This window comes from Ramlibacter sp. P4_H7 (assembly GCF_056400765.1).
In genome coordinates, this window is the sequence record NZ_JBFUKP010000002.1 from 222,015 (window position 1) to 332,300 (window position 110,286).

The 110,286-nt window shown below is 68.1% G+C and carries 111 protein-coding genes, 2 pseudogenes and 1 riboswitch (2 of these 114 running past the window's edge); of the genes and pseudogenes, 48 read left to right on the forward strand and 65 right to left on the reverse strand.

Annotated features, from left to right (window positions below):
* Together AC1DSA_RS04235 and AC1DSA_RS04240 are read left to right on the forward strand one after the other, a co-directional pair.
* On the forward strand, positions 1-1,094 hold the 3' portion of the coding sequence (locus AC1DSA_RS04235) for a multicopper oxidase family protein (protein ID WP_477886379.1). The gene continues 319 nt to the left of window position 1, outside the view; 1,094 of the gene's 1,413 nt are visible here — the last part of the coding sequence; its start codon lies beyond the left edge, outside the window; its stop codon occupies positions 1,092-1,094.
* A 49-nt stretch (positions 1,095-1,143) separates the two neighbouring features.
* Entirely contained in the window at positions 1,144-1,710 is a 567-nt protein-coding gene (locus AC1DSA_RS04240; protein WP_477886381.1) for a GAF domain-containing protein, read from the forward strand.
* Between the two features lie 58 nt (positions 1,711-1,768).
* On the opposite strand, the gene gap is transcribed toward AC1DSA_RS04240, so the two are convergent.
* Both gap and tkt read right to left on the reverse strand, forming a co-directional pair.
* Positions 1,769-2,770, reverse strand: coding sequence for a type I glyceraldehyde-3-phosphate dehydrogenase (gene gap / locus AC1DSA_RS04245; RefSeq protein WP_477886383.1), 1,002 nt, complete (start codon positions 2,768-2,770; stop codon positions 1,769-1,771).
* A gap of 24 nt (positions 2,771-2,794) precedes the next feature.
* On the reverse strand, positions 2,795-4,822 hold the full coding sequence (tkt, locus tag AC1DSA_RS04250; protein WP_477886384.1) for a transketolase: 2,028 nt from the start codon (positions 4,820-4,822) through the stop codon (positions 2,795-2,797).
* Between the two features lie 120 nt (positions 4,823-4,942).
* Between tkt and AC1DSA_RS04255 the strand changes: the two genes are divergently transcribed.
* From AC1DSA_RS04255 to AC1DSA_RS04265, 3 genes are read left to right on the forward strand one after another with little or no spacing between them, the layout of a single operon-like run.
* Positions 4,943-5,305: an S-adenosylmethionine decarboxylase family protein gene (locus AC1DSA_RS04255; RefSeq protein ID WP_477886386.1), complete on the forward strand. Its 363-nt coding sequence runs from the start codon at positions 4,943-4,945 to the stop codon at positions 5,303-5,305.
* The gene (murU, locus tag AC1DSA_RS04260; RefSeq protein WP_477886388.1) at positions 5,302-6,006 is read left to right on the forward strand and encodes an N-acetylmuramate alpha-1-phosphate uridylyltransferase MurU; all 705 of its coding nucleotides are present in this window, start codon (positions 5,302-5,304) and stop codon (positions 6,004-6,006) included. Before AC1DSA_RS04255 ends, murU begins: the two co-directional genes overlap by 4 nt.
* Positions 6,007-6,025: 19 nt before the next feature.
* Entirely contained in the window at positions 6,026-7,423 is a 1,398-nt protein-coding gene (locus AC1DSA_RS04265) for an aminopeptidase P N-terminal domain-containing protein (RefSeq protein ID WP_477886390.1), read from the forward strand.
* Between the two features lie 40 nt (positions 7,424-7,463).
* Here the strand turns inward: AC1DSA_RS04265 and AC1DSA_RS04270 are convergent, their stop codons facing one another.
* Positions 7,464-12,275, reverse strand: coding sequence for an NAD-glutamate dehydrogenase (locus tag AC1DSA_RS04270; RefSeq protein WP_477886392.1), 4,812 nt, complete (start codon positions 12,273-12,275; stop codon positions 7,464-7,466).
* A gap of 176 nt (positions 12,276-12,451) precedes the next feature.
* Here AC1DSA_RS04270 and AC1DSA_RS04275 point away from each other — a divergent pair, with 176 nt between their 5' ends.
* The 4 genes from AC1DSA_RS04275 to AC1DSA_RS04290 all read left to right on the forward strand — a co-directional run bounded on the left by AC1DSA_RS04275 (position 12,452) and on the right by AC1DSA_RS04290 (position 16,046).
* On the forward strand, positions 12,452-14,761 hold the full coding sequence (locus AC1DSA_RS04275; protein ID WP_477886393.1) for an NADP-dependent malic enzyme: 2,310 nt from the start codon (positions 12,452-12,454) through the stop codon (positions 14,759-14,761).
* A 219-nt stretch (positions 14,762-14,980) separates the two neighbouring features.
* A complete protein-coding gene (locus tag AC1DSA_RS04280; protein WP_477886396.1) occupies positions 14,981-15,385 on the forward strand; it encodes a guanyl-specific ribonuclease in 405 nt (134 codons plus the stop codon).
* A 50-nt stretch (positions 15,386-15,435) separates the two neighbouring features.
* The gene (locus tag AC1DSA_RS04285) at positions 15,436-15,864 is read left to right on the forward strand and encodes a barstar family protein (RefSeq protein ID WP_477886753.1); all 429 of its coding nucleotides are present in this window, start codon (positions 15,436-15,438) and stop codon (positions 15,862-15,864) included.
* 23 nt (positions 15,865-15,887) lie between these two features.
* Complete coding sequence (locus AC1DSA_RS04290; RefSeq protein WP_477886397.1) at positions 15,888-16,046, forward strand: hypothetical protein; 159 nt, start codon at positions 15,888-15,890, stop codon at positions 16,044-16,046.
* Between the two features lie 64 nt (positions 16,047-16,110).
* Here AC1DSA_RS04290 and rsmA read toward each other — a convergent pair whose 3' ends face one another.
* Genes rsmA through AC1DSA_RS04305 form a run of 3 tightly spaced genes read right to left on the reverse strand, consistent with a single transcriptional unit; the run spans position 16,111 to position 20,678 of the window.
* The gene (rsmA, locus tag AC1DSA_RS04295) at positions 16,111-16,890 is read right to left on the reverse strand and encodes a 16S rRNA (adenine(1518)-N(6)/adenine(1519)-N(6))-dimethyltransferase RsmA (RefSeq protein WP_477886398.1); all 780 of its coding nucleotides are present in this window, start codon (positions 16,888-16,890) and stop codon (positions 16,111-16,113) included.
* On the reverse strand, positions 16,887-18,266 hold the full coding sequence (locus AC1DSA_RS04300) for a peptidylprolyl isomerase (protein ID WP_477886401.1): 1,380 nt from the start codon (positions 18,264-18,266) through the stop codon (positions 16,887-16,889). Before AC1DSA_RS04300 ends, rsmA begins: the two co-directional genes overlap by 4 nt.
* 12 nt (positions 18,267-18,278) lie before the next feature.
* Positions 18,279-20,678 carry an LPS-assembly protein LptD gene (locus tag AC1DSA_RS04305; RefSeq protein WP_477886403.1) on the reverse strand — a complete coding sequence of 800 codons (2,400 nt, stop codon included), beginning with the start codon at positions 20,676-20,678 and terminating at the stop codon, positions 18,279-18,281.
* Positions 20,679-20,741: 63 nt separating this feature from the next.
* Between AC1DSA_RS04305 and AC1DSA_RS04310 the strand changes: the two genes are divergently transcribed.
* From AC1DSA_RS04310 to AC1DSA_RS04320, 3 genes are read left to right on the forward strand one after another with little or no spacing between them, the layout of a single operon-like run.
* On the forward strand, positions 20,742-21,818 hold the full coding sequence (locus tag AC1DSA_RS04310) for an aminoglycoside phosphotransferase family protein (protein WP_477886404.1): 1,077 nt from the start codon (positions 20,742-20,744) through the stop codon (positions 21,816-21,818).
* Positions 21,819-21,823: 5 nt separating this feature from the next.
* Complete coding sequence (locus AC1DSA_RS04315; protein ID WP_477886407.1) at positions 21,824-22,540, forward strand: 16S rRNA (uracil(1498)-N(3))-methyltransferase; 717 nt, start codon at positions 21,824-21,826, stop codon at positions 22,538-22,540.
* A complete protein-coding gene (locus AC1DSA_RS04320; protein ID WP_477886408.1) occupies positions 22,537-23,706 on the forward strand; it encodes an MFS transporter in 1,170 nt (389 codons plus the stop codon). Before AC1DSA_RS04315 ends, AC1DSA_RS04320 begins: the two co-directional genes overlap by 4 nt.
* Here AC1DSA_RS04320 and AC1DSA_RS04325 read toward each other — a convergent pair.
* Positions 23,678-24,526, reverse strand: a complete 849-nt coding sequence (locus AC1DSA_RS04325) for a lysophospholipase (protein ID WP_477886411.1) — start codon at positions 24,524-24,526, stop codon at positions 23,678-23,680. The genes AC1DSA_RS04320 and AC1DSA_RS04325 overlap by 29 nt on opposite strands.
* An 82-nt stretch (positions 24,527-24,608) precedes the next feature.
* Positions 24,609-26,081, reverse strand: a complete 1,473-nt coding sequence (locus AC1DSA_RS04330) for a M20 family metallopeptidase (protein WP_477886413.1) — start codon at positions 26,079-26,081, stop codon at positions 24,609-24,611.
* A gap of 46 nt (positions 26,082-26,127) precedes the next feature.
* Between AC1DSA_RS04330 and AC1DSA_RS04335 the strand changes: the two genes are divergently transcribed.
* Positions 26,128-26,877 carry a DUF72 domain-containing protein gene (locus AC1DSA_RS04335; RefSeq protein ID WP_477886414.1) on the forward strand — a complete coding sequence of 250 codons (750 nt, stop codon included), beginning with the start codon at positions 26,128-26,130 and terminating at the stop codon, positions 26,875-26,877.
* 3 nt (positions 26,878-26,880) lie between these two features.
* On the opposite strand, the gene AC1DSA_RS04340 is transcribed toward AC1DSA_RS04335, so the two are convergent.
* The 8 genes from AC1DSA_RS04340 to AC1DSA_RS04375 all read right to left on the reverse strand — a co-directional run bounded on the left by AC1DSA_RS04340 (position 26,881) and on the right by AC1DSA_RS04375 (position 34,213).
* The gene (locus AC1DSA_RS04340) at positions 26,881-27,462 is read right to left on the reverse strand and encodes an IMPACT family protein (RefSeq protein WP_477886416.1); all 582 of its coding nucleotides are present in this window, start codon (positions 27,460-27,462) and stop codon (positions 26,881-26,883) included.
* 76 nt (positions 27,463-27,538) lie between these two features.
* The gene (gene otnI, locus AC1DSA_RS04345; protein WP_477886417.1) at positions 27,539-28,360 is read right to left on the reverse strand and encodes a 2-oxo-tetronate isomerase; all 822 of its coding nucleotides are present in this window, start codon (positions 28,358-28,360) and stop codon (positions 27,539-27,541) included.
* 11 nt (positions 28,361-28,371) lie between these two features.
* Positions 28,372-29,382 carry a D-erythronate dehydrogenase gene (denD, locus tag AC1DSA_RS04350; RefSeq protein WP_477886419.1) on the reverse strand — a complete coding sequence of 337 codons (1,011 nt, stop codon included), beginning with the start codon at positions 29,380-29,382 and terminating at the stop codon, positions 28,372-28,374.
* Between the two features lie 63 nt (positions 29,383-29,445).
* Complete coding sequence (gene chrA, locus AC1DSA_RS04355) at positions 29,446-30,825, reverse strand: chromate efflux transporter (RefSeq protein ID WP_477886420.1); 1,380 nt, start codon at positions 30,823-30,825, stop codon at positions 29,446-29,448.
* Complete coding sequence (locus AC1DSA_RS04360; RefSeq protein WP_477886421.1) at positions 30,822-31,691, reverse strand: chromate resistance protein ChrB domain-containing protein; 870 nt, start codon at positions 31,689-31,691, stop codon at positions 30,822-30,824. Before AC1DSA_RS04360 ends, chrA begins: the two co-directional genes overlap by 4 nt.
* Positions 31,692-31,784: 93 nt before the next feature.
* On the reverse strand, positions 31,785-32,369 hold the full coding sequence (metW, locus tag AC1DSA_RS04365) for a methionine biosynthesis protein MetW (protein ID WP_477886423.1): 585 nt from the start codon (positions 32,367-32,369) through the stop codon (positions 31,785-31,787).
* A complete protein-coding gene (metX, locus tag AC1DSA_RS04370; protein ID WP_477886427.1) occupies positions 32,366-33,544 on the reverse strand; it encodes a homoserine O-succinyltransferase MetX in 1,179 nt (392 codons plus the stop codon). Before metX ends, metW begins: the two co-directional genes overlap by 4 nt.
* 111 nt (positions 33,545-33,655) lie before the next feature.
* On the reverse strand, positions 33,656-34,213 hold the full coding sequence (locus tag AC1DSA_RS04375) for a TMEM165/GDT1 family protein (protein ID WP_477886429.1): 558 nt from the start codon (positions 34,211-34,213) through the stop codon (positions 33,656-33,658).
* Positions 34,214-34,397, reverse strand: a riboswitch (yybP-ykoY riboswitch). It lies immediately after the preceding gene.
* Positions 34,398-34,518: 121 nt separating this feature from the next.
* Between AC1DSA_RS04375 and AC1DSA_RS04380 the strand changes: the two genes are divergently transcribed.
* The 3 genes and pseudogenes from AC1DSA_RS04380 to AC1DSA_RS04390 all read left to right on the forward strand — a co-directional run bounded on the left by AC1DSA_RS04380 (position 34,519) and on the right by AC1DSA_RS04390 (position 37,091).
* On the forward strand, positions 34,519-35,721 hold the full coding sequence (locus AC1DSA_RS04380; protein WP_477886431.1) for an ammonium transporter: 1,203 nt from the start codon (positions 34,519-34,521) through the stop codon (positions 35,719-35,721).
* A gap of 206 nt (positions 35,722-35,927) precedes the next feature.
* Positions 35,928-36,332, forward strand: a pseudogene (locus AC1DSA_RS04385) (RNA recognition motif domain-containing protein); the annotation flags it as partial.
* A gap of 270 nt (positions 36,333-36,602) precedes the next feature.
* On the forward strand, positions 36,603-37,091 hold the full coding sequence (locus tag AC1DSA_RS04390) for an RNA recognition motif domain-containing protein (protein WP_477886432.1): 489 nt from the start codon (positions 36,603-36,605) through the stop codon (positions 37,089-37,091).
* A 126-nt stretch (positions 37,092-37,217) separates the two neighbouring features.
* Here the strand turns inward: AC1DSA_RS04390 and AC1DSA_RS04395 are convergent, their stop codons facing one another.
* The 4 genes from AC1DSA_RS04395 to AC1DSA_RS04410 are packed head-to-tail and all read right to left on the reverse strand — an operon-like array spanning position 37,218 to position 40,136.
* Entirely contained in the window at positions 37,218-37,994 is a 777-nt protein-coding gene (locus tag AC1DSA_RS04395; protein WP_477886434.1) for an SDR family oxidoreductase, read from the reverse strand.
* Positions 37,995-38,618, reverse strand: a complete 624-nt coding sequence (gene lptC, locus AC1DSA_RS04400) for an LPS export ABC transporter periplasmic protein LptC (protein ID WP_477886436.1) — start codon at positions 38,616-38,618, stop codon at positions 37,995-37,997.
* Positions 38,615-39,157 (reverse strand): KdsC family phosphatase, encoded by a 543-nt coding sequence (locus AC1DSA_RS04405; RefSeq protein ID WP_477886438.1) that lies wholly within the window; start codon positions 39,155-39,157, stop codon positions 38,615-38,617. The genes lptC and AC1DSA_RS04405 overlap by 4 nt, the downstream gene beginning before the upstream one ends.
* A 1-nt stretch (position 39,158) precedes the next feature.
* Positions 39,159-40,136, reverse strand: coding sequence for a KpsF/GutQ family sugar-phosphate isomerase (locus AC1DSA_RS04410; protein ID WP_477886440.1), 978 nt, complete (start codon positions 40,134-40,136; stop codon positions 39,159-39,161).
* Positions 40,137-40,183: 47 nt separating this feature from the next.
* Between AC1DSA_RS04410 and AC1DSA_RS04415 the strand changes: the two genes are divergently transcribed.
* Positions 40,184-42,169, forward strand: a complete 1,986-nt coding sequence (locus AC1DSA_RS04415) for a monovalent cation:proton antiporter family protein (RefSeq protein ID WP_477886441.1) — start codon at positions 40,184-40,186, stop codon at positions 42,167-42,169.
* Positions 42,170-42,171: 2 nt separating this feature from the next.
* A complete protein-coding gene (locus AC1DSA_RS04420; RefSeq protein ID WP_477886755.1) occupies positions 42,172-42,726 on the forward strand; it encodes an adenine phosphoribosyltransferase in 555 nt (184 codons plus the stop codon).
* A gap of 12 nt (positions 42,727-42,738) precedes the next feature.
* Here AC1DSA_RS04420 and AC1DSA_RS04425 read toward each other — a convergent pair whose 3' ends face one another.
* The 3 genes from AC1DSA_RS04425 to mnmE all read right to left on the reverse strand — a co-directional run bounded on the left by AC1DSA_RS04425 (position 42,739) and on the right by mnmE (position 45,701).
* A complete protein-coding gene (locus AC1DSA_RS04425) occupies positions 42,739-43,491 on the reverse strand; it encodes a hypothetical protein (protein ID WP_477886444.1) in 753 nt (250 codons plus the stop codon).
* Between the two features lie 112 nt (positions 43,492-43,603).
* On the reverse strand, positions 43,604-44,095 hold the full coding sequence (locus tag AC1DSA_RS04430) for a Crp/Fnr family transcriptional regulator (RefSeq protein WP_477886445.1): 492 nt from the start codon (positions 44,093-44,095) through the stop codon (positions 43,604-43,606).
* A 166-nt stretch (positions 44,096-44,261) separates the two neighbouring features.
* Positions 44,262-45,701: a tRNA uridine-5-carboxymethylaminomethyl(34) synthesis GTPase MnmE gene (gene mnmE / locus AC1DSA_RS04435; RefSeq protein ID WP_477886447.1), complete on the reverse strand. Its 1,440-nt coding sequence runs from the start codon at positions 45,699-45,701 to the stop codon at positions 44,262-44,264.
* Positions 45,702-45,862: 161 nt separating this feature from the next.
* On the opposite strand from mnmE, the gene aqpZ reads away from it, so the two are divergent.
* Positions 45,863-46,597, forward strand: coding sequence for an aquaporin Z (gene aqpZ / locus AC1DSA_RS04440; protein ID WP_477886449.1), 735 nt, complete (start codon positions 45,863-45,865; stop codon positions 46,595-46,597).
* A gap of 62 nt (positions 46,598-46,659) precedes the next feature.
* Here the strand turns inward: aqpZ and yidC are convergent, their stop codons facing one another.
* Genes yidC through rpmH form a run of 4 tightly spaced genes read right to left on the reverse strand, consistent with a single transcriptional unit; the run spans position 46,660 to position 49,203 of the window.
* The gene (gene yidC, locus AC1DSA_RS04445; protein ID WP_477886451.1) at positions 46,660-48,360 is read right to left on the reverse strand and encodes a membrane protein insertase YidC; all 1,701 of its coding nucleotides are present in this window, start codon (positions 48,358-48,360) and stop codon (positions 46,660-46,662) included.
* A complete protein-coding gene (gene yidD / locus AC1DSA_RS04450; RefSeq protein ID WP_477886452.1) occupies positions 48,357-48,626 on the reverse strand; it encodes a membrane protein insertion efficiency factor YidD in 270 nt (89 codons plus the stop codon). The genes yidC and yidD overlap by 4 nt, the downstream gene beginning before the upstream one ends.
* Positions 48,623-49,027: a ribonuclease P protein component gene (locus AC1DSA_RS04455; protein ID WP_477886456.1), complete on the reverse strand. Its 405-nt coding sequence runs from the start codon at positions 49,025-49,027 to the stop codon at positions 48,623-48,625. Before AC1DSA_RS04455 ends, yidD begins: the two co-directional genes overlap by 4 nt.
* Before the next feature lie 41 nt (positions 49,028-49,068).
* The gene (gene rpmH, locus AC1DSA_RS04460; RefSeq protein WP_145893359.1) at positions 49,069-49,203 is read right to left on the reverse strand and encodes a 50S ribosomal protein L34; all 135 of its coding nucleotides are present in this window, start codon (positions 49,201-49,203) and stop codon (positions 49,069-49,071) included.
* A 184-nt stretch (positions 49,204-49,387) separates the two neighbouring features.
* Between rpmH and dnaA the strand changes: the two genes are divergently transcribed.
* From dnaA to gyrB, 3 genes are all read left to right on the forward strand, one after another.
* Positions 49,388-50,800 (forward strand): chromosomal replication initiator protein DnaA, encoded by a 1,413-nt coding sequence (gene dnaA, locus AC1DSA_RS04465; protein WP_477886459.1) that lies wholly within the window; start codon positions 49,388-49,390, stop codon positions 50,798-50,800.
* A gap of 306 nt (positions 50,801-51,106) precedes the next feature.
* Positions 51,107-52,213 carry a DNA polymerase III subunit beta gene (gene dnaN / locus AC1DSA_RS04470; RefSeq protein ID WP_477886461.1) on the forward strand — a complete coding sequence of 369 codons (1,107 nt, stop codon included), beginning with the start codon at positions 51,107-51,109 and terminating at the stop codon, positions 52,211-52,213.
* Between the two features lie 163 nt (positions 52,214-52,376).
* Positions 52,377-54,995 (forward strand): DNA topoisomerase (ATP-hydrolyzing) subunit B, encoded by a 2,619-nt coding sequence (gene gyrB / locus AC1DSA_RS04475; RefSeq protein ID WP_477886463.1) that lies wholly within the window; start codon positions 52,377-52,379, stop codon positions 54,993-54,995.
* Positions 54,996-55,433: 438 nt separating this feature from the next.
* Here the strand turns inward: gyrB and AC1DSA_RS04480 are convergent, their stop codons facing one another.
* Positions 55,434-56,294, reverse strand: coding sequence for a hypothetical protein (locus AC1DSA_RS04480; protein WP_477886464.1), 861 nt, complete (start codon positions 56,292-56,294; stop codon positions 55,434-55,436).
* A gap of 90 nt (positions 56,295-56,384) precedes the next feature.
* On the opposite strand from AC1DSA_RS04480, the gene AC1DSA_RS04485 reads away from it, so the two are divergent.
* Positions 56,385-57,368, forward strand: coding sequence for an HNH endonuclease (locus AC1DSA_RS04485; RefSeq protein WP_477886466.1), 984 nt, complete (start codon positions 56,385-56,387; stop codon positions 57,366-57,368).
* 29 nt (positions 57,369-57,397) lie between these two features.
* On the opposite strand, the gene AC1DSA_RS04490 is transcribed toward AC1DSA_RS04485, so the two are convergent.
* The 3 genes from AC1DSA_RS04490 to AC1DSA_RS04500 all read right to left on the reverse strand — a co-directional run bounded on the left by AC1DSA_RS04490 (position 57,398) and on the right by AC1DSA_RS04500 (position 58,941).
* Positions 57,398-58,069 carry a MarC family protein gene (locus AC1DSA_RS04490; RefSeq protein ID WP_477886468.1) on the reverse strand — a complete coding sequence of 224 codons (672 nt, stop codon included), beginning with the start codon at positions 58,067-58,069 and terminating at the stop codon, positions 57,398-57,400.
* Between the two features lie 114 nt (positions 58,070-58,183).
* Positions 58,184-58,573, reverse strand: a complete 390-nt coding sequence (locus AC1DSA_RS04495) for a VOC family protein (RefSeq protein WP_477886469.1) — start codon at positions 58,571-58,573, stop codon at positions 58,184-58,186.
* A 14-nt stretch (positions 58,574-58,587) separates the two neighbouring features.
* Positions 58,588-58,941 (reverse strand): DUF1428 domain-containing protein, encoded by a 354-nt coding sequence (locus tag AC1DSA_RS04500; RefSeq protein WP_477886471.1) that lies wholly within the window; start codon positions 58,939-58,941, stop codon positions 58,588-58,590.
* Positions 58,942-59,224: 283 nt separating this feature from the next.
* On the opposite strand from AC1DSA_RS04500, the gene AC1DSA_RS04505 reads away from it, so the two are divergent.
* Entirely contained in the window at positions 59,225-60,187 is a 963-nt protein-coding gene (locus tag AC1DSA_RS04505) for a Tim44 domain-containing protein (protein WP_477886473.1), read from the forward strand.
* A 91-nt stretch (positions 60,188-60,278) separates the two neighbouring features.
* Here the strand turns inward: AC1DSA_RS04505 and AC1DSA_RS04510 are convergent, their stop codons facing one another.
* Positions 60,279-61,166, reverse strand: a complete 888-nt coding sequence (locus tag AC1DSA_RS04510) for a LysR substrate-binding domain-containing protein (RefSeq protein WP_477886474.1) — start codon at positions 61,164-61,166, stop codon at positions 60,279-60,281.
* An 89-nt stretch (positions 61,167-61,255) separates the two neighbouring features.
* Entirely contained in the window at positions 61,256-61,537 is a 282-nt protein-coding gene (locus tag AC1DSA_RS04515) for a hypothetical protein (RefSeq protein ID WP_477886476.1), read from the reverse strand.
* A gap of 418 nt (positions 61,538-61,955) precedes the next feature.
* Between AC1DSA_RS04515 and AC1DSA_RS04520 the strand changes: the two genes are divergently transcribed.
* Positions 61,956-62,540 (forward strand): NnrU family protein, encoded by a 585-nt coding sequence (locus AC1DSA_RS04520; RefSeq protein ID WP_477886477.1) that lies wholly within the window; start codon positions 61,956-61,958, stop codon positions 62,538-62,540.
* A 30-nt stretch (positions 62,541-62,570) separates the two neighbouring features.
* Here AC1DSA_RS04520 and AC1DSA_RS04525 read toward each other — a convergent pair whose 3' ends face one another.
* Entirely contained in the window at positions 62,571-63,113 is a 543-nt protein-coding gene (locus AC1DSA_RS04525; RefSeq protein WP_477886479.1) for a DUF3455 domain-containing protein, read from the reverse strand.
* A gap of 219 nt (positions 63,114-63,332) precedes the next feature.
* Between AC1DSA_RS04525 and AC1DSA_RS04530 the strand changes: the two genes are divergently transcribed.
* The 3 genes from AC1DSA_RS04530 (at position 63,333) to AC1DSA_RS04540 (ending at position 64,921) form a co-directional block, all read left to right on the forward strand.
* Positions 63,333-63,728, forward strand: coding sequence for a VOC family protein (locus AC1DSA_RS04530; RefSeq protein WP_477886482.1), 396 nt, complete (start codon positions 63,333-63,335; stop codon positions 63,726-63,728).
* Positions 63,729-63,843: 115 nt separating this feature from the next.
* Positions 63,844-64,638, forward strand: coding sequence for an SDR family NAD(P)-dependent oxidoreductase (locus AC1DSA_RS04535; protein WP_477886484.1), 795 nt, complete (start codon positions 63,844-63,846; stop codon positions 64,636-64,638).
* Positions 64,639-64,672: 34 nt separating this feature from the next.
* Positions 64,673-64,921 carry a hypothetical protein gene (locus AC1DSA_RS04540; protein WP_477886486.1) on the forward strand — a complete coding sequence of 83 codons (249 nt, stop codon included), beginning with the start codon at positions 64,673-64,675 and terminating at the stop codon, positions 64,919-64,921.
* 1 nt (position 64,922) lies between these two features.
* Here AC1DSA_RS04540 and AC1DSA_RS04545 read toward each other — a convergent pair whose 3' ends face one another.
* The 5 genes from AC1DSA_RS04545 to minC form a co-directional block, all read right to left on the reverse strand.
* Entirely contained in the window at positions 64,923-65,144 is a 222-nt protein-coding gene (locus AC1DSA_RS04545) for a hypothetical protein (protein WP_477886488.1), read from the reverse strand.
* 99 nt (positions 65,145-65,243) lie between these two features.
* Complete coding sequence (locus tag AC1DSA_RS04550) at positions 65,244-65,729, reverse strand: SRPBCC family protein (protein WP_477886490.1); 486 nt, start codon at positions 65,727-65,729, stop codon at positions 65,244-65,246.
* Between the two features lie 58 nt (positions 65,730-65,787).
* Complete coding sequence (gene minE, locus AC1DSA_RS04555; protein WP_477886492.1) at positions 65,788-66,069, reverse strand: cell division topological specificity factor MinE; 282 nt, start codon at positions 66,067-66,069, stop codon at positions 65,788-65,790.
* A 2-nt stretch (positions 66,070-66,071) separates the two neighbouring features.
* A complete protein-coding gene (gene minD, locus AC1DSA_RS04560; RefSeq protein ID WP_477886493.1) occupies positions 66,072-66,887 on the reverse strand; it encodes a septum site-determining protein MinD in 816 nt (271 codons plus the stop codon).
* 9 nt (positions 66,888-66,896) lie between these two features.
* Positions 66,897-67,637 (reverse strand): septum site-determining protein MinC, encoded by a 741-nt coding sequence (minC, locus tag AC1DSA_RS04565; RefSeq protein ID WP_477886496.1) that lies wholly within the window; start codon positions 67,635-67,637, stop codon positions 66,897-66,899.
* A gap of 216 nt (positions 67,638-67,853) precedes the next feature.
* Here minC and AC1DSA_RS04570 point away from each other — a divergent pair, with 216 nt between their 5' ends.
* Positions 67,854-68,288 (forward strand): hypothetical protein, encoded by a 435-nt coding sequence (locus tag AC1DSA_RS04570; protein WP_477886497.1) that lies wholly within the window; start codon positions 67,854-67,856, stop codon positions 68,286-68,288.
* On the opposite strand, the gene AC1DSA_RS04575 is transcribed toward AC1DSA_RS04570, so the two are convergent.
* The 5 genes from AC1DSA_RS04575 to AC1DSA_RS04595 form a co-directional block, all read right to left on the reverse strand.
* Positions 68,184-68,807: a UdgX family uracil-DNA binding protein gene (locus tag AC1DSA_RS04575; protein WP_477886499.1), complete on the reverse strand. Its 624-nt coding sequence runs from the start codon at positions 68,805-68,807 to the stop codon at positions 68,184-68,186. The genes AC1DSA_RS04570 and AC1DSA_RS04575 overlap by 105 nt on opposite strands.
* Entirely contained in the window at positions 68,788-69,468 is a 681-nt protein-coding gene (locus tag AC1DSA_RS04580) for a DUF4130 domain-containing protein (protein ID WP_477886501.1), read from the reverse strand. Before AC1DSA_RS04580 ends, AC1DSA_RS04575 begins: the two co-directional genes overlap by 20 nt.
* Before the next feature lie 124 nt (positions 69,469-69,592).
* Positions 69,593-70,549: a lysylphosphatidylglycerol synthase domain-containing protein gene (locus AC1DSA_RS04585; protein ID WP_477886503.1), complete on the reverse strand. Its 957-nt coding sequence runs from the start codon at positions 70,547-70,549 to the stop codon at positions 69,593-69,595.
* Positions 70,546-71,802 carry a cardiolipin synthase ClsB gene (clsB, locus tag AC1DSA_RS04590; protein WP_477886505.1) on the reverse strand — a complete coding sequence of 419 codons (1,257 nt, stop codon included), beginning with the start codon at positions 71,800-71,802 and terminating at the stop codon, positions 70,546-70,548. Before clsB ends, AC1DSA_RS04585 begins: the two co-directional genes overlap by 4 nt.
* A 6-nt stretch (positions 71,803-71,808) precedes the next feature.
* Entirely contained in the window at positions 71,809-72,588 is a 780-nt protein-coding gene (locus tag AC1DSA_RS04595; RefSeq protein WP_477886757.1) for an endonuclease/exonuclease/phosphatase family protein, read from the reverse strand.
* A gap of 423 nt (positions 72,589-73,011) precedes the next feature.
* On the opposite strand from AC1DSA_RS04595, the gene AC1DSA_RS04600 reads away from it, so the two are divergent.
* On the forward strand, positions 73,012-73,527 hold the full coding sequence (locus AC1DSA_RS04600) for a hypothetical protein (protein WP_477886507.1): 516 nt from the start codon (positions 73,012-73,014) through the stop codon (positions 73,525-73,527).
* Between the two features lie 67 nt (positions 73,528-73,594).
* Here the strand turns inward: AC1DSA_RS04600 and AC1DSA_RS04605 are convergent, their stop codons facing one another.
* A complete protein-coding gene (locus tag AC1DSA_RS04605) occupies positions 73,595-74,083 on the reverse strand; it encodes a Spy/CpxP family protein refolding chaperone (RefSeq protein WP_477886509.1) in 489 nt (162 codons plus the stop codon).
* Positions 74,084-74,316: 233 nt separating this feature from the next.
* On the opposite strand from AC1DSA_RS04605, the gene AC1DSA_RS04610 reads away from it, so the two are divergent.
* Positions 74,317-74,661: a hypothetical protein gene (locus AC1DSA_RS04610; protein ID WP_477886510.1), complete on the forward strand. Its 345-nt coding sequence runs from the start codon at positions 74,317-74,319 to the stop codon at positions 74,659-74,661.
* 3 nt (positions 74,662-74,664) lie between these two features.
* Here the strand turns inward: AC1DSA_RS04610 and cueR are convergent, their stop codons facing one another.
* Both cueR and AC1DSA_RS04620 read right to left on the reverse strand, forming a co-directional pair.
* Positions 74,665-75,084 (reverse strand): Cu(I)-responsive transcriptional regulator, encoded by a 420-nt coding sequence (gene cueR, locus AC1DSA_RS04615; protein ID WP_477886512.1) that lies wholly within the window; start codon positions 75,082-75,084, stop codon positions 74,665-74,667.
* Positions 75,081-75,278, reverse strand: coding sequence for a heavy-metal-associated domain-containing protein (locus AC1DSA_RS04620; protein WP_477886514.1), 198 nt, complete (start codon positions 75,276-75,278; stop codon positions 75,081-75,083). The genes cueR and AC1DSA_RS04620 overlap by 4 nt, the downstream gene beginning before the upstream one ends.
* A gap of 150 nt (positions 75,279-75,428) precedes the next feature.
* Here AC1DSA_RS04620 and AC1DSA_RS04625 point away from each other — a divergent pair, with 150 nt between their 5' ends.
* Positions 75,429-77,627: a heavy metal translocating P-type ATPase gene (locus AC1DSA_RS04625; RefSeq protein ID WP_477886517.1), complete on the forward strand. Its 2,199-nt coding sequence runs from the start codon at positions 75,429-75,431 to the stop codon at positions 77,625-77,627.
* A gap of 58 nt (positions 77,628-77,685) precedes the next feature.
* The gene (locus AC1DSA_RS04630; protein WP_477886519.1) at positions 77,686-78,264 is read left to right on the forward strand and encodes a hemerythrin domain-containing protein; all 579 of its coding nucleotides are present in this window, start codon (positions 77,686-77,688) and stop codon (positions 78,262-78,264) included.
* A gap of 110 nt (positions 78,265-78,374) precedes the next feature.
* On the opposite strand, the gene AC1DSA_RS04635 is transcribed toward AC1DSA_RS04630, so the two are convergent.
* Together AC1DSA_RS04635 and gstA are read right to left on the reverse strand one after the other, a co-directional pair.
* Entirely contained in the window at positions 78,375-79,472 is a 1,098-nt protein-coding gene (locus tag AC1DSA_RS04635) for an alkene reductase (RefSeq protein ID WP_477886521.1), read from the reverse strand.
* Between the two features lie 22 nt (positions 79,473-79,494).
* Positions 79,495-80,103, reverse strand: coding sequence for a glutathione transferase GstA (gstA, locus tag AC1DSA_RS04640; RefSeq protein ID WP_477886523.1), 609 nt, complete (start codon positions 80,101-80,103; stop codon positions 79,495-79,497).
* A gap of 117 nt (positions 80,104-80,220) precedes the next feature.
* Between gstA and AC1DSA_RS04645 the strand changes: the two genes are divergently transcribed.
* Positions 80,221-81,492 carry an AsmA family protein gene (locus tag AC1DSA_RS04645; protein ID WP_477886525.1) on the forward strand — a complete coding sequence of 424 codons (1,272 nt, stop codon included), beginning with the start codon at positions 80,221-80,223 and terminating at the stop codon, positions 81,490-81,492.
* A 116-nt stretch (positions 81,493-81,608) separates the two neighbouring features.
* Positions 81,609-82,463, forward strand: a complete 855-nt coding sequence (locus tag AC1DSA_RS04650) for a transglutaminase-like domain-containing protein (protein WP_477886527.1) — start codon at positions 81,609-81,611, stop codon at positions 82,461-82,463.
* Between the two features lie 166 nt (positions 82,464-82,629).
* Here the strand turns inward: AC1DSA_RS04650 and AC1DSA_RS04655 are convergent, their stop codons facing one another.
* The gene (locus AC1DSA_RS04655) at positions 82,630-83,385 is read right to left on the reverse strand and encodes a class II aldolase/adducin family protein (RefSeq protein WP_477886529.1); all 756 of its coding nucleotides are present in this window, start codon (positions 83,383-83,385) and stop codon (positions 82,630-82,632) included.
* A gap of 98 nt (positions 83,386-83,483) precedes the next feature.
* On the opposite strand from AC1DSA_RS04655, the gene AC1DSA_RS04660 reads away from it, so the two are divergent.
* Positions 83,484-84,206: a Crp/Fnr family transcriptional regulator gene (locus AC1DSA_RS04660; RefSeq protein WP_477886530.1), complete on the forward strand. Its 723-nt coding sequence runs from the start codon at positions 83,484-83,486 to the stop codon at positions 84,204-84,206.
* Positions 84,207-84,325: 119 nt separating this feature from the next.
* On the opposite strand, the gene AC1DSA_RS04665 is transcribed toward AC1DSA_RS04660, so the two are convergent.
* On the reverse strand, positions 84,326-84,598 hold the full coding sequence (locus tag AC1DSA_RS04665) for a YkgJ family cysteine cluster protein (protein ID WP_477886532.1): 273 nt from the start codon (positions 84,596-84,598) through the stop codon (positions 84,326-84,328).
* A 10-nt stretch (positions 84,599-84,608) separates the two neighbouring features.
* Complete coding sequence (locus AC1DSA_RS04670; protein WP_477886533.1) at positions 84,609-85,196, reverse strand: NADPH-dependent FMN reductase; 588 nt, start codon at positions 85,194-85,196, stop codon at positions 84,609-84,611.
* A gap of 109 nt (positions 85,197-85,305) precedes the next feature.
* On the opposite strand from AC1DSA_RS04670, the gene mnmG reads away from it, so the two are divergent.
* From mnmG to AC1DSA_RS04700, 6 genes are all read left to right on the forward strand, one after another.
* The gene (gene mnmG, locus AC1DSA_RS04675; protein ID WP_477886535.1) at positions 85,306-87,258 is read left to right on the forward strand and encodes a tRNA uridine-5-carboxymethylaminomethyl(34) synthesis enzyme MnmG; all 1,953 of its coding nucleotides are present in this window, start codon (positions 85,306-85,308) and stop codon (positions 87,256-87,258) included.
* A complete protein-coding gene (rsmG, locus tag AC1DSA_RS04680; RefSeq protein ID WP_477886537.1) occupies positions 87,255-87,944 on the forward strand; it encodes a 16S rRNA (guanine(527)-N(7))-methyltransferase RsmG in 690 nt (229 codons plus the stop codon). Before mnmG ends, rsmG begins: the two co-directional genes overlap by 4 nt.
* Positions 87,945-87,972: 28 nt before the next feature.
* On the forward strand, positions 87,973-88,587 hold the full coding sequence (locus tag AC1DSA_RS04685; protein WP_477886539.1) for a LysE family transporter: 615 nt from the start codon (positions 87,973-87,975) through the stop codon (positions 88,585-88,587).
* Positions 88,588-88,593: 6 nt separating this feature from the next.
* Positions 88,594-89,412 (forward strand): ParA family protein, encoded by an 819-nt coding sequence (locus AC1DSA_RS04690; RefSeq protein ID WP_477886541.1) that lies wholly within the window; start codon positions 88,594-88,596, stop codon positions 89,410-89,412.
* Between the two features lie 25 nt (positions 89,413-89,437).
* Complete coding sequence (locus tag AC1DSA_RS04695) at positions 89,438-89,977, forward strand: RBBP9/YdeN family alpha/beta hydrolase (protein WP_477886543.1); 540 nt, start codon at positions 89,438-89,440, stop codon at positions 89,975-89,977.
* Positions 89,978-90,072: 95 nt separating this feature from the next.
* The gene (locus tag AC1DSA_RS04700; protein ID WP_477886544.1) at positions 90,073-91,071 is read left to right on the forward strand and encodes a ParB/RepB/Spo0J family partition protein; all 999 of its coding nucleotides are present in this window, start codon (positions 90,073-90,075) and stop codon (positions 91,069-91,071) included.
* A 202-nt stretch (positions 91,072-91,273) separates the two neighbouring features.
* Here AC1DSA_RS04700 and AC1DSA_RS04705 read toward each other — a convergent pair whose 3' ends face one another.
* Genes AC1DSA_RS04705 through AC1DSA_RS04715 form a run of 3 tightly spaced genes read right to left on the reverse strand, consistent with a single transcriptional unit; the run spans position 91,274 to position 94,343 of the window.
* Positions 91,274-92,644, reverse strand: a complete 1,371-nt coding sequence (locus tag AC1DSA_RS04705; RefSeq protein WP_477886547.1) for an MmgE/PrpD family protein — start codon at positions 92,642-92,644, stop codon at positions 91,274-91,276.
* Positions 92,645-92,649: 5 nt separating this feature from the next.
* Complete coding sequence (locus AC1DSA_RS04710; RefSeq protein WP_477886549.1) at positions 92,650-93,621, reverse strand: Bug family tripartite tricarboxylate transporter substrate binding protein; 972 nt, start codon at positions 93,619-93,621, stop codon at positions 92,650-92,652.
* Positions 93,621-94,343, reverse strand: coding sequence for an FCD domain-containing protein (locus AC1DSA_RS04715; protein WP_477886551.1), 723 nt, complete (start codon positions 94,341-94,343; stop codon positions 93,621-93,623). The genes AC1DSA_RS04710 and AC1DSA_RS04715 overlap by 1 nt, the downstream gene beginning before the upstream one ends.
* Positions 94,344-94,435: 92 nt before the next feature.
* Between AC1DSA_RS04715 and AC1DSA_RS04720 the strand changes: the two genes are divergently transcribed.
* Complete coding sequence (locus AC1DSA_RS04720) at positions 94,436-95,338, forward strand: hypothetical protein (protein ID WP_477886553.1); 903 nt, start codon at positions 94,436-94,438, stop codon at positions 95,336-95,338.
* Here AC1DSA_RS04720 and AC1DSA_RS04725 read toward each other — a convergent pair whose 3' ends face one another.
* Positions 95,339-96,763 (reverse strand): FAD-binding oxidoreductase, encoded by a 1,425-nt coding sequence (locus AC1DSA_RS04725; RefSeq protein WP_477886555.1) that lies wholly within the window; start codon positions 96,761-96,763, stop codon positions 95,339-95,341.
* A gap of 245 nt (positions 96,764-97,008) precedes the next feature.
* Between AC1DSA_RS04725 and AC1DSA_RS04730 the strand changes: the two genes are divergently transcribed.
* On the forward strand, positions 97,009-97,569 hold the full coding sequence (locus AC1DSA_RS04730; protein ID WP_477886557.1) for a cob(I)yrinic acid a,c-diamide adenosyltransferase: 561 nt from the start codon (positions 97,009-97,011) through the stop codon (positions 97,567-97,569).
* A gap of 78 nt (positions 97,570-97,647) precedes the next feature.
* On the opposite strand, the gene AC1DSA_RS04735 is transcribed toward AC1DSA_RS04730, so the two are convergent.
* From AC1DSA_RS04735 to AC1DSA_RS04755, 5 genes and pseudogenes are all read right to left on the reverse strand, one after another.
* Positions 97,648-98,070, reverse strand: coding sequence for a hotdog fold thioesterase (locus tag AC1DSA_RS04735; protein WP_477886559.1), 423 nt, complete (start codon positions 98,068-98,070; stop codon positions 97,648-97,650).
* 51 nt (positions 98,071-98,121) lie between these two features.
* A pseudogene (locus tag AC1DSA_RS04740) lies at positions 98,122-99,458 on the reverse strand (solute carrier family 23 protein).
* Between the two features lie 134 nt (positions 99,459-99,592).
* On the reverse strand, positions 99,593-100,483 hold the full coding sequence (locus tag AC1DSA_RS04745) for an alpha/beta hydrolase (protein WP_477886561.1): 891 nt from the start codon (positions 100,481-100,483) through the stop codon (positions 99,593-99,595).
* A 198-nt stretch (positions 100,484-100,681) separates the two neighbouring features.
* Complete coding sequence (locus AC1DSA_RS04750) at positions 100,682-101,284, reverse strand: TetR/AcrR family transcriptional regulator (RefSeq protein ID WP_477886563.1); 603 nt, start codon at positions 101,282-101,284, stop codon at positions 100,682-100,684.
* Positions 101,285-101,326: 42 nt separating this feature from the next.
* Positions 101,327-102,133, reverse strand: coding sequence for a cyclase family protein (locus tag AC1DSA_RS04755; RefSeq protein WP_477886565.1), 807 nt, complete (start codon positions 102,131-102,133; stop codon positions 101,327-101,329).
* 48 nt (positions 102,134-102,181) lie between these two features.
* Between AC1DSA_RS04755 and AC1DSA_RS04760 the strand changes: the two genes are divergently transcribed.
* Positions 102,182-104,185: an acetoacetate--CoA ligase gene (locus AC1DSA_RS04760; protein ID WP_477886567.1), complete on the forward strand. Its 2,004-nt coding sequence runs from the start codon at positions 102,182-102,184 to the stop codon at positions 104,183-104,185.
* A gap of 155 nt (positions 104,186-104,340) precedes the next feature.
* Here AC1DSA_RS04760 and AC1DSA_RS04765 read toward each other — a convergent pair whose 3' ends face one another.
* Positions 104,341-105,231 carry a LysR family transcriptional regulator gene (locus AC1DSA_RS04765; protein ID WP_477886569.1) on the reverse strand — a complete coding sequence of 297 codons (891 nt, stop codon included), beginning with the start codon at positions 105,229-105,231 and terminating at the stop codon, positions 104,341-104,343.
* A gap of 111 nt (positions 105,232-105,342) precedes the next feature.
* On the opposite strand from AC1DSA_RS04765, the gene AC1DSA_RS04770 reads away from it, so the two are divergent.
* A complete protein-coding gene (locus tag AC1DSA_RS04770) occupies positions 105,343-106,446 on the forward strand; it encodes a Rieske 2Fe-2S domain-containing protein (RefSeq protein ID WP_477886571.1) in 1,104 nt (367 codons plus the stop codon).
* Entirely contained in the window at positions 106,443-107,222 is a 780-nt protein-coding gene (locus tag AC1DSA_RS04775) for a class II aldolase/adducin family protein (protein WP_477886573.1), read from the forward strand. The genes AC1DSA_RS04770 and AC1DSA_RS04775 overlap by 4 nt, the downstream gene beginning before the upstream one ends.
* Before the next feature lie 92 nt (positions 107,223-107,314).
* On the opposite strand, the gene AC1DSA_RS04780 is transcribed toward AC1DSA_RS04775, so the two are convergent.
* The 3 genes from AC1DSA_RS04780 to AC1DSA_RS04790 are packed head-to-tail and all read right to left on the reverse strand — an operon-like array spanning position 107,315 to position 109,312.
* Positions 107,315-108,241, reverse strand: a complete 927-nt coding sequence (locus AC1DSA_RS04780) for a DMT family transporter (RefSeq protein WP_477886574.1) — start codon at positions 108,239-108,241, stop codon at positions 107,315-107,317.
* 46 nt (positions 108,242-108,287) lie between these two features.
* The gene (locus AC1DSA_RS04785; RefSeq protein ID WP_477886576.1) at positions 108,288-108,779 is read right to left on the reverse strand and encodes a MarR family winged helix-turn-helix transcriptional regulator; all 492 of its coding nucleotides are present in this window, start codon (positions 108,777-108,779) and stop codon (positions 108,288-108,290) included.
* On the reverse strand, positions 108,776-109,312 hold the full coding sequence (locus AC1DSA_RS04790; protein WP_477886578.1) for a flavin reductase family protein: 537 nt from the start codon (positions 109,310-109,312) through the stop codon (positions 108,776-108,778). The genes AC1DSA_RS04785 and AC1DSA_RS04790 overlap by 4 nt, the downstream gene beginning before the upstream one ends.
* Before the next feature lie 33 nt (positions 109,313-109,345).
* On the opposite strand from AC1DSA_RS04790, the gene AC1DSA_RS04795 reads away from it, so the two are divergent.
* On the forward strand, positions 109,346-110,286 hold the 5' portion of the coding sequence (locus AC1DSA_RS04795) for a 2,5-dihydroxypyridine 5,6-dioxygenase NicX family protein (protein ID WP_477886580.1). Its footprint extends 97 nt past the window's final position; 941 of the gene's 1,038 nt are visible here — the first part of the coding sequence; the start codon lies at positions 109,346-109,348; its stop codon lies off the right edge, out of view.

The window sequence follows — 110,286 nt, forward strand, 5'->3', positions numbered from 1 at the left end:
AAGCGGTGGCGCCCAACGCCGACTTCACCTACCGCTTCCGCACGCCCGACTCCGGCACCTATTGGTACCACCCGCACCAGTCGAGTTTCGAGCAGGTGCCGCGCGGCCTGTACGGCCCGCTGATCGTGGAGGAGGAAAGGCCGGTGTCGGTGGACCGCGAGGTGGTGTGGGTGCTGAGCGACTTCAAGCTCGGTGCGGACAACCAGCCGATCGAGGATTTCGGCAAGGTGACCGACTTCGGCAGCGGCGGCCGCCTGGGCAACACCATCGCCATCAACGGCAAGGCGGCGGGCGCGCAGCAGAAGCTGCAGCTGCGCCCCAACGAGCGCGTGCGCCTGCGCCTGATCAACGCCGCATCCGCGCGCATCCTGGCGCTGGACTTCACCGGCCACAAGCCCTGGGTGATCTCCCTGGACGGCCAGGGCATCAAGCCACGTCCGCTGACGGCGCCGCTGGTCCTGGGCGGCGGGCAGCGCACCGACCTCATCCTCGACGGAACCGGCGGCAGCGGCGAGTTCGCCGTCTGGGACCGGCGCGACCAGGGCACGCGGCTGGCCAGCATCGCCTACCAGGGCAGCCCGGTGCGCGCCAAGGCGCTCGGTGCGCCGGCGGCGATCCCGCCCAACCGGATCCTGCAGCCGAACCTCTCGCGCGCCACGCGGCACTTCCTCGCCTTCGAGGGCGGCGTGCTGGGCATGCCCGCCATCGGCAAGGTCGACGACCGGCCGCAGGACGTGAAGACCATCATGGAACGGCACGGCCTGTCCTGGACCATGAACTACACGGCGCAGCACGAGCACGCGCTGATGCACGAACCCCTGTTCCAGCTGCGCAAGGGCGAACACGTCGTGGTGAAGATGCTCAACCGCACGGAGTTCGAGCACCCCATGCACCTGCACGGGCACTTCTTCCAGGTGGTGGCCGTCAACGGCAAGCCGGTGGCCGAGCGCGTGTGGCGCGACACGGCGATGATGGCGCCCCGGGCGGAAATGGACATCGCCTTCGTGGCCGACAACGTCGGTGAATGGATGTTCCACTGCCACATCCTCGACCACGCCGCGGGCGGCATGATGGGGACGGTACTGGTGGAGTGAAGCAAGCGCGCGCCCAGCCCGACAGCAAGGCCTTGCCTATACTGTCGCGATGGGATTGCAGCACGCTCCGCCGGACCTGCCGGCAGCGCCGGACCTGTCGGCGGAAGAATCCAAATTCCTGCTGGCCTGCGCGCACCGCGCGCGCCACATGATGCATGACGGTGCGCCGCTGCGCGAGTTGCTGTCGCAGTTGACGACGGCGGTGGAGACCCTGGCCAAGGGCCGGACGGTCGCTTCGATCCTGGTGCTGGACCGCGAAGGCCTGCTGCGCAACGGCGCCTCTCCCAACCTGCCCGCCGACTACCTCGACGCGATCGACCGCCTGAAACCGCATCCGAAGGTGGGCACCTGCGCGGCCGCGGCCGCGACCGGACTGGTGGTGGAGACGCCCAGCTTCTACGACGACGAGCGCTGGTCCGAATTGCGCCACCTGCCCCTGGCCCTGGGCTTCCTCGGCGCCTGGAGCATGCCGATCAAGGCGCAGGGCGGCCGGGTGATCGGCACCTTCGGCACCTACTTCCGCGAGCACCGGACACCGTCCGCCATGGAACGCCAGTCGGTGGCGCTGCTGGCCGGCGTCGCCGCCGAGGCGATCACGCTGCACGCGCGCGGCTGAGCGGCAAGACAAAAAGAAAGCGCCCCGCGGGGCGCTTTCTTCGCTGCAGGCTGTCGGCTTACTTGCCCGCCACCACGCGGACCATCTCCAGGCACTTGTTGGAGTAGCCCCATTCGTTGTCGTACCAGCTCACCAGCTTGACGAAGGTGCCGTCCAGCGCGATGCCGGCGTCGGCGTCGAAGATGGAGGTGCGGGCGTCGCCCACGAAGTCGGTCGCGACCACCTTGTCCTCGGTGTAGCCCAGGATGCCCTTGAGCGGGCCTTCGCTCTGCGCCTTCATCTCCGCGCAGATCTCGGCGTAGGTCGCCGGCTTCTCCAGTTCCACCGTCAGGTCCACCACCGACACGTCGGAGGTGGGCACGCGGAAGGACATGCCGGTGAGCTTCTTGTTCAGCTCGGGGATCACCACGCCCACCGCCTTGGCCGCGCCGGTGGAGGAGGGGATGATGTTCTCCAGGATGCCGCGGCCGCCGCGCCAGTCCTTGTTGGACGGGCCGTCCACGGTCTTCTGCGTGGCGGTGGCGGCGTGCACGGTGGTCATCAGGCCGCGCTTGATGCCCCACTTGTCGTTCAGCACCTTGGCCACGGGCGCCAGGCAGTTGGTGGTGCAGGAGGCGTTGGAGATGATGTCCTCGCCCTTGTACTTCTGGTGGTTCACGCCGAACACGAACATGGGCGTGTCGTCCTTGGACGGGGCGGACAGGATCACCTTCTTCGCGCCGGCCTGCAGGTGTTTCTGCGCGCCGTCCCTGGACAGGAAGATGCCGGTGGACTCGATCACCACGTCGGCGCCGATCTCGCCCCACTTCAGGTTGGCGGGATCCTTCTCCTGCGTCAGGCGGATCTTCTTGCCGTTGACGATCAGCGTGTTGCCATCGACGGACACGGTGCCCTTGAAGCGGCCGTGCACCGAGTCGTACTGCAGCATGTAAGCCAGGTAGTCCGGCTCCAGCAGGTCGTTGATGCCGACGATCTCGATGTCGGAGAAGTTCTGCACCGCCGAGCGCAGGACGTTGCGGCCGATGCGGCCGAATCCATTGATGCCAACCTTGATAGCCATTCGATCACTCCTGAAAAACGAAACCTATTGATCCTGCTGCTGCAGCACGGCGCGCACGGTGTCGGCCACATTTTCCGGCGTAAAGCCGAAATGCCTGAAGAGGGCACCGGCGGGGGCGGATTCCCCGAAGGTATCGATGCCCACCACGGCCGCACAGCCGTACTTCCACCAGAAATCGGTCACGCCCGCCTCGACGGCGATGCGCGGCACGCCGGCCGGCAGCACGCTTTCCTTGTACGCGCGCTCCTGTCGGTCGAAAGTCGTCGTGCTGGGCATGGAGACCACGCGCACGGCCAGGCCCTCGGCGGCCAGCTGCTCCTGCGCCTTCAGCGCCAGCTGCACTTCCGAGCCCGTGGCGATGATCACCGCGTCGGCGTCGCCGCGGCCGCTCGGCTCCGCCAGCACGTAGGCACCGCGGCCGATGTCGCCCAGCCGCTGCTTGGGCGCGTAGGGCAGGTTCTGGCGCGACAGCAGCAGCGCGGTCGGGCGGTCCTGGTTCTGCAGCGCGACCGCCCAGGCCACCGTGGTCTCCGCCGTGTCGCCCGGACGCCAGACGTCCAGGCGCGGGATCAGGCGCAGGCTGGCGGCATGTTCGATCGACTGGTGCGTCGGGCCGTCTTCACCCAGGCCGATGGAGTCGTGCGTGAACACGTGGATCACGCGGCGCTTCATCAGCGACGCCATGCGGATCGCGTTGCGGCTGTAGTCGCTGAAGGTGAGGAAGGTGCCGCCGTAGGGGATGTAGCCCCCGTGCAGCGCGACGCCGTTCATGATCGCGGCCATGCCGAATTCGCGCACGCCGTAGTTGATGTGGCGGCCGATGCCCCCTTCGCTGCGCACCACGTCGCCCGCCTGGTCGAAGCGCAGTGGCGGCGTGCTCTTGGTGTTGGTCAGGTTGGAGCCGGTCAGGTCGGCGGAGCCGCCCAGCAGTTCGGGCAGGGCGGCCGTGAAGGTCTCCAGCGCCAGCTGCGAGGCCTTGCGGGAGGCGACCGTTTCCGCCTTGCCGTGCGCCGAGGTGACGGCATCGGCGGCGACCTGCACGAAATCGGCGGGCAGCTCGCCCTTCATGCGGCGCAGGAACTCGGCGGCGAGCTCGGGATGCTCGGCGCGGTAGGCGGCGAAGCGCTGGTCCCAGTCCGCTTCGATCGCGTCGCCCTTGGCGCGCGCGTCCCACTCTTCGTACACACCCTTGGGCAGCTCGAAGGGCTGGTGGTTCCAGCCGAGCGCGCTGCGCGTGAGCTTGATCTCGTCGGCTCCCAGCGGTTCGCCGTGCGCCTTGGCGGTGTTGGCGCGGTTGGGCGAACCCTTGCCGATGTGCGTCCGGGCGACGATCAGCGTGGGCTTCTCGGCGCTGCGGCGGGCGTCGGCGATCGCCCGGTCCACGGCGTCGATGTCGTGGCCGTCCACCGGGCCGATCACGTTCCAGCCGTAGGCGCGGAACCGCTCGGCGCTGTCGTCGATGAACCAGGGCGTGACCTGGCCGTCGATGGAGATGCCGTTGTCGTCGTACACCGCCACCAGCTTGTTCAGCTTCCAGGCGCCGGCCAGCGCGCAGGCTTCGTGGCTGATGCCTTCCATCAGGCAGCCGTCGCCCAGGAAGGCATAGGTGTGGTGGTCGACCACGTCATGGCCCGGACGGTTGAATTCGGCGGCGAGCAGCTTTTCGGCCAACGCCATGCCCACGGCGTTGGTGATGCCCTGGCCGAGCGGGCCGGTGGTGGTTTCCACGCCGGGCGTGACGTCCACTTCGGGGTGGCCCGGGGTCTTGCTGTGCAGCTGGCGGAAGCCCTTGAGCTCGCCCAGCGGCAGGTCGTAGCCCGTGAGGTGCAGCAGCGCATACAGCAGCATCGACGCGTGGCCGTTGGACAGCACGAAGCGGTCGCGGTCCGCCCAGTGCGGGTTCTTCGGGTTGTGGCGCAGGTGGCGGTGCCACAGGGCGACGGCAATGTCCGCCATGCCCATGGGCGCGCCCGGGTGTCCGGAGTTCGCTTGTTGCACGGCGTCCATGGCGAGCGCGCGAATCGCGTTCGCCATCAGGGAATCATTGGCCATCGGGGGCAGCTCCGGGGGAGGAAATGAGGGAGGGATCAGGGGAAACCCGGGATTTTAATGGACGGGGCTTGCGGCCCCGGCCGACCCCGGCCGGCCCGGTTTCCCGCATACATTCAAGGCATGAAAGGCCTGCACCTCACCGCCGACCTCTACCAGTGCCGCTGCGAGGCGGCGTGGCTGGCCGACCCGGCGCGGCTGCACACGTGGTGCGAGGCGGCGGTCGCCACCGTGGGACTGGAGCCGATCGCGCAGGTGTTCCAGTCGCTTCAGCCCGGCGGCGTCAGCGGCACGGTGCTGATGACGGGCGCCCACGTGTGCCTGCACACCTGGCCCGGCGAGAAAGCGGTGACCGCGGACGTGTTCGTGAGCCAGGGCGACCGCGACCACGCGGCGCAGGCGCGCGAACTGATGCTGGCGCTGGTGGACCGCTTCCAGCCCGAATGGACGGAGCAGCGGTCGCTGGACCGCGGGGACGAACAATGAGCATTGCACAGGCGATGATCCTGGCGGCCGGGCGCGGCGAGCGCATGCGGCCCCTGACCGACCACTGCCCCAAGCCGCTGCTGCCCGTGCAGGGCAAGCCGCTGATCGCATACCACCTGGACGCGCTGGCCCATGGCGGCTTTCGCGACGTGGTCGTGAACACGGCCTGGCTGGGCGAGCAGATCGAGGACCACTTCGGCCACGAGACCGCCAGCGGCGCGCGCATCAAGTACTCGCACGAGGGCAAGGATTTCGGCGGCGCGCTGGAAACCGCCGGCGGCATCGCCCGCGCGCTGCCGCTGCTGGACGAGGTGTTCTGGATCGTCGCCGGCGATGTCTACGTCCCGCACTTCCTGTTCACGCGCGCCTGCTACGACAAGTTCGCGACCAGCGGCAAGTTGGCCCACCTGTTCCTGGTGCCCAATCCCGCGCACAACGGCCGGGGCGACTTCGGGCTCGCGCCGGACGGCCACGCGCTCAACCAGGCGGAGCCCCGCCACACCTATTCCACGCTGGGGCTGTTCCGCAAGTCCTTCTTCGCGGGCTTGCCTGCCGGCAACCCGAAGGGCGAGATCGTCAAGCTGGCGCCCCTGCTGCGCGCCGCGATGGACCGGGGTGAAGTGACTGCCGAGCTTTACCAGGGACCCTGGACCGACGTGGGCACGCCGGAGCGGCTGGCCGCGCTGAACGCCGCGCCGTAAACGCGGAGAGAATGTCGGCATGAACACCACCGTGCCCACCTCGCTCTACGCCCAGCGCCGTGCCCGCATGGCCGCGCAGCTCGGCGCCAACGGTATCGCCCTCATCCCGACGGCGCCGGAGCGGCAGCGCAACCGCGACTCCGACTTCCTGTTCCGCCACGACAGCTACTTCTATTACCTCACCGGCTTCACCGAGCCGAATGCGTGGCTGGTGGTCACCGGCGACGGCAGCAGCACGCTGTTCTGCCAGCCCAAGGACCTCGAGCGGGAGATCTGGGACGGCTACCGCCTGGGTCCCGAAGCCGCCGTGGGAGCGCTGGGCGTGCAGGCCGCCTTTCCGATCGGGGAACTCGACCGGCAGCTGCCCAAGTTGCTGGAGAACCGCGACACGGTCTGGTTCCCTTTTGCCATCCACCAGGGGCTGGAGGAGCGCGTGGCCGGCTGGCTGAACCAGGTGCGTGCGCGCGTGCGCTACGGCGCCCTGTGCCCTGAGCAGCAACGCGACCTGTGTTCGGTGCTGGACGAGATGCGCCTGGTGAAGGACGCACACGAGCAGGACATCATGCGGCGCGCCGCGGCGATCAGCGCGGGCGCCCACGTGCGCACGATGCGGGCCTGCGCCCGCATGCTGCGTGAAGGCAAGGACGTGCGCGAGTACGACCTGGACGCGGAGCTGATGCACGAGTTCCGCATCGGCGGTTCGCAGTACCCGGCCTACAGCTCCATCGTGGCGGCCGGCACCAACGCCTGCGTGCTGCACTACCGCGCCGACGTCGCGCCGGTGCGCGCCGGCGAACTGGTGCTGATCGACGCCGGCTGCGAACTCGACGGCTATGCCAGCGACATCACCCGCACCTTCCCGGCCGACGGCAAGTTCAGCGGTGCGCAGCGCGCGCTCTACGAGATCGTGCTGGCCTCGCAGGAAGCGGCGGCCGCGGTGACGAAGCCCGGCGCGCGCTTCACCGATCCGCACGAAGCGGCGGTGAAGGTGCTGGCGCAGGGCATGCTCGACGTGGGGCTGCTGCAGAAGGACAAGGTGGGTTCCCTGGAGGACGTGATCGAGAAGCGCGCCTACTTCCCCTTCTACATGCACCGCACCGGTCACTGGCTGGGCATGGACGTGCACGACTGCGGCAGCTATGTCGAGCCGTCCGAGCTGGGGCAGGTGAACGAGCGCAAGGACCCGCTGTCGGGGGAGACCATCAAGAACCGGCCCAGCCGCATCCTGCAGCCGGGCATGGTGCTGACCATCGAGCCGGGCATCTACGTGCGGCCGGGCGAGGGCGTTCCCGAACGGTTCCACCACATCGGCATCCGCATCGAGGACGACGCGATCGTCACGCCCGGCGGCTGCGAGCTGATCACGCGCGGCGTGCCCGTGAAGCCGGACGAGATCGAAGCGCTGATGCGCGGCTAGGGTCGCCGCCGGCCCGGCGGCTTGCCTTCGCGCGCGCCGTTCATACCAGGTTGCGCAACTCGCGCAGCGCCACCGACAGCATGGCGAGGTCGGTGCCGGGGGTTTCCTGCAGTTCGACCAGCAGCCGCTGCGCCCGCTCCAGCGCCTGGCGGTTGCCTTTCTCCCAGCGGTCCAGCACCGGCGCGGCACCGCCATCTCCGTGGCCCAGAGCCTCCTGCGCGATGGAACGCTGCAGGTCGGTGACGTCGTCGCTCAGCGCCAGCTTCGCAAGGCCCTGCCAGTAGCTGTCGGCGGGCAGCAGTTCGATCTGCTGGCGCATGCGGTCCAGGCCGAGGCGATCGCCGACGCCCGCATGCACCTGCGCCGTGAGTTCCAGCGGCTTCTTGCCCGACTCCGCGATTTCCGCGATGTCCAGCGCGTTGAACCAGCCTTCGGCGCCGTCCACCTGCAGCGCGAGCGCCGCCGGCACGCCGGCCTGCGTCCATCGGGCCGCCCGTTCCGGTGCCGGGACGGCCGCGCCCTCGCGGGCGGCGCGCAGCGCCTGCACTGCGGGCGCGAAGCGGGCGACCTGCTGCTGCGTTGGTTCGAACAGGCGGCGCGAGCGCAGGAACCAGGTGGTGGCGCGGGTGATCAGCCCACGCAGCGCCAGCACCATCTCGGCCTGCACTTCGTCCGGCACCTGGTTGTCCAGCGCCTCGATCTGCTGCCACAGCGGCACCAGCCCGAATACCTCGCGCGCCGCCAGGTAGGCGCGCACGATCTGCGGGGGCGTGGCGCCGGTGATCTCGCCCAGCCGGTGCACGAAGGTCGGCCCCACCCGGTTGATCATGCTGTTCAGCACATGGGTCGCGATGATCTCGCGCCTCAGCTGGTGGCGCGGGATGCTGGCGCCGAATTTTTCCTTCAGCAGCGTCGGGAAGTAGCGCTCCAGGGCCGTCGCCACCCAGGCGTCTTCCGGCACATCGGACGCGAGCAGTTTGTCGTTCAGCCACATCTTGCTGTACGCCAGCAGCACCGCCCGCTCCGGACTGGTAAGGCCCAGGCCGCGGGCCTTGCGCTCCGCGATCTGCTCGTCGCTGGGCAGGAACTCGATGGCCCGGTTCAGTTCGCCCTGCTTTTCCAGGAAGCGGATGAAGCGCGCCTGCTCGTCGAGCTGGCGCGCTGCGATGCGGCCGTCGATCGAGAGCGCCTGGGTCTGGAAATAGTTGTCGCGCAGCACCAGCGCCGCCACGTCGTCGGTCATCTGCGGCAGCAGCGCGTTGCGCTGCTTCAGCGTCAGCTCGCCGTCGGCCACGGGGATGCCCAGCAGGATCTTGATGTTGACTTCGTGGTCGGAGGTGTCGACGCCGGCGGAGTTGTCGATCGCGTCGGTGTTCAGCTTGACGCCATGCAGTGCTGCCTCGATCCGCCCGCGCTGGGTGAAGCCCAGGTTGCCGCCCTCGGCCACCACCTTGCTGCGCAGCTGGCTGCCGTCGATGCGCACCGGGTCGTTGGCGCGGTCGCCCACGTCCGCGTGCGATTCACTGGACGCCTTCACGTAGGTGCCGATGCCGCCGTTGTAGAGCAGGTCCACGGGCGCCTTCAGGATCGCCGTCACCAGGTCGGCCGGCGTGAGCTGCTCGGCTTCCACCTGGAGCACCGTGCGCGCTTGCGGCGACAGCGGCACCGACTTCTCCGAGCGCGCCCAGATGCCGCCGCCGGCGGAGATCAGCTTGCCGTCGTAGTCGGCCCAGGACGAGCGCGGCAGCTGGAACAGCCGTTCGCGCTCGGCGAACGAGGCCGCGGTATCGGGCGCCGGGTCGATGAAGATGTGCCGGTGGTCGAACGCGGCGACCAGCTTGATGTGCCGCGACAGCAGCATGCCGTTGCCGAACACGTCGCCCGACATGTCGCCGATGCCCACCACCGTGAAGTCGGTGGACTGCGTGTCCACGCCCAGTTCGCGGAAGTGGCGCTTGACGCTCTCCCACGCGCCGCGCGCCGTGATGCCCATCGCCTTGTGGTCGTAGCCCTGGCTGCCGCCCGAGGCGAAGGCGTCGCCCAGCCAGTGGCCGTACTCCGCGCTGATCGCGTTGGCGTAGTCGGAGAAGGTGGCCGTGCCCTTGTCGGCCGCAACCACCAGGTAGGGATCGTCGCCGTCGACGCGCACGACCTGGGGCGGCGGCACCGGCTTGCCGCCGACGAGGTTGTCGGTGAGGTCCAGCAGGCCGCGCAGGTAGTCCTGGTAGCAGGCGATGCCTTCCTTCATGAAGGCCTCGCGGTCGCTGGACGGCGGCGCCTTCTTCAGCACGAAGCCCCCCTTGGAGCCCACCGGCACGATGACGGTGTTCTTCACCATCTGCGCCTTCACCAGGCCCAGCACCTCGGTGCGGAAGTCGTCCGGCCGGTCCGACCACCGCAGGCCGCCGCGCGCCACCTTGCCGCCGCGCAGGTGGATGCCTTCGAAGCGCGGCGAGTAGACCCAGATCTCGTACAGCGGCTTCGGGTCGGGCAGGCCGGGCACCTTGTGCGAATCGAGCTTGAAGCTGAGGAAAGGACGGCGCGGACCCGGTGCACCGCTGGCACCGACACCGGTGCGCCAGTAGTTGGTGCGCAGCGTGGCCTGGAGCAGCGCCAGCAGTTGCCGCAGCACGCGGTCCTCGGACAGGTTGCTCACCTTGTCGAGCGCCTGCTCCAGCGCGTTGACTTGCGATGCCGCGCCCTGCGCGTCCTGGCCCTGGGGATCGAACCGCAGCCGGAACAGCGACACCAGCATGCGGGCGATGCGCGGGTTCTTGGCCAGGGTCGCCGCGATGGTCGCCTGCGACTGCGAAAACCCGATCTGCTGCAGGTAGCGCGCGTAGGCCCGCAGCACCACCACTTCCTCCGCGGACAGCGCCGCCAGCAGCACCAGGCGGTTGAAGCCGTCGTTGTCCACCTCGCCCCGGAACACGCGGGCGAACGCGTCCTCGAACAGGCGCGCGAGCGCCTGCGGATCGATCTCGGCGTTGGGGCTGGCCTCCAGCGTGAAGTCGTGCAGGTAGACCGGCGGGCCCTCCGGGCGCTCGATGCGGTGGTTGTCCTCGGCCAGCACGCGCACGCCCATCTGCTCCAGCATGGGCAGGCTGTCGGACAGCACGACCGGCGCGCCGAGCCGGTACACCTTCAGGCCCAGTCGGCCTTCCGGCCCGCCCAGCGGCCAGTACAGCGCCAGCCCCAGCGGCTCTTCGGGCGTGAGCGCCGCCATCTTGCGCAGGTCGTGCACCGCGGCCCGCGCGGGCACGTGCTCGCGGTAGGCGATCGGGAAGAACTGGGTCCATTGGCGGTCCAGCGCCAGGCCGGCGGCTTCGCCCTCGGACTCCACCAGCGCGTCGCGCAGGTCGTCCTCCCAGCGGCGCGCCACGGCCGCGAGCTTGCGCTCCAGGTCCTTGCGGTCCACCTGCGGCATGGGATTCGGGGCCACGCGCACCGTGAAGTGGATGCGCGCGAGCTGGGTGCCGGACAACAGCACGTCGAAATCGACGTGCGTGCCGCCGAAGGCCTGCAGCAGGATGCGCTGAAACTTCAGCCGCAGCTGCGTTGAGAAGCTTTCGCGCGGCACGAACACCAGGCAGGCGACGAAGCGGTCGAACGGGTCCTGCCAGAGGAACAGGCGCAGCCGATGCCGTTCGCCGAGCGCGAGGATGCCCATCGCGGTGTCGTACAGCGCCTCGTCCTGGATCTGGAACAGGTCGTCGCGCGGAAAGGTTTCCAGCGTGTGCTGCAGCGCCTTGGCCAGGTGTCCGTTGGGCGAGAAGCCCGCGCGCTGGGCCACGGCGTCGACCTTGCGCCGCAGCAGCGGGATTTCGCTGGACCGCGCCGAATAGGCCGTGGAGGTGAAGAGGCCGACGAAGCGGTGCTCGCCGACCACCTGGCCCTGCGCGTTGTAGCGCTTGACGCCGATGTAGTCGGTGTAGCCGTCGCGGTGGATGGTGGACCGGGTGTTGGCTTTGGTCACCACCAGCACGGGAGACGGGTCTCGGGCGAGGGCGCGCGCCGCGACCGGCAGCGCCGCGAAGCTCGCCGACTGTTCCCCATGCCCTTCGCGCAGCACGCCCAGGCCGCTGCCGGCGACCAGCTGCAGTGCCAGTTCGCTGCCCTGACCCACCAGGTCGTGCTGGCGGTAGCCGAGCAGCGTGAAGCGGTCGTCGGCCAGCCACTGCAGGAACGCGCGGCTTTCCGCCGCTTCCGCGGGATCGACGCCGGGCGGCGCCGACGCCAGTTCCTCGGCGGCCTGCTTCAGGTGCGCAACCATGGACGGCCAGTCGCTGACCGCCGCGCGCACGTCCCCCAGCACGCGTTCGATGCCCTGGCACAGCGTTGCCCGCTGCTGCGGGTCGACGAGGCGGTCCACCTCGATGTACATCCACGACTCGCGCGGCAGGTCCGGCGCGGCATGGCGCGGCGCCACCGACTGCAGCACGCCCTTGGCGTCGCGCTGCACGGCGAAGATGGGATGCACCACCAGGTGCAGCGTGAGGCCCTGGCGGGCGATCTCCAGCGAGACCGAATCCACCAGGAAAGGCATGTCGTCGTTGACGACCTGCACGATGGTGTGGCGGGAGCCCCAGCCGTCGGCGCCCGGGGACGGGCTGAACACCCGCACCTTCGCGACGCCCGGCTGCCGCTGCGCCGCGAACTGCCAGTGCGACAGCAGGGCGCCGAGCAGGTCCTCGGGCGTGCGCTCGTCGAGGTCCTCCAGGTCCACCTGCCGGAAGTACTCGTGCGACAAGGTGTCCAGCGGCACCCCGTTCACCTGCGTAGGCTGGGCGTCGGCGCGGGCCAGCACCGCGGCGATGCGTTCTTCGCGCTGGGTCTCGATCACGGCGGCCATGTCGTATCTCCTGTGCCCGCACTGTAGGCACCAATCCCATCGGCGGCGCGTTCCGGGGCATGCCGGATACGCATAATTCCATACTAGGGTTTTCCCTTCGGGCCGGGTCTACAATCGCGAGCCCTTTCCAGAACAAGACGGCGCCCGCTTTCCCGGCGCCCAGGAGACCGGAACCCATGTCGAACCAACCCCCGGCGAAGACCGACAAGCGCGCCGAACTGCGCACCGCTGCGCTCGAGTACCACGAGCATCCCACCCCCGGCAAGATCGCGATCGCGGCCACCAAGCAGCTGATCAACCAGCACGACTTGTCGCTGGCGTATTCGCCGGGCGTCGCGGCGCCGTGCGAGGAGATCGTCAAGGACCCGGCCAATGCCTTTCGCTACACGGCGCGCGGCAACCTGGTGGCGGTGATCACCAACGGCACGGCGGTCCTGGGGCTGGGTGACATCGGCCCGCTGGCCGCCAAGCCGGTGATGGAGGGCAAGGGCGTCCTGTTCAAGAAGTTCGCCGGCATCGACGTGTTCGACATCGAGATCGCCGAGAAGGACAACCTCGACAAGCTGGTGGACGTGATTGCCGCGCTGGAGCCGACCTTCGGCGGCATCAACCTCGAGGACATCAAGGCGCCGGACTGCTTCTACGTGGAACGCAAGCTGCGCGAGCGCATGAAGATCCCGGTCTTCCACGACGACCAGCACGGCACCGCCATCACGGTGGGCGCCGCCATCCTGAACGGCCTGAAGGTGGTCGGCAAGGACATCAAGAACGTCAAGCTGGTCACCTCCGGCGCCGGCGCCGCGGCGCTGGCCTGCCTGGGCCTGCTGGTGAAGCTGGGACTGCCGCGCAAGAACATCTTCGTCACCGACCTTGCCGGCGTCGTCTACACCGGCCGCAAGGAGCTGATGGACGAGGACAAGGTCCAGTTCGCGCAGGACACCGACGCCCGCACGCTGACCGAGGTGATCGCGGACGCCGACGTGTTCCTGGGCCTGTCCGCCGGCGGCGTGCTCAAGCCGGACATGGTCAAGAAGATGGCGGCCAACCCCCTGATCCTGGCGCTGGCCAACCCGAATCCGGAGATCGACCCGGAAGTCGCCAAGGCCGCGCGCGCCGACTGCATCATGGCCACCGGCCGCACCGACTATCCGAACCAGGTGAACAACGTCCTGGTGTTTCCCTACATCTTCCGCGGTGCGCTGGATTCGGGCGCGACCACGATCACGGTGGAGATGGAGATCGCGGCGGTGTATGCGCTGGCGGAACTGGCGCAGGCGGAGCAGAGCGAAGTGGTGGCCGCGGCCTATGCCGGCCAGCAGCTGTCCTTCGGGCCCGAGTACCTGATCCCCAAGCCCTTCGATCCGCGGCTGATGATCAAGATCGCGCCGGCCGTGGCCAAGGCGGCGCACGACAGCGGCGTGGCGCTGCGTCCGATCAAGGACATGGACGCGTACCGCGACCAGCTGCAAAACTTCGTCTACGCCTCCGGCACGACCATGAAGCCGATCTTCACCATGGCCAAGACCGCGGCCAAGAAGAGGGTGGCGCTGTGCGAAGGCGAGGAAGAGCGCGTGATGCGCGCCGCGCAGATCGTGGTGGACGAGGGCGTGGCCCGGCCGACGTTGATCGGCCGGCCGAAGATCATTGCCGAGCGCGTGGAGAAATTCGGCCTGCGCCTGCAGGAAGGGCGCGACTACGACGTCGTCAACGTCGAACAGGACGACCGCTACCGCGACTTCTGGCAGACCTACCATCGCATGACCGAACGCAAGGGCGTGACGGTCCAGATGGCCAAGATCGAGATGCGTCGGCGCCTGACGCTGATCGGCGCCATGCTGCTGCAGAAGGACCAGGTCGACGGCATGATCTGCGGCACCTGGGGCACGACCGACATCCACCTGCGCTACGTCGACCAGGTGATCGGCAAGCGCGCGGGCGTCAACACCTATGCGTGCATGAACGGGCTGCTGCTGCCGAACCGGCAGGTCTTCCTGGTCGACACCCACGTCAACTACGACCCGACAGCGGAGCAGCTGGCCGAGATCACGCAGCTGGCGGCGGAGGAAATGCTGCGCTTCGGCGTCAAGCCGAAGGTCGCGCTGGTGAGCCATTCCAATTTCGGCAGCAGCAACCACCCCAGCGCGGTGAAGATGCGCAACGTGCTGGGCCTGCTGCAGGACCAGGCGCCCTGGCTGGAAGTGGACGGCGAAATGCACGGCGACATCGCCCTGGACGGCGCCGCCCGCAAGCAGCTGATGCCGCACAGCACCCTGTCCGGCGACGCCAACCTGCTGGTGCTGCCGAACATCGACGCTGCCAACATTTCCTACAACCTGCTCAAGACGGCGGCAGGCGGCAACATCGCCATCGGCCCGGTGCTGCTGGGCGCGGCCAAGCCGGTCCATATCCTGACAGCGAGCACCACGGTGCGCCGCATCGTCAACATGGCGGCGCTGACCGTTGCGGACGCCAACGCGGCGCGATAACTGCCAGCGCGACAGCTGGCACTAACTTATCCGGCCTCGGACAGCCCCCGAAAGGCCTTGCCCGCTGCCCAAAAATTGGGCAGCGGCTTGCCTTTTGGGAGGACATCGGTCACACTACCGCCCTTGAAGTTTCCGGGTTTACCCGGGTGCTGAGAAGTCCGGGGCCCCCTGAGGGGTCCGGGATGGCGTCCCTTGAAGATCTCCTCAGAAGGTCCGTTCATGGCCCGTTTCGCGGCAGTCAAGTCAGTGCTCACCAGCTGCTTGCTTGCCGTCGCAATCGCCGGCAGCCCCCTGGCGCAAGCCAGGGACGCCATGGACGGAACCGCAGTAGACGGCGTGGCCTCGGTGCGAATCGCCGAACTGCCCCGCCCTGGCCAGGAGACCTACGAACTGATCCGCCAGGGCGGACCGTTCCCCTACGACAAGGACGGCACGGTGTTTGGCAACCGGGAACGATTGCTCCCGATCAAGGCGCGCGGCTACTACCGCGAGTACACCGTGAAGACTGCTGGATCACGCGACCGGGGCGCCCGGCGCATCGTGTGCGGAGGTCCAGCCCGGACGCCGCATGCCTGTTATTTCACCGCTGACCACTACGCCAGTTTTCGCAAGATCGTGGAGTGAACCTGAACATGAAGCGGGACCTGTTTTTGACTACCGAGAAAGAAACGGAGATGGATAAGCCACTTCGTCCTGAGATTTCCGAGACGCCCCTGAAAGGGGTGCGCAACAACATCGTGCAGTCGATCCGCGCCTTCCGGGTGCAGGACCTGCAGGAGAGCGCGACGGCGCTGGGCCATCATTTCCTGTACGCCAACCTCGCCACGGCGCAGAGCAAGCAGGACGTGCTGGACATGATCGCCGCGCAGTTCACCTTCCCGCAGCATTTCGGGAAGAACTTCGATGCGCTGTACGACTGCATGACGGACCCGCTGCATAAATCGGGCCCGCAGCCGGGCTTCATCGTGGTGCTGGAACACATCCCGGCCAACGGGAAGTTCGACAAGGAGGCGCGCGAGCAGCTCCTGGACATCTTCCGCGACACCGCAGACTACTGGGCAGACCGGAAAGTACCATTCCGCTGTTTCTATTCTTTTCGGTAGCCCGTTCCGCGCAACAAGGCCAAGTGGAACGGGCGAATGAGGCCCAAGGCGAGACCGTGCAACAGCCGGTGGTCGCCTCCGACGGAGAGAAGATGCCCACGGACAAGATCCTGGACGTGTCTCCGCTCGCACTGCGGATGAGCAGCCCCTTCAATGCGGGGTACTGGCTCGCGGCGGCGTAAGCGCACCGCGACCCTCGAAAAAGCCGGGCAGCGCCCGGCTTTTTTCTTGCCTGCCGTGCCCCGACTAGAAGCCGGCCGTGTTGCGGCTCACGGCCGCGCACAGGTCCAGGTATTCGTGCACCGGCACTTCCTCGGCGCGCCGCTGCAGGTCGAACCCGCCGGGGTGGCCTTTCTGCTCCAGCCACCTGCCCAGCGAATGGCGCAGCAGCTTGCGGCGCTGGGAAAACGCCACCTGCACCAGTTCCTCCAGCAGGCCCACATCCACGGCCGCCGGCTGCGCGAACGGCACCATGCGCACCACCGCGCTGTCCACGCGGGGCGGTGGCTCGAAGGAAGCGGGCGGCACGAACAGCACGTTCTCCATCGCGTAGCGCCACTGCAGCATGACCGACAGCCGCCCGTAATCGGAGGTGGCCGGCGCCGCCACCATGCGGTCCACCACTTCCTTTTGCAGCATGAAGTGCTGGTCCTCGATGCGCGCCACGTGCTCCAGCAGGTGGAACAGGATGGGGCTGGAGATGTTGTACGGCAGGTTGCCGACCACCCGCAGCCTGGGAGCGCCCAGCTCGTCGGCCAGCGCGCTGAAGTCCACCTTCAGCACGTCGGACTCCACCACCTTCAGCTGTGCGTGCTGCCGCAGCCGGATGGCGAGATCGCGATCGAGCTCGATGACCGTCAGCTGGCCGACGCGCTCCACCAGCGGCTGGGTGAGGGCGGCCAGCCCGGGCCCGATCTCCACCATGGCCTGGCCGGGCCGAGGCGCGATCTCGCGCACGATGGCGTCGATGATCCCGCCATCGGTGAGGAAGTGCTGGCCGAAGCGCTTGCGCGCGACGTGCTTCACAACTGCGGCGGCTCGCGCAGCTCCACGTAGGCGCGGCCGCGCACCTCCTGCGCCCACTGCACGTAGGCCTCGTCCAGCTTGCGCTCACGCAGCAGGTTGCGCACGACTTCGCGCTGCTCGCGCTGGCTGACGGCGGACTGGCGGCGTTCCAGCAACTGGATCAGGTGCACGCCGAAGCGGCTGACGATGGGGTCGGCGACCTGTCCCGGCTGCAGGTTGGTGAGGACTTCCTCGAACTCGGGCACGAACATTCCGGGGCTGGACCAGCCGAGGTCGCCCCCGTTGCGGGCGCTGGCGTCCTGCGAGAAGTCCTTGGCGAGCTGCGCGAAGTCGGCCTGTCCGGCCTGCACGCGCCGCTTGTAGTCCGCCAGCCGTTCGCGGGCCTGCGCTTCGGTGAGATTGGCCGCCGGCCGCAGCAGGATGTGGCGGGCGTGGCTTTGCGTGACCTTGGCGCCGGCCGTGCCGATCTGGCGCTTCTCCAGCACCTTGATGATGTGGAAACCGGCGGCGGAACGCAGCACGTCGGTGACGCCGCCGTCCTTCAGGTCGCGGGTGGCCTCCACGAAAGGCTGGGGCAAGCGGTCCGCGGTGCGCATGCCGACGACGCCGCCATTGTTGGCGGCACCCGCGGCGTCGGAATTCTCGCGGGCCAGCTTGCTGAAGTCCTCGCCCGCGCGTGCGCGCTGCAACACGGACTGCGCCTTCGCCTGCGCCTGTGCCACCTGCGCCGGGGTCGCGTTCTCCGGCACCGCCACCAGGATGTGGGCGATGTTCATCTCGGTCAGGGCCGGGTCGCCCCCGCGCAGCTGCTGGTCGCGCAGGTACTGGTCGATGTCCAGCTCGCTGACCTTCGCGCGGGCTTCGAGCTCGCGATCGCGCAGGCGCTGCAGCAGGATCTGGTTGCGCAGGTCCTCGCGGAACTGCGTGACGTTCATGCCGTCCGCGGTGAGCCGGCGGCGCAGTTCGGTCACGTCGATGCCGTTCTGGCGCGCGACGCTCAGCTCCGCCTGGTCGACCAGCGCGTCGTCGGCGCGCACGCCGGTCTCGCGCGCCAGCTGCAGCTGGGCCTTCTCCGTGATCATGCGATCGACCACTTCGCGCAGCAGCTGCTGCCGCGGCGGCGCCGCCCCACCCTGCTGTGCCAGCTGCTGCTCGAAGCGGGCCATGCGCGCACGCACCTCGGAATTGGTGATCGGCTCGGAGTTGACGACAGCGACGATGTAGTCGGCCGCCCGCGGGCCGGTCTCCACCGGGCGCTGGGCCGGCCGCACGCCCAACTGCGGCGCGGGGCGCAGGCCCTGCGCGACCGCCGGGACCGACAGGGCGGCCAGCAGGCCGGCGCAGGCCAGTCGCAGGGCCAGTGAACTTGGATTCATCGTGTATGCACTCTAGTCGTAATTGCTGAACCGGCTGGGCGTGGTCACGCGCTCGCGCAGGTACTGGTAGCGGGGGATATTCTGCTTCAGCGACTGCAGGGCGCCCGAGCCCAGCCGGCTGAAGCCCACGAACTCCATCTGGAACAGGATGCGCTTGTTGGCCGTGTCGCCGGCCTGCATGCGTTCGAAGACCACGCGGCCGATCCAGCAACCGGCGTCGTACTCCAGCCCGACCACGCCATCCACCAGCTGGCGGTCCTTCAGGCTCACGTTCAGGCGCCCGACGCTGTACCACCGGCCTTCGCCTTCGCCTCGGCCGGCGCCGAGGTTCTGGCCCGGGTCGCCCCACAGGTCGTTCAACGGCCATTGCCAGCCGATGTCCACCTGCTCGCTCAGCCCTTGCTGGCGCCGGTAGGCCACGCTGAGCACGCGGTAGTTGCCCGGGTTGTAACGCACGCCCGCGGTCGAGCGGATCGACTGCTGGGTTTTCGGGTTGAACTGGACCACCGCCTCGCCGCTCCACTTCGGCACCAGCGTCGCCGAGGCGCCGAACAGCAGGTCCGACAGGCGATCGCTCACCGGCGCCTGCCCAGGCAGGGTGACGAGCTGGTCCTTGAAGCGCAGGCGCTGCGCGATCGCGAACTTGGCCGCCTCGGCGCCCGTATCGGGGTCGAGCATTCGGGTCGTCACGCCCAGGGTCAGCAGGTTGTTGTCCGCGATGCGGTCGTTGCCGGAGAACGCGTTCTCGGTGTAGATCGAGGCAAAGTTGAAATCGATCTGCCCGGAGTCGTAGTTGGGCAGCTTGCTCTGGTCACGGAATGGCGTGTGGACGTAGAAGGCGCGGGGCTCCAGCGTCTGCAGGAAGCCGCGGCCGAAGAAGCTGGCCTTGCGCTCGAACACCAGGCCGCTGTCCAGGCTGACCGTCGGCACCGTCACGCTGGCCGTGTCGCCTCCCGTCGCCAGTCGTGAGTCGAAGTTGTAGTAGCGCGTGTGGATCTGCGCCTTGGGGATGACGAACCAGCCGGGCGCTTGCCAGGGTCGGCTGACCTGCGCCAGCCCGTAGACGCGCTGCCCGTTGGGCTGCGTCACCTCCGGCGTCGTCGGGAAGGCCAGGCGCAGCGGATCGGTGATGGTGTGCGTGAAGTGCGTGTAGTCGACCTCGACGTTCGTGTCCAGGCCACCCCACGCATTGGTGTGCGTCTGCCGTGCCGTCAGCTCCGGCGCCCGGTCGTACGGGGGAATGATCGGCGCCTGCGGATCCTGCAGGGTCTGCCAGCGCTGGACGCGCGCCGAGAGGGAGGTCTGGAACCAGTTCCAGCTCAAGGTGCCTTCATTGCCCAGCAGGCGCTGCGTGAGCGACGCGGAACTGCGCGAGAAGTCGCGCCAGTAATCGTCGTCGCTCACGCGGTTCAGGTTGAGGTAGGCGCTCGAGGTGCCCAGCACCGGCAGCTTCATATCGCCCTGGGTGTGCTGGCCGGCGAAGCCCCAGCGGTCGCGGTGGTCGCGCAGCGGATCGCTCGGCAGGTAGTTGCCGCGCAGCACGCCGTTGTAGGTGGGCTCCAGATACCGGAATTCGGCACCGAGGTCGATGCCGCGCCGGGACATCAGCGTTGGATAGAGCGTCGCGTCGCGGTTGGGCGCGATGTTCCAGTAATAGGGCAGCGTGACTTCCAGGCCGCTCTTGTTGTCCAGCCCGATGGTGGGCGGCAGCACGCCCGACTTGCGACGGTCGCCCAGGGGAAAGCTCAGGGACGGAATCGGCAACAGCGGCACGCCCTTGAAACTCAACAGCGCACCGTCCGCCTCGCCGATCTCCTCCTGCTGGTCCAGCGACAGCGAGCTCGCGCGCAGGATCCAGTCCGGCATCCAGTTCGGTCCCGGCCTGCGCTGGCAGGTGGTGTAGGTCGCGTTGCGGATGACGGAGCGGTTCTCGTCGAGGAAGTCGACGCGCTCGGCTTCGCCGTAGGCGTCGTTGCGCAGGAAGCGGTAGCGCGGCTGGTTGAAGAAGCCGACGAAGTCGTCGACCTTCAGCTCCAGCAGCGGCCCTTCGAACACGTTGCCCGCCTTGTTGACGTGCACATCGCCGGTGGCACGCGCGAGGTCGGTCGTCTGGTTGTATTCCAGGCGCTTCGCGCGCACCACCGTGTCGCCGCGGCGCAGCTCGGCATTGCCTTCGATCACCGTTTCCTGTTCGGTGCGGCCCTGGATGCGATCGCCCTCCACGAAGGTCGGCAGCTGCGTGCGCGTGGCAGGGGGAATGTCCTCGCGCAGCATCGGGCTGGCGCGCAGGCGGGGCGCGGGCTCCGCGCCTTGCGCCAGCACTGCGATCGGCTGCAGCAGCGACGCAGCGACGACCGCCACCGGGCTCAGGGCAAAGCGGGCGACGGACGCCTGGTTTCTTCTGTAATGCATCGGGGGTGGGGAACCCGGGCGGCCGGCGGGCCCGCCACGTTGGATTTGTAGAATCGATTATCCATGAGCGATTCCGCGCCCTCCCCCTCCGTCGTCGCCTGGAGCGACCCCCGGCGCGAAGCCGCATTCCATGAGTGGCTGCGCCACGTCACTCCTGCGCATGGGCTGGAGCCTGCGAGCTTGCGGCCGGCGTCGGCCGATGCCAGCTTCCGCCGCTACCTGCGCGTGGATGGCGCAGGCCGCAGTTTCATCATCATGGACGCGCCCCCCGCGCAGGAAGACTGCCGGCCCTTCGTGAAGGTCGCGCGGCTCATGGCCGACGCGGGGCTGCACGTGCCGCAGGTGCTGGCCTGGGACGAGCCGCAGGGCTTCATGCTGCTGGACGACCTGGGGACGCAGACCATGATCGAGGTGATCGATCCCCAGCAGGTCCACGTCAACCAGCAGCTTTACCTGCGCGCCGTCGACGCGCTGCTGGCGTGGCAGCTGGCCTCCCGCCCCGGCGTGCTGCCGCCTTACGACGAGGCCCTGCTCAGCCGCGAACTGTCGCTGTTCCCGGACTGGTACCTGCAGAAGCACCGCGCGCTGGAGTTGCCGGCCCGGATGCGCGAGACGCTCGATGCGCAGTTTCGCCTGATCGTGCAGCGCAACCTGGCGGCGCCCAGCGTCTATGTCCACCGCGACTTCATGCCGCGCAACCTGATGCTGCCGCGCGACCCGGCCGAACCGCGGCTGGGCGTGCTGGACTTCCAGGATGCGGTGTACGGCCCCATCACCTACGACATCGCTTGCCTGATGCGGGACGCCTTCCTCAGCTGGGACGAGGAGTTCGTGCTCGACATCACGGTGCGCTACTGGGAGAAGGCACTCAAGGCCGGGCTGCCGGTGGACCCGGACTTCGGCGAGTTCTACCGCGCGGTGGAGTGGATGGGGCTGCAGCGCCACCTCAAGGTGGCCGGCATCTTCGCGCGGCTCACGCTGCGCGACGGCAAGCCCAAGTACCTGGCGGATGCGCCCCGCTTCATCTCTTACATCCGCACGGCCACCCACCGCTATCGCGAACTGGCCCCGCTGGCCCGCCTGATCGACGAGGTGGAGGGCAGCGACGCGGTGGCCGGGTACGCCTTCGGGCGCGTGTAGCCGCCGTGCCGCGCGTCCACTGCGGCGAGCCCCTGGCCAGCGGCGGCACGTTCGCCTTGCCGGCGGGCGCGGCCCGCCATGTCCAGGTGCTGCGGCTGCAGCCCGGCGATGCGTTGACCCTGTTCGACGGTCGCGGCGGCGAGTACGACGCGCAAATCACCCGCATGGGCCGCAGCGAGGTGCAGGTGCTGGTCGGCGCGCACCACGCCGTCGAGCGCGAAACGCCGGTCGACGTCCACCTCGCGGTCGGCATGCCGGCCAACGAGCGGATGGACTGGCTGGTGGAAAAGGCCACCGAGCTGGGCGTCGCCTCGGTCCGGCCGCTGGTGAGTGAACGCAGCGTGCTGCGCCTGGCCGGTGAGCGTGCGCAGAAGAAGCAGGCGCACTGGCAGGCGATCGCGATCGCGGCCTGCGAGCAGTGCGGGCGCAACCGGGTGCCGGTCGTGCATCCCGTGCAGTCGCTGGCTGCCTGGCTGGCCACGCAGCAGCAGCCCGGCTTGGTCCTGTCGTTGCGCGGCGGCGCCGCGCCGCTCCCGCTCGCCGGCAGCGGGAAGCAGGTCACGCTGCTGAGCGGCCCCGAAGGCGGACTCACGCCGGCAGAGGAAGACGCTGCGTTCGCGCGCGGCTGGCGCCCGGTGCAGCTGGGTGCGCGCGTGCTGCGCGCCGAGACGGCTCCGCTCGCGGCGCTGGCGGTCCTGACGCTGGCGGGGAGCGGGGTGTGAACCCCAACCTCTGGCTGCTCGCGGTCCTGCAGGGGCTGTTCCTCACCAACAACGTCACGTTCATCGCCATCAACGGACTGGTCGGCCTGTCGCTCGCGCCCTCTGCCTGGATGGCCACCTTGCCCGTGATGGGCTACGTCGTGGGCAGTGCCCTGTGCACCGGGTTGGTCTCCCGGTCGCAGCGCCACTTCGGGCGCCAACGCGCCTTTCAGCTGGGGCTGCTGGTGGCCCTTGTATCCGCCCTGTCGTGCGCGCTGGCCGTCAACACGGGCAACTTCTGGCTCCTCTGCGCCAGTACCGTCGTGGCCGGCTACTACAACGCGAACGCGGCGCTGTACCGCTTCGCCTCGGCCGAACTGGCCGCACCGGCGCTGCGCGAGAAGGCAGTGTCGCTGGTGATGGCCGGGGGACTGGTCGGCGGGGTGGCCGGCCCGCGGCTCGCCGCAGGCACCCGCGATTGGGCCTCAGCGCCCTTCGCCGGCGCGTACGTCGCACTCGCTGCGGTGGCGCTGCTTGCGATGCTGCTGCTCTCGTTCATGCGCTTTCCGCCGGCCGCGGTGGTGACGCACCAGCGGGCGGGTCGGTCGGTCGCGCAACTGCTGCGCGAGCCGGCCTTCCTGGTGGCCGCGCTCGCCGGCGCGCTCGGCTACGGCGTCATGAACCTGCTGATGGCGGCCACCCCGCTGGCCATGCAGCAGTGCGGCTTGCCGTTCGCCGATGCGGCCACCGTGCTGCAGTGGCACGTGGTGGGCATGTTCGCGCCGGGCTTCTTCACCGGCCACCTGATCAAGCGCTTCGGGGCGCTGCCGATCATGGGCGTGGGCGTTGCCCTCAACGCCGCCTGTATTGCCATCGCGCTGTCCGGCGTCGCGCTGCAGCAGTTCGGCATTGCGCTGTTCCTGCTGGGACTGGGCTGGAATTTCCTGTTCACTGGGGCGACGACCCTGTCGCTCCGCACCTACGCACCCGAAGAGAAGGACAGGGCGCAGGCGGCGCTGAACTTCTTCATCTTCGCGACCCTGGCCTTCACTTCGCTGGCCTCGGGCGTGCTGGTCACGACGCAGGGCTGGACCTGGCTGAACCTGGGCTCGCTGCTGCCCGTGGGCGTGGTGGCGGCGGGCTTGGCGTGGCTGGGATTCAGAAGCGCGCGTCCAGCCACTGCTTGAGGCAGTCGTAGACGGGCGAGGGATCCTGCTCGTTGAAGATCTCGTGGTACAGCCCGTCGAAGCAGCGCGACGCGACGTACTGCGGGGGCGCCAGCGCGGCGAAGGCCTGGCTGCCCGCGGGATCGACCAGGCGGTCGTCGCCGGCGTACATCAGCAGGGTGGGGACCTTCCAGGAGCCGGCACGCGAACGCACCAGCGGGCCTTCGTCCTCGATGAACCGCGCCAGCCGGCCCGAGATGCGGTCGTGCACCCGCGGGTCGTTCAGGTAAGCCTCCACCACACGCTTGTCATGCGACAGGTACTGGGGATCGAGTCCGTTGGACACCGTGACGTTCGGGGCAAGCCGCGGCATCACGGCCATCATCAGCTTCTTGACGGTACTGAGCCGGGTCGCCAGCACGGGAGAGGACAGCACCAGGCCGTCGACGGCCATCAGGGTGCGCGCGACAAAACTCGCCGCCACCAGCCCACCGAGGCTGTGCCCCAGCAGGATCAGCGGCAACCCGAGGTTGCGCATGCGGGTGCTCTCGACCAGGTCGGCCAGGTCGTCGAGCAGGCGGTTCGGCTGGGGAATGGTGCCGCGCGGGCCGTCCGACTCGCCATGGCCGTACTGGTCGTAGCTGCGCACGGCAAAACCCCAGTCGTTGAGGACGTGCGCCAGGCCGTCGTAGCGGCCGGCGTGCTCGCCCAAGCCATGGACGACCAGCACGGCTCCGCGCTGCCGCACGCCCTCGGGCGTCGGCCAGTCCTGCACCGCGAGGTTTTCACCATCGCTGGCAGTGAACGTGGATAGCGTGGACTCGGCGCCAGCATGGCTCATCGGGCGGCATCATCGCCGACCCGCCACGCCTGTCAATGCCCCGGTTGGGGGAAAGACCCCAAATCGCGAGCAGCCAATCGGCTCAGGGCATCTGCGCCATCACCTCGGCGACAGCGGCGGTCAGACGTTTTGCATACGGAACGTGCAGGAATTCGTTGGGCCCGTGCGCATTGCTGCGCGGACCCAGCACCCCGCACACCATCATCTGCGCGGCCGGGAAGCCCTGGCTCAGCATGTTCATCAGCGGAATGGTGCCGCCCTGGCCGATGTAGCCCACCGGCGCGCCGAAGTGCGCCACCGAGGCCGCATTGAGGGCGTGCTCGAACCAGGGGGTGGTCGGCGGCGCGTTCCATCCGGACGCGGCACCGTTGCCCTCGAAGGTGACCTTGGCTTGGTACGGCGCGTTGTCCTCCAGCAGGGTCTTGAGCTCCTGCACCGCCTGTCCCGCATCGATCAGCGGGGGCAGGCGCAGCGACAGCTTGAAGGCCGTGTACGGCCGCAGCACATTGCCGGCGTCCTGCATCGCAGGAAAGCCTTCGGCACCAGTCACCGACAAGGTGGGCGTCCAGGTGCGGTTGATCAGCGCCTGCACCGGCTCGGTGGTGGTCGGCAAGGCGAACACGCTGGAGCCGCCGCAGTCCGCATGCGCCCAGGGGAAGCGCTTGTAGACCTCCTCCCCCAGGATCGCGGCGGTGGCCCTGGCTTGCGCCAGCCGCTCCGGCGGAACTTCGCAATGGAAGCTGGCCGGCAGCAAGCGGCCCGTCTTGCTGTCCTCGAGCCGGTCGAGCACCTGCCGCATGATGCGGAAGCTCGAAGGCACGAGGCCGGACGCATCCCCCGAGTGCACGCCTTCGGTGAGGATCTCCACCTTGAGCGTGCCGCCGGCCAGCCCGCGCAGCGACGTGGTAAGCCAAAGCTGCTCGTAGTTGCCCGCTCCCGAATCCAGGCAGATCACAAGGCCGACGTCGCCCAGCCGGGGACGCAGCGCGTCAACGTAGGGCAGCAGGTCGTAGGAGCCGGATTCCTCGCAGGTCTCGATCAGGCCGACGATGCGCGGATGCGGCTTGCCCTGGGACTTCAGCGCCTGGATGGCGGCAATGCTGGCGTACACGGCATAGCCATCGTCGGCGCCGCCCCGCCCGTAGAGCTTGCCGTCCTCGTACTTGGGCGTCCACGGGCCCAGGTCATTGCGCCAGCCGGTGAATTCCGGCTGCTTGTCCAGGTGGCCGTACATCAGGATGGTCTGCCTCGCCGCGGCATTGGTGCCCTCCACCTCGAAGAACAGCACCGGCGTGCGTCCGGGAAGCCGCACGATCTCGAGCTTCAGCCCCGCGACCTTCTGCGCCTCGACCCAGCCGGCTGCGTTGCGCAGCACGGTTTCGATGTAGCCGTGCTGCTGCCATTGGGGATCGAAGCCCGGCGACTTGGCCGGGATGGCGATGTAGTCGGTGAGCTGGCGGACGATGTCGCCGTCCCACTGCCGCGTGACCTGGTCGAGCGCGCGGGCGCTGTCGAGCAAGGTGGCGGGCAGTTCGCGGTGCAGGGGTGCGTTCATCCCCTCACTTTACGCGCAGCGCCGGACGCAAGCTAGGATGGCCGCCATGATCCCGCGCATCCATGTGGGCGTCGGTGGCTGGACCTTCGAGCCCTGGCGCGACAACTTCTACCCGGCCGGCCTGCCGCACAGCCAGGAGCTGCGCTACGCCAGCCGCCAGCTGACCGCCATCGAGGTCAACGGCACGTTCTACAGCACCTTCAAGCCCGCCACGTTCGCGAAGTGGCGCGACGAGACGCCCGATGGCTTCGTGTTCTCGCTCAAGGCGCACCGCTTCACGACGCACCGCCGCGACCTGGCCACGGCCGGCGAAGGCATCCAGCGCTTCGTCGGCAGCGGCATCGACGCGCTCGGCGAAAAGCTCGGCCCACTGCTCTGGCAGTTCATGCCGACGATGACCTTCGATGCGGCAAACGTCGAGGCCTTCCTGCGCCTGCTGCCCCGCGAGGTGCAGGGCCGCCCCTTGCGCCACGTGCTGGACGTGCGCCATCCCAGCTTCGCCTGCGAGGACTACCTGGATCTGCTCGCGCGCCATGGCTGCACGACGGTCTACACGGATTCGGAGAAATTCCCCGCGATCCCGCACGCGCGCAGCCCGCTGGCCTACCTGCGGCTGATGCGCAGCGCGGCGGATTGCGCGACGGGCTACCCGGTGGATGCGCTGGCGCCCTGGGCACGCGGCGCGCGCGAATGGGCTGCGCTGGGCGAGGACCACGAGGCCTTCGTGTTCTTCATCAACGGCGCGAAGGAGCGGGCGCCGCACGCCGCATTGGCTTTCCTCCAGCAGCTGGGGTGAGGCTCACAGCCACTGCAGCTGGCCCTGGCCCGCTTCGTTCAGGCGCAGCTGCAAGGCCGCTGCGGCGTCTTCGCCCACGCTGAACTCCAGCTCCACCGCGTCGCCGTGCCGCACCGCATCGAGTGCGGCGCCCGCATCGTGCAGTGCGCGCCGAACCAGCCCCTCCAGCGCGTACGGGACACGACAGCCCAGGCGCAAGGTGCGCTGCAGCGGCAGCTTCTCCGCGGTGAGCAGCGCCTGCGCCACCGCATCGGTGTAGGCGCGCACCAGCCCGCCCGCGCCCAGCTTCACGCCACCGAAGTAGCGCACCACGGTGGCCAGTACGCCTTCGAGCTGCTGGTGGCGCAGCACCTCCAGCATCGGCCGGCCCGCAGTGCCGCCCGGTTCACCGTCGTCGTTGGCGGCGGATTGCCCGCCGGCCAGCAGGGCCCAGCAGACATGGGTGGCGCCCGGGTGCTCGGCCCGCAGCCGCGCCACCACGGCGAGCGCCGCTGCGCGGTCGGCCACCGGCTGCACGCAGCCCAGGAAGCGGCTCTTCCGGATCACCAGCTCGCTGTGGACGGGACGCGCGAGGGTCAGGGCCATGGGGCGGGGGTGGCGCAGCCGCCGCGTGGGTTCGCCGCACCGCGGTGGGCCGCGACGGCGACCTGCGACAGCGTGCTCAAGCCCCAGCGGCCCGGAGGCGGCGCAGCCACTCCAGGCCCTGCGAGGTGCCGCCAGGCTGCGCGCCCCGCGCCGGCCGGTATTCGCACCCCACCCAGCCCTGCCAGCCGCAAGCGGCGCTCACCTCGTCGATCACCGAGAACAGGTAGGGGTGGTGCAGCTCGCCGAGGTCGGGTTCGTGGCGCTGCGGCACGCCGGCGATCTGGAAATGGCCGACGCGCCCGGTGGGCAGGTACTGGCGGATCTTCATCGCCACGTCGCCTTCGACGATCTGGCAGTGGTACAGGTCCATCTGCACCTGCACGTTCGGCTCGGCGATGTCGGCGACCAATGCGTGCGCCTGGTCCTGCCTGTTCAGGAAGAAGCCGGGAATGTCCCGCGTGTTGATCGGTTCCAGCAGCAGGTTCACCCCCTGCCTGGCCGCTTCCTTCGCGGCCCAGCGCAGGTTGGCGACGTAGGTCGGCCGCAGCATCGCGCGCTCCTGTCCCTGCGGCACCAGTCCGGCCATCACGTGCACGCGCGGGCAGGCCAGCGCCTCGGCGTAGCGCAGCGCGCGGCCGATGGCCTCGCGGAATTCGGCTTCGCGCCCGGGCAGGCAGGCCGTGCCCCGCTCGCCCGCTTCCCACTGGCCGGGCGGCGCGTTGAACAGCACCTGCTGCAGACCGTTCGACTGAAGGCGGGCGGCCAGTTCCCTGGGCTCGTGCTCGTAGGGAAACAGGTACTCGACGCCCTCGAAGCCGTCGCGCGCGGCCGCTTCGAAGCGCTCCAGGAAACCGTGCTCCGGGTAGAGCATCGACAAGTTGGCGGCAAAGCGCGGCATGGGACGGCTCCTCAGCGCACCGCGAGACGCACGGCCTGCGGGTTCTCGACGATGTAGTCGCGCACGATGGCCTCGAAGCTTTCGTCGTTGCGCAGGCCCAGGCCACGCGCGCGTTCCCAGGCGACGTCGCCCGGCCAGCTGCGCACCAGCTTTTCGATCGCCGCGTCCGGTTGCCAGTCGAGCAGCGCGGCGGCTTCCTTGCCGGCCACTTTCTCCAGCGCCGCCGCCATCTCGCCGACGGTGGTGCGCAGCGAAGGCAGGTTGATCGCCGTGCGCTGGCCCCATTGCCCATCGCTCGCCTCGGCGGCGCGGACGAAGCCTTCGATGGTGCGGGCCGGCGAGGCGAGCGCCACCGGCACTTCCGGTCCGACCGGCACCCGGGCACGCACGCCCGCGAGCGGCTCGCGGATCATGCCGCTCAGGAAGCCGGAGGCCGCCCCGTTGGGCAGGCCCGGGCGCACGCTCACCGTCATCGGCCGCACGCTGCGGCCGGCGATGAAGCCCTTGCGCGTGAAATCGGCCACCAGCTGCTCGCCGATGTACTTCTGGATGCCGTAGCTGCCCTGCGGCGTCGGCAAGGTGTCGTCGCGCATGGTCCCCAGCGCCGGCTGGCCGGGTTGCTGGCCGAACACCGCGAGCGAACTCGCGAAGACGAACACCGGGCAGGTGCCGAGCGCACGCGCCGCGTCGAGCAGCGCACGGGTCGTGTCGAAATTGCTGCGCATGCCGAGGTCGAAGTCGGCCTCGCATTCGGCGCTGACCGCGGCGGCGAGGTGGAACACGAGGTCCGTGCCGGGGGCGGGCAGGTCGCGCCGCTGCACCAGTTCCAGCAGGTCGCCCTGCACGGAGCGGATGCGCGGATCGGCCAGCAGGTCGGCCGGCGCGGCGCCGCGGTCGGCCAGCACGATCTGCTGGATCGGGCGGGCGGGCGCGCCGCGCAGGGAAAGGGAGCCGGCCGCAAGCAGGGCACGGGCGAGGCGGGCGCCGAGGAAGCCGGCGCCGCCGGTGATGAGGATGTTCATGGCGGGATGAGGTCAGGCAGGCTGGTGCGCCGAAGTATCGCTCTTTCGACCCGTGGGCCGTCCTCAGGCGGCGCCCGCCAGCCGCAGCAGCATGCCGGCCAGGGCGCAGACGGCGATCACGGGGATCACGCCCAGCTTGTAGCGGAACAGTGCCACCGCGGCGGCCGCCGCGATGAGGAGGGCCACCGCGTCGAACGGCATGCCCAGAGTGCCGCGCGCCCCCGCGATGTGGGCCAGGAAGAACAGCGCCAGGCTCGCGATCACGCCCACGACGGCGGCGGTGATCGCGGTCAGGGGAGCGGTGAAGCGCAGCTTGCCGTGGGTGGATTCCACCAGCGGCCCGCCCGCCAGGATGAAGAGGAAGGAGGGCAGGAAGGTGAACCAGGTGACCACCGTTGCCGCCAGTGCGCCGCCGAGGAAGAGCGCGTCCGGCCCCAGCACCTGGCGCGCCCAGCCGCCGACGAAGCCGACGAAAGCCACCACCATGATCAGCGGCCCCGGGGTGGTCTCGCCCAGGGCGAGGCCATCGATCATCTGCGGACCCGTGAGCCACTGGTAGTGCTCGACGGCGCCCTGGTACACGTAGGGCAGCACGGCATAGGCTCCGCCGAAGGTCAGCATTGCCGCCTTGGTGAAGAACCAGCCCATCTGCGCAAGCGTGCTGTTCCATCCGAGCGCCGCCACCAGCACGCCCATCGGCGCCAGCCAGAGCAGGGCGCCGACACCGATGACCGCGGCGAGCCGCGATTTGCGAAACAGCGCATGCGGTGGCGTGGGCGTGTGGTCGTCGATCAGCGCGGGGCCCCACGACTTGTCGGCCGCTCCGTGGGCCCCGCCGGTGCTGAACTGCGCAGGGACGAAGCGCGCGCCGGCGACGCCCGCCAGCGCCGCCGCGCCCACCACCAGCGGAAACGGAATCTTCAGGAACGCGATGGCGACGAAGCTCGCCACGGCGATCGCCCACAGCAGCGGCACCTTGCGTGGATGCCGCAGCGTGCGGCTGCCGATCCGCCAGACCGCCTGCAGCACGATCGCGGCCACCGCCGGCTTGATGCCATAGAACAGGCCCGCCACCCAGTCCACGTTGCCGAACGCGACGTAGATCCAGCTGAGCGCAACCAGAATCAGCAGCGAGGGCAGCACGAACAAGCCGCCGGCGACGACGCCGCCCCAGGTGCGGTGCATCAGCCAGCCGATGTAAGTGGCCAGCTGTTGCGCCTCCGGCCCCGGCAGCACCATGCAGTAATTGAGCGCGTGGAGGAAGCGACGCTCGGAGATCCAGCGCTTCTGCTCCACCAGCTCGCGGTGCATGATCGCGATCTGTCCCGCGGGTCCGCCGAAGCTGATGAAGCCGAGCTTGAGCCAGAACTTCACCGCCTCGCCGAACGCAACCGGCGTGCGCGTGTCATCCGCATCATGCCCCGGCACCGGCAATGCACTCATGCACGGGCTCCCTGTGTGACCTGCGGATCCCGGACCTGCCGCGCGCCCTGCGCCTTGCGGCACCACGCATACAGCGCGTCGTACAGAGGCATGGCGGCTTGCAGTATCTGGTGGTCGTCCTGGTAAAGCTGCGAGAGACCCAGCGAGAGTGCGAGCAGACCCGCCGACTGCGGCGCGAGGTCCAGGCGATCGGTGTCGGCGCCGCGCACGATCGCGGCAAGCGCCCGCAGCGCCGGATCTTCTAATGCGAAGGCCGCGAGCAGCGCGTCGAAGCTGCAAAGCTCGCCCTGGTGCGTGACGGGCGCGCCGGGAAGATCGAAGGCCACGGCCTCCAGGCGCGCGGCCTCGGCGAACACCTGCGCGGTCGGCACGTAGAAGAACTCGGCGCGCGGATCGATGAAGCGCAGGACCAGCCAGGGACAGGCGATGCGGTCGATCTTCGGCCGCTCGCGCGTGATCCAGCGAGAGGGCCGCTCGCCGGTGACGCCCAGGTCGGGCCGCTTGCGGATCTGCGGCGGCGGCGCCGAGCGCCAGGCGGCGATGTCCGGCAGGCGATCGACACCGTCCTCGCCGCCTTCGATGCCGCCTTGCAGGTAGCGGGCGTTCCAGCCGGCCAGGCGCAGCGTGCGCGCGGCTTCGCGACCGACTTCGTGGCCGTGGGCGCAGTAGACGATCACGTCGCGGGGACGTCCGCGGGCGGCGAAGGCCGCGACGTCCTCCGGAGCGCAATGGAGGGCGCCCGGCAGCAAGCGGTCACTGGCGGCGAAGCGCTCGCGCCGGCGAACGTCCAGCAGCATCGGCGCGTCGGGGCGGCCGAGCAGGTCGGCCAGTTCGGAGGGAGAAAGGGAGGGCAATGCGGTGTCCACGGAAAACTCCAGGAGAGAGTTGCCAGCGCTTGGACGGGACACCGTCTTTCCAGGAGGACCGGGAGGCTGTCGATCCCGATGCGGCATCCTAATCTAACCGCGCTCGAACTTGAAGACCGCGGTGCTGGCAGTGAAATTCGGCAGGAAGCGCTTCTCGCGTCCGTCCTGCAGTCCGAAGGCGTCCAGGAGGGTCAGGTTGTTCTTGGTCGCCAGCACCTCGAAGTCCTTGAAGGTGCCCACGCGGATGTTGGGCGTGTCGTACCACTGGTAGGGCAGGCGCTTGGTCACCGGCATGCGCCCGCGCACGATGGACAGGCGATTGGGCCAGTGCGCGAAGTTGGGGAAGGACACGATGCCCAGCTTGCCGACGCGCGCGGTTTCGCGCAGCATGACTTCGGCATTGCGCAGGTGCTGCAGGGTGTCGATCTGCAGCACCACGTCGAAGCTGTCGTCGTCGAAGATCGACAGCCCCTGGTCCAGGTTGAGCTGGATGACGTTGACCCCGCGCTTGACGCAGGCGAACACGTTCTCGTCGGCGAGTTCGATGCCATAGCCGCTGCAGCCCCGCTCGCGCTGGAGCAGGTCCAGCAGCGCGCCGTCGCCGCAGCCCAGGTCCAGCACGCGCGCGCCTTTCGGCACGAGGCGCGCGATCGAATGCAGCGTCGCGCGGTCGGTCACAGCACGGCTCCCGCGGGCAGTTCGCGCGCCGGCGCGATGGCGGCGGCGCCGGCGAGCTCCGCCGCGATGCGTTCGAAATAGGCGCGCACGACCGCCATGTAGCGCGGGTCTTCCAGCAGGAAGGCGTCGTGGCCGTGGGGCGCGTCGATTTCCGCGTAGCTCACGTCGCGGCGGTTGTCGAGCAGGGCCTTCACGATCTCGCGGCTGCGCGCCGGCGAAAAGCGCCAGTCGGTCGTGAAGCTCACCAGCAGGAAGTGCGCGCTGGCCACGGACAGGGCCTTCGCCAGGTTGCCGTTGTGCCGGATCGCGGGATCGAAGTAATCGAGCGCGCGCGTGATCAGCAGGTAGGTGTTGGCGTCGAAGTACTCGCTGAACTTGTCGCCCTGGTAGCGCAGGTAGCTTTCGATCTGGAACTCGATGTCCTGCGTGGTGTAGCGCAGGTCCATGCCCTCGCGCAGCTGCCGCCCGAACTTCTCGTTCATCACGTCGTCCGACAGGTAGGTGATGTGGCCGATCATGCGGGCGATGCGCAGCCCGCGCTTGGGCACCACGCCGTGCGCGTAGAAGTGGCCGCCGTGGAAATCCGGGTCCGTCACGATCGCGCGCCGTGCGACCTCGTTGAAGGCGATGTTCTCGGCGTTCAGGTTGGGCGCGCTGGCCACCACCACGGCGTGGCGAACGCGTTGCGGATACTGCAGCGTCCAGGACAGCGCCTGCATGCCGCCAAGGCTGCCGCCCATCACCGCAGCCAGCTGCTGGATGCCCAGTCCGTCGAGCAGGCGGGCTTGCGCGTCCACCCAGTCCTCCACCGTCACCACCGGGAAGTCCGCACCGTAGACCCGGCCTGTGTCGGGGTTCACGTGCATCGGGCCCGTGGAGCCGAAGCACGATCCCAGATTGTTCACGCCGATCACGAAGAAGCGGTCGGTGTCCACCGGCTTGCCGGGGCCGATCATCGTGTCCCACCAGCCCTCGGACTTCTCCTGCCCCGGGTACACGCCGGCGACGTGGTGCGAGGCGTTGAGCGCGTGGCAGATCAGGACGGCGTTGCTCTTGTCGGCGTTGAGGGTGCCGTAGGTCTCGTAGGCGAGCGAGTAGCCGCGGATCGAGGCGCCGCTTTGCAGGGCAAGCGGCGCGTCGAACTGCATGGACCGAGGCGTGGCGATCAGTGGCATGGACAGAAAAAACCCGGCCCCGCTGAAGCGGGCCGGGTCCGGCCTGTCTTTAGCGGCATTTATTGAGCGCCCGCAAGCGAGGCAAATCGGCGCTGCGAAGAAGTATAGCGGCTACGGCCAGAGCGCCAGCACGCCCAGTACCAGGAAGATGACGGCGCCGATGATGTGAACCAGCCGGATCGGCACCTTGCGCGTGATCCGGTCGCCAAACCAGACGACGGGCGCGTTGGCCAGCATCATGCCCAGCGTCGTGCCGGCCACCACGGAGGCCCACGCGTTGAACCGGGCCGCCAGCATGACGGTGGCCACCTGCGTCTTGTCGCCCATCTCGGCGAGGAAGAACGCCACCAGCGTGGTCACGAACACGCCGTACTTGGGCGCGGCGTCGCCGTCGCCCTCGTCCAGCTTGTCGGGGATCAGCATCCAGATCGCCATGGCGATGAACGAACCGCCGAGCACCCAGCGCAGCAGGTCGGGCCCGAGCGCCGTGGTCACCCAGCTGCCGACCGCGCCGGCAAGTGCGTGGTTGAACAGGGTGGCGATGAAGATCCCCAGCACGATGGGCCAGGGCTTGCGGAACCGGGCGGCGAGGACCAGCGACAACAGCTGCGTCTTGTCGCCCATTTCGGCGAGGGCGACGATGCCGGTAGAGACGAGAAAGGCTTCCATGGATGCTCCGGGCCGGTGCGACAAACACAATGACTGCGCGGCATCCCCGGCCTGAAACGGAGGCTGCGCAGTCAAAGGTCTCGCCAAGTCGAAGCACCGTCGGCGCCATGGGACGCGGGGTCCCAAGTCTGTTGACGCCGACCCCTTTCGAGGTGAAGGGAGGCTACTCCCCAATGACAGGCGTGCATTGTAGCCGACGCGACCGTACGCACGCTCTTGGCGCGGATATTGCTTCCTTTTGGTGCGAGAGCCGAAGAATCGGCCGAAACGCACCATCAACAAGCATTTCATCCAAAGAGGTAGCAATGGAAGCACTAAAACAGGGCTCGGACGTCCTGTTCATCCTGCTCGGCGCGATCCTGGTCCTGGCGATGCACTCGGGCTTCGCCTTCCTGGAACTCGGCACCGTGCGCAAGAAGAACCAGGTCAACGCGCTGGTGAAGATCCTGGTCGATTTCTCCGTCTCCACCGTCGCCTACTTCCTGGTCGGTTATGCGGTGGCCTACGGGACGGGCTTCCTGGTGGGCGCCGAGGAACTGGTCGCGAAGCACGGCTACGAGCTGGTGAAGTTCTTCTTCCTGCTCACGTTCGCGGCCGCCATTCCGGCCATCATTTCCGGCGGGATCGCCGAGCGCGCCCGCTTCGGGCCGCAACTGGTCGCAACCGCGGTAATCGTCGGGCTCATCTATCCGCTGTTCGAAGGCGTCGCCTGGAACCAGCGCTTCGGCATCCAGGGCTGGATCAAGGCCCTCACGGGATCGGAATTCCATGACTTCGCCGGCTCCATCGTCGTGCACGCGGTGGGCGGCTGGCTGGCGTTGCCGGCTGTGATCCTGCTGGGGGCGCGCGCCAACCGTTACCGCAAGGACGGCGCGGTCTCGGCGCATCCGCCTTCCAACATTCCCTTTCTGGCGCTGGGTGCGTGGGTGCTGACCGTGGGATGGTTCGGCTTCAACGTGATGAGTGCGCAGACGATCGACAAGGTCTCCGGCCTGGTCGCGGTGAACTCGCTGATGGCCATGGTGGGTGGAACGCTGTCCGCGCTGCTGCTCGGCCGGAACGACCCCGGCTTCGTCCACAACGGCCCGCTCGCGGGACTGGTGGCGGTGTGCGCGGGCAGTGACCTGATGCACCCGCTCGGGGCGCTGGCCGTGGGCGGCGCCGCCGGCGCGATCTTCGTCGTCATGTTCACGCTCACCCAGAACCGCTGGAAGATCGACGACGTGCTCGGTGTCTGGCCGCTGCACGGCCTTTGCGGGCTCTGGGGCGGTATTGCCGCCGGCATCTTCGGCAGCAAGGCGTTGGGTGGGCTGGGCGGGGTCAGCCTGGGGGCCCAGTTGATGGGCAGCTTGCTGGGCGTCGCCTGGGCGCTCGTTTCCAGCTTCGTGCTCTACGGGGTGCTGAAGGCGGTGATGGGCCTGCGCCTCTCGGCGGAGCAGGAATTCCAGGGGGCGGACCTGGCGATCCACAAGATCGGCTCCACACCCGAACGCGAGGCCGCCTGGTGACCTGATCTGTGGCGTGCAAGCGCCAAGACCCCATGGCGGCCGGATCTCAGGGTTGCCGGGGTCTTTACCCGGAGCAAAGCAAGGGCATAATGCGCCCTGCGATTCATCCGGGTCGCAGGTTTGCGGTGTTTAGTCGGTTTCGCGTGGTTTTGATTGCGTCTTGCGGACTCCATCGCTTTTTCCAGCGTTTTTTCCAGGAGTCCTTCATGGGCAACAAACTCTACGTGGGGAATCTCCCCTACTCCTTCCGCGACAGCGACATGGAACAGGCTTTCAGCCAGTTCGGCACCGTGACCAGCGCCAAGGTCATGATGGAACGTGACACCGGCCGCTCCAAGGGCTTCGGTTTCGTCGAAATGGGCAGCCCCGCCGAGGCGCAAGCCGCGATCGCGGGCATGAACGGCCAGCAACACGGCGGCCGCGCCCTGGTGGTGAACGAAGCCCGTCCGATGGAACCCCGCAGCGGTGGCGGCGGCGGCTTTGGCGGCGGCGGTGGCGGTGGTGGCCGCGGCTTCGGCGGCGGTGGTGGCGGCTTCGGCGGCGGCGGCGGCGGCGGTGGCCGTCGTGAAGGCGGCGGTGGCGGCGGCTACGGCGGTGGCGGCGGTGGCCGCGATCGCTACTAAGCAGCGACACATCCATAAGAAAAAGGGCCTACGGGCCCTTTTTTGTTGGCCGAATCGGATGGGATGGCGTGCCCATTTCTCCTCACCGGCTCGGGGGCGGACCCCTTGCCACCACCGCAATGATCTGCTCCATAATGTTTTTGCGTGGTCCGTCCCGACACGCAGGGTTGCGGTGAAAAGGTGCCTTTCGCTTCCATTGATGCGGCTTCAGGGTCTCCACTCGCTGCGGTTCAAAGTCTTTTCATGGAGTCCCTGTAGATGGGCAACAAACTGTACGTAGGCAACCTGCCCTACCAAGTGCGTGACAGCGATCTCGAACAGGCGTTCGGCCAGTTCGGCCAGGTCACCAGCGCCAAGGTCATGATGGAACGCGAGACCGGCCGCTCCAAGGGCTTCGGGTTCGTGGAAATGGGCAGCGACGCGGAAGCACAAGCCGCCATCAGCGGCATGAACGGCCAGCCCATGGGCGGCCGCAGCATCGTCGTGAACGAGGCACGCCCCATGGAGAACCGTCCGCGCGGCTTCGGCAGCGGTGGTGGTGGTGGTGGCGGCTACGGTGGTGGTGGCGGTGGCGGTGGCCGCTCGGGTGGCGGCGGCTACGGTGGTGGTGGGGGCGGCCGCTCTGGCGGTGGCGGTGGTGGCCAGGACGGCGGTTTCCGCAGCCCGTATGGCGCCGGCCCCCGTGGCGGCGGCCGCTCAGGCGGCGGCGGTGGTGGCTACGGCGGCGGCGGCGGCAACAGCTACTGAAGCGCGCCGGTCACACAGAAGGCTCCTTCGGGAGCCTTTTTCGTTGGGCGCAGCATCGCGCGACCAGCGCTGTCCCCAGCCGCATCGGAGAGCGCCCCAGACCCCTCTCCGGCGGACTACGTCGCCTCAGCGCTGCGCTTGCCTGTGCTTGCGCGGACGCCCGGCGAGCAACCGGTCGAACAGGGGATTGGGCAGCAGGCGCAGCAGCTTGGCGACGATGCCCATCTGCCATGGGATCACCCGGTAGCTGACGCCCGCGCCGACCGCGCGAAAGGCGGCGTCGGCGAAGTCCGCCGGCTGCATCAGGAAGGGCATGCCGTACCGGTTCTTCTGCGTCAGCGGCGTGTCCACATAACCGGGAACGATGGTGACCACTTTCACGCCAGTGGAGCGCAGTTCGCCGCGCAGGCTCTCGCAATACGCGATCACGGCCGCCTTGCTGGCGCAGTACGCGCCATGCCCCGGCAAGCCGCGGATCCCCGCGACGCTGGCGACGCCGACCAGCGCGCCAGTGCCACGCGCATGCATGCCGGACAAGAAGGCGTGGAACGTCGCGGCGACGCCGAGGGTGTTGGTGGCCAGCGTGCGCGCCATCACTTCCAGATCCTCGCGCTCGGCGGTGTCCATGCCGACGCTGATGCCCGCGTTGGCGATCACCACGTCCGGCACGCCCTGGGCGGCGATGCACGCCTGCGCCGCGGCGACGATGCTGTCGACGTCCGCAACGTCCGCGGCGTAGACGCACCAGCGGTCCGGGGCGAGGCCCTGCGCCTGCGCCCAGGCGACCATGTCGCCGCTGCGCCGCGCCACCAGCGCCAGCCGGTATCCCGCTTGCGCGTAGCGCGCCGCGAGCGCCTGGCCGATGCCGCTGGAAGCGCCGGTGATGAAGACCAGCGGCGCCATTCAGCGCGCGCCCTGCGGCTGCAGCGTGCCGTGCACGCGTCCGCGCAGTTCCATCACCCGGTCGATGTTGTCGTATTGCATGTTGTCGGCCTCGAACACGTCGCTGCCGCGCATGAGCGTCACCGGCTTGTCGGATTTCACCCTTTCCTGGTCCAGATAGGCGTGCAGGAATTCCCCGCGGATCTCCAGCTTGGGCGCGGGCGTGCCGCCGGCCGCGACCGGCGTCTCGCGGGTGACCACGGCATTGCCGATCAGCTGCACCTGGGATCCGTCGCCGTTGCTGATGCCCTTGTTCGCAGTGGCGACGGTGAGCGCGCCCTTTTCGCTGTAGGAACGCATGCGCGGCTGCTCGATCTCCGTGGTGTCGGTGTCGGGAAAATGGCGCGCCTCGACCCCCTGGATCTCGCTCTTGAGCCGGCCGCTGGCGTCGAAGGTCTTCACCGAGAAGCCGCGCAGGAAGTAGTCGGCCTCGTGCACGGGCGCGCGCTCGCCGAACACGGGCGCGGCGCCCGGAGTGGTGCGGGCAAGCCAATAGGTGCCCAGCGCCAGCAGCCCCATCAGGATGATGGGCAGGTAGATGCTGATGCGGTCCCAGGCGCGGCCGAAGCCACGCAGCCCGCTCACTGGTAGGCCTCCAGCAGTTGCGCATAGCGGCCGGAGGCCACCAGCAACAGGTCGCAGAACTCGCGCGCCGCACCGTGGCCGGCCGCAGCTTGCGTCACGTAGCGCGCATTGGCCCGCACTTCCGCATGCGCATGCGGCGGCGCAACGGCCAGGGCGCAGCGGCGCAGGACGGGCAGGTCGGGCCAGTCGTCGCCGATCGCCGCGGCCTGGGACCAGTCGCAGCCGAGTGCGGCCAGCGAGTGCTCCGCCGCCGGACGCTTGTCCTCGGTGCCGTAGTGCACGTGCGTGACCCCCAGCGCGTCCAGCCGCTTGCGCAGGGGACGGGAATCTCGGCCGGTGATCACCACCGGCGTGATGCCCGCTTTGGGCAGCAGCTTGAGCCCCAGCCCGTCGAGGATGTGGAAGCGCTTGAGCGTCTCGCCCTCGTCGGACAGGAAGATGCCGCCATCGGTCATCACGCCGTCGACGTCGAAGAACGCCACGCGGATGCCCTGTGCGGCCAGCAGCAGCTCGGGAGGAAAGGCGAGGGCGGGGCTCACCTCAGATGACCTTCGCGCGCATCAGGTCGTTGCTGTTCACGGCGCCCACCAACTTTCCGTCCTCGTCCACCACCAGCACGCTGGTGATCCGGTGCTGCTCCATCAGCTGCGCGGCTTCGGCGGCGAGCGCATCGCTGCGCATGGTCCTGGGGCCGGGATGCATGACGTCGCGTGACCGTAGCGGCCGCAGGTCCACGCCCTTCTCGATCAGCCGGCGCAGGTCGCCGTCGGTGAAGATGCCCAGAACGCGGCCGGATGCGTCGACCACCGAGGTCGCGCCCAGGCCCTTGCCGCTCATCTCGCGCATCACTTCGGAGAAGCCGGCGTCGGGGCCCACGCGCGGGACCGCGTCGCCGGAGCGCATCACGTCGCTCAAGTGCGTGAGCAGCTTGCGACCGAGCGCCCCGCCGGGATGCGAGCGCGCGAAGTCCTCGCTCTTGAAGCCGCGCGCATCCAGCAGCGCCACCGCCAGCGCATCGCCCAGCGCCAGTTGCGCGGTGGTGCTGGCCGTCGGTGCGAGGTTCAGGGGACAGGCTTCCTTCTCCACGCCGCTGTCCAGCACGATGTCGGCATGCCGGCCCAGCGTGGAGTTCAGGTTGCCGGTCATGGCGACCATCGGCACCCCCAGGCGCTTGAGCACCGGCAGGATCACCGTGATCTCCTCGCTCTCGCCGCCATTGGAAATGGCCAGCACCAGGTCGATCGACTTGATCATGCCGAGGTCGCCGTGGCTGGCTTCGGCGGGATGCACGAACATTGCCGCCGTCCCGGTGGAGGCCAGCGTGGCGGCGATTTTGCGGCCCACGTGGCCGCTCTTGCCCATGCCCATCACGACCACGCGTCCGCGCAGCGCCAGCATGGCGGCCACGGCCTCCGCGAAGGCATCGCCGGTGCGCGCCTTCAGGCCCTGGACCGCGGCGGCCTCGATGTCGAAGGTTTCCTGCGCGAGGCGCAGGGCACGCGTGCGGTCGAAGGTCATGGACTGATTTTATCGGGCGGTCATGGTGGGGCGATAGCATCGGGGGGATGACCTCGCTCGAGCTGACGTTGCTGTACCTGCTGGCCGCCGTCCTGGCGGTGGTGCTGTGCCGCTCGCTCAAGCTGCCGGCCATGCTGGGTTACCTGGTCGTGGGAGTGGTGATCGGGCCCAATGCGCTGGCGCTGGCGCAGGACTCGGACAGTGTGCGCCACCTGGGGGAGTTCGGGGTGGTGTTCCTGATGTTCGTGATCGGCCTCGAGTTCAACATCTCCAAGCTGCGGGCCATGCGCACGCACGTGTTCGGACTGGGCTTGCTGCAGGTCCTGCTGACCATTCTTCCGGCGACGCTGGGGTCGCTGTTCCTCACCTGGTGGTTGCCCGGGCTCTGGCCCATGAGCTGGCAGACGGCATTGGCGCTTTCGGGAGCGCTGGCCATGAGTTCGACGGCGATCGTGGTCAAGATGATGTCCGAGCGGATGGAGCTGGAGTCCGAGCACGGCAAGCGGGTGGTGGGCGTGCTGCTGTTCCAGGACCTGGCGGTGGTCCCGCTGCTGGTGCTGATTCCTGCCCTGGGCAGCCCGCCGGAGATGCTGCTGCGCGAACTGGCGATCGCCGCGCTCAAGGGCGCCGCCCTGATCGCCCTGCTGCTGGCCGGCGGGCAGCGTGTGATGCGCTGGTGGCTCACGCTGGTCGCGCGCCGCAAGAGCGACGAGCTGTTCGTGCTGAACCTCCTGCTGGTGACGCTGGGGCTGGCCTGGATGACGCAGATGGCCGGCCTGTCGCTGGCGCTGGGCGCCTTCATCGCCGGGATCCTGATCTCGGAGACCGAATACAAGCACCAGGTGGAGACCGACATCCGGCCCTTCCACGACGTGCTGCTGGGCCTCTTTTTCATCACCGTGGGCATGCTGCTCGATTGGCGCCCGGTGTCCGAACGCTGGGGCCTGGTGCTGGTGCTCGTCACGCTGCCGGTGCTGTTCAAGCTGCTGCTGGTGACGGCCCTGGCCAAGCTGTTCGGCGCATCCATGGGCGTGTCGCTGCGCACCGGCCTGTACCTCGCGCAAGCCGGCGAATTCGGCTTCGTGCTGCTGGCGATCGCGCAGCTGAACCGGCTGGTGCCGCCGTCGCTGCTCAACCCGATCCTGGCCAGCATGGTGCTGTCGATGCTGGCGACGCCCTTCATCATCCAGTGGAGCAACCGCATCGTGATGAAGCTGGTGGCCAACGAATGGCTGATGCAGTCGCTGCAGATGACGCAGATCGCGCGCAAGTCCATCAACGTCAACAAGCACGTGATCATCTGCGGCTACGGCCGCTGCGGACAGAACCTGGCGCGCCTGCTGGAGCAGGAGGGCATCCCTTACATGGCGCTGGACCTCGACCCCGACCGCGTCCGGCAGGCCGCCGCAGCGGGGGACTCGGTGGTGTTCGGCGATGCCGCACGGCTGCAGGCCTTGATCGCCGCCGGCCTGGGCCGCGCCAGCGCCGTGGTGATCACCTACCTGAATGTCCCCGGCGCGCTGAAGGTGCTGGCGAGCGCGCGCGCCCATGCGCCGCACGTGCCGGTGCTGGTGCGCACCCAGGACGACTTCGACCTGGAAAAGCTGCAGAAGGCCGGCGCCACGGAGGTGGTGCCGGAGACCTTGGAAAGTTCGCTCATGCTGGCCAGCCACACGCTGGCGCTGGTGGGCGTGCCCATGCGCCGGGTGATCCGCATCGTGCAGGACCAGCGCGATGCCCGCTACAACCTGCTGCGCGGCTACTTCCACGGTGCCGACGACCGCGGCAGCGAGGACCGCGACCAGGAGCGTCTGGCCACGGTCACGCTGCCCATGGGCGCCAATGCGCTGGGCCGGGCGCTCAGCCAGTTGCGGCTCGCCGCTGAAGAGGTGCGGGTGGTGAGCCTGCGCCGCAGCAACGGCCGCACGGTCGATCCCGCCTCCGACCCTGCGCTGGAGGATGGCGACACGCTCGTGCTTTCGGGCCGGCCGGAGCCGCTGGCGCTGGCCGAGGAGATCCTGCTCAAAGGATGAACATGCAAGACGATGCCCTGGACGTCAGCGATTACCTGCGCCGCCACATCCGCACGGTCCCGGACTGGCCGGCGCCCGGCGTGCAGTTCCGCGACATCACGCCGCTGCTGCAGGACCCCAAGACCTTCCGCGTGCTGATCGACGCTTTCGTGCACCGCTACATGGACCGCCGCCCCGACGTCGTGGCGGGCCTGGATGCGCGCGGCTTCATTCTGGGCGCCGTGGTGGCCTACGAGCTGGGCGTCGGCTTCGTGCCGATCCGCAAGAAGGGCAAGCTGCCCTTCACCACCGTCGAGGAAACCTACGAGCTGGAGTACGGCAGTGCGACGGTCGAACTGCACACCGACGCGGTGAAGCCGGGCCAGCGCGTGCTGCTGATCGACGACCTGATCGCCACCGGCGGCACCATGATGGCCGGCAAGAAGCTGCTGGAGAAACTGGGCGCCACCGTGATCGAGGGCTGCGCCATCGTCGACCTGCCGGAGCTGGGCGGGTCGGTGAAGCTGCGCGAAGGCGGCCTGGAGGTCTTCACCTTCGTGCACTTCGCGGGCCACTGAGCCCGCGCGGCCTCAGCGCAAGGCGCCGTACTGCGTGCCGCTCAGGTGCTCGCGCACGTCGTCGTTGCCGCCGGCGACTTCGGTGTCCTCGAAGCCCGTGAGCAGCGTGTAGTTCTGGTCCGCCTTCCCGTTGTTGACCGTTGCCAGGGCCTGCTCGCCGCGCACGCCGGCGGCGAGGGCCTTCTGGAACGCGGCCACTTCGTCGGCCTGCAGCGGCTCGACCCGCCTGGCATGCAGCCCCGGGGCTTCACGCAGTTCCGCCGGGCCGGAGTGCACCTCCAGCTGGCCCGGCTGCGAGATCAGCGGCTTTTGCGCGCTGAAATGCGCCGGGTCGCCGATGGCGACGTGTTCGTTGGCGCGCCAGTAGACCGCGCTCACCAGGATGTCGTAGCGGGCCTTGGCCGTCTGCGCAACCATGGCCTCGATTTCGGCCAGGCGCGTGGTGTTGCTCGCGGCGCCGGTGGCCAGGTCGACCATCACCATGAACTGGCGCCCGCGCGGGTCCAGCGACAAGACCTTGAACTTGTAGGTGGAAGACAGCACGCCCGCGCGCACCATGGCTTCTCGCACCACCGCATACAGCATTTCGCGGCGCTCCAGGCGTTCCTTCTTCCGGTTGGCGGGCTGGGCCGCGCCGCCCGAGCCGTGCTTCAGCTGGTGATGCGGCTTGGTGGAATCCATGCGCGAGAGCCCGGAGCTGGGCGGCACGCTCGCTTGCGCATCCAGCTTCTTCCTGCCCGGCGAAAACCAGTTCAACATGGACATCGTGTTTTCCTTTTGCTTTCGGGCCAGTGTGACGGCGATCTGTTACCGCCCTGTAAGCCACCGGCGTGGGCGGACGAGCGTCGCGCGAAGCGGGACGAGCGGGACCGTGCGGTCAGGTCACTGCCACGCGCTTGGGACGGTTCGCGAGGCGACGCGAGACCAGCGAACCCAGCGCCAGCGTGATCTCCACCGCGAGCTGCGCCTGCCGGTTGGTCAGTTCAGTGAAGCGGATCGGGCTGAGCGACCACAGCTTGCAGGCGCTGGCCGCCTGCACCGTGGCATTGCGCGGTTGCCGCGTGAAGAAGGCGCCTTCACCGACCGCCGACCCCGACTCCACCGCGGCCAGCCGCAACCGGCCCTTGTCGTCCTCGTAGTGCACCGTGAGCGAGCCGGACTCGATGAAGTACACGGTGCGGTCGCTCGCATGCTGCTCGATCACCACCTGGCCCTGGCGCACGGCGAACGGCTGCAGGTAGGTGCCGAACAACTCCCACTGCTTGCTGCTCATGTGCGGGTGGAAGGCGTCCAGCGACTGGTTTTGTGCGCAGGCACGAACCAGTCCTTGCACATCGAAGTGCAGCGGGGAGGGCAGGGTTGCGTTCATGAGCCCGACAGTAAGCGCCACTGCATGAGCTCGACAAGCCTCCCTAGCGATCCATTACACGAGATACGAAGCCCGGCCGTGCTGTAACTCGATCGGCCTCGCAGCGCTGACGGGCGGACGGAAATGGCCGCTCGACGGAGTTGCGCGCCACTGCGACTTCGCGCGCTCACTTGCCGATGCAGAAGCGGCTGAAGATCACCCCGAGCAAGTCGTCCGCGCTGAATTCGCCGGTGATCTCGGACAGCGCGTTCTGTGCCAGCCGCAGTTCCTCCGCCAGCAGGTCCAGCGCCTGCGCCTGGCGCGCCAGCAGCGCGGCGGCTTCCATCAGGTGGGCGTCGACGCGGCGCAGCGCGTGCAGGTGCCGCTCGCGAGCGATGAACACGCCTTCGGGCGCGGCTTGCCAGCCGGCGATGTCCAGCAACTTCTTGCGCAGTTGATCGAGGCCTGCGCCGGTCTTGGCGGAAAGAGCGATGGACTCCGTAGGCTGGTGGTGAGCGCGCAGCCGAACCCCAGCGTTTCGCGCATCGCTGGGGTTCCTGCCGTCACCCCAGCCTACCGCAGGGACCCCAGCCACTGCATCGGCCTTGTTCCACACGTCGATCACCGGCACGTCCTGCGGCAGCTTGGCCGCGATCACCGCATCCGCTTGCTGGTAATCGGCCAGCTCCCCGCGCGTCAGGTCGTGCAGGAACACCACCGCGTCGGCCTTCTCGATCTGCCCCCAGGCCCGTTCGATCCCGATTTGCTCCACCTGGTCCGCGCCTTCGCGCAGGCCCGCGGTGTCCACCACGTGCAGCGGCACGCCTTCGATCTGGATGGTCTGGCGCACCACGTCGCGCGTGGTTCCGGCGATCGGCGTCACGATCGCCAGCTCGGCGCCGGCGAGCGCGTTGAGCAGCGAGCTCTTGCCCGCATTGGGCTGCCCCGCAATCACCACGTGCAGCCCCTCGCGCAGCAGCGCGCCCTGGTGCGCCCGCTGCATCACGCGCGCCAGGTTCGCCTGCAGCCGCTCGAGCTGCCCCACCGCATCGGCTTTCTGCAGGAAGTCGATCTCCTCTTCCGGGAAGTCGAGCGTCGCCTCCACCAGCATGCGCAGGTCGACCAGCGCATCGCGCAGGCTATGCACCTCGCGCGAGAACTCCCCCGCGAGTGAGCGCGTGGCGCTGCGCGCCGCGGCTTCCGTGCTGGCATCGATCAGGTCGGCGATCGCCTCGGCCTGGGCGAGGTCGAGCTTGCCGTTGAGGAAGGCGCGCTGCGTGAACTCACCCGGCTCGGCGACGCGCAGCTGCATCGCCGCGCCCGATTCCAGGCAGCGCGCCAGCAGCAGTTGCAGCACCACCGGGCCACCGTGGGCCTGCAGTTCCAGCACGTCCTCGCCGGTGTAGGAGTGGGGCGCCGGGAAGTGAATGGCCAGGCCCTGGTCGATCGGCGAACCATCGGCGGACAGGAAGGGCAGGTAGGTCGCCTCCCTGGGCTTCAGCGCACGCCCGCACACGGCGGAGATGACGGGCGCTACCGACTTCGCCGAGACCCGCACGATACCCACCGCGCCCCGCCCTGGTGCGGTGGCGATGGCGGCGATGGGCTGGTCGAGGCGCGCAAGCATCGCTGGATTATTCAATGGATCCAAGCTTCCGGACGCTGCCCGCACCGGCCCCGCCGCAATGGGACCAAGGTCCATGGGCGCCATTCTTGACGCTGGCAGGATGCGGCATAGACTGCACGCGCAGCGGGTTTGCTTTCGGTGTTTCACACAGGAGAGGGCAGATGACGAACACACAGCGCGGTCTTGCGGAAATGCTGGGAACGTTCTGGCTGGTTTTCGGAGGCTGCGGTAGTGCTGTTCTCGCTGCCGGCATTCCAAACCTGGGCATTGGCTATGCGGGCGTGGCGCTTGCCTTCGGACTCACCGTGCTGACGATGGCCTACACGATCGGGCACATCTCGGGCTGCCACCTCAATCCGGCGGTCACCATCGGCCTGTGGGTGGGCGGGCGCTTTCCGGCACACGACATCCCCCTGTACCTGGCCTCCCAGGTGATTGGCGCGGTACTGGCATCGGCTGCCCTCTGGTACATCGCCAGCGGCGCACCCGGGTTCGACGTGTCCAAGAGCATGCTGGCGGCCAATGGCTACGGCGAACATTCTCCGCACGGGTATTCGCTGTACGCCGGCTTCGTCGCGGAGGTGATCCTGACCTTCTTCTTCTTGCTGGTGATCATGGGCGCGACCGACACCCGTGCCCCTTCCGGCTTCGCGCCGATCGCGATCGGGCTGGCGCTGACGCTGATCCACCTGATCTCGATCCCGGTGACCAACACCTCGGTCAATCCGGCGCGCAGCACCGGCCCCGCGTTGCTCGCGGGCGGCTGGGCGATGCAACAGCTGTGGCTGTTCTGGCTGGCCCCCATCGTCGGCGGTGCGCTGGGCGGCTTCGCCTACCGGGCGATCCACGCCGAAGCGCATGTGCGTCCGCCCATCCAGGGCGAAGCGCTTCCCTGAAACGAAAAAGGGCCGCGCAAGCGGCCCTTCTCGAGATCCCCGAGGACGGGGCCGTCACTTGCTTACTTGAACTTCGGCAGGTTGAACTCCGGCGGCACGCCCATGCGCACGTTGATCAGCCACTGCTGCGCGATCGACAGCACGTTGTTGGTGATCCAGTACAGCACCAGGCCGGCCGGGAAGAAGAAGAACATCACCGAGAAGATCAGCGGCATGAACCACATCATCTTGGCCTGCATCGGGTCCGGGGGCACCGGGTTCAGCGCAGTCTGCAGCATGGTGGTCAGGGTCATGAACACCGGCAGGATGAAGTAGGGGTCCTGCACCGACAGGTCGTGGATCCAGCCCACCCAGGGCGCGCCGCGCATCTCGACGGAAGACAGCAGCACCCAGTACAGCGCGATGAACACCGGGATCTGGATGAAGATCGGCAGGCAGCCGCCCAGCGGGTTGACCTTCTCCTCCTTGTAGATGCGCATCATCTCCTGCTGCATCTGCTGCGGGTTGTCCTTGTAGCGCTCGCGCAGCTGCATCACCTTGGGGTTGATGGCCTTCATCTTGGCCATGCTCTCGTAGCCCTTGGCCTGCAGCCAGTAGAAGGCGACCTTGATGATCAGCACCAGCGCCATGATCGACCAGCCCCAGTTGCCGATGAAGCCGTGCAGCTGCGACAGCAGCCAGTACAGCGGCTTGGCCAGGATGGTCAGCCAGCCGTAGTCCTTCACCAGGTCCAGGCCGGTGGCGACCTGCTCCAGTCGCTTTTCCTCCTCGGGGCCGGAATACAGCTTGGCGTTCACCGCCACTTGCTGGCCGGGCGCCACGGTCACCGGGGTGATCATGCCGACCGCGTACAGGTTCTCGCTGACCTTGCGCACGAAGTTCTCGCGCTTGACGCCGTCGGCCAGGATCCAGGCGCTGGCGAAGTAGTGCTGCACCATCGCGACGTAGCCGCCCTCGGCGTTCTTGTCGATGTCGGCCTTGTTCTTGTCGATGTCGGAAAACTCGACCTTGTGGAACTTCTTCTCCGGTGTGTAGACCGCCGGGCCGGTGAAGGTCGAATAGAAGGACGACTCACCGGGCAGCTTGTTGCCGTCGCGTACCAGCTGCATGTACAGCTGCGGCGTCACCGGCGCGGCGCCGGTGTTGACCACCTGGTGCTGCACGCCCATGTCGTATTCGCCACGCCGCAGCGTGTAGGTCTTCACCAGCTTCACGCCGCCCTGCACCGGCGACTCGAACTTCACCACCAGTTCGTTGGCCCCGTCCTTCAGCGCCTTGTCGCCGCTGAAAGCCATCACCGTCTTGTGGTTGGGGAAGTCGCCGCCGATCAGGCCGGTCTGCGCCGCGTAGGCGCGCTCGGCGTTCTGGTTCATCAGCACGAAGGGCTCGCCGGTCTTGTCGCCCTGGTACTTCAGCATCTCGGTGCGCACCACCGAGCCGCCTTCGGTGTCGAAGGTCACGCGCAGGGTGTCGGTGCTGACCGTGACCTGCTCGCGCGGCACGGCGCTGGCCGCGGCGGGATTGGCCACCGGCGGCACCGCGCCGACCGTGGCGGCCACGGTGCCCTGCGGCACGGTGCTGATGCCGCTGGCCGCGGTGGCATTGGCGCTGGCCGCGCCCGTGGGTGCCTTGGCCGTGACGGCCGGTTTGCCGGAGGGGAAGAAGGTCGCGGTCTTGCCGTTGTAGACCTGCCATTGGTCCCACAGCATCACCAGGGAAAAGCCGAAGATCACCCAGAGGATGGTGCGTCGGATGTCGGTCATGGAGTTTTCTTGTGTTGTGGATGCGCCCAGCGCGCAAACAGCCGCGGCGCTGCCGCCGGCACGGGATCGTGGCCGCCGTCGCACCACGGGTGGCAACGGGCAATGCGGGCGGCGGCGAGATAGGCCCCGGCGGCGGCGCCGTGCGCTTCCAGCGCCTGCAGGGCATAGGCCGAGCAGGTGGGCGTGAAGCGGCAGGACGAACCCAGCCAGGGGGAGAGGAACAGTCGATAGCCCTTGACCAGGGCCGTGAGGGCGCGCTGCATCATGGCGCGACCTTCTGGAACAGCTGCAGCAGCTCGCCGCGCACGCTGGCTTTCAGCGCGTCGGACCAGGCACTGGGGAACTGGGCACGGGCGAAGTCCATCCGCAGCCGCACCACGTGGGCGGCCGCAGGCAGGCGCGAGGCGTAGGCGGCGCTCACGTTGTAGATCTGCCGCTTGATCCCATTGCGGGTGACGGCCCGTTTGGCCCAGCGCTTGGGCACCACCGCCCCGATCCAGGGCTCGTCCTGGACAACAAACAGGGCCTGGCGTCGCTCGGACTCAGGCCCTGTGGGGACGGAGGCCGCATCGATCGCTGCACGGTGCAGCACGAAATGCGGCGTCCGGGAGATGGTGGCACCTGCCATCGCTGCGTCGAACTGTGCCCGGGTCTTCAGCCGCTGCACGGTCGGCAGGCGCAGGCTGCGCTTGCTTGACGGTGTCTGGCTCAGGCGGCCAGGCGCTTGCGGCCCTTGGCGCGGCGAGCGTTGATCACGGCGCGGCCGCCACGGGTCTTCATGCGGACCAGGAAGCCGTGGGTGCGTGCGCGGCGCACTTTGGAGGGTTGGTAGGTGCGTTTCATGTTGCTTCTCGGGAAAACCCGGCATTATCGTCAAAAAGCACCGGCCCGGCAACCCGAGGCCTTGTCAAGTCCCTGTGGATTGCCCGCACGGGCCGCCGTCCGGTCTGGTGTGGATAAGGTGTTTAGCACCTAGAATGCGCCGTTTCGCACAACAAAACTAATCCACAGGAGCGGCGGGGCAAAAATGACCGAGGGGCAACAAGGCCGGCTGGCGGCCACACCGAGTCTGGAAGCAGGAGACAGCCTTTGGCAGGCCTGCGTCGACCAGCTCGCACAAGACCTCCCCGAGCAGCAGTTCAACACCTGGATCAAACCCTTGGCGGCCCAGGTTTCGGAAGACTTCTCCCGGGTCACGCTGTTCGTGGCCAACCGATTCAAGCTCGACTGGGTGCGGGCTCAGTACGCCGGACGCATTTCGGCCGTGCTGGAAAAGCTGTACGGGCAAGCCGTGCAGCTAGAGTTAGCGATCACTCCCCGCGACAATGCGACCCGCGCCTACCCGGCGCCGGCGATGGCGGCCAACGCGCCGGTGGCCGAGCCCCAGGAAATCGAGGAGGACGCCGCGCCGGCGCCCTTCAAGTCCCGGCTGAACACGGCCCTGACCTTCGACACCCTGGTGGAAGGCACGGCCAACCGGATGGCCCGGGCGGCCGCCATGCACGTCGCCGGCACCCCCGGCCAGCTTTACAACCCGCTTTTCATCTATGGTGGGGTCGGCCTGGGGAAAACCCACCTCATGCATGCCGTCGGCAACCGCCTGCTGGCCGACAAGCCCAACGCCAAGATCCTCTACATCCACGCCGAACAGTTTGTCTCGGACGTGGTCAAGGCCTACCAGCGCAAGACCTTCGACGAGTTCAAGGAGCGCTACCACTCGCTGGACCTGCTGCTCATCGACGACGTCCAGTTCTTCGCCAACAAGGACCGCACGCAGGAGGAGTTCTTCAACGCCTTCGAGGCCCTGCTGGCCAAGAAGAGCCACATCGTGATGACCTCGGACACCTATCCCAAGGGCCTGGCGGACATCCACGAGCGGCTGGTTTCCCGCTTCGACTCGGGCCTGACGGTGGCCATCGAGCCGCCCGAGCTGGAAATGCGGGTGGCCATCCTGATCAACAAGGCGCGTGCCGAGGGCACCGAGATGCCCGAGGAAGTCGCCTTCTTCGTGGCCAAGAACGTGCGCTCCAACGTGCGCGAGCTCGAAGGCGCCCTGCGCAAGATCCTGGCGTACTCCCGCTTCAACCAGAAGGAAATCTCCATCCAGCTGGCCCGGGAGGCGCTGCGCGACCTGCTGTCCATCCAGAACCGGCAGATCAGCGTGGAGAACATCCAGAAGACGGTGGCCGACTACTACAAGATCAAGGTCGCCGACATGTACAGCAAGAAGCGCCCGGCCTCGATCGCCCGGCCGCGCCAGATCGCCATGTACCTGGCCAAGGAACTGACCCAGAAGAGCCTGCCGGAGATCGGCGAGCTGTTCGGCGGGCGCGACCACACCACCGTGCTGCACGCCGTGCGCAAGATCGGCGCCGAGCGCCAGCAGCTCACCGAGCTGAACCAGCAGCTGCACGTGCTGGAACAGACGCTGAAGGGGTGAGGGCGGCTCGCAAGCTGGCGGCGCTTCGGGGGCCGGAGGTGCCTCGTGGGCCGGCGGTGCTTCTTGGCCTGGCGGTTCCTCGGGGGCTGGCGCCTCTTCGTAGGCTGGCGGTGAGCCCGCAGGCGAACCCCAGCGCTCCGCGCGCATCGCTGGGGTTCCTGCCGTCACCCCAGCCTACGGGAAATGCCTCAGTCCCCGCCGGCCGGAGCCCCCCTGTCACGGGCGGTAAATTGCTGAGGAAAACAGCGAAAATGGTGGTTTTGGCCGCGGCAGCGGCCGCGCATTGAAATACACAAGAGGAAGACGATGATTGTCCTGAAGGCAACGCAAGAAAAACTGCTCTCGGTTCTCCAGTCGGTGGCTGGCATCGTCGAGAAGCGGCACACGCTGCCCATCCTGGCCAACGTGCTGGTGCGCAAGACCGGCCCGCACCTGCAGTTCACCACCAGCGATCTCGAGATCCAGATCCGCACCAGCGCCGACATGGACGGAGATGCCGGCAACTTCACCACCACGGTGGGCGCGCGCAAGCTGATCGACATCCTGCGCACCATGCCCAGCGACCAGACGGTGAGCATCGAGTCCAGCCAGAACAAGCTGGTGATGAAGGGCGGCAAGTCGCGCTTCACCCTGCAGACGCTGCCGGCCGAAGACTTCCCGCTGGTGCAGGAAGCCCCCAGCTTCGGCCCCAAGTTCTCGGTGCCGCAGAAGACACTGAAGGACCTGCTCAACCAGGTGTCCTTCGCGATGGCGGTGCACGACATCCGCTACTACCTCAATGGCATCCTGTTCGTGGCCGAGGGCAAGACGCTGTCGCTGGTCGCCACCGACGGCCACCGCTTGGCTTTTGCCTCGGCGACCCTGGATGTAGAAGTGCCGCGCCAGGAAGTGATCCTGCCGCGCAAGACGGTGCTGGAGCTGCAGCGCCTGCTGTCCGATGCCGAAGGCGCGATCGAGATGCAGTTCGCCAACAACCAGGCCAAGTTCGCCTTCGGAGGCATGGAGTTCGTGACCAAGCTGGTCGAGGGCAAGTTCCCCGACTACAACCGCGTGATCCCCAAGAACCACAAGAACTCGGTGACCCTGGGCCGTTCGCCGCTGCTGTCCAGCCTGCAGCGCACCGCCATCCTGACCTCCGAGAAGTTCAAGGGCGTGCGCCTGAACCTGGAGCCGGGCACGCTGCGGGTGGCCAGCAACAACGCCGAACAGGAAGAAGCCGTGGACGAGCTCGACATCGACTACGGTGGCGACAACATCGAGATCGGGTTCAACGTCACGTATCTCATCGACGCGCTGGCCAACATGGACCAGGACATGGTGAAGCTGGAACTGGCCGACTCCAACAGCTCCGCGCTGATCACGATCCCGGAGAACGCGAGCTTCAAGTACGTGGTGATGCCGATGCGCATCTAGCCGGCGCAAGCCGGCTCGTAGGCTGGCGGTGCGCGCGCAGCCACACCCCAGCGATGTGCGCAAGCGCTGGGGTTCGCAAAGCTCACCACCAGCCTACGGATAACAAGGAGCCCGCCATCCCCAGGCGGGTTCCGCGCTGAGAGAGTTTGTAGAAAAGCAGGTTATGGCCCAAGACAACATCCCTCCCGCCCCGCTGGGCGAAGGCGAAGCCCCCAAGTTCACCGCCACCGGCGCCCCCGTCCCCAGCGGCGATGCGTACGGCGCCAGTTCCATCCAGATCCTGGAAGGGCTGGAGGCGGTGCGCAAGCGCCCGGGCATGTACATCGGCGACACGTCCGACGGCACCGGCCTGCACCACCTGGTGTTCGAGGTGGTCGACAACTCGATCGACGAGGCGCTGGCCGGCCACTGCGACGACATCGTCGTCACCATCCACACCGACAACTCGATCAGCGTCACCGACAACGGCCGCGGCATCCCCACCGGCATCAAGTGGGACGACAAGCACGAGCCCAAGCGCAGCGCCACCGAGATCGCGCTGACCGAACTGCACGCCGGCGGCAAGTTCAACCAGAACAGCTACAAGGTGTCGGGCGGCCTGCACGGCGTGGGCGTGAGCTGCGTGAACGCACTGTCGTCCATGCTGCGGGTGGTGGTGCGGCGCGACGGCAAGGTGCACGAGCTGGAGTTCAGCAAGGGCTTCGTGGTCAAGAGCGGCGAGGTGCACGAGGAGGCCGGCCCCACCGGTGACAAGACGCTGATCCGCCCCATGCACATCCTGGGCGACACCGACAAGCGCGGCACCGAGGTCCACTTCCTGCCGGACACCGAGATCTTCAAGGAAAACGCCGATTTCCACTACGAGATCCTGGCCAAGCGCCTGCGCGAACTGAGCTTCCTGAACAACGGCGTGCGCATCCGCCTGCTGGACGAGCGCACCGGCAAGGAAGACGACTTTGCCGGCGCCGGCGGCGTCAAGGGCTTCGTCGACTTCGTCAACAAGGGCAAGCAGGTGCTGCACCCGAACGCCTTCAACGCCATCGGCGAGAGCAAGAGCGACCAGGGCACCATGATCGGCGTCGAAGTCGCGATGCAGTGGAACAGCGGCTACAACGAGCAGGTCCTCTGCTTCACCAACAACATTCCGCAGCGCGACGGCGGCACCCACCTGACGGGCCTGCGCGCGGCGATGACGCGCGTCATCAACAAGTACATCGACGACAACGAGCTGGCCAAGAAGGCCAAGGTGGAGATCTCCGGCGAGGACATGCGCGAGGGCCTGACCTGCATCCTGAGCGTGAAGGTGCCCGAGCCCAAGTTCTCCAGCCAGACCAAGGACAAGCTCGTGTCGAGCGAAGTGCGCGGCCCGGTGGAAGACGTGGTGGCCAACAAGCTGAACGACTTCCTGCAGGAGCGGCCCAACGACGCCAAGATCATCGTCGGCAAGATCGTCGAAGCCGCGCGTGCGCGCGAGGCCGCCCGCAAGGCGCGCGAGATGACGCGCCGCAAGGGCGTGCTGGACGGCATGGGCCTGCCCGGCAAGCTGGCGGACTGCCAGGAGAAGGACCCGGCCCTGTGCGAGATCTACATCGTCGAGGGCGACTCCGCCGGCGGCAGCGCCAAGCAGGGCCGCGACCGGAAGTTCCAGGCCATCCTGCCCCTGCGCGGCAAGATCCTGAACGTGGAGAAGGCGCGCTACGAGAAGCTGCTGACGTCCAACGAGATCGTCACGCTGATCACCGCGCTGGGCACCGGCATCGGCAAGGCGGCCGTGGAGTCGGGCAAGAGCGGCGTCGACGACTTCGACGTGGCCAAGCTGCGCTACCACCGCATCATCATCATGACCGACGCCGACGTGGACGGCGCGCACATCCGCACGCTGCTGCTGACCTTCTTCTATCGGCAGATGCCCGAGCTGGTAGAGCGCGGCCACATCTACATCGCGCAGCCGCCGCTGTACAAGGTGAAGGCCGGCAAGGAGGAGCTCTACCTGAAGGACGGCCACGAGCTCGACGGCTTCCTGCTGCGCATCGCCCTGACCGGCGCCAAGGTGGAGACCGGCGGGGCGACGCCCACGGTGATCCAGGGGGACACCCTGGCCGAACTGGCGCGCAAGCACCAGGTCGCCGAGAACGTGATCGCCCGCCTGGGCGGCTTCATGGACGCCGAGGCGCTGCGCGCGGTGGCCGACGGCGTGGCGCTGAACCTGGACACGGTGAGCGAGGCGGAAGCCAGCGCGCTCAAGCTGCAGGCCAAGCTGCAGGAGATCGACCGCCTGACCAACGCCGCGCCGGCCGAGGTGGCGGGCGAGTTCGACGTGCGCAGCGACAAGCCGATCCTGCGCATCAGCCGCCGCCACCACGGCAACATCAAGTCCAGCGTGATCACGCAGGACTTCGTGCACGGCGCCGACTACAAGGCCCTGGCCGAAGCCGCCGACACCTTCCGCGGCCTGCTGGGCGAGGGCGCCGTGGTCAAGCGCGGCGAGGGCGAGCGCGCGAAGGAAGAAAAGGTGAGCGACTTCCGCCAGGCCATGGGCTGGCTGATCTCCGAAGGCGAGCGCGCCACCTCGCGCCAGCGCTACAAGGGCCTGGGTGAGATGAACCCGCAGCAGCTGTGGGAGACGACGATGGATCCGACGGTGCGGCGCCTGCTAAGGGTGCAGATCGATGATGCGATCGAGGCGGACCGGGTGTTCACGATGCTGATGGGGGATGAGGTGGAGCCGCGGAGGGATTTCATCGAGACGAATGCGTTGAGAGCGGCGAATATCGACGTTTGATCGTCATCGATATCGATCGTAGTCGTGCGTGCAACAGAGAAGAAGGTCGCTCGGTGCGCTCTTTTTCAATTGGCGGCGAGATCTTCGTTTGCTCAGCGCATACCGAGCAAAGCAGACAGAGCGATGTTCAAGAGAAGTAGAACGCCTTGTCCAAGTGATGCTCGAGCAACAGAAAAAGACTGCTGCCGTCAACCCCGAGCATCTTTGGGAGACCACGATGGCCCGATCGCGCGACGCCAAGTAGCAGTGCCTCTGCCAATGTGCTTCAGGACTCGAAGACCACTAGCACGGGATTCACAACGACGACCACCTGGTCTGCCCGTCGCTGCCGCGAAGACACTCCAGCTTAAATAGGGCGCGCAGCGGACCTAGGCTTAAAGGGCGACGAGAGAGGGCGCTGGCGGCGAGATACCAGCGCCCTGTATCCTTTGCTCGACGTTAAGGCTTGCTACCCACGAACAGTACTCCGTCGGTACGCGTTGCGTTGGGTGCCGCTGCATACAGCCGCTTAGTTGCCGAATCGAAGTAGACAATGCCACCGAGTGTCTGACCTGAGAAGAAGCAGGGGGACGCACCGAATGTGACACTGAAGTTGTAGGCGTTGCCGTCAGCGCGAGGTGCCACTGTTCCGCTAAACGCACACCCACTTCCAGAACCGGAGAGCTGGCCGCCACTCGACACTGTCACCGTGGCGTTCTGGACGCCCAGCGAGAAGGCCACTTGGCCACTATATGTGCCGGCGACTGTAGCGAGGGCGGGCGTCTGCTCGAAGTCTGCCTTGTACACGCTGGTGAAGGCGGTAGTGGTCCCGTTTGAGTATTTCACTACTCCGTTGAGGCTCTGCTTCGTGACTGCAGTGGCAGAGACCGTGACAGGCAAGACGCCGGCGCCCTCCAGATTGAAATCACGACCATCAACGGAGGAGAACGTGCTGCCGCTCATGCTACTGGTGCCCTGCACGACGCTTGCAATGAGAGAGGGAACGCCCACCCGAGAGTACAGAACGTAGTACGTGCCGTCGCTCAAAACTAGGCCAGTCATTGCGCGATTGGCATCCGTTGTTCCGGTCCACAGACCAAGAGCAGTCGTCGCTGAAGGTGCTGCCGGTGGTGCGGCAGGCGCAGGATCGCCTCCTCCTCCACAACCGGACAGCGTGACTGCAAAGGCGAACATGACCAAGATTTTTTTCATTTGAAATCTCCCGTTGAAAATCGCCGCGATCATCGATGTATTCGCAGCCTCGCGCAATAAGCCAAAAGTCAGAGTTTGATAGCAATCAAACTCGCTGGCATGCGCCAACGATCCGGCCTCGTCTCAAATTGCGCGAAGTCACTGCATAGGTTTTCCACTATTCAGAGAGAGATTCCCAGCGTGTAGTCTTCATCTCCTATGCGCTACTGGTGGGTAAACCAAAATCAGACTTTCGAGCACGAAGTGGGCGGGGGCTATCTTTGGTCACCCAAGCTCAAGGCGAACCTCGCACGTAATCCGTACTACGACTTCATGCGAGAGGTTGCTCCCGGCGACATCGTCTTTTCGTTTGCAAAAGCGCGGATCGCCGCGATAGGCCATGTGACCTCACATGCCTACGAGGCGCCGAAGCCAAACGAGTTCGGGACTGCGGGAGCTTATTGGGACAAGATCGGGTGGCGAGTGGATGTTGTGTTCACCAAGTTGCAGAGGCCGATTCGCCCTGCAGATCACATCGCAGCCTTGCTTCCCTTTCTGCCCAGACGCTACTCGCCCCTGCAGCCCAACGGGGCGGGTCTTCAAAACGTCTACCTCACCTTCGTCTCGAAAGAGTTTGCCTCCGTTCTGATCGACTTGATCGGGGTGGAGGGAAGGATGTTGGCTTCCCCTTCCGCTGTTCGGCAGCAATTCCAGCCTAGTACGCCTGGCATCGGCCTTCTTGAGTGGGAAGAGCACGAATTGCGAGAGCTTGAATCCGACGAAACTCTTGCCGAAACAGAAAGGAAGGCCGTCGTTCTTGCACGCCGCGGCCAAGGACTTTTCAAGCAGCGGGTGATGCAGATAGAGCAGGTTTGTCGAATCACCGGCGTGAGCCGGGTGGAGCATTTGCGCGCGAGCCACTGCAAGCCCTGGCGAGATTCCAGCAACACCGAGCGACTGGATGGAGAGAACGGTCTGCTACTCACCCCGAATGCAGATCACCTTTTCGACCGAGGCTTCATCAGCTTCGAGGACTCCGGCGATGTTTTGATTTCTCCTGTGGCGCATCAGGACTCTCTTTCGCGGCTGGGCTTATCCCTGGGCCAACTAACAAATGTGGGTCGCTTCAGTGAAGGCCAACGCAAGTATCTCGAGTTTCACCGTGAGAACGTCTTGCTTCAGTCGCGCTATTTGGCCATCTGAGTACTTAGGACCGTGAGTCCCCAGGACGCTCAGCCTGCCAGGTGATTCAACTCCGCCCACCCCGTCCACAGGATCTGGATGCCGATGCACAGCAGCACGAAGGCCATCATGCGCATCATCACCAAGGTGCCGACTTCGCCCAGGCGCATCAGCAGGCGGCCGCCGTTGCGATACACCAGGTAGACGACTGCGGCGGTGAGCGCTGCGCCGAGCACTGCGACGCCGGCGCCCATCAGGTAGAAGAGGGGGGTGCGCGGCAGCTGCGCGCCCAACGCGATGGCCGCGGCGATGGAGCCCGGGCCGGTGGTGAGCGGGAAGGTCAATGGGAAGAAGCCGCTGCGCGCGATCTCGGCCTCGCTGAGGTCGGGGCTGGCCGACTCGGCCACTGCGTCATTCACCTTGTCGCCTTCGTTGCCGGTCAGCATGCGCCACGCACTGGCGGCCACCAGCAGGCCGCCGCCGACGCGCACGATGGGCAGCGAGATGCCGAACAGCTCCAGCACATAGGTCCCGATCAGCATCGAGACAACGACAACGATCCAGCTGTTGATCGCGACCTGCCGCGACAGCCGTTTGAGCACGTGGTCCCTGTAGCCGGCCGCGCTGAGGACGATGGGCGCCGTGCCCAGGGGATTCATGATGGGCAACAGGGTCAGCGGCACCAGCAGCAGCGATTGCAGCATCGAAGGCAGGGAATCCACGCGAGCACCTCTGGTTTTGGCCGAGCGTGCAGTGTGCCGCAAAGCTTCGCCGCGCCTGTTGCGCGTGGGTCGCGTCCATTCCCGCCTTCACCCGCGGGCCTGCAGGTGCAGCGCTCACGCGGAGCCGGGCGCTTCCTCGATCAAGGCCATGATGTTCCCCTCGCTGTCCTTGAACCAGGCCGCCTTGGCCCCACCCGCCGTGATCGCGCCCTGCGTGCTCCTTTCCCCCGGCATGTCGTAGTCCTCGAACACGACGCCCTTCGCCTTCAGCGCCACGATCAAGGCATCGACATCGTCGACCGACCAGAAGGCCTGGCTCGCTTTCGACGTTCCCGCGTTCGGCGTCGGGTACAGGAAGCAGGCGGTGCCCCCGGCGGACTCGTAGACCACGCCGCCGTTGCGTTCCTCCTTCGGACGCAGGCCCACCTTCGTTTCGTAGAACTCCCGCGCCCGCTTCAGGTCGCGGGCCGGGATGTACGCGTACATGGGAAATTTCTGAAGCATGGTCGTTCTCCCGGCTACGCGCTGACGATCACCTGGAAGCCGCCGAAGATCATCCGCTGGCCGTCGAAGGGCATCGGGTTCATGCCCGCCTGCAGGCGCGGGTCGGCCATGGACTTCTTCATGCCCTCGTCGCGGACCGCCTTGGACGGCCAGGTGATCCAGGAGAACACCACGGCCTCGTCGTCCTTGCGCTTCACCGCCATCGGGAACGAGGTGACCTTGACTTCGGGCACGTCGTCGCCCCAGCATTCGGTGATCGACAGGGCGCCGTTCTCCTTGAACACGGCCGCTGCGGCCTGCGCGACGCGCCGGTAGGTGTCCTTGTTCGCGGTGGGCACGGGGACCACATATCCATCCACGTAGTTCATGCATTGGCTCCTTTGCAAAGCGCGGCGGCAACACGCAGCCGCTCGAAGGAATGACGAACGAGGCTAGGCGCTTTCGACAAGCCGGCCTGTAACGGTGGATTGCTCAGTGGGTTGCTCTTCCGGGGTGCGGCTGCAGAGGACCGATGGGCTGCGGCATGACAAGCTCTACGAAGGTCGAGTTGGTTCGTCTTTCCCTGACCAATCATCCGCCTCCATCTGCTTTTTCCTCCGCTCGCCACCTGCTACCTTCCGGTCTCCCGAACAGTTCTCCAAGGAGACTCTCTTGAGAAAAACACTTGCGCTCTTCGCCGTCGTCCTCTCGCTGGGGATGACGACCATGGCCTTCGATGCCGAGGCGGCCCGGCGGCTGGGCGGCGGCAAGTCGACCGGCATGCAAAAGCAGAACGTGACGCCGCCGGCCACCGCGCCGAGCGGCACCAGCGCATCGCCCAGCCAGGCAGCGCCGGCTGCCGGCACGGCCGCTGCCGCTGGTGCACCTGCTGCCGCAGCGGCGGCCCCCAAGCGCAGCTGGATGGGACCGATTGCCGGGCTCGCCGCTGGCCTGGGCCTGGCGGCGCTGGCTTCGCACCTCGGCATGGGCGAGGCCTTTGCCAACATGCTGATGATCGGACTGCTCGTGATGGGCGTGCTGCTGGTGGTGGGCATGGTGATGCGCAAGCGCGCGGCAGCGCAGGCCGGCGGCCTGGCCGGTGCCGGTGGCGTGGGCGGCGTCGGCGGTCCGTTCGGGCAAGCGCAATCGCAGGAGCCCACGTTTCGCACCTCGACCCAGCCGCAAGGCGGGTCGCTGATCGGCTCGCGCATCGGTGGCGGTGTGGACGTGCCCGTTGCCTCGGGCACGAACGTAGGCAGCATCCCCGCCGATTTTGATGCCGCCGGCTTCGCGCGCAATGCGCAGGACCAGTTCATGGCCTTGCAGTCGGCCAACGATGCAGGCGACCTGGACCGCCTGCGCGGCTACCTCACGCCCGAGATGTTCGAGGCCGTGAAGGCAGACCTGGCCGCGCGCGGCAACGCGCCGCAGCAGACGCAGGTGTTCGGGCTGACCGCGCAGGTGCTGAATGTGGTGGAGGAAGCCGCGCAGTACGTGGTCAGCGTGCGCTTTACGGGCAGCGTGCGGGATGAGGCGGGGGCGGTGCCGGAGGATCTGGATGAGATCTGGCACCTGGTGAAGCCGCGCGCCGGGATGGGCGGGTGGGTGGTTGCGGGGATTCAGCAGGGGAAGTGAGCTCCGGCCGCGATGGAGGCTGCTTGCCCCCACCCCAGCCCTCCCCCGGGAGGGGAGGGGGCAACAGCCGGGGAAGAAGACCAGGGCGGAGCTAAGGGGCAGCGGACTGCAGCAGGCGCTGCACCAGCGGGTGCTGGATGCGCCGCTCGGCGGAGATCAGGTAGAAGTGCTCGACCAGCTCGGGCGCTTCGCCCAGCAGGCGCATGCCCTTGTCCTGCAGCAGCTCCTCGCGGGACCAGCGCGAGGAGGGGAAGGCGCCCATGCCGCTGCGGCCGAAGGCTGCCAGCAGCGCACTGTCCTCGAATTCGCCCGCCACGCGCGGGCGAATTCCATTGCGCTCGAACCATTGGTCCAGCCGCGGACGCACCGCCGCATGCGCGGTGGGCAGCAGCACCGGCAGTTCGCCCAGGCAGGCGGGGAAGGGCAGCTTGCTCTTCTTGGCCAGCTGCACCGGCGCAAACCACGCCATGGTCGCTTCGCCCAGCGCGTGACCGTACAGGCGCAGGTTGGGGTTGGGCGGCGCCGGCCGGTCCGACAGCACCACGTCTAGGCGGTGCAGCGCCAGGTCCGCCAGCAGGCGGTCGAATTCGTCCTCGTGGCAAAGCAGCCGCACGCGCGGATCGTCCACCGCCGGTTGCAGCAGGTGCCGCACCACCAGCTTGGGCAGGCCGTCCGAGATGCCCACCGCCAGGCGCAGGCCCCGGTCCGTGGCGGCCTCGCGCACGGCGTCGGGCAGCTGTTCGCCCAGCTGGAAGATCTGGTCGGCCAGCGTCATCGCGGCCACGCCGGCTTCGGTCAGCACGATGCCTCGGCCGGCCGGCTTGAACAGCGAGTGCCCCAGCTCCTGCTCCAGCAGGCGCACCTGCGCGCTCACCGTCTGCACCGCCATGTCCAGGCGCGCGGCGGCACGGGCGATGCCACCTTCCTTGGCGACGACCCAGAAGTAGTACAGATGCCGGTAGTTGAGCGCGCTGGCCATGGGCGTGGAGTGTGCACCGGGTGCGCCGCGCCGGCTCCAAGCCGCTCCGCCCCATGCGGCTCGGGCGAACGACCGGCTGGTTCGCCGGGCTACCGGCGCCGGAGGATGCGCCAGCCGGCGAAGTGCGCCAGGACCAGCAGGTTCACCAGTGCGGCAATGCAGGCGAACACGTACAGCAGGATGGGTCCCGCGCCCCGGGGCGAGATCCAGAAGGCGAGCAACGTCCACGGGAGGCCCGCGCCGATGGCGGCCATCGCCTTGCCGATGCCGTTGTAGGGGCCGCCGGTGCTGTGGTCGGTGGCGAAGACGACCGCGCAGGCCACCAGGAACACCCCGTACAGCACCAGCAAGGTCCGGAAGACGGTGCGCATGTCCGCTCCTCTCGTTTGTCCCTGTCAAGCATAGGCGCGTGGATCCGCGGCGCCGTCGTCCGCCGGCCACACGCGCCGCAGGCGCGAAATTTATTTTTGGTCTGACAAGCCTGTGGATGGTTCCGGCACAACTTGCACCTTATCCACATGCCCGGGCTCCGCGGCCAAGTTGTTCATTTCCGCGCGACACCACGGACGCACGGCTGCACACAGTGCCCCATCGCATGCAAGTGCTTGATGGCAAAGGCGGAAAAGCGGGTTGTCCACACCGGACCGCCTCCCTTAGCTACTACTGCTATCTTTGAATCAAGGACTTCTAGGAACAGCCGCAGGCAAAGGCGCGCCGGATTTTCCGGGGCCTTCAGCTGCGATGCGCGATGGCGTAGAGTCCGCCGCTTGGAGTGAAAAGGGGATCGCGATGGCCGCGCTCGTGCTGGGGCTGGTGCTATTTCTGGGGGTGCATTCCATCCGCGTTTTCGGCGAGGGATGGCGCACGGCCACGATGGAGCGCTTCGGGGAGAAGGAGTACAAGATCCTGTACGCCGTGCTGGCAATCGCGGGACTCGTGCTGGTGAACTGGGGCTACTGCATGGCGCGCCAGCACCCGGTGGTGCTGTGGAGCCAGCCGCCCGTGTGGACGCGGCATCTGGCGGCGCTGCTGACGCTGGTCGCCTTCGTGCTGGTCGCGGCGGCCTACGTGCCGGGCAACCGGATCAAGGCGAAGCTGCGCGATCCGATGATCCTCGGCGTGAAGGTCTGGGCCTTCGCCCACCTGGTGGCGAACAACACGCTGGCCGACGTGGTGCTGTTCGGGTCCTTCCTGCTGTGGGCCGTGCTCGACTTCCGCGCGGCCCGCATCCGCCGCCGCACCCTGGCCACGGTGATCACCGAAGGGCCGATCTCACGCACCGTGATCGCCGTGGCGATCGGCGCGCTGGCCTGGGCGGTGTTCGCGTTCTGGGGGCATCGCGTGCTGATCGGGATCAGTCCGATGGGGCGCTGAAGCGCCCTGTGTGCAGCACGCTGGCCAGCATCACGTCGCCTTGTACAGGATGTAATCCGCCTGGTACTGCACCCCCTGCCGCATGCCGGCATTGGCCGCAGCACACGGCATCGCCGGCGCCACGCCCCCTTGCGTGGCCACCCGCTGGATGTAGCTGACACCGGACATGGCACCGTTGCCCATCGCCGGATTCGCCTTCACCAGCTGCAGCGGGATGTTCCCGGCGGAGGACGGCGACACGGCGACCTGCGTCGCGGTGACCCTGGATCCGTCGATGCTCTCCCAGGTCGCGGGCGGGCCGAAGTAGCGGCCCACCATCCTGCCGCTGCGATCGAGCAGGCGCGCGTCGGGGCCCACGAAGAACCATTCATGCTGGCCGGCCGCATCGACCTTGGCGCGGCACTCGTAGGTGATGCTGCCGCTGCCCACCGTCTCCATGAACACGCGATGCCCGGCGGGCACCTGGACGGCCGCGGGCAGCAGGGCAGCGTCGAAGGTGCGGGGGGCCATGGGTGGGCTGGCGCAGGCGGCGAGCAGCGCGCCGGTAGCGCAGGCGAGGGCGGAACGAAGCATCGGAGGTTCTCCTGGGTTTGTTGGATGGGGCGTGGTTGCCCCATGCCTCTTACGCAGGCCGCAGAGCTTCGGATTCAGCCTCCCGGCGCCTGGCCTGGCGCCCCGGGCCAGCTCGGGGCGCGGTCCGCTTCATCTGGGCAAGGCCAGCGGCGCAAATCCTGTTGCCGGCCAGCGGGCGCAGGATTATGTTTGCTGCCTCAGCCACTCGAAGGGACCGCCATGGCCGCCTTGCCTGCGCTTTCGCACGTTTCCCTGGGCACCAACGACTTTCCGGCCGCCAAGCGTTTCTACGACGCCGTGCTGGCCACGCTGGGCATTCGCTGCGTGATGGACTTCGACCAAGGTGCGGGCTACGGCCGCGAGTTTCCCGAGTTCTGGGTGCAGCTGCCGCACGATGGCGCCTCGGCCAATCCCGGCAATGGCACGCATGTCTGCTTCAACGCGGCGACGATGGAACAGGTCAAGGCCTTCCACCAAGTGGCGCTTGAGCAGGGCGCGGAGGACGACGGCAAGCCGGGCCTGCGCAAGGAGTACAGCGAGAACTACTACGCCGCCTTCGTGCGCGACCTCGACGGCAACAAGGTCGAGGCGATGTGCTGGCTGAAGAAGGGCTGAGCCAGCCGGTCCTTGCGTGCGGCTGGGGCGGACGCGCCCCACAGCCATTCAAGGGATGTCCGACACCGCGGGCGCAAGCGCCTTTCCAGAATGGGTCCAACAGACGGAGGACCCCATGGATCAACGCAAAGCCCCGCGGCCCCTGGCCGTGGTCACCGGCGCCTCGTCGGGCATCGGCTACCACCTGGCCCTGTGCGCGGCGGAACATGGCTACGACCTGATCGTCGCGGCCGACACGCCGCTGAACGATGCCGTGCTGGACTTCCAGTCCATGGGCGCCACGGTGCAGGCCGTTCAGTGCGACCTGGCGACCACCGAGGGCGTGATGCACCTGGTGCAGGCGATCGGTGCGCGTGATGTCGACGCACTGATGGCCAACGCCGGCCACGGATTGGGAGGTTCGTTCCTCGCGCAGGACTTCAGCGAAGTGCTGCACGTGATCAACACCAACATCACCGGCACCGTGCACCTGGTGCAGTACGTGGCGCGCGGCATGGTGGCGCGCGCGCAGGGCCGCATCCTCATCACTGGCTCCATCGCGGGCTTCCAGCCGGGCAGCTTCCACGCGGTCTACAACGGCACCAAGGCCTTCGTCGATTCCTTCGCGCTGGCCTTGCGCAACGAACTGAAGGGCACCGAGGTCACCGTGAGCTGCCTGATGCCCGGTGCGACCGACACCGACTTCTTCGAGCGCGCCGGCATGGAGACCAGCAAGGTGGCGACGGAGTCCAAGAAGCTGATGCAGCCGCAGGACGTGGCCCGGATCGGCTTCCAGGCCATGTTGAAGGGCGAGGCCGACGTCGTCGCGGGCTGGAAGAACAAGATGCAGGTGGCCATGAGCAAGGTGATGCCGGCGCAGGCCACGGCGCAGCTTCACCGCAAGCTGGTGGAGCCCAGGGGGCAGAGCTGAAGCGAAAGCGTTTCTTCAGGACAAGGAGCAGCACATGACGAAGAAGTACCACCCCTCCCTGCAGGACAAGCAGGCCGGCCATTCCGGCAAGGTGGAGAACGACACCAACAAGCAGGGCCAGCAAGCGCCCACCCAGAAGAACGAGGGCCGGCGCACGCCGCTGAGCCGCCATGACCGCGAGGACCACATCGGCGGCAAGTCGAACATGAACCAGGTGCGGACCGGACGCGCCGGCCAGGGAGACAAGGGCGGCCCGAACAGCCGCACGGGCCGGAAGCCCTGAGTCAGCCGCGCAGGACGGCTTCGCGCAGGTCGCTGAAGTCGAAGCAGCAGGCCACGCCCAGCTGGCAGCCCTGCGGGCACCAGCGGCCGTCGGCCTTCTTCACGAAGAACTGCGGCCCGGTCAGCAGGCGGCGCAGGCAGGGATCGCATTCGTCCACGGCATGCGGTGCCAGGCTGGCGGCGACGACGCTGCCGGTGACGTAGGTGTCGAGGGCTTCGATCATGGCGCGGGGTTCTCCACCTCGCCACAACGGGACGGCGGCGGCTCAGTTGACACGCAACGGCGTGTGAGGTCGGGAGAAAGGTAAAGCTGGCCCAAGACGCTACAGGTTCACGCCCACGCGGCGCGGGAACAGCTCGCGCTCCATCAGCTGCAGCATGCTCACCCAGCCCTTGGCGGTGGGGCCTTCCATGATGCGCGCGGTGTCGCTGGCGCCCAGGTCGTGGGTCAGCGTCAGCTCGCAGGCCTGCGTGCCCAGCGGCGCCAGTTCGACCGTGACGCGGGTGGTGTCCTCGGTGTAGGTCAGCACGGTCAGGTCGAACACCAGCCTGCGCGGCCGGCTGATCTCGACGTACTTGCCCATGTGCACGACGTCGAACACGCTCTCGTCGCCGTCCGCGGTGGGACGGCGGTCCGTGACGGTGAAGCCGCCGCCGACCTCGGGCGTGATCACGCACTGCATGACGTTGCCGGTGCGGGTGCGGAACAGGAAACGGGAGGCCTGGCCCGGCGTCAGCCATGCATCGAAAACGCGCTCTGCCGATGCGCTATAGCGATGCGATACCCGAACGACGACGGAACTGCTCATCCGTGCTTTATCTCTTGACAGAGGGGCCGTTGTCAATCCTGTGAACCCCGACAGGATGTTAGCGTGCTACCTTCACCACAGGCGGATCGGGCAGTTCGATCTTCACTTCCAGCACCTCCAGGTTGTCCTGGCGCTCGACGTTAACTTTCAGGTGCGTCGGGTCGATCTTCACGTACTTGCTGATCACGGCCACCAGGTCGCGCTGCAGCGCGGGCAGGTAGTCCGGCGCGCCGCCGGCATTGCGGCCCACGCGCTCGTGCGCCAGGATGATCTGCAGGCGTTCCTTGGCCACGCTGGCCGTTTTCTTCTTCTCCCCCAGCAGGAAGGACAGCAACGACATCCTTACTTCCTCCCGAACAGGCGCTTGAGGAGGCTGCCTTTCTGCGGGTCCACGAAGCGCAGCGGGCGGTCTTCGCCGAGGAAGCGGCGGATCACGTCCTTGTAGGCTTCGCTCACATCTGTGCCTTTCAGGTACACGGCGGGCGTGCCCTGGTTGGATGCCTGCAACACCGATTCGCTCTCCGGGATCACGCCGATCATGGGAATGCGCAGGATGTCCTGGATGTCCTCCAGCGACAGCATGTGGCCCTGGTCCACGCGGTTGGGGTTGTAGCGGGTGATCAGCAGGTGTTCCTTGATCGGCTCCTTGCCATCGATCGCGCGCTTGGTCTTGCTGGACAGCATGCCCAGGATGCGGTCGGAGTCGCGCACCGAGCTCACTTCCGGGTTGGTCACGATCAGTGCCTCGTCCGCGAAGTGCATGGCCATCAGCGCGCCGGTCTCGATGCCCGCGGGCGAATCGCACACGATGTACTCGAAGCCCATGGCGTTCAGGTCGGACAGCACCTTCTCGACGCCGTCCTTGGTCAGCGCTTCCTTGTCGCGCGTCTGGCTGGCCGCCAGCACGAACAGGTCCTCGCAGTTCTTGTCCTTGATCAGCGCCTGGTTCAGCGTCGCCTCGCCGTGGATCACGTTGACCAGGTCGTAGACCACGCGGCGTTCGCAGCCCATGATCAGGTCCAGGTTGCGCAGGCCGACGTCGAAGTCGATGACGGCCGTCTTGTGGCCGCGCAGGGCCAGCCCGCTCGCGAAGCTGGCACTGGTGGTGGTCTTGCCGACGCCGCCCTTTCCGGACGTGACGACGATGATCTTGGCCATGGGTTTCCTTTACGAGTTCAGCGGTTCCATCACCAGCTTGTCCGCCTGCAGGCGGATCTGGGCGGGCTTGCCTTGGAGGTTGTCCGGCAGCGGGTTTTCGCTGGTCCGGTAGACGCCGGCGATGGAGACCAGTTCGGGCTCCAGGCACAGCGTGAGGATGCGGGCATTGCTGTCGCCGCGCGCGCCGGCGATGGCCTTTCCGCGCAGCGGTGCGTACACGTGGATGTGGCCGTCGGCGATGACTTCGGCTCCGGGGTTCACCATGGACAGGACCACCAGGTCGCGCCCGCGCGCGTACACCTGCTGGCCCGAACGCAAAGGTCGGTCGATCACCATCGCGCTGGTGATCGGAATCACCGGTGCGGCAGGGGGCGGTTCCGGTTGCCGGTCCTGGACCGCCCGTGGAGCGGGAGCGGCGACTGGCGCGGCGTCTGGGGCGGCTGCCAGGCCCATCGCGAGTGCGGCCCGCATCTGTTCCTCGGTGCCGCCCTTCACCGCGACCGGCATCACCCGGTAGGGCTTGAGCAAGGCCAGCAGCTGTTCGAAGTCGATGGCGCTGCCGTGCAGCGGCGCCAGGTCGATCACCAGCGGGTCGTGGTCGAAGAAGTCTGGGATGTCGCCGAAGCGGCCCCGCAGTTCCAACGCCAGCAAGTCCAGGTCGGGCGACTTCAGCAGCAGCGCCACCAGGGGCAAGTTGGCGCTCTTGATCTCGAAGGTGGCAGGAGCGCGTCCCGCGAGTGCAACGGTCATCGATCCAGGGTGAAAAGTGCTGCGGAGTTTAGCAGCGGTGCTGTAACACAAGCGTGTCATTTTCGAAGCGCCGCCCGGCTTGCCCCGCGAGCCGCTCTTCCGAGTCCCCGTGATGGCAGTCGCTGGCGTCCGCGTCCTACGGCCGCTGTGGCCCGCGGCGGCTGGCCAGCGCACGCCTGCGCGCCAGACTCGGTCAAGCACTGCAAGGAGCCGCAGATGAAACACATCCCGCACCACCACCCCACCCACTGGCTGGCCGTCGCCGTCGTGGTGGCGATGGCGATGATGGCCTTCGAGGCCTATGGCCAGCAGACCGTGCACGAACTGCGCACCAACCCGAACGCGCAGGCCGTGTTCCAGGGCCGCCCGGCGATGTCGGGTGCGCAGGCCGGCCTGGGCGCCATGGCGGGTCCGCCGCAGGGCGGCATCGGCCTGCAGGGCTCCGACGGCGCCGGCCGCAACCTGCGGCGTCCCTCCGTGGTGGAACAGCAGATGAACCCGCTGGCCTCGGCCGCCTGCGCGGACGTGCCGCGCGCGGCCGGCGCTTCAGCTGCGGAAAAGCCGCTGTGCCTGCCGGAGGTCCGCGACGAACGCCTGGAACGCCGGCTCGCGGTCCTCGGCGTCGAGCCGCAGCAGCGCCGAGGGATGTAGCGTCACCAGCACCTGCAGGCCGTCGTCGCGGGCCAGCCACTGGCCGCGGTTGGCCAGCACGGGCACGGCGCGTTCCAGCAGCGAGCGCGCGGCGCTGGCCCCGAGCGCCACCAGTGCACCCGGTTTCACCAATGCGATCTCGTCCTCCAGCCAGTGATGGCAGGCGAAGATTTCGCGCTGCGTGGGACTCTTGTGGATGCGGCGCTTGCCGCGCAGCTCGAACTTGAAATGCTTGACGGCGTTGGAGACGAAGGTCTGCTCGCGCGGAATGCCGGCGGCCTCCAGCGCCCGCGCCAGCAGCTTGCCGGCCGGCCCCACGAAGGGATGGCCCTGCAGGTCTTCCTGGTCGCCGGGCTGCTCGCCCACCAGCATCAACCTGGGCTTCACGCGACCTTCGCCGGTGACCGACTGCGTGGCGAACTCGCCGAGCGGGCACTCGCGGCAGGCCATGGTGGCCGCCTTGAGCGCGGCGAGGGAGGTGATGCCGGCGTCGGGCCGCTCAGGCGTGGGCCGCGGCACGATCGTGTTCCGCGAACACGCGCTCGTAGCAGGCCAGCCAGTCCGCATCGGGGCCGTCCTGGCCGGGCAGTTCCGCAGCGGGAACGCCGGGGCCGAACAGCAGCCGGCCCTCTTCGCAGCGCACGCTGCGGTCGGGAGTGAACAGGATCCAGCGCGCCGTGGGCATGCGCCTGGCGAGCCAGGGAACGATGGCCTCCAGCACGTGGTGCGCCGGCTCGTAGCAGCCCACCTGCAGTTCCTGCCCCTGCGCGTCGTGCACGGCGTGCAGCTTCAGGTTGGCCTTCATCTTGTGGATGTCGCGGCGCACCGCGTGCGCCATGTGCTGCGCCTGCAGCATGTCGGCATCGATGGGGTCGTTGCGCAGGTTGGGCTCGTGCACCAGGCGCCACAGCAGCCGGTACAGCAGCGCGAAACGCGCCGTGTCCCGGTGCAGCACCACGAACTCGCACAGGCGCGTGAAGGAAGCGGGAACGATGGCGGTGGCGGCACGCGCCACGTTCTTCGGCCGGCTCGATTGCGGTGATTGCGGATCGGTGTAGCGCTCCGGCAAGGCCTCCAGCTGCCACTGCACGTCCTCGGGCGGCACCTGGTGCGCGAGCAAGGACCGAGCCTCGGCACGGAAGCCGGCCAGATCGGTATGCCCTGCCAGTCTTGCTTCCATGCCCATGGGTTCCATCACGGGATCAAGCTCGCGCGAGCGAGCAAGCAATGGCCGTGCGTTTTCGTTGCATGCACGGATTGTGGGCAGCACCGCTGGAAAAAGGGCACCAAGGTATGCAAATGCATCATGAGGCAGCGACCTCCTTGCGCGTGCGCATCTCGACCTTGACGTAAAGCAGCGCGCCGACCAGCAGCGGGGTGAGGTAGAAGATCGCGCGATAGGCCAGCAGTGCGCCCAGCAGCTGGTGCTCCGGGATGCGGTGGGACAGCAGGGCGATGAACACGGCTTCGGTGACCCCCAGCCCAGCCGGGATGTGCAGCATCACGCCGGCCATGGCCGCGATCAGCAGCACCGACAGGACGGTCGGGTAATCGACGGCGCCGCCGAGCAGCGTCCACGGAACGGCCGCCATGGTCATCCAGTGCGTGCACGAGATGGCGAACTGCGCCAGCGCCATCCGCGCCGTCGGCAGATCGACGTCGTGGCCGCGGATCTCCCAGCTGCGCTGCTTGCACCAGCTACAGAGCGCGAAGTACACGACGGCGACTGACAGCAGAGCCACGCCGACCATGCGCAGCTCTTCGCTGTCCAGCTTGAAGTTGGGCGGCAGCTCCAGCGGTGCGATGGTGAACACCGCACCGGCCAGCAGGATGTAGCCGATCCAGTTGGTGATCAGCGCCAAGGTGACGATGCGCGTGATGTTGCCGTAGCGGACATCGTGGTTGCTGTAGAGGCGGTAGCGCAGGCCGATGCCGCCGACCAGCGAACCCAGGTTCAGGTTGAACGCATAGCTGATGAAGCTGACCAGCATCACCTGCAGCCTGCGCATGTGGTGGCCGGTGTAATTCAGTCCCACCAGGTCCATCAGGCTGTAGACGAAGTGGCTGACCACCGCAAAGCCCAGCGCCTGCAGCAGCACCGGACGCGGCAACGCCAGGATGCTTTCCTTCACGCGCGGCCAGTCCACCGTGCGGGCATAGCGCACCAGCAGTGCGACGACCAGCAGCAGGAACAGCCCGCCACCGATCCGCTTGGCCCAGGGCCACCACGGGTGCTCCAGCATCGCGCGCAGCCGGCTCATCCCGCCTTCTCCTTCGCCGCCGCCAGCACCGGCGCCATTGGCTTGCCGGGCTGCGCCGCTGCCGGGATCAGGCGCGGAACGTGGCGCGGCAGCCATTGCGCCCAGCGCGGATAGCGGCGCGTGAAGTGGTAAGCCAGGAAGCTCTGCACCAGCGGCCAGCCCTTGAGCTCGCCGAGCGATTCGGCGGTGACCTCGTTGCATGCGTCGCACATCAGTTTTTCCAGCTTGCCGGTGAGCGTGAGGGCGAAGTCGCGGTCGCGGATCACGACGTTGGCCTCCAGGTTGAAGGACAGGCTCATGGGATCGAGGTTGCTCGATCCGACGGTCGCCCACTCGTCGTCCATCACGGCAACCTTGCCATGCAGCGGGCGCTCGCAGTATTCGTAGATCCGCACGCCGGCGCGCAACAGGTGGTGGTACAGCATGCCGGCGGCGGTCTTCACGAACGGCATGTCGGGCTGGCCCTGCAAAATCAGCCGCACGTCGACGCCGCGGCGCGCCGCACGACGTAGCTCCTTGATGAAACGGTAGCCCGGGAAGAAGTAGGCGTTGGCGATGACGATGCGCTGCTTCGCCGCGCGGATCGCGATGCGGTAGTGCCGCTCGATGTCGTTCGTGTGCCGGCGGTTGTCGCGCACGACGAAGGTGGCATCGGCCGCACCCGCGTGCGGCAGCTCCTCGGGCGCCGCCCGCAGCTGCTTGCGCCAGCGCCACCACTGGCGCTTCTCGCGCGTGTAGCGCAAGCCCTCGGCCAGCGCCGTGTGACAGAAGCGATGGATTTCCGCCACCAGCGGGCCGTGGATCTCCACCGCGTAATCCTGCTTGGCCTCGGGTCCGAAGTCGGCCAGGTGGTCGGCCGAGTAGTTGATGCCGCCGACGAAGGCCCGCTCGCGGTCCACCACCACGATCTTGCGGTGCATGCGCCGCAGCAGGTGCGGCCGCAGGCCGAAGGGGCGCGGACCCGGGTTGAAGGAGTGGATGCGCACGCCGGCCTCGCGCAGCGAACGCAGGAACTGCTCCGACAGGTCGGGCGAGCCCCAGTCGTCGATCGTGATGTCCACCTGCGCGCCGCGGCGGGCGGCGGCGATCAGCGCCTCGTGCAGCTGCAGGCCCACCTTGTCCTCGAACAGGATGAAGGTCTCGACGATCACCTCGCGCCTGGCATTGGCGATGCAGGCGAACACGCGCGGGAAGAACTCCTCGCCGTTCTCCAGCAGGGTGAAGTCGTTGCCCGGGATCCAGCGTCGGTCCATGGCGGCCTACAGGCGGATTTCGGCGACCAGGGGCGCGTGGTCGGACAGGTGCGACCAGGGCCGCCGCGGCAGCACAACGGGCAGGTGCACCGAGCAGTTGCGCACGTAGATGCGATCGAGCGAGAGCACCGGGAAGATCGCGGGGAAGGTCTTCGCCGGTTCGCCATACGCGGCCACGAAGATCTCGTGCAGCCCGGCTTCGCGCAGCAGCACCTCGTTGGCGCGCCGGCGCCAGTCGTTGAAGTCGCCCGCCACGATCAGCGGCGCGTCGGCCGGCACCTCGGTGAGCGTGATCTGGCACAGCAGGTCCAGCTGCTGCTGGCGGTGCGCTTCGGCCAGGCCCAGGTGCACGCAGATGACATGCACCTCCTTGGCGAAGTTGGGGACTTGCAGCACGCAATGCAGCAGGCCGCGCTTCTCGGGACCCGCGACCGACACGTCGTGGTTCTGGTGGGTGACGATGGGGAACTTGGACATCACCGCGTTGCCGTGGTGGCCCTTGGGATAGACCATGTTCCTGCCGTAGGCGAACTGCGGCCAGATGCTGTCCGCCAGGAATTCGTACTGGCCGCCGGCCTCGGGCCAGTCCTCGATCTTCTTGCCGTGCTCGTCGTGCATGCCCAGCACCTCCTGCATGAACACCACGTCGGCGCCCACCTTGCGCACCGCGTCTCGCAGCTCGGGCAGGATGAAGCGGCGGTTGAAGGTGGTGAAGCCCTTGTGGATGTTCACCGTCATCACGGTCAGTTGCGGCACGGCGAGCTTGGGCTCGGCGGCCGGCGTCATCGGCTGGCTCAGGTCGCTCATGGGCGTGGGTGCTTGTTGTCGGTGGCACACGTTAAGTGCCCAGCTGCAGCGCAGGCGTAGGACGCAAAGCCAAGATCGTGTGGCGGCTCGCCGGTCGATGCCAACGCGCTCACCTGCCTGCGCGGCGTAGGACGCGGCAGGGGCGCTGCGTCCGCTTTTGCCTTGCAAGGGTGTCGGCTTCCGACCTCATTCGAAGATGGCGCTGCTTGGCGCCGCCACCAAGCGGTGCAGCGCTTTTGAAGGCGGCCGCGCACGGCCGGCGCGGCGCGTCCTACGGCCATGCGCCGAGCTGTCCGATAGGGCCGGCGAGGGAGCGCTCCAAACTGGGAATCACACAAGCACCCGGCGCCTGCCGGGAATTTCGAACAACACGGAACCAGTACGGAGCTTTCCATGAAAAAAATGTCCCTTTCCCTTCTTGCCGCCGGTGTGATGGCGGCGGCCGGCATGGCCCACGCCGACGCGGTGTTCTACCCCAATGGCACGGTGGTGGAACTGGGTGAAAACGGCGCCGACACGCTGGCGCTCGACAGCTCGATCGGCATGGGCACGACGGTGCTGGGTGCCGGCCCGTCCACGTCGATGGACACCACGGTGCTGGGCGCCGCGCCCACCACGACGGTCGTCACGACGATGCCGATGCAGTACGTGTACGTGCAGCCGAACATCAACTGGGACCGCACCACGGCGATGACCCAGATCCACAGCAATGCCCACCTGCTTCGCCACGGCATCGACGGGAAGCAGCGCCACCAGGCCGCCGCGACCTTCAACGTCCCGGCCCGTGCGGGTGAAGCCAGCACCATGACCGGCGGCGCGCCCAACATGGTGACCGACAACAACCGCATGATCGTGGGCAGCTACACCATCCCGTACAGCGCTGTCACTTCTGAGCCGTACTACGTGTTCTCCTACTAAAGGAGAACGGCCCATGAAAAAAGCCAGGCGGATGCCTGGCTTTTTCTTTGGGACTGCGAGCGGCGGATCAGCCGCGGTGGTGGTGCCCACCCATGCCGCCCTTGCCGCCGCCCAGGAAGCGCAGGCTCTCGGCGTCGAAGGTCTTTTTCTGCTCGGCCGTCAGCACGGCGTAGAAGCCCTTGGTGGCGTCCATGCGCTTGTCCATCTCGGCGTTGCGCTGCGCGCGCAGGGCACGCATGCGGTCGATGCGCTCGGGGGTGCTCAGCTTGGCGAACTCGCCACGCTCGGGGCGCTGGTGCGGCGTGGGCTTCATGGCGGTGGCCCAGCTGGTCCAGGCGGCTTCCTGGCCGGCACTGACCTGCAACTTCTGCTTCAGTTCGGCCATGCGCGCGGCCATGCGTTCCTGCATGCGGGCCTGGAACTGCTCCTTCTGGGCGGGGTCGTGGCGGCCGCCGGGACCGGCGGGCGGGGTCTGCGGCTGGGCTTGCGCGATGGCGCCCAGTCCCAGGGCGGCGACGAAGCCGGCGGCGATCAGGTGACGTTGCAGCGATTTCACGGGGAGTCCTTTCAGTGGGGCGGACCCGCTTTCGAGCCCGTTGCTGCGCAGTCTGGGCGAGCGCTGTATCCCATCCATACCGGGTGGGTTGCTGATGTGTAAAGAAATGGCCCTGTCGCCGGCTACAGGATGGGTCGACGGGCTCCTACGGAAAGCGTCCACTCCCAATGACGCAAGCGACGGACGGGCAGGACCACAGTGAGAGCCACGCAAACCGAACCTAGGAGTGCACCATGACTGTCCAGGATTTCGCGCGAGCCGCCGCCGGAGTGCTGGCAGGCGCACTGCTCGCGGGTGGCGCCATCGCGCAGACCAAGGAACCCGAACCGATCACCATGACCGACACGGCGCCGAATCCGGCGAGCGATCGCGCCAGTGTCGGTGCGGTGATCCTGATCGACCAGCCGGTGCTCGCGCAGCGCGAGTCGCTGCAGCAGGCGCAGGCGCGTTCCGCGGTCGACACGCGTGCGATGGGTGCGGGACCCAACCGCATCATGCAGCGGGCCATGACCAAGGACGAAGTGGAGTTCCAGCGCGCGCTGGACGCCGCGATGCGCCGGCACGGCACGCCGCAGTAAGAGCTAACGCGCCAGTTCCTCGAGGATCGGGCACTCGGGGCGCTCGTCCCCGTGGCAGCAGTGGATCAGGTGGTGCAGGGTCTTCTGCATCTCCTGCATGGCCGCGATGCGCCGCCCCAGGTCCTCGGCATGCTTTTGCGCCACCCGCCGCACATTGGCGCTGGCGCGCCGGCGGTTCTGCCACAGGCCGACCAGTTCGCCGATCTCTTCCATCGAGAAGCCCAGGTCGCGTGCCCGCTTGATGAAGCGCAGGGTGTGCACTTCGGCCTCGCTGTACTGCCGGTAGCCGCCGTCCGTGCGCGTCACGCGCGGCAGCAGGCCCAGGCTCTCGTAATGCCGCACCATCTTGGCGGACACGCCGGACAGCCGCGCCGCATCGCCGATGTGGACCGGCCATGCTGCGCTGGAGGCGGCTGGCTTCACGCGGCGACCTTGTAGCCTTCTTCCTCGATCGCCCGGGCGATGGCCGCGTGGTCCTGCTGCGAGTCCACCTCCACCTTGCCGCTGGCGAGGTCGACCTTCACCTCGGCCTGCGGATCGACCGACTTCACCGCCTGGGTGACGGCGCCGACACAGTGGCCGCAGCTCATGCCTTGCACCTGGAAGCTCTGGTTCACGGGAAGTCCTTTCTGGATGACGAGGTCCACAGCTTGAACCTTGCCACCATGGTAAGGTCAATCGGGCCGGCCGAGTGTCCCTGCCGCGGGGCAGGTTGATGCAGGTCAAGGCTTGACCTTGCCATGATGGCAAGGTCGAACATGCCTGCCATGGACACTGCCACTATCGCGCCCACCACCCTCGACCTCGGCGTCGCCGGGATGACCTGCGCCTCCTGCGTGACGCGGGTGGAACGCGCCCTGAAGAAGGTGCCCGGCGTGAGCGATGCGGTGGTCAACCTCGCCACCGAGTCGGCCCGCGTGACTTATGCGCCCTCGCAGGAAATCGAGGCGCAGCTCCGCCGTGCCGTGCGCAACGCCGGCTACGAACCGCGCGCCGCCGACGAGGTGACCCCGGAAGATCTCTCCCCCTGGGCCGGCTTCCTGCCGGTGGCCGTGGGCTTGGTGCTGTCGCTGCCGCTGGTGCTGCCGATGGTGGGCGAGCTGGCCGGGCGGCACTGGATGCTGCCGGCCTGGCTGCAGTTCGCGCTGGCGACGCCGGTGCAGTTCGTCCTCGGCGCGCGCTTCTACAAGGCCGGCTGGCATGCCTTGAAGGCCGGCACCGGCAACATGGACCTGCTGGTGGCCATCGGCACCAGCGCCGGCTGGGGCCTGTCCATGTGGCTGTGGCTGGCGCAGGGCCACAGCCACCTGTACTTCGAGGCGTCCGCCGTGGTGGTGACGCTGGTGCTGCTGGGCAAGTGGCTGGAAGCCCGCGCCAAGCGCGAGACCACCACGGCCATCCGCGCGCTGCAGGCGCTGCGGCCGGAGATCGCCCACGTGATCCTGCGCGCCGGCGGCGAGGCCGACCTGCCGCTGGCCGAAGTGCTGGCCGGCGACCGTCTCGTGGTGAAGCCGGGCGAACGCGTCCCGGCCGACGGCGTGGTGGAGCAGGGCGATACGCACGTGGACGAATCGATGCTCACCGGCGAGCCGCTGCCGGTGGCCAAGGCGGAAGGCGCCCGCGTGACCGGCGGCAGCATCAACGGCGAGGGCCGCTTCGTGATGCGCGCCACCGCCGTGGGGCAGGAGAGCGTGCTGGCCCGGATCATCCGGCTGGTCGAGGATGCCCAGGCCGCCAAGGCGCCGATCCAGCGCATGGTGGACCAGGTGTCGGCGGTGTTCGTGCCGGTGGTGCTGGTGATCGCGGCGATCACCTTCGCCGGCTGGCTGTTCGCGTCCGCGGGGGTCGAGGAGGCGCTGATCCATGCGGTGGCGGTGCTGGTGATCGCCTGCCCATGCGCGCTGGGCCTGGCCACGCCTGCGGCCATCATGGCCGGCACGGGCGTGGCCGCACGCCACGGCATCCTGATCAAGGACGCGCAGGCGCTGGAACTGGCGCACCGCGTCGACACCGTGGCCTTCGACAAGACCGGCACGCTCACGGTGGGGCAGCCGCGGCTCGCTGCGTTGCGGGTCGCTCCCGGCCTGGATGAGGCCGAGGTGCTGGGCCTGGCGGCGAGCCTGCAGACCGGCAGCGAGCATCCGCTGGCGCGCGCCGTGGTGGCCGCTGCGCGCGAGCGCGGCATGGCGCTGCAGGCGCCGGACGCCGTGCGGGCGGTGGCCGGGCGCGGCACCGAGGGCGAACTGGGCGGCCGCAGCTTCCTGATCGGCAGCCTGCGCTGGCTGGAGGAGCTGCAGGTGCCGCTGGGCCCGCTGGCGTCCGAGGTGGACCGCCTGCAGGGCGAAGGCGCGACGTTGTCCGCCCTGGTGGAGCGCGTCCCCGAGGGGCTGGCGCTGCGCGCCGTGATGGGCTTTGCCGACGAACCCAAGCCGGGCGCGCGCGAGGCGCTGGAACGGCTGCGGCAGCGCGGCCTGCAGCTGGTGATGATCTCCGGAGACAACCGGGCCGCCGCGTTGGCGATGGCGCACCGCCTCGGCTTGCAGCCCGGCGAGGTGCAGGCCGAAGTGCTGCCCGGCGACAAGGCAGCGCGGGTGGCGGCCTTGCGCAAGGGAGGGCACATCGTCGCGATGGTGGGCGACGGCGTGAACGACGCGCCGGCGCTCGCCGCGGCGGACGTCGGCATCGCCATGGCCACCGGCACCGACGTCGCGATGCATGCGGCCGGCGTGACGCTGATGCGCGGGGACGTGGGGCTGGTGGCTGGCGCGCTCGACATCTCGCATCGCACCGTGCGCAAGATCCGGCAGAACCTGTTCTGGGCCTTCGCCTACAACGTGGCCGGCATCCCGCTCGCCGCGCTGGGCTTCCTCAGCCCGGTGGTGGCGGGCGCCGCCATGGCGCTGTCCAGCGTGAGCGTGCTCACCAATGCCCTGCTGCTGAAGCGCTGGCGCCTTGGGAGGCGTTGACGTGGATCAACGGAGCACGCGCCCCGTTGTGCGAACCTGACAGCAGGAGACTGTTGTCATGTCAAGACCTGCCTTGCAAGTGATCCGCGACGAACATTCCGCGGTATCGGCCGTCCTGCGTTCGATGCTGCAGATGATGGAGCGCGACCCCGACGATCAACCCGAGCGCTTCTTCGACGTGCTGCGCGCGATGCTGTTCTACATCGATGAATTCCCGGAGCGCCGGCACCACCCCAAGGAGTCGGACCTGCTGTTCCCGATGATCGTGCGCGTGGCGCCCGAGCTGATGCAAGTGATCGAGCGGCTGGAGCGGGACCACGTGTCCGGCGAGAGCCGCGTGCGTGAACTGCAGCACCTGCTGCTGGCGTGGGAACTGCTGGGCGACAGCCGCCGCGCGCAGTTCCAGGAAGCGGCGCGCAAGTACGTGGAGTTCTACCTCACGCACATGCGCACCGAGGAAACCGAGCTGCTGCCGGTGGCGCAGAAGCTGCTGACCGAGCAGGACTGGGACCAGCTCAACGCGGCCTTCCAGAACTCTGACCCGCTGGTGACCGGCGACCACGACCCCGTCTACGACCGCCTGTTCACGCGCATCGTGATGCGCACGCCGGCGCCGATCGGGGTCGGGCCGGCGTAGCTGGTGATTTCGTGACGGGGTGTCGTTGGCCGACGCCGTCGTAGGCTGGTGGTGAGCGCAGCGAACCCCAGCGGCTCGCGCATCGCTGGGGTTCCTGGCGTCACCCCAGCCTACAGGGCCGGATAGTCCGTGTAGCCCTTCGCGCCGCCGCCGTACAGCGTCGCCTTCTCCACTGCATTGAGCGGCGCATTGCGGCGCAGCCGTTCCACCAGGTCGGGATTGGCAATGAAGGGGCGGCCGAACGCGACCAGGTCGGCGCCATGGGCCAGGGCCTGTTCCGCGAGCGGCTTGTCGTAGCTGTTGTTCACCATCCAGGCGCCCCGGGCGCCCGCGTCGCGCCAGGCGTGGAGCATGCGCTGGTAGTCGAACGGGCGTCCCTCCACTTCACGCGGCCCGCCGGTCGAACCTTCGATCAGGTGCAGGTAGGCCAGCTGCAGCGGCGCGAGCTGCCGCACCACGTACTCGAACAAGGGCTGCGGATCAGCGTCGACGATGTCGTTGGCCGGCGTCACGGGCGACAGGCGCAGGCCCACGCGTTCGCGGCCCACTTCCTCGCACACCTCGCGCATGACTTCCAGCAGCAGGCGCGCGCGGTTCTCGATCGGGCCGCCGTAATCGTCGCGCCGGTGGTTGGCACCGGTCTTGAGGAACTGGTCCAGCAGGTAGCCGTTGGCGCCGTGCACCTCCACGCCGTCGAAGCCCGCGAGGATCGCGTTGCGCGCCGCATGGCGGAAGTCGCGCACGATGCCGGGAATTTCCCCGGCGTCCAGCTCGCGCGGCGCGGACGTCGGCACGAAGCTGCCGGCGCCGTCCTGGATCAGGAAGGTCTTGGTCTTCGCGGCGAGCGGCGAGGGCGCCACGGGTTGCTGGTGTTCCGGCTGCAGGTCCACGTGCGAGACGCGGCCCACGTGCCAGAGCTGGCAGTAGATGCGGCCGCCATTCGCATGCACGGCCTGCGTGACGCGCTTCCAGCCATCGAGCTGCTCGGTGCCATACAGGCCCGGGACGTCGGCATAGCCCTGGCCCTGGTGCGTGATGGCCGTGGCCTCGCTGATGATCAGGCCGGCGCCGGCGCGCTGGGCGTAGTACTCCGCCATCAGCGGCGTGGGGATGGCGCCGGGGGCGCGGTTGCGGGTGAGGGGCGCCATCACGAGGCGATTGCGCAGGTGAAGGCTTCCGACCGGGACCGGGTCGAACAAGGTTTTCATCGGTGGGCGTTCTTGCGGCGGCTTACTTCGCCAGGCCTTCGAGCTTCAGCGCTTCCTGCACCGCCGGCCGCGCATCCACGCGCGCGTGGTGCGCCATCAGGTGGGGCCAGGCCGAGAGGTCGATGGCCATCGGCTTGGCCCAGCGCGTGACGGTGTACAGGTAGGCATCGGCCACCGTGAAGTGGTCGCCCATCAGGTAGTCCTTGCCCGCCAGTTCGCCGTTGACGAAGTTCAAGCGGTTGGCGATCCGGTCGCGGTAGATCTTCTTGGCTTCTTCCGGCATGGCCGGCTGGAACAGCGGGGAGAAACTCTTGTGGATCTCGGTGCCGATGAAGGTGAGCCACTCCTGCAGGCGATAGCGCGGCAGGGTGCCGCTGGCGGGCGCCAGGTTCTTCTGCGGCGCCTGGTCGGCGAGGTACTGCACGATGGCCGGCCCTTCGCGCAGGCGCGTGCCGTCGTCGAGTTCCAGCATCGGAACGTAACCGAGCGGATTGATGCTGTAGTAGTCGGTGCCATCGGGAAGCTTGTGCGTCTTGGTGGGCGCCATCACCGGCTCGAAGGCGAGCCCGGCCTCGCGCAGCACGATGTGCGGGGAGAGCGAGCAGGCGCCCGGGGAGTAATACAACTTCATTTTGTTTCCTTGATGGTGTTGCGCTGTGGGAACGTGATCTGCAGAAATCGATGCTAGCCAATGCGGGCGACCTCTGCTCGCTTGGGGCTGCTGTCGTGGCTGGTCAACAATGGATTCATGGCAAAGCTTTTGAAGTGGCTGGTGTTCGGCCTGGTGGGAATCGCGCTGCTGCTGGTCGGCGTGGCGCTGGCCCTGCAGTACTGGTTGCGCACCGATGACTTTCGTTCGCGGGTGGAGAAGGAGGCGGCGGCTGCACTGGGCGTGCCGCTGAAGCTGGGCCGCCTTTCGGTGGACCTGTGGCCGCTGCCGGCCGTGGCGGTGGACGACGTGGTGGTGCAGACGCGCCCCGCACTCACCGTCGCGCGCGTGGAAGCGCGACCGGTGTGGACGGCGCTCGTGGCGGGCCGCCTGGAAATCAGCACGCTGATCGTGCGCAAGGCCGTGCTGCCGCAGACCGGTATCTCCGCACTGACGGCAGCGATGCAGCGACGCGAGAAGGCCGCCGGCAAGGCCGCGCCGGTTGCGGCCGGCAACGACGCGCCGATGATCCTGCCGCGCCGCGCCGTGTTCGAGGAGATCAGCTGGATCGACGAGAAAGGGCAGCGCATCACCGTCAACGTGGAGGCGCAATTCGGCGAGGACCGCCTGCTGGACAAGGCGGACGCGAAGGTGGTGCAGGGGCGCCTGGCGGGCACGCATGCGACCATCCACCGCGAGCCGACCCACTGGCCGCTGCGCGTGGACATCGGCGGCGGCCGCATCACCGGCAAGCTGCAGCTGCAGGCGGGCCGCAACGGGACACAGGTGCTCAGCGGCCAGCTGACCACCGAAAACGTGGAAGTGTCGGCGATCACCGCGCCCAGCAAGCCGCTCACCGGCAAGCTGCAGGCGCAGACGACGCTGCGCTCGGAATTCCGCGAGCCGGGGCAGGTCGCCGACACCATGACGACGCAGACGCGCTTCACCGTGCGCGACGCCGTGGTGATGGGCATCGACCTGCAGAAGGCGGTGCAGACCGTGGGCCTGAGCCGCGGCGGCGTGACCCATCTCGACACGCTGGCGGGACAGGTCGCGACGCAGGGCAAGGCCGTGCACCTGACGAACCTGGTGGCGACCTCGGGTGCGCTGGCGGCGCAGGGCAACGTGTCGATGGCGGCCAACCAGGCCTTGAGCGGCCGCATCAGCGTCGACCTCGCGACCACCAAGGGTGCGGTGGGCGTGCCGCTGACGGTGGGCGGAACGGTGGACGATCCCAGCGTGATGCCCAGTCGCGGTGCGCTGCTGGGAGCGGCGGTGGGCACGCTGATCGCCCCGGGCGCCGGCACGGCCGCGGGAGCGACCGCGGGCGACAAGCTGGGCGAAAGCCTGCGCGGCCTGTTCGGCAAATAGCCTCTGCCGTGGGACGCACGCGTCCTACATGCGCCGGCGGCGGCGGACGATTCGTCCCGGCTGGGCTGCCACCTAGCATGGGGGCTTCAACGCCACAGCACAGCACGGAGCACCGTATGCACCTGTCGACGGTCGAAACGGTCCTCGAATACCAGGTCCAGTCGCCGACCCATTTCTGCTTCAACATCGAAGCGGCACACTGGCCGACGCAGGACATCCTGAGCGAGAAGCTCGCCATCTCCTCCGGCGTCACGCCGCACAGCTACACCGACCCGCGCAGCGGCAACCGCTTCATCCGCTTCGACGCGCAGCCCGGTCCGCTGCTGGTGAACTACAAGGCGGAGGTCGAGGTGCACACCGCGCCGCCCGACGACAGCCTGCACGAGACGCCGGTGGGCCAGGTGCCCGACGACATCTTTCCCTACCTGCTGGCGACGCGCTACTGCGAGTCCGACGTGCTGTGCAGCGAAGGCATCCGCCTGTTCGGCAACATTCCGTCCGGCTTCGGGCGCGTGCGCGCGATCGAGGAGTGGATCCGCACGAACATCCTGTACAAGCCGGGCAGCACCGACTCCAACAGCACCGCGCAGCAGGTGTTCGAGCAGCGCGCCGGGGTCTGCCGCGATTTCGCGCACCTGGGCATCACCTTCTGCCGCGCGCTGAACATCCCGGCGCGCATCGTGGTGGGCTATGTCTGGTTCGACGAGCCGCCGCAGGACTTCCATGCGCTGTTCGAGGCGTGGCTGGACGGGCACTGGGTGCTGTTCGACCCGACGGGCATGGCGCCGGTGGACCGCGTGGTGCGCATCGGCACCGGCCGCGACGCCAAGGACGTGGCCTTCGCCACCATGTTTGGCCAGCTGCAGCTGACGCGCAAGGAAGTGATGGTGCTGGAGCACGACCCGCGCCCGCCGCACGCGGTGGCGCCGACGCCGGCGCCTGCGTTGGCGCGCGAAGCCGAAGTGTCGTAGTGCGGTGCGGGGTGGGGCGGCAACTTGGCAGTCCAGGGAGCGCTGGGGTTCGGCTTCGCGCTCACCCCAGCCTACGAACTCCGCGACATGCTTCCCGTAGGCTGGGGTGACGCCAGGAACCCCAGCGATGCGCCACAGCGCCGCTGCTGCCGCGCTCTTGCGAACTCTAGGACTTGTACGAAGGATCCGTCTTGTCCAGCCGGCGCAGCAGCGCGGGCCAGGCGATGTTGGCGCCCTGGCCGGAGGTGACGGTCTTGAGCACCTGGGCCATGCCTTGCATGATCTGCGGATTCACGAACAGCAGTTCGCCGCCGCCCTGAGCATCGATCTGGATGCGGCAGGTGTTCTCGAACGTGTACATCGAGAGGAAGGCGTCGGCGATCGTCGGCCCCACCGTGAGCAGCCCGTGGTTGCGCAGCATCAGGAAGTTCTTGGTGCCCAGGTCCCGCTGCAGCCGCGGTCGCTCGTCGTCGCGCAGCGCCACGCCTTCGTAGTCGTGGTACGCGAGCGAGGCCAGCACGAAGGTGCTTTGCTGCGAGATCGGCAGCACGCCCGCCTTCTGCGCGCTCACCGCGACGCCCGCGCGGCTGTGTGTGTGCAGCACGCAGCCCGCGTCCTCGCGGACCTGGTGGATGCAGCTGTGGATGGTGAAGCCAGCGGGGTTCACGGGGAAGGGCGAGTCGATCACCTTGTTGCACGACTGGTCCACCTTGACCAGCGAGGACGCCGTGATCTCGTCGAACATCAGCCCGTAGGGGTTGATCAGGAAGTGGTGCTCGGGGCCGGGGATGCGCGCGCTGATGTGCGTGAACACCAGGTCGCTCCAGCCGTAGAGCGCCACCAGCCGGTAGGCGGCGGCGAGGTCCACGCGCAGCTGCCACTCCTCGGCGCTGACGACTTCGCGCAGGGATGCGATGTTCATGGGGCTTGCTCCTAGGGTCCTGGGGTGCGGGCCATTCTTCGCCCGCGCTTGACCCCTCACTGTCAAAATTTGGACAATCCCGGGAAACACCCTCTGGAATGTCCCCGCCCGTGTCGCCCCTTTCCACCGCCGAGTCTCTACAGCGGATGAACGTGAATCCGTGGTTCGCGGCGCTGCCGCTGGCGGACCGCCGCGAGATGTTGGCGGCGTGCGAACGCATGCGGCTGGCGCCGGGCGAGATGCTGTTTCGCCAGGGCGATGCGGTGAGCGCCGACAGCGGCGGCTTCTACGGCGTGCTGGCCGGTGCGATCAAGGCGTCCAGCCTGCGGGAAGACGGCAAGGAGGCGATCCTGGTGGTGCTGGAGACGGGCAACTGGTTTGGCGAGATCTCGCTGCTGGACCGTCAGCCCCGGACGCACGACGCGACGGCGCTGGCCGACAGCGAGTTGCTGGCCTTGCCCGGTCGTGCATTCGATCGGCTGATGAAGCGACCCGCCTTCGCTCAGGCGCTGTGCCGCATGCTGGCGGCGCGCGTGCGGTCGCTCTACGGCATGGTGGAAGACGCCACCTTGCGCTCCACCCGCGCCCGGGTCGCGCGCCGGCTGCTGCTGCTGGCGCGCGGCGACGCGACCCAGGCCCGCGAGCTGCGGCCGCACGTGCCGGTGTCGCAGGAGGCGCTCGCCATGATGCTGGGCGTATCGCGGCAGACGCTCAGCAAGGAGTTGCAGGGGTTGGTGCGGGAGGGCGCGATCCACCTGGGCTATGGACGGATCGAGATCGCCTCGGCGGCGCGGCTGGAGGAGCTCGGGGTGGACCGGTGAACCGGTTTGGCGGCGCGCTGGGGTTTGCCTGCGGGCTCACCCCGGCCTACGGGTACTGAAAGCGAACCCGCGCAGGGAGTTCGTAGGCTGGTGGTGAGCCCGCAGGCGAACCCCAGCGATCACGCGCAACCTCGAAGATTCGGCGCGGTGTCCCCTTCCAGCTTCCGCAACCAAGCCATCGCCTGCTCGCTCGATGCTCCGCACATCTCCCTGGAAGGCTGCAGCCCCGCGCAAAAGGCAGGGCGCTCCGGTCGCCCGAAGATCCGGCAGCGGTTTTCTTCATCGAGCTGGACACACCGGACCCCGGCCGGCTTGCCCTTGGGCATCCCAGGGATCGGGCTGGTGATCGAAGGTGCGATGCAGCAGGCGCCGCAGCCGGTTCGGCATTCCATGCTCTTCTTTCTATAGCGCGTCGGCGTGCAGCCGGCCCGCGGCCCAGAGCACCTGGTCGATCACGGACTGCACCCGCTTGCGGGCGCTGTCTTCCTTCAGGCGCGCCTGCTCGTCGAAGGCGTCTGCGGCACGGCTCAGCGCGTAAGTCTGCGGCGCGACCCAGCAGTGCAGGTTCAACAGCAGCGGGATCAGGTGGCTTTGCGAACGCAGGCCGCCGAGCGCACCCGGTGAGGCGCTCAGCACGCCGACCACCTTGCCGCGGCTGAAGCGGAAGTCGTCGTTCCAGACCGGGTCGCCCTTGACCGGACTGGACAGCCAGTCGAGGGTGTTCTTCACCAGGGCAGGGTAGCTGGCGTTGTATTCCGGGGTGCAGACCAGCCAGGCCGGATGTTCGTAGAACAGCTGCTTGAGCTTCATGACATCGGCGGGCGTGCCTCTTGCCTCGAGGTCGGCGTTGTACATGGGGACGTCGTAGTCGCCCAGCTCCAGGTGGGTGACCTCGGCGCCCGCCGCCCGGGTCATCGCCGCGACCTCGCGCGCCAGCTTGCGGTTGTGGGAGGCGATGCGGGTGCTGCCGGCGAAGACGAGGACTTTCATGGGCGCATTGCATCACAGCCGGCACGGATGCGGCCCCGCCCGTAAAATCATCCCCTCCCAGACACCCGGCCACCGCAGTGGCCCCCCGCGCCCGGTTCGGCGCCACCCCATGCTTTATCCAGAAGAATTCGACGTCATCGTCGTTGGCGGCGGCCACGCCGGCACCGAAGCAGCCCTCGCCGCCGCGCGCATGGGCTGCAGGACCCTGCTGCTCACCCACAACATCGAGACGCTGGGGCAGATGTCCTGCAATCCCTCGATTGGCGGAATCGGCAAGGGCCACCTGGTCAAGGAAGTGGATGCCCTGGGCGGCGCGATGGCGATCGCGACCGACGAGGCCGGGATCCAGTTCCGCATCCTCAACTCCAGCAAGGGGCCGGCGGTCCGCGCCACCCGAGCCCAGGCCGACCGCATCCTGTACAAGGCCGCGATCCGCCGGCGGCTGGAGAACCAGCCCAACCTCACGCTGTTCCAGCAGGCCGTGGACGACCTGATGGTCGAGGGCGACCGGGTGGTGGGCGCCGTGACGCAGATCGGCATCCGCTTTCGCGCCCGCACCGTCGTGCTGACGGCGGGCACTTTCCTGGACGGGAAGATCCACGTCGGGCTGCAGAACTACGCGGCCGGCCGGGCAGGGGACCCGCCGGCGGTATCGCTGTCGGCCCGGCTCAAGGAACTCAAGCTGCCCCAAGGCCGGCTGAAGACGGGCACGCCGCCGCGCATCGACGGCCGCACCATCGACTTCACGAAGTGCGAGGAACAGCCGGGCGACCTGGATCCAGTGCCGGTGTTCAGCTTCATGGGCAACGCGGCCATGCATCCGCGGCAGGTGCCGTGCTGGATCACGCACACCAACGAGCGCACCCACGAGATCATCCGGTCCGGCTTCGATCGCAGCCCGATGTTCACGGGGAAGATCGAGGGCGTCGGGCCCCGCTACTGTCCGAGCGTCGAGGACAAGATCAACCGTTTCAAGGACAAGGACAGCCACCAGGTCTTCCTGGAGCCGGAAGGCCTGACCACCAACGAGTTCTATCCCAACGGGATTTCGACCAGCCTGCCTTTCGACATCCAGCTGGGGCTGGTGCGGACGCTGCCCGGCCTGGAGCACGCCCACATCCTGCGGCCCGGCTATGCGATCGAGTACGACTACTTCGATCCGCGCGGACTGAAGAGCAGCTTCGAGACCCGGGCGATCGGCGGCCTGTTCTTCGCCGGCCAGATCAACGGGACCACCGGCTACGAGGAGGCCGCGGCGCAGGGACTGTTCGCCGGGATCAATGCCGCCCTGCAGGTGAAGGGGAAAGCCGCCTGGCTGCCGTCGCGTGATCAAGCGTACCTGGGGGTGCTGGTGGATGACCTCATCAGCAAGGGCGTGACCGAGCCCTACCGCATGTTCACCAGCCGGGCCGAGTACCGGTTGCAACTGCGCGAGGACAACGCCGACCTGCGCCTGACCGAAGCCGGGCGGCGGTTGGGGCTGGTGGGCGACGCCCAGTGGGAGGCCTTCAGCCGCAAACGCGATGCTGTTTCACGTGAAACAGAGCGCTTGAAATCGACCTGGGTGAATCCGCGCATCGTGTCCGCCGCCGAGGCCCAGCGGGTCCTCGGAACCGGCATGGACCATGAATACAACCTGGGCGATTTGCTGCGGCGGCCCGACGTCGGCTACGAGACGCTCATGTCGCTGGAAGGCGGCAAGTGGGCTGGCGCCGATGTTTCACGTGAAACGCTGGGCGAGCTGTTCGCGCCGGTGGTGGAGCAGATCGAGATCGCCGCGAAGTACTCCGGCTACATCGAGCGCCAGAAGGACGAAGTGGAGCGGGCCGCGTACTACGAAAACCTGAAACTGCCGGCCGAGCTGGACTACATGCAGGTCCCCGCGCTGAGCATCGAGGTCCGCCAGAAGCTCAACAAGCACCGGCCGGAAACGCTGGGCCTGGCTTCGCGGATCTCGGGCGTGACGCCGGCGGCGATTTCCCTGCTGCTGGTCCACCTCAAGAAGAACAAGTTCAAGGGCTTCGTGGAAGCGGCGAACCAGTCGAGCGAGGCGGCCGCATGAGCCAGGCGACGGAGCGGGCAGGGCGGCTGGGTGCGGCCACGGATGGGCTCGGCCTGCAGCTGAGCGACGCCCAGTACGAGCAGCTGCTGGAGTACCTGGAGCTCATCGCCAAGTGGAACAAGGTCTACAACCTGACCGCGGTGCGCGATCCGGAAGAGATGCTGGTCCAGCACCTGTTCGACAGCCTCGCGGCGGTCGGGCCGTTGCGTCGGCACACGGGCGGACGGCCGATCCGCCTTCTGGATGTCGGGTCCGGCGCCGGACTCCCGGGCGTGGTCATCGCCATCTGCTGCCCGGAGGTCCAGGTCGAATGCGTGGACACGGTGGGCAAGAAGGCGGCCTTCATCCAGCAGGCCGCGGCCCAGCTCGGGTTGCCCAACCTGCGCGGCGTCCATGACCGGGTGGAAAACCTCCACGGTCCCTACGACGTGATCTGCTCGCGGGCCTTTGCCTCGCTGCAGGATTTCGTCTCCTGGTCTGGCGCAGCCTTGGCGGAGCAGGGCGTCTGGCTGGCCATGAAGGGCAAGCACCCCGATGCCGAGATGGCCGAGCTGCCGCCGGCAACTGAAGTGTTCCACGTGGAACAGCTGAGCGTCCCCGAGCTCGCGGCTGAGCGCTGCATCGTCTGGATGCGCAAGCGCCACGGTGAGGAAATGGGCACAGGTTCCCCGAGGGCCGGGCGGTAAACTCGGCCTTCATTTCGAGGGGCCCACAGTGTTTGGCGTTGCAGATTACGGCGCATTCGTCGCCGCCATCCTGGTGTTCCTGGCCATCCCCGGCCCGGGCAACCTGGCGCTGATCACCTCGACGGGCAAGGGCGGCATCCGGGGCGGACTGGGCGCCACGCTGGGCATCATCGCCGGTGACCAGGTGCTCATGTGGGCGGCGGTCGCGGGGGTCGCCACCCTGCTGGTCACCTATCCCGCCGCCTTCTCGGCCGTCCAGTGGCTGGGCGCCGCCTACCTGGCGTGGCTGGGCCTGAAGATGCTGTTCGCCAAGCCCGGCAGCAAGCCCATCCTGCACATCGAGCCGCGCCACTACTTCCGGCAGGCGGCCGTCATCACCTTGCTCAACCCCAAGGCGATCGTCTTCTACATGGCCTTCTTCCCGCTGTTCGTCGACCCGGCGCAGCACCGCGGCATGCTCACCTTCGGCGTGATGGCGGCGACCATCGCGGTCCTCACCTTCGGCTACGGGCTGGGCGCCGTGCTCCTCACGCATTTCCTGGCGGAGCGCATGCGCGCCAATCCGCTGATCGGCCGGGTGCTGGAAAAGCTCGCCGGGATGTTCCTCATCGGCTTCGGCGTCAAGCTCGCGGTCAGCAAGTAAGGGCACATGGCAAAGATTTTCTGCGTCGCCAACCAGAAGGGCGGCGTCGGCAAGACGACCACGACGGTCAACCTGGCGGCCGGCCTGGCAAAGGTGGGGCAGCGGGTGCTGATGGTGGACCTGGACCCGCAGGGCAACGCCACCATGGGTTCGGGCGTGGACAAGCGCAAGCTGCAACACACGGTGTACGACGTGCTGCTGGAGGCCGCCACCATCGCCGAGTCCCGCGTGCAGAGCGACCGGCTGAAGGAAGCCGGTTGCAGCTACGACATCCTCGGCTCCAACCGCGACCTCGCGGGTGCCGAAGTGGAGCTGGTGGACGTGGACCGCCGCGAGCGCCGCCTGAAGCAGGCGCTGGCCGCGATCGAAGCGGACTACGACTTCATCCTGATCGACTGCCCGCCGGCACTGTCGCTGCTGACGCTCAACGGCCTGTGCGCGGCGCACGGGGTGATCGTTCCCATGCAGTGCGAGTACTTCGCGCTCGAGGGACTGTCGGACCTGGTCAACACCATCAAGCAGGTGCACGCGAACCTGAACAAGGACCTGGAGATCATCGGCCTGCTGCGCGTGATGTTCGATCCGCGCATCACGCTGCAGCAGCAGGTGAGCGACCAGCTCAAGGCGCACTTCGGCGACAAGGTGTTCAACACCGTGATCCCGCGCAACGTGCGCCTGGCCGAAGCCCCCAGCTACGGCCTGCCGGGCGTGGCCTTCGATGCAGCCGCGCGGGGCAGCCAGGCCTTCGTCGAATTCGCCCGGGAGATGGTGGAACGCCTCGCCACCATGAAGCCATCGGCCGCCGCGGAACGGCGCGTGGCCTGATCACATCGCTCTCGTTTTCGTAGCAATGAAACCGCTGAACGTGTTGATCCTGCCCGGCTGGGAGGGCAGTGGGACTAAGCACTGGCAAACGCTATGGGAGCAACGACATGGCTACCGGCGCGTGGAGCAGCATGACTGGCTGCGGCCGCTGCGTGGCGACTGGGTCGCGCGCCTGGAGGACATGGTGCTGTCCTGCGACGAGCCCGCGGTGCTGGTGGCGCACAGCCTGGGGTGCATCCTCACCGCCGCGTGGGCCGCGCACTCGCGCAACACGCAGCGGGTGAAGGCCGCGTTGCTGGTGGCGCCGGGCGACGTCGAGCGGCCGCAGGTGCGCGAGCAACTGCCCTCGTGGTCGCCGATCGAATTGCAGGCGCTGCCCTTTCCCGCCGTGCTGCTCGCCAGCCACAACGATCCCTATTGCGCCTTCGAGCGCGCGCACCTGTTCGCGCACGCGTGGAACGCGCAATTCATGGACTACGGCGACTGCGGCCACATCAATGCCGACTCCGGCCTGGCGAGCTGGCCGGAAGGCCACGTCCTGCTGCAGGACCTGATGAAAGACTGAACGAGAATGAAAATGCATCCCCACCACGCGGCGTGCTGCGTGCCGCCTCCCGAGAAGTGCTCCGCCTGCGCGCGACGTCTGGCCGGAGGCGGGACATGGTGACGAAGAAACCCAAGGGCCTGGGCCGCGGGCTCGAAGCGCTGCTCGGTCCCAAGGTGGACGAGAGCGCCGCGCAGAGCGGCGAGGGCGCGGGGCCCAACCCGGGCCTGCCGGCCTCGCTGATGCTGGGGGACATGGTGCCCGGCGTGTACCAGCCGCGCACGCGCATGGACGAGGGCGCGCTCTACGAGCTGGCCGAGTCGATCAAGGCGCAGGGCATCATGCAGCCGATCCTGGTTCGTCGCCTGAGCGACGAACAAGCACGGCTGCACCGCCAACAGGAATCGCAGGGGCCCTCCGCTGCGGCGGCGCCCTCCGACCCGGCCGCGGCGATACGGCCGGTGTACGAGATCATCGCCGGCGAGCGCCGCTTCCGGGCGGCGCGCCTTGCCGGCCTGGACAGCGTGCCGGTGCTGGTGCGCGACGTGCCCGACGAATCCGCCGCGGCAATGGCGCTGATCGAGAACATCCAGCGCGAGGACCTCAACCCGCTGGAAGAGGCCCAGGGCCTGCAGCGCCTGATCAAGGACTTCGGCCTCACGCACGAACAGGCGGCGCAGGCGGTGGGCCGCTCGCGCAGCGCCGCGTCCAACCTGCTGCGCCTGCTGAACCTGGCCGAGCCGGTGCAGACCATGCTGATGGCGGGCGACATCGACATGGGCCACGCGCGCGCGCTGCTCGCGCTCGAGCGCGCGGCGCAGATCACCGCCGCCAACCAGATCGCGCAGAAGAAGCTCTCGGTGCGCGAGGCGGAATCGCTCGTGAAGCGGATCGGCGCCGAGTTCAACCTCACCTCGCCCAAGCCGCAGAAGGAGAAGTCACGCGACCTGCGCCGCGTCGAGGAGGAACTGTCGGATCTGCTGACGGCGGAAGTGGAAGTGCGCGTGAAGAAGCGCGTGAAGCGCCATGGCCGCGTCGAGGAGATGGGCGAGGTGTCGATCCAGTTCGGCTCGCTGGACGAGTTGAACGGGCTGATCGACCGGCTGCGCGGATAACGGTTCTTGCTCCTTCTCCCTCTGGGGGAAGGCTGGGATGGGGGCTCTCTTCGCGCGCGCATGGCGTTGGAGGCCGCAGTGCCCCCACCCCGACCCTCCCCCGGGAGGGGAGGGAGGGACAGCCGATCGCGCCCGCACGCAGCGGCGCGCGAGTCCCGTAGGCTGGGGTGAGCGCGCAGCCGAACCCCAGCGATCCGGCAGCCTAAGGCCGCGCCAGCGCCGCCAGCGCGCGCACGTCCTTCGCGCTCCCCAGCCCCCAGCAAGCCTCGATCAACTGCTTCGTCTTCGCGGCACCGAGCACCGGCAGCGACAGCTGCGAGAACTTGGTTTCCAGCATCGCGTCGGTCATCGGCTTTTGCAGCGAGCCGATCGCGTGTTCCACGAACACGTGCACCTTGCGGCCGTCCGCGAGCACCGCGGTGACGTCGGCGCTGGCTTCATCGATGCTGTTGTCCACCGTCGCCACCACCTTGCGGCGCAGCGCCACCATGTCGGGCCGGTTGACGATGTCGTCGTGGTACTCGTCCTCGCCGGCGCGGCCGAAGATCAGGCCCGCGGCGCAGCCGTGGTACACGCTGAACTTGCCCTGCAGGCCGTCCGCGGGTTCCTTCTTGCCGGTGAGCTCCAGCACCAGCGAGTGCACGCGCAGCTCGATCCGCTCCACGTCCTCGGCGCGCACGCCTTGCTCTCGCAACTGCACGCAGGCGTCGATGCTCGGGTGGATCACGATGCCGCAGGCGAAGGGCTTGTAGCTGTTGAACGAGATCTCGAAGCGCTCGCCCAGTTCATCAGTCGCTTCGTTCCAGGCGGTCTTGGTCGACACGACCTGCGCCCAGCCGCGCGGCGCTTCCAGCGCGCGCGGACTCGCCGTGAAGCCCTTGGCGGCGAGCAGCGTCGACATCAGGCCGGCACGGGCAGCGGCGCCCGGATGGAACGGCTTGGTCATCGTCCCGAACTGCTCGCGCAGGCCGATCGGCTGCGAGGCCGCGATGCCCAGCGCCATCTGCGTCTGCTGTGCGTCCAGCTTCAGCAGGCGCGCGCAGCCGGCGGCGGCGCCCAGCATGCCGGTGGTGCCGGTGATGTGCCAGCCGCGGTCGTAGTGCTCGGGATAGACCAGGTTGCCGAGTCGGCAGGCCACGTCGATGCCCAGCACCAGCGCGTCGATCACCTCGCGCCCGCTCATGCCCTGGTGCTCGGCCAGTGCGAGCAGGGCGGAGGCGACCGGGCCCGCGGGATGGATGATGGTCTTGAGGTGGGTGTCGTCGAAGTCGAAGGTGTGCGAGGTGATGCCGTTGACCAGCGCGGCGCTCGCCATGTCGACGCGCTCGCTGCGGCCGGCCACGGTGGCCTGCGGCGCGGGCTGCAGTTCGGCGACGGCGGCCAGCGCGGCATCGGCGGCTTCGTGCTTCGCCGCGCCGACGGCGCAGCCCAGCCAGTTCAGGAAGGTGCGGTGCGCCTCGTGGTCCACCGCGTCGCTCCAGCCGCGCGAAGCGTGCTTAGCGACGTACTCGGCCAGGATCTTCGTGATCGGCGGGGCATCGTGGTCGGCCGGGACCTGGGTGTTGCGGGCCATGGTTCTTATCCTTCGATCTGCAGGTTCTGCGCCTTGACCAGCGCGGTCCAGCGGGCGACGTCCGCCTGGATGTACTTCCCGAACGCCTCGGGGCTCATGGCTTGCGGCTCGATCGCTTCGGCGGAGAGCTTCTCGCGCAGGTCGGCGGCAGAAAGCACCTGGGCCAGCGAGATGTTGAGGCGGCTCACCACTTCGCGCGGCATGTTGGCGGGACCGACGACACCGTACCACTGCATGGCGTCGAAATTCTTCAGGCCCAGCTCTTCCAGCGTCGGGATTTCTTTCAGCTGTTCGGCGCGGTGTCGGCCGGTCACGCCCAGCGGGCGCAGGCGGCCCGAGCGGATGTGCGGCAGCGCCGCGGCGAGGCCGGGGAACATGGCCTGCGTCTGGCCGCCGATCACGTCGGTGATGGCGGGCGCGATGCCGCGGTAGGGAATGTGGACCATGGGCACGTGCAGCTGCAGCTTGAGCAGTTCCATGGTCAGGTGGGTCAGCGACCCCGGGCCGGCGGAGCCGTAGCTCACCTTGCCCTTGTTCGCGTTCAGCCAGGCGACGAACTCCTTGAAGTTCTTCACCGGCAGGTTGGCGTCGACCACCAGCACGTTGGGCGTGGCGCCGATCATTCCGATCGGAGTGAAGTCCTTCACCGGGTCGTAGGGCAGCTTGCGGGTGGCCGGACTGGTGCCGTGGGTCGCCACGTAGCCCTGCATCAGCGTGTAGCCGTCCGGAGCCGCGCGCGTGGTGGCCTGGCAGGCGACCACGCCGCCGCCGCCGCTCTGGTTGTCGACGATGAACGTGCCGTTCAGGGCGCGGGCCCAGCGCTCTGTCACCGTCCGGCCGACCATGTCGCTGCCGCCGCCGGGAGCGACCGGCACGATGTAGCGGACCGGCTTGTCGGGAAATCCCTGGGCACGGACGGAGGACCAGGGGGCCAGCGCCAGGGCGGGCGCGGCAGTCAGGAGGGCGCGTCGTTTCACTACTTCAAATCTCCTTGTTGTGAATCCTTGGTGACCAGGCGCTGGTGGGCACGTTGGACGTGGTCGGCCAGCAGCAGCTCGCAATGGCGCGCATCGCCGGCGCGCAGGGCGGCCGCGATCTCGCGGTGGTCGGCGACCGAGGCCTGCATGCCGAGGCCGTGCGACAGGTTGGTCAGGCGCGACAGGTGCAGCTTCTGGGTCAGGTTGCGATAGGTCTCGGTGAGCGCGCCGTTGCCGGTGGCTTCCACCATCAACCAATGAAAGCGAAGGTTTTCGCTGTAGTAGGCGCTTACATCAACGGTCTGGGAGGCGACTTCCATGCGCGCCACGGAGGCGTCCAGTGCATTGGCCAGGGCGGTGCGCGCAGGCTCCGGAAGAGACGCGGCGCGGCGGCCCGCGAAGCCGTCGAGCAGGGCGCGCAGCTCGTACAGCGAGCGCACTTCCTCGGCGCCCAGCTTGCGGACGAACACGCCGGCGTGCTTGCGGGCCTCCACCAAGCCGGAGCTTTCCAGCTCGCGCAAGGCCTCCCGCACGGGCACCCGGGAGACGCCCAGCCGGCCGGCGATGTCGGGCTCGTTGATCCGCTCGCCCGGCTTGATCTCGCCGCGCAGGATCATCCCCAGCACGTCGTCGCGAACCAGCTTGCCGAGCGAGGTCGCACGCACCGCGGCGGCCAGCGTGTGGTCCGGTTCCGACGCAGACGATGACTTCCAAGGGAGCATATCCGAAATATTGTATACGATTACCTCTGGAGACGGCTTTGCCTTCCATGGCCGACCTAGGATGGCCCCCTGTGCTCGACCGGAGAGATCCGATGAAAGCAGCGTTGGGAGCCCTGGTCCTGCTGGCAGTCACGCAGGTCGCGGAGGCGGAGATGTACCGGTGCCACCAGCCGGATGGCGCCATCACTTTTCGCCAGGAGCCTTGTCCCCTGGCGGAGATGAGCGCGCCCGAGGCCACCGTGCGGGTCCCGGCCGCGCGCGTTCCCGTGGCGGCGCAGGCCGCGCCGCCCGCGGCCGCGCCTGCACCCGCGCCGAAACCGGTGGACCGGCCCGTGAGCGTACCCAGCACCGTCAACCCGGTGGCGCCGGGCGCTTCGCCGGCGGCGATCGATGACGACGTCTACGTGAAACCCACCAAGCGCAAGCGCGATGTGCTGGAGATCTCGGCCCAGTTCGAGCGCTGCCGTGCCGACGCGCCCGGCTTTGCCGAAACCAGCGCGGCGGTCTATGCCGCCTGGACCCGCCGGCATGCCGCCGTCCTCGCCGAATACGACAAGCAGCTCGCCGCCAAGGTGCGGGCCAGCCGGCGCGGGGAGACCACCTTGCCGCTGCGGCTGTGCACGGACGACTGGCTCCGGGCCATCGAACCGCTGACCCGCGTCCCGGATCCGCGCTTCAGCACCGTGGAGAAGACCTGGCAGGTCTTCATGGGCGCCCTCATGACGGGCGACCGCGCAGCGGCGCTGAACTGCCTGGGGGGCAAGGCGGAGGCGCGCTGGCGCCAGCGCACGGAAGCGATGAGCGACGACGACCTGCGCCGGGTTGGCGCGTCGATCCGGGCGCTCAAGGTGCAGTGGGGCGACGACTACGAGAAGGAGGGCCTGGTCGCGGACACGGGCAACCGCGTCATCGGCATCGCCTTCCGCAACATCAACGAGGAATGGAAGATCACCGAACTGGGCGGCGCGCCGGCGGCGGCGCTGCCGGCCCAGTGATCACAGGGAAAAGATCTTCCCCGGGTTCATGATGTTGCGCGGGTCCAGGGCCCGCTTGATCGTGCGCATCATGTCGACCGCGCCGGCGCCGGTTTCGTCCAGCAGGAAGCCCATCTTGTGCAGGCCCACGCCGTGCTCGCCGGTGCAGGTGCCGCCCAGCTGCAGGGCGCGCGACACCAGCTTGTGGTTCAGGTCTTCTGCCACCGCGCGCTCCTTGGGATCGTTCGGGTCCAGCAGGTAGCCGAAGTGGAAGTTGCCGTCGCCCACGTGCCCGACCAGGAAGTAAGGCAGCCCGCTGGCATCGGCTTCCGCCACCGATTCCAGCAGGCAGTCCGCCAGCCGCGAGATCGGCACGCAGGTGTCGGTGGAGATCGCGCGGCAGCCGGGGCGTGACTGCACCGCCGCGAAGTAGGCATTGTGGCGGGCGGTCCAGAGCCGCGTGCGTTCCTCCGGCGTCGCGGCCCATTCGAAGGCCTCGCCGCCATGCTCTGAAGCGATCTCCTGCACGGTCTCGGCCTGCTCCTTCACGGAGGACGGGGAGCCATGGAATTCCATCAGCAGCATGGCCTCTTCGCGCAGGCCCAGCTTGCTGTGGGCGTTGACCATGCGCACCGTGTTCTCGTCGATCAGTTCGACGCGCGCGATCGGCACGCCCAGCTGGATCGTCTGGATGGTGGTGCGAACCGCCGCTTCGATGCTGGGGAACGAACATACCGCCGCGGAGATGGCTTCCGGGATCGGGTACAGCCGCACCGTCACTTCCGTCAGCACGCCCAGCGTGCCTTCGCTGCCCACGAACAGGCGCGTGAGGTCGTAGCCGGCGGCGGATTTCTTGGCACGCGTGCCCGTGCGGATCACTTCCCCACTGGCAGTCACCACTTCGAGCGCCAGCACGTTCTCGCGCATCGTGCCGTAGCGCACGGCGTTGGTCCCGGACGCGCGGGTGGCGCTCATGCCGCCGATGGTCGCGTCGGCCCCGGGGTCGATCGGGAAGAACAGGCCGGTGCTCTTGATCTCCTCGTTGAGCTGCTTGCGCGTCACGCCCGGCTGCACGGTGACCGTGAGGTCTTCCGGGTTCACCGACAGCACCTTGTTCATGCGCCCCACGTCGATGCTGATGCCACCCTGCACGGCCAGCAGGTGGCCTTCGAGCGATGAGCCGACGCCGAAGGGAATCACGGGCACGTCGTGCTGCGCGGCCAGCCGCACGGCATCGGCCACGTCGTTCGTGCTCTCCGCGAATACCACGGCGGCCGGCGGCGGCACCTGGAAAGAGGATTCGTCGCGGCCGTGCTGCTCGCGCACGGCCATGGCGGTGGAGCAGCGCTCGCCGAAACGCGCCTTGAGCGCCTCGATCAGCGCAGCGGGGACGGCGCGCTGCTGGACATCGGGAACCAGGTGCGCGAGGGCGGCGGGTGCGTTCATGCTTTGTCTCCGGGAGCAGGACGCAGTTTAGTCGCCCCAGGACATGGCCGGGCAGGGTGGGGCGAACGACGCGAGTCCGCGCACGTGAAGCGTGAAGACACCGTGGTCGTCGTGGCCCTTTCCCCCCGTAGCACGGCCCCGCTGCTCAGCCGGAGCGCTTGCGAGTGTCCCTTCCCTGAATGGGAAGGGTTGCCCTGGGACCGCAAAGCCGCTTCGCGCACAATCTTCGCAACAGGAGAACCACCATGGGCAAGCGGCTGACCCAGATTGCAACCCGCACGGGGGACGACGGCACCACCGGGCTCGGGGACAACACGCGCGTCTCCAAGGGCCACCTGCGGGTGCACGCCATGGGCGACATCGACGAACTGAACTCGCACATCGGCCTGCTGCTGTGCGAGCAGCTGCCGGACGCCGCGCGAGAACTGCTGGTGGAGATCCAGCACCAGTTGTTCAACCTCGGCGGCGAACTCTCCATCCCCGGTTTCGAACTGCTCAAGGCGGACGCGGTGATCGCGCTCGACGAGGCGCTCGCGCACTACAACGGCCAGTTGCCCAAGCTGGAAGAGTTCATCCTGCCGGCGGGCAACCGCGCGGCGGCGCAGGCGCATGTCTGCCGCACGGTCGCGCGGCGCGCCGAGCGCGCGGTGGTGGCGCTGGACGCGGAGGAGACCTTGCGCGAAGCCCCGCGCCAGTACCTCAACCGGCTTTCCGACCTGATGTTCGTGCTGGCGCGCGTGTTCAACCGCATGAACGGCGGCGACGACGTGTACTGGAAAAGCGAGCGGCTGGCGCGGAATTCGTAGGCTGGCGGTGAGCGCGCAGCCGAACCCCAGCGCTTGCGCGCATCGCTGGGGTTCCTGCGTCACCCCAGCCTACCGGGCCTACCGTGGCGCCAGCACCGCCATCGTGATGCGGGAGACGCAGGTCAGCTCGCCCGCGTCGTTGTGCAGCTCGATCGCCCACACCTGCGTGCTGCGGCCGACGTGGACCGGCGTGGTCTTGCCGGTCACCCAGCCCGAGGTGGCGGCACGGATGTGATTGGCATTGATGTCCAGGCCCACCACGCGGTGGCCGGGCGGCGCGCAGTAGATCGCGCCGCAGGAGCCCAGGGTCTCCGCCAGCACCACGCTGACGCCGCCGTGCAGCAGCCCGTACGGTTGCCGCGTGCGATGGTCGACCGGGACCCGCGCCCGGATGAAATCGTCACCGACCTCGATGAACTCGAGGCCCAGGTGCTCCGGGGCGGTGTCCTTGTGGCTCGCGGTGAGCGCTGCGATCGAGATGGGGCGGGTCCAGATGGCCATGCGGGGACGATACCCCAGAAAAGCGCCCCGGCTCGACGGCCCTCCTGCGGCTCAGCGCGTGGGGGTCTCCACGTTCGGCGCATCCGCCACCGACACGCCCCGCGAGCTGCTGCGGTTCAGCAGCGCGTAGAGCAGCACCGCGCCGAAGGTGGCGGTGCCGATGCCACCGAGCGCGAAGGCGCCGAACTTGAGCGTGAAGTCGCCGGTGCCCAGCACCAGGGTGATGGCGGCGACGATCAGGTTCTTGTTCTGCGAGAAGTCCACGCGGTTGTCGACCCAGATCTTGGCGCCAGCGACCGCGATCAGGCCGAACACCACGATCGACACGCCGCCCATCACCGGCAGCGGGATCGCCTGGATCACGGCGCCGAACTTGGGCGAGAAGCCGAGGACCACCGCGACGAGCGCGGCGAACAGGAAGACGGCGGTCGAATAGATCTTGGTCGCGGCCATCACGCCGATGTTCTCGGCGTAGGTCGTCACACCGGTGCCGCCGGCGAAGCCGCTCACCACGGTGGCGACGCCGTCGCCCAGGAAGGCGCGGCCCATGTACTGGTCCAGGTTGCGGCCCGTCATCGCGGTGACGGCCTTGATGTGGCCCAGGTTCTCCGCGACCAGGATGATCGCGACCGGTGCGATCAGCAGCATGGCCGGCCCGCTGAACACCGGGGCCGAGAAATTCGGCGCGCCCAGCCAGGCAGCGTTGGCGACGCCGGAGAAGTCGATCGGCTTGCCCAGCCCCATGCCGTTGGTGAGGATGCCGTAGACGATGCTGGCGAGCAGCAGGCCCACCAGGATCAGCAGCCGCTGCACCATGCCGCGCGTGAGCACGGCGACCAGCCCGACGCACACGAACGTGACGGCCTGCATCCAGCTGTCGAAGTTGTTGGCCGCCATGTTCTTCACCGGGATGCCAGCGAGGTTCAGGCCGATCACCGCGACCACCGAGCCGGTCACCACGGGCGGCATGAAGCGCTCGATCCATCCCGTGCCCACCGCGTGCACCAGCGCGCCGATCAGCGCGTAGACGACGCCGCAGGCGATGATGCCGCCCAGCGCCACCCCGATGTGGTGTTGGCGCCCTTGCCCGCATAGGCAGTGGCCGCGATCACCACGCCGATGAAGGCGAAGCTGGAGCCCAGGTAGCTGGGCACCTTGCCGCCGGTGATGGCGAAGAACAGCAGCGTGCCGATGCCGCTCATGAGGATGGCGATGTTGGGATCGAAGCCCATGAGGATGGGCGCCAGCACCGTGGCCCCGAACATCGCGATCACGTGCTGCACGCCCATGACGGCGGTCTGCGGCCAGGGCAGGCGTTCATCGGGCGCGATCACGCCCCCTTGTTGCAGCACCGAGGCCGGCCGCTCCGTCCAGTCGAACATTCCCATCTCTCGCCCTCCTTGAAGTCGAGCGATGCTAGGTGCAATGTTCGTGCCGCGCAAGGCGCGCGCCCGTGCGCACGGAACGCGGACTTCGCGCAAGCCAGTCCCTCGCTGGCGGGGCGAATTCCTCGAGGCCGACCTCAGTGCGAGGCGAACACCGCGACCTGTGCGAGCACGCGCGGCTCCTTGAGCAGGCGGCGATGGCCCAGGCCCTCGGTCGCGACCAGCTGCGCGCCCTGGATGGCATGCGCATAGGCCTGGCCGTCGGCGAAGGCGTTGATGCGGTCCTCGCGGTCGTGCACCACCAGGGTCGGCACGGAGATGCGCGGCGACACCGCGCGCGCCTCGAAGTGCTGCATCAGCACGCCCTCGCTCGCCTCGATGCGCCGCTGCATGCCGGCGCGCGTGGCCTCGCTCAGGCCGAACACCTGGGCGAAGTAGCGGGTGTAGGCGCGCGGCGAGGCCGGCGGCGCCAGCAGCACCAGCTTGTCGATGGCCAGGCCGCGGCTCGTGGCATAGGCCGCCGCGTTGGCGCCCAGCGAATGGCCCGCCAGCAGGCCGACGCGATGGCCTTCCTGCTGTAGGCGCCCGATCGCGTAGTCGATGGCGCGCGCGAACTGCGGCAGGTTGCTCCAGCTGCCGCGGCTGCGGCCGTGTGCGGGCATCTCCAGCAGCACCGGCCGATACCCTTGCTGCGCCAGGGTGTCCGCCAGCTGCAGCATTTGCCGTGCATGCCCGCCCCAGCCGTGCACCAGCAGCGCGACCGGTCCATGCGGCGCGGCGGGCTGCGCATGGAGCGTGAGCTCCGCCTGCTCGAACGGCCAGTGGGTGATCTGCCAGGACGCGTCCCAGGCGCCCTTGCGCTGCAGCCACTTCGGCGGCAGCGGAGTGGCGAACAGGCGCGCGGCGGCGCGCACCGCGAGGGCCGGCCACACTTTCTGCGAGGCGCCGAGCAGGGCGCGGAACAGGCGCAGGCCCGTGCTGCCCTGGTAGTAACCGGCGGTGGCATCCACCGCGCTGCGGGTGTTCATCACGCGCTCCTTCAGAAGAAGATGAAGTCGAGGTTGCTGCGCGGCAGCTTGCGCACGACCTGCACGGCCGAATGCACGATGCGCCAGCCGCCATAGAGGGCGGCGAGGGTGAGGAGGGCCAGCATGATCTTTCCTTTCTTCGCACAGTCGTGCGAAATGTGGACAGGGAAGGGCGACGGGACGGTTCCGGATCGGATGTCAGCGTTGGTAGGTCTTCACCAGCCGCTCCCAGGTGCGCTGCGCGCGCTCGGGGGCGCGGCTGTCGCGCAGGAAGCGGATGTCGTGCAGCAGGCCCATGGCGAGACCGTAGATCTCGCCCACCAGTTGCTCGGGGTCGGTATCGGCCTTCAGGTGCCCGGCGTCGATCGCCTGCAGCACGCTGCGGCGCAGCGCCGCGCGCCAGCGCGTCACCTCACCCAACAGGAAATCGCGCAGCGCGCCCTCGCGGTCGTCCAGCTCGAAGGCGCCGGCGGTGAAGATGCAGCCCTGCTTCGCTTCGACGTCGCGCGTGCGCAGGATCCACCGGCGCACGATCTCGTTCAGGCGCGGCAGGCCCTTGGGCTGCTGCATGGCCGGCAGGAACACATCGGCGATGAAGCGGCGGCCGAACTCCTCGATCACCGCGGTCTGCAGCGCCTCGCGCGAGCCGACGCGGGAGAACACGCCGCTCTTGGACAGGCCGATGCGGTCGGCCACCGCCTGCAGCGTGATCGACTCCAGGCCCTCGGCCGCGGCCAGGTCCAGCGCCGCGCCGACGATGGCGGCGCGGGTCAGTTCGCTTTTCTGGGTGCGGGCGTCCATGGCGTGCAGAATAGCACGCCCGTGCGAAATTGCAAATCCACGTCAGCGGGAGACCATCAGCGCGTCGTCGAAGATTGCGACTGCCCGCGTCCACCCGGCCGACGCGCCGCGGATCTTGTGCGGAAAGCAGCTGATGTAGAAGCCGTCGGCCGGCAGCGCTTCCAGGTTGTGCAGCTTCTCCAGGTGGCAGTAGCCGATGTCGCGGCCGGCCTTGTGGCCTTCCCAGATCAGCGCGGCGTCGTGGCTCGCGCCGTACTTCTGCGCGGTGTGCACGAAGGGCGCGTCCCAGCTCCAGGCGTCGGTGCCGGTCAGCCGCACGCCTCGCTCCAGCAGATACATGGTCGCCTCGTAGCCCATGCCGCAGCCGGAAGCCACGTAATCCGGTTGCCCGTAGCGGGAGCCGGCCCGCGTGTTGACGACCACGATCTCCAGCGGCTGCAGCGCGTGGCCGATGCGCTGCAGTTCGTCCTCCACGTCGTGCGCGGTGACCACGTAGCCGTCTACGAAGTGGCGGAAGTCGAGCTTCACCGCGGGCTGGAAGCACCATTCCAGCGGCACCTCATCGATCGCGATCGCCCGTTCCTTTTCCCCCAGCTTGCGGTTCATGGTGGAGTGGAAATGGTAGGGCGCATCCAGGTGCGTGCCGTTGTGCGTGGACAGGCTCACCCGCTCCACGGCCCAGCCCTCGCCATCGGGCAGGTCCTCCTTGCGCAGCCCGGGGAAGAACGGGGCGATCTGCGAAAAGGTGTTCTCGTGCGTGAAGTACTCGATCTTCGGCGCGAACGCCGGCGGGTCCGACAGCACGTCGTTCTCGAGGTAGATGGACAGGTCGACGAACTTCCTGGGCATGGGGAAACCTCCTTTGGCCGGCACTGGGGCCGATGCTAATCTGCCCGCATGAGCGCCGCACCGTACGTTCCCCGGATCCGCCGATACCAGGACTGGCTGCGCGACACGCGCGGCCTGTCCTTCGACACCTACCAGGCCCTGTGGGAATGGTCGGTGCGCGACCTGCAGGCGTTCTGGCAAAGCCTCTGGGACTACTTCGAGCTGCAGTCGCCGACGCCACACCGCCAAGTCCTTTCGGCCGACCGCATGCCCGGCGCGAAGTGGTTCGAGGGCGCCCAGTTCAACTACGCGCGGCAGGTGCTGCGCCACGTGCGGCCGGCGCATGCCGCGGGCTTTCCCGCAGTCATCAGCCGCAACGAGAAGGGCGAGCAGCACGAGCTCTCGTGGCCCGAACTGCAGCGGCAGGTCGCCTCGCTGGCATTGCACCTGCGCTCGCAGGGCCTGCAGCCCGGCGACCGCGTGGCGGCCTACCTGCCCAACATCCCGGAGGCGATGATCGCCTTCCTTGCCGTCGTGAGCCTGGGCGGTGTGTGGAGCATCTGCGCGCCCGACATGGGGACCAACGCGGTGCTCGACCGCTTCCAGCAGATCGCGCCGAAGATGCTGATCGCCTGCGACGGCGTCAGCTACGGCGGACGCGACTTCGACCGCACCGGCGTGGTGGCGGAACTGCAGGCCGCGCTGCCTTCGGTGCGGCACGTGCTGATCCACCGCAACCTGGGCATCGACACCGGGCAGCTGCCGGCATTCACCGACTTGACCGATGCGCTGGCACGCAGCGGCCCCGAGGTCGACGCCTTCGAGCCGCTGTGGCTGCCCTTCGACCATCCGCTGTGGATCGTCTATTCCAGCGGCACCACCGGCCTGCCGAAACCGATCGTGCACGGTCACGGCGGGATCACGCTGGTGATGATGGGCGCGGGCGCGCTGCACAACGACGTGGGCTGCAGCTACGACCCCAACAGCTGGGGCGAGCGCTACCACTGGTACAGCTCCACCGGCTGGGTGATGTGGAACGCGCAGCTGGCGGGGCTGCTCTCCGGCACCACCTGCTGCATTTACGACGGCAATCCCGGGGGCAGCAAGGACAAGCCCGACTGGGGCGTGCTGTGGCGCTTTGCCTCCGAGCTGGGCGTCACCTTCTTCGGCGCCGGCGCCGCCTTCTTCGCCAACTGCCTGAAGGCCGGCGTCGACCTGTCTCAGTACCCGGGACTGAAGACGGTGCGCGCGCTCGGCACGACGGGCTCGCCGCTGTCGGAAGAAGCGCAGCGCTGGGGCACGCGCGAATTCCAGAAGCTGGGCGTGCCCGACATCTGGTGGTGCAACATCTCCGGCGGAACCGACTTCGCCGGCGCCTTCATCGGCGGCAATCGCGAATTGCCGCAGGTGCCGGGCCAGATGCAGTGCCGCGAACTGGGCTGCGCGGTCGAGGCGTGGAACGAACACGGCGAGCCGGTGATCGGCGAAGTGGGCGAGCTGGTGTGCACCCGGCCCATTCCCTCGATGCCGATCGGCTTCTGGAACGATCCCGGCAACCAGCGCTATCTGTCGAGCTATTTCGACATGTACCCCGGTGTCTGGCGCCACGGCGACTGGCTCAGGATCGGGACCGACGGCGGCTGCGTCATCTACGGCCGCAGCGACGCGACCATCAACCGCCACGGCCTGCGCATGGGCACCAGCGAGCTGTACAGCGCGGTCGAAGCCCTGCCCGAGGTGATGGACTCGATGGTGGTGGACCTCGAGTTCCTGGGCCGCGAGAGCTACATGCCGCTGTTCGTGGTGCTGCGCCCAGGCATCGCGCTGGACGATGCGATGAAGGCCAAACTCGCCGGCGCCATCCGCACCGCGCTCAGCCCGCGTTTCGTGCCCGACGAAATCCTGCAGGTGCCGGAGATTCCACGCACGCTGTCCGGCAAGAAACAGGAACTGCCGATCAAGAAGCTGCTGCTGGGTCACCCGATCGAGAAGGTGGTCAACCGCGACGCGATGGCCAACCCGCATTGCCTGGACTGGTATGTCGCCTTCGCGAAGGAGCGCGCGGCGTCGTAACTGGCCGGCGGGCCGAATGGGTCGCAGGCTGGCGGTGAGCCCGGAGGCGAACCCCAGCGATGCGCCAAGCGCTCTTCCAGATGATTCGCTGGGGTTCGGCCTGCGGCGCTCACCTCCAGCCTACAACTCCGGCGTGTGGCGCTCAGGACGCCAGCCTACAAGCTCCCTTGCGCTTCCAGTTCCAGCAGGTCCAGGAAGGCGCGCACCTTGGCGGGCACCAGCCTGCGTCCCGGCAGCAGCGCGTGGATGCGCAGCGGCGTGCAGCTCCAGGCGGGCAGCAGCTGCACCAGCCTGCCTTGCGCCAGCGCGTCGGCGCAGAACGTGGACGTGATGCGGGCGACACCGATGCCCGCCATCGCCGCTTTCAGGCGAACCTCCGCGTTGCCGCTGCGCAGGCGCGGATTGCGCACTTCCACCTCCGCCGTGCTGCCGTCGGCATGCGTGAAGGTCCAGCCCTGTTCGTCACCGCCGCCCAGCAGGGGCAGGGCATTCAGTTCCTCGGGATGCGCGGGCGGCGCATGCCCGGCCAGCAGCTGCGGCGAAGCGAACAGCCCGCGCTCCAGCGAGTACACCCGGCGCGTGACGACGGTGGACGGCGCGAAGCTTTGCTCGATCGAAGAGAACACCAGGTCGTAGTTGCGCTCGAACAGCGCCACCCGCGCGTGCTCGACGTCGATATGCACCTTCAGTGCCGGATGCTCCTGCATCAGGCGACAGGCGACCGAGGCCAGGTGGTGTGCGCCGAACTCGTAGGGCGCCGCGACCCGCAGCGTGCCCTGCACGGTCCCGCCCTGGGCCAGCGCCTCCACCGCGCGCTCGCGCAACTGGGCGAAAGGCTTGGAGATATCGCGGTAGAGCGACTCTCCCGCCTCGGTGAGCCGCAGCTGCCGCGTGGTGCGCTCGAGCAGGCGTGTGCCCAACTGCGTCTCCAGCCGCGACACCGAAGCGCTCAGGCTGGACTTCGGGCGATCGAGCACCCGGGCCGCGGCGGTGAAGCCGCCGTGGTCCACCACCTGGCAAAAAGCGTCGAAGTCGTCCCAGTTCATTGTTCAGGATTCGGAACACAGCGGCCATGCCGCACCATTGATCCGCATCAAGGCACTTCCTACGATTGTCACATCCCCAACCGTGCGGGCGCCTGCCCGCTGGAGAACCCCATGTTCCTGAAGAATTGCTGGTACGTCGCTGCCTGGGACCACGAACTCATCGATGGCAGGATGCTGCCGCGGACCCTCCTGGAAGAGGCCGTGCTGCTCTACAAGAGCGAGTCCGGCAAGGTCGTGGCCTTGCAGGACCGCTGCTGCCACCGCGGCGTGCCGCTGCACCTGGGCCGGCGCGAAGGCGACTGCGTCCGCTGCATGTACCACGGCCTCAAGTTCGATCCCACCGGCAAGTGCATCCAGATCCCCGGGCAGGAAGTGATTCCGCCCAAGCTGGGCGTGAAGAGTTATCCGGTGGTCGAGAAGGACCATCTCGTGTGGATCTGGATGGGCGATCCGGCCTTGGCCGATCCCGCCGACATCATCGACTTCCCCTACCTGCGCGACCCGCAGTGGAAGGGCATTCCCGACTACATGCACTACGACGCCAACTGGCTGCTGATCGTCGACAACCTGTCCGACTTCGCGCACCTGGCCTTCGTGCACACCAAGACCCTGGGCGGCTCCGAGGAGTACGCCTACGTCACCAAGCCGGTGACGGTCGAGCGGCTGCCGCGCGGATTCCGCGTCGAGCGCTGGCACATGGACGCCGCGCCGCCGCCGTTCCACCGCAAGGTGCTGCCGGCCGCGGAGAAGGACCGGCACGTGGACCGCCGCAACATCGGCCACATGCACATCCCCGGCATCTTCTTCCTGGAGTCGATGTTCTCGCCGGCCGGCAGCGGCTCGGAGAAGGGCAACCGCGAAGGCACGCGCGAGTACCGCAACTGCCAGTTCATGACGCCGGAGACGCGCCGCACCACGCACTTCTTCTGGACCTACCTGAACAACTGGGAGGGCGACGACGTCAACATCTCGCGCTCGCTGCAGCAAAGCCTGATCGAGGGCTTCATGGAAGACAAGCACCTGATCGAGGCGCAGCAAGTCGTGATCGACAGCGACCCCAGCTTCGAACTGCAGGCCATCGCCTCGGACGCGGCGCTGTCCCACTTCCGCATGACATTCGCCAAGCTCGTCGCGCAGGAGCAGGCGGAGCTCGCCACCCAGCAGGCAGCGGCGCCCGCGATTGCGCGCAAGCCACACCAGATCGGCATGGCGTGAACGCGGCGCCCGGGGAAGAGTTCCAGAAGCGTCGGCCCGCCGCCATGCCGACGGCCGAGTGGCAGCTGCGCTGCGAGCTCGCCGCGGCCTACCGGCTGTTCGCGCAGCTGGGCTGGCACGAACTGATCTACAACCACCTGACCGTGCGCGTGCCGGACACGGACCACTTCCTGATCAATCCCTTCGGCCTGATGTACCGGGAGATCACGGCCAGCAAGCTGGTGAAGATCGACCTGGACGGCCGCAAGGTGGAGCCGAGCGCGTGGGACGTGAACCCCGCCGGCATCATCGTGCACAGCGCCGTGCACGCGGCGCGCGCCGATGCGCACTGCGTGATGCACACGCACACCACGGCGGGGCAGGTCGTGGCCTGCCAGGCGGACGGGCTGCTGCCCTTGAGCTTCAACGCGATGTTCTATGCGGGCCGCGTGGCGTACCACGACTTCGAAGGCATCACGCTGGACCGCGAGGAGTGCCGGCGGCTGGCGGCCGACCTGGGCGACCGCAACGTGATGATCCTGCGCAACCACGGCCTGCTGGTGTGCGGTCACACGGTCGGCGACGCGTTTGCCGAGCACTACATGCTGCAGCGCGCCTGCGAGGTGCAGGTGGCGGCGCAGGCCACCGGTGCGCGGCTGCTGCAGCCGCGCGACGAGATCGCGCAGCGTGCTTCCGCGCAATACGACGCCACCGCGCGCAAGGGCGACCAGAACACGCTGCTGTGGCAGGCGATGCTGCGCTGGGCCTGGGACCTCGATCCGCGGTTTGCATCTTGAGCATTCCGGTGGCGGTGACGGCAAGAGCCGTAGGCTGGCGGTGAGCGTCAGCGAACCCCAGCATTGTCGGCGCGCAAGCTGGAGTTCCTACGTCACCCCAGCCTACGATCGTTCGGGCCCACGCCCGTCCTCTTGCGATTCACCAGCACGATGCCCGCCGCCACCGCGGTGAGTGCGACCAGCAGTTGCAGCGTGAGCTTTTCGTCGAGCAGCAGCACGCCGAACAGCAGCGCGAACAGCGGCGCCAGGAAGGTGAAGGAGGACAGCTGTGTCGCGGGGTAGTGCCGCAGCATCCACATCCACGCGAGGTAGCTGGCGAAGGCGCCGATCACGGTTTGGAGTGCGATCGACAGCCAGGCATGGCCGGAGTAATGCAGCGACCAGGTTTCGCCCAGCGCCAGCGACAGCAGCGGTGCGGCCGCGGCCGTCACCGCCACCTGGTAGAACAGCGTCTTCTCCGCGCTGGCACTCGCCATCTTCGAGCCGCGGATCACCAGCGTGGTCAGTCCCCACAGCAGGCCGGCGCACAGGGCCAGCGCGTCGCCGCGCAGCTGCCGGGGCGTGCTGCGGCCGGTGAAGCCTTCGCTGAAGGCCAGCGCCACCGCCGCAAAGGCGATGGTGAGCCCGAGCCATTGCGCGGGGCGCAGCTTCTCCGAAGGGACGATGCGCGGCAGCAGCAGCGCGACCACGAAGGGCGAGGTGTAGAGGAACACGGTCAGGCGCGATGCCGCCGTGTCGCGCAGCCCCAGGTAGATGCAGGTGAACTCGCCGGCGAACAGGGCGCCCGCGAGCAGCCCGGCGGGCAGGGTGCCGTCCCGCTCGAACAGCCGGATGCCGCGCGCCGCGCACCACGCCCCCAGCAGCACCGTGGCGCCGGCGAAACGGATCGCGGCCTGCCACAGCGGCGGCACTTCGCCGACGGTGGACTTGATCAGGATCTGCTGGAAGCCCCAGAACAGGCAGCACGCGAGGAGCAGGGCGACGGCGAGGGCGTCGAGGTTTTCTTTTCGTTCGCGCATCGCGCGATGGTAGCCAACGCGGGCTGTTTCTCTGCCGCGCAGGCTCCTAGCCCCGCGCGAGCTTGGCCAGCAGCTTCTTCAGCGCCGCCTGCTCCGGGACGGCGAGCGCACGCAGCATTTCGCATTCATGTGCGCGCGCCTTCTCCAGCAGCGGTCTCACCAGCCGCTTGCCGCTGGCGCTGGCGGTGACCATCGTGCGGCGCTGGTCGGCGGGATCGGCCAGCAGCGTCACCCATCCCTGGTCCGCCATGCGCTGCACGAGTTTGGTCACGGTGGGCTGCTTGGACAGCACCTCGTGCGCCAGCTGGCTGATGGTGAGCGGCGCCGAATCGTGCAGCGTGGCCAGAACGCGCCATTCGATGGAGCTGAGGCCGGCGGCGCGCACGTGGCTGTCGAAATCCTTGTACAGCGCATGGTTCGCCTGCCCGAGCAGGTAGCCCAGGTAGCCGTCGACGAAGCGCTCGCCGCCGGACGTCAGGAGGCCACCGACCGGCTTGCGCAGGGGTCGGGCGCCTTCGGACGACCGTGCGGCGCTCACAGCGGATGCTCCGTGTAGTAGCGGCCGCCGTGGAACAGCAGCGGCGACGCGCCGGTGCGGTGCGCGCAGCGCTCCACCTCGCCCACGAAGATGACGTGGTCGCCTTCCTCGTAGCGGCTGCGGTTGAAGCACTCGAAGGTGGCTGCCGCGCCGTGCAGCAGCGGCGCGCCGCCCAGGCCTTCGTCGAAGGTGACGCCGCTCCAGCGGTCGGCGCCCTTGGTGGCAAAGCGTTCGGCCAGCGGCATCTGGTCGGCCGCCAGCACGTTGATCGCGTAATGCGAGCCGGCGCTGAACGCCGGCATGGACGCGGCCGCCCGCGACAGGCTCCACAGCACCAGCGGCGGCGTGAGCGACACCGAGTTGAAGGAGTTGGCCGTGAGCCCGACCACCTTGCCGTCGGCGGTGCGGGCGGTGACGATGGTCACCCCGGTGGCGAACATGCCCAGCGCCGACCGGAATTCCTGGGGCGAGAAGCTCGGCGGCTGGGCCTGGCGCGGCGGGTTCATCGGGGGCTCGATTGCATGAATTTTCATGTATTATGAAACAACACCGGACGGCGCACCGACATGCTGCAGGAAACCATTGAACCCGCGTGGCTGGAGGCTTTCGACGCCGTGCTGGGCCGCTGCGCCCTGCAGCCCGGCGACACCGTCGCCGTCCTGAGCGAATCCCAGAGCCGTCCCATCCTGCCCGAACTCGCGCGCCTGGCGGCCGCCCGGCGCGGCGCACAGGTGTTCAGCATCCTGCTGCCCAGCGTGTTCGGTTCCGGGATGCCGGTTGCGCGTTCCACCGGCGCCTCGCCAGTCCTGCGGCAAATCGATCCGGTGGTGTCCGCGCTGGCCGCCAGCACGCTGGTGGTGGACTGCACCGTCGAAGGCCTGATGCATGCGCCGGAACTGCCCACGATCCTCAAGGGCGGGGCGCGCGTCCTGTACGTGAGCAACGAACATCCCGAAGCGCTCGCGCGCCTGGTGCCGGACGCGGCGCTGGAGCCGCTGGTCAAGGAGCACGTCAAGCGGCTGCGCGCCACCCGGGAGATGCGCGTCACCTCGCCTGCCGGCACCGACCTCACGGTCTCCCTGCAGGGCGCGGTGTGCGGCGGCAACTGGGGCTACAGCACGCGACCGGGCACCATGACCCACTGGCCGGGCGGGCTGGCGCTGGCCTTCCCGGCGGCGGGCAGCGTCGACGGCACGCTGGTGCTGGCCGAGGGCGACGTCAACCTCACCTTCAAGCGCTACTTGGAAAAGCCGGTGACGCTGCGCATCGAGCGCGACTACGTCACGCGCATCGACGGCACCGGAGTCGACGCCGACCTGATGCGCAGCTACATCGCGGCCTGGGGCGACCGTGAAGCTTATGCCGTGAGCCACGTGGGCTATGGCCTCAACAAGGCCGCGCGCTGGGACAGCATGGCGCTGTACGACAAGCGCGACTTCAACGGCACCGAGCTGCGCGCCTTCGCCGGCAATTTCCTCTACAGCACGGGCGCCAACGAAGTCGCGGG

Coding starts and splice junctions, on each gene's coding strand:
- AC1DSA_RS04340 (WP_477886416.1), bottom strand. CDS start 27,462: ATGGCCCTGACCCTCGCGCGTCCCGTCCACAGCGAGCTGGTGATCCGG.
- AC1DSA_RS04725 (WP_477886555.1), bottom strand. CDS start 96,763: ATGAACGCACCCGCCGCCCTCGCGCACCTGGTTCCCGATGTCCAGCAG.
- AC1DSA_RS04670 (WP_477886533.1), bottom strand. CDS start 85,196: ATGAAAGTCCTCGTCTTCGCCGGCAGCACCCGCATCGCCTCCCACAAC.
- clsB (WP_477886505.1), bottom strand. CDS start 71,802: ATGGACCGACGCTGGATCCCGGGCAACGACTTCACCCTGCTGGAGAAC.
- AC1DSA_RS04715 (WP_477886551.1), bottom strand. CDS start 94,343: ATGCTCCCTTGGAAGTCATCGTCTGCGTCGGAACCGGACCACACGCTG.
- AC1DSA_RS04240 (WP_477886381.1), top strand. CDS start 1,144: ATGGGATTGCAGCACGCTCCGCCGGACCTGCCGGCAGCGCCGGACCTG.
- AC1DSA_RS04330 (WP_477886413.1), bottom strand. CDS start 26,081: ATGAACGCACCCCTGCACCGCGAACTGCCCGCCACCTTGCTCGACAGC.
- AC1DSA_RS04655 (WP_477886529.1), bottom strand. CDS start 83,385: ATGAACATCGCATCCCTGCGCGAAGTCGTCAGCGCCGAGGAGTGGCAG.
- tkt (WP_477886384.1), bottom strand. CDS start 4,822: ATGGCCAATGATTCCCTGATGGCGAACGCGATTCGCGCGCTCGCCATG.
- AC1DSA_RS04425 (WP_477886444.1), bottom strand. CDS start 43,491: ATGTCCATGTTGAACTGGTTTTCGCCGGGCAGGAAGAAGCTGGATGCG.
- denD (WP_477886419.1), bottom strand. CDS start 29,382: ATGAACATCCTCATCACCGGCGGCGCCGGCTTCCTCGGCGCCCGCCTC.
- AC1DSA_RS04650 (WP_477886527.1), top strand. CDS start 81,609: ATGCACCTGTCGACGGTCGAAACGGTCCTCGAATACCAGGTCCAGTCG.
- AC1DSA_RS04580 (WP_477886501.1), bottom strand. CDS start 69,468: ATGGAAGCAAGACTGGCAGGGCATACCGATCTGGCCGGCTTCCGTGCC.
- AC1DSA_RS04570 (WP_477886497.1), top strand. CDS start 67,854: ATGAAACACATCCCGCACCACCACCCCACCCACTGGCTGGCCGTCGCC.
- AC1DSA_RS04275 (WP_477886393.1), top strand. CDS start 12,452: ATGTCGAACCAACCCCCGGCGAAGACCGACAAGCGCGCCGAACTGCGC.
- AC1DSA_RS04630 (WP_477886519.1), top strand. CDS start 77,686: ATGTCAAGACCTGCCTTGCAAGTGATCCGCGACGAACATTCCGCGGTA.
- AC1DSA_RS04390 (WP_477886432.1), top strand. CDS start 36,603: ATGGGCAACAAACTGTACGTAGGCAACCTGCCCTACCAAGTGCGTGAC.
- AC1DSA_RS04760 (WP_477886567.1), top strand. CDS start 102,182: ATGAGCGCCGCACCGTACGTTCCCCGGATCCGCCGATACCAGGACTGG.
- AC1DSA_RS04625 (WP_477886517.1), top strand. CDS start 75,429: ATGGACACTGCCACTATCGCGCCCACCACCCTCGACCTCGGCGTCGCC.
- gap (WP_477886383.1), bottom strand. CDS start 2,770: ATGGCTATCAAGGTTGGCATCAATGGATTCGGCCGCATCGGCCGCAAC.
- AC1DSA_RS04745 (WP_477886561.1), bottom strand. CDS start 100,483: ATGAACACCCGCAGCGCGGTGGATGCCACCGCCGGTTACTACCAGGGC.
- AC1DSA_RS04280 (WP_477886396.1), top strand. CDS start 14,981: ATGGCCCGTTTCGCGGCAGTCAAGTCAGTGCTCACCAGCTGCTTGCTT.
- rsmG (WP_477886537.1), top strand. CDS start 87,255: ATGAGCCAGGCGACGGAGCGGGCAGGGCGGCTGGGTGCGGCCACGGAT.
- AC1DSA_RS04610 (WP_477886510.1), top strand. CDS start 74,317: ATGACTGTCCAGGATTTCGCGCGAGCCGCCGCCGGAGTGCTGGCAGGC.
- AC1DSA_RS04415 (WP_477886441.1), top strand. CDS start 40,184: ATGACCTCGCTCGAGCTGACGTTGCTGTACCTGCTGGCCGCCGTCCTG.
- AC1DSA_RS04495 (WP_477886469.1), bottom strand. CDS start 58,573: ATGCTTCAGAAATTTCCCATGTACGCGTACATCCCGGCCCGCGACCTG.
- AC1DSA_RS04550 (WP_477886490.1), bottom strand. CDS start 65,729: ATGAGCAGTTCCGTCGTCGTTCGGGTATCGCATCGCTATAGCGCATCG.
- AC1DSA_RS04530 (WP_477886482.1), top strand. CDS start 63,333: ATGGCCGCCTTGCCTGCGCTTTCGCACGTTTCCCTGGGCACCAACGAC.
- AC1DSA_RS04325 (WP_477886411.1), bottom strand. CDS start 24,526: ATGAGCCATGCTGGCGCCGAGTCCACGCTATCCACGTTCACTGCCAGC.
- minD (WP_477886493.1), bottom strand. CDS start 66,887: ATGGCCAAGATCATCGTCGTCACGTCCGGAAAGGGCGGCGTCGGCAAG.
- dnaN (WP_477886461.1), top strand. CDS start 51,107: ATGATTGTCCTGAAGGCAACGCAAGAAAAACTGCTCTCGGTTCTCCAG.
- AC1DSA_RS04515 (WP_477886476.1), bottom strand. CDS start 61,537: ATGCGCACCGTCTTCCGGACCTTGCTGGTGCTGTACGGGGTGTTCCTG.
- murU (WP_477886388.1), top strand. CDS start 5,302: ATGAGCATTGCACAGGCGATGATCCTGGCGGCCGGGCGCGGCGAGCGC.
- AC1DSA_RS04645 (WP_477886525.1), top strand. CDS start 80,221: ATGGCAAAGCTTTTGAAGTGGCTGGTGTTCGGCCTGGTGGGAATCGCG.
- AC1DSA_RS04305 (WP_477886403.1), bottom strand. CDS start 20,678: ATGCATTACAGAAGAAACCAGGCGTCCGTCGCCCGCTTTGCCCTGAGC.
- AC1DSA_RS04790 (WP_477886578.1), bottom strand. CDS start 109,312: ATGAAAATTCATGCAATCGAGCCCCCGATGAACCCGCCGCGCCAGGCC.
- AC1DSA_RS04510 (WP_477886474.1), bottom strand. CDS start 61,166: ATGGCCAGCGCGCTCAACTACCGGCATCTGTACTACTTCTGGGTCGTC.
- gyrB (WP_477886463.1), top strand. CDS start 52,377: ATGGCCCAAGACAACATCCCTCCCGCCCCGCTGGGCGAAGGCGAAGCC.
- AC1DSA_RS04755 (WP_477886565.1), bottom strand. CDS start 102,133: ATGCCCAGGAAGTTCGTCGACCTGTCCATCTACCTCGAGAACGACGTG.
- AC1DSA_RS04285 (WP_477886753.1), top strand. CDS start 15,436: ATGGATAAGCCACTTCGTCCTGAGATTTCCGAGACGCCCCTGAAAGGG.
- AC1DSA_RS04270 (WP_477886392.1), bottom strand. CDS start 12,275: ATGGCCGCCGTGATCGAGACCCAGCGCGAAGAACGCATCGCCGCGGTG.
- minE (WP_477886492.1), bottom strand. CDS start 66,069: ATGTCGTTGCTGTCCTTCCTGCTGGGGGAGAAGAAGAAAACGGCCAGC.
- AC1DSA_RS04700 (WP_477886544.1), top strand. CDS start 90,073: ATGGTGACGAAGAAACCCAAGGGCCTGGGCCGCGGGCTCGAAGCGCTG.
- AC1DSA_RS04720 (WP_477886553.1), top strand. CDS start 94,436: ATGAAAGCAGCGTTGGGAGCCCTGGTCCTGCTGGCAGTCACGCAGGTC.
- AC1DSA_RS04255 (WP_477886386.1), top strand. CDS start 4,943: ATGAAAGGCCTGCACCTCACCGCCGACCTCTACCAGTGCCGCTGCGAG.
- AC1DSA_RS04770 (WP_477886571.1), top strand. CDS start 105,343: ATGTTCCTGAAGAATTGCTGGTACGTCGCTGCCTGGGACCACGAACTC.
- AC1DSA_RS04690 (WP_477886541.1), top strand. CDS start 88,594: ATGGCAAAGATTTTCTGCGTCGCCAACCAGAAGGGCGGCGTCGGCAAG.
- AC1DSA_RS04705 (WP_477886547.1), bottom strand. CDS start 92,644: ATGGCCCGCAACACCCAGGTCCCGGCCGACCACGATGCCCCGCCGATC.
- AC1DSA_RS04660 (WP_477886530.1), top strand. CDS start 83,484: ATGTCCCCGCCCGTGTCGCCCCTTTCCACCGCCGAGTCTCTACAGCGG.
- rpmH (WP_145893359.1), bottom strand. CDS start 49,203: ATGAAACGCACCTACCAACCCTCCAAAGTGCGCCGCGCACGCACCCAC.
- AC1DSA_RS04730 (WP_477886557.1), top strand. CDS start 97,009: ATGGGCAAGCGGCTGACCCAGATTGCAACCCGCACGGGGGACGACGGC.
- AC1DSA_RS04735 (WP_477886559.1), bottom strand. CDS start 98,070: ATGGCCATCTGGACCCGCCCCATCTCGATCGCAGCGCTCACCGCGAGC.
- mnmG (WP_477886535.1), top strand. CDS start 85,306: ATGCTTTATCCAGAAGAATTCGACGTCATCGTCGTTGGCGGCGGCCAC.
- minC (WP_477886496.1), bottom strand. CDS start 67,637: ATGACCGTTGCACTCGCGGGACGCGCTCCTGCCACCTTCGAGATCAAG.
- AC1DSA_RS04545 (WP_477886488.1), bottom strand. CDS start 65,144: ATGATCGAAGCCCTCGACACCTACGTCACCGGCAGCGTCGTCGCCGCC.
- AC1DSA_RS04525 (WP_477886479.1), bottom strand. CDS start 63,113: ATGCTTCGTTCCGCCCTCGCCTGCGCTACCGGCGCGCTGCTCGCCGCC.
- AC1DSA_RS04780 (WP_477886574.1), bottom strand. CDS start 108,241: ATGCGCGAACGAAAAGAAAACCTCGACGCCCTCGCCGTCGCCCTGCTC.
- aqpZ (WP_477886449.1), top strand. CDS start 45,863: ATGACGAACACACAGCGCGGTCTTGCGGAAATGCTGGGAACGTTCTGG.
- AC1DSA_RS04335 (WP_477886414.1), top strand. CDS start 26,128: ATGATCCCGCGCATCCATGTGGGCGTCGGTGGCTGGACCTTCGAGCCC.
- AC1DSA_RS04750 (WP_477886563.1), bottom strand. CDS start 101,284: ATGGACGCCCGCACCCAGAAAAGCGAACTGACCCGCGCCGCCATCGTC.
- AC1DSA_RS04695 (WP_477886543.1), top strand. CDS start 89,438: ATGAAACCGCTGAACGTGTTGATCCTGCCCGGCTGGGAGGGCAGTGGG.
- AC1DSA_RS04540 (WP_477886486.1), top strand. CDS start 64,673: ATGACGAAGAAGTACCACCCCTCCCTGCAGGACAAGCAGGCCGGCCAT.
- AC1DSA_RS04300 (WP_477886401.1), bottom strand. CDS start 18,266: ATGAATCCAAGTTCACTGGCCCTGCGACTGGCCTGCGCCGGCCTGCTG.
- AC1DSA_RS04585 (WP_477886503.1), bottom strand. CDS start 70,549: ATGAGCCGGCTGCGCGCGATGCTGGAGCACCCGTGGTGGCCCTGGGCC.
- AC1DSA_RS04485 (WP_477886466.1), top strand. CDS start 56,385: ATGCGCTACTGGTGGGTAAACCAAAATCAGACTTTCGAGCACGAAGTG.
- AC1DSA_RS04410 (WP_477886440.1), bottom strand. CDS start 40,136: ATGACCTTCGACCGCACGCGTGCCCTGCGCCTCGCGCAGGAAACCTTC.
- otnI (WP_477886417.1), bottom strand. CDS start 28,360: ATGCCGCGCTTTGCCGCCAACTTGTCGATGCTCTACCCGGAGCACGGT.
- AC1DSA_RS04765 (WP_477886569.1), bottom strand. CDS start 105,231: ATGAACTGGGACGACTTCGACGCTTTTTGCCAGGTGGTGGACCACGGC.
- mnmE (WP_477886447.1), bottom strand. CDS start 45,701: ATGCTTGCGCGCCTCGACCAGCCCATCGCCGCCATCGCCACCGCACCA.
- AC1DSA_RS04520 (WP_477886477.1), top strand. CDS start 61,956: ATGGCCGCGCTCGTGCTGGGGCTGGTGCTATTTCTGGGGGTGCATTCC.
- AC1DSA_RS04535 (WP_477886484.1), top strand. CDS start 63,844: ATGGATCAACGCAAAGCCCCGCGGCCCCTGGCCGTGGTCACCGGCGCC.
- AC1DSA_RS04635 (WP_477886521.1), bottom strand. CDS start 79,472: ATGAAAACCTTGTTCGACCCGGTCCCGGTCGGAAGCCTTCACCTGCGC.
- gstA (WP_477886523.1), bottom strand. CDS start 80,103: ATGAAGTTGTATTACTCCCCGGGCGCCTGCTCGCTCTCCCCGCACATC.
- chrA (WP_477886420.1), bottom strand. CDS start 30,825: ATGAGTGCATTGCCGGTGCCGGGGCATGATGCGGATGACACGCGCACG.
- AC1DSA_RS04665 (WP_477886532.1), bottom strand. CDS start 84,598: ATGGAATGCCGAACCGGCTGCGGCGCCTGCTGCATCGCACCTTCGATC.
- metX (WP_477886427.1), bottom strand. CDS start 33,544: ATGCCACTGATCGCCACGCCTCGGTCCATGCAGTTCGACGCGCCGCTT.
- yidC (WP_477886451.1), bottom strand. CDS start 48,360: ATGACCGACATCCGACGCACCATCCTCTGGGTGATCTTCGGCTTTTCC.
- AC1DSA_RS04600 (WP_477886507.1), top strand. CDS start 73,012: ATGTCCCTTTCCCTTCTTGCCGCCGGTGTGATGGCGGCGGCCGGCATG.
- AC1DSA_RS04310 (WP_477886404.1), top strand. CDS start 20,742: ATGAGCGATTCCGCGCCCTCCCCCTCCGTCGTCGCCTGGAGCGACCCC.
- AC1DSA_RS04380 (WP_477886431.1), top strand. CDS start 34,519: ATGGAAGCACTAAAACAGGGCTCGGACGTCCTGTTCATCCTGCTCGGC.
- AC1DSA_RS04595 (WP_477886757.1), bottom strand. CDS start 72,588: ATGACGCCGGCCGCCGAGCCCAAGCTCGCCGTGCCGCAACTGACCGTG.
- AC1DSA_RS04265 (WP_477886390.1), top strand. CDS start 6,026: ATGAACACCACCGTGCCCACCTCGCTCTACGCCCAGCGCCGTGCCCGC.
- AC1DSA_RS04395 (WP_477886434.1), bottom strand. CDS start 37,994: ATGGCGCCGCTGGTCTTCATCACCGGCGCTTCCAGCGGCATCGGCCAG.
- yidD (WP_477886452.1), bottom strand. CDS start 48,626: ATGATGCAGCGCGCCCTCACGGCCCTGGTCAAGGGCTATCGACTGTTC.
- dnaA (WP_477886459.1), top strand. CDS start 49,388: ATGACCGAGGGGCAACAAGGCCGGCTGGCGGCCACACCGAGTCTGGAA.
- AC1DSA_RS04500 (WP_477886471.1), bottom strand. CDS start 58,941: ATGAACTACGTGGATGGATATGTGGTCCCCGTGCCCACCGCGAACAAG.
- AC1DSA_RS04430 (WP_477886445.1), bottom strand. CDS start 44,095: ATGAACGCAACCCTGCCCTCCCCGCTGCACTTCGATGTGCAAGGACTG.
- AC1DSA_RS04375 (WP_477886429.1), bottom strand. CDS start 34,213: ATGGAAGCCTTTCTCGTCTCTACCGGCATCGTCGCCCTCGCCGAAATG.
- AC1DSA_RS04420 (WP_477886755.1), top strand. CDS start 42,172: ATGCAAGACGATGCCCTGGACGTCAGCGATTACCTGCGCCGCCACATC.